At 43.0% G+C, this 115,343-nt stretch carries 105 protein-coding genes, 4 tRNA genes and 1 pseudogene (1 of these 110 cut by a window edge); 58 read left to right on the top strand and 52 right to left on the bottom strand.

The window, feature by feature from the left end:
- From F946_RS03295 to F946_RS03255, 8 genes are all read left to right on the top strand, one after another.
- Positions 1–1,127, top strand: the 3' portion of a protein-coding gene (locus tag F946_RS03295; RefSeq protein ID WP_004978881.1) for an SLC13 family permease. It extends 289 nt beyond the left edge of the window; only the last 1,127 of its 1,416 coding nucleotides appear in the window; the start codon falls outside the window, past its left edge; the stop codon is at positions 1,125–1,127.
- Positions 1,128–1,814: 687 nt separating this feature from the next.
- Positions 1,815–2,804, top strand: coding sequence for a glycine--tRNA ligase subunit alpha (glyQ, locus tag F946_RS03285; protein WP_004978878.1), 990 nt, complete (start codon positions 1,815–1,817; stop codon positions 2,802–2,804).
- Entirely contained in the window at positions 2,804–4,873 is a 2,070-nt protein-coding gene (glyS, locus tag F946_RS03280; RefSeq protein WP_004978877.1) for a glycine--tRNA ligase subunit beta, read from the top strand. The genes glyQ and glyS overlap by 1 nt, the downstream gene beginning before the upstream one ends.
- An 82-nt stretch (positions 4,874–4,955) precedes the next feature.
- Positions 4,956–5,429: a hypothetical protein gene (locus F946_RS03275; protein WP_004978873.1), complete on the top strand. Its 474-nt coding sequence runs from the start codon at positions 4,956–4,958 to the stop codon at positions 5,427–5,429.
- Positions 5,430–5,675: 246 nt separating this feature from the next.
- Entirely contained in the window at positions 5,676–6,665 is a 990-nt protein-coding gene (locus F946_RS03270; protein WP_004978869.1) for a DUF4062 domain-containing protein, read from the top strand.
- Positions 6,666–6,741: 76 nt separating this feature from the next.
- Complete coding sequence (locus tag F946_RS03265; protein WP_004978867.1) at positions 6,742–7,131, top strand: hypothetical protein; 390 nt, start codon at positions 6,742–6,744, stop codon at positions 7,129–7,131.
- 299 nt (positions 7,132–7,430) lie between these two features.
- The gene (locus F946_RS03260; RefSeq protein ID WP_004978865.1) at positions 7,431–7,952 is read left to right on the top strand and encodes a hypothetical protein; all 522 of its coding nucleotides are present in this window, start codon (positions 7,431–7,433) and stop codon (positions 7,950–7,952) included.
- Positions 7,953–8,119: 167 nt separating this feature from the next.
- Entirely contained in the window at positions 8,120–8,683 is a 564-nt protein-coding gene (locus F946_RS03255) for a hypothetical protein (protein WP_004978862.1), read from the top strand.
- A 50-nt stretch (positions 8,684–8,733) separates the two neighbouring features.
- Here F946_RS03255 and F946_RS03250 read toward each other — a convergent pair whose 3' ends face one another.
- From F946_RS03250 to F946_RS03240, 3 genes are all read right to left on the bottom strand, one after another.
- Positions 8,734–9,690 (bottom strand): 2-hydroxyacid dehydrogenase, encoded by a 957-nt coding sequence (locus F946_RS03250; RefSeq protein ID WP_004978858.1) that lies wholly within the window; start codon positions 9,688–9,690, stop codon positions 8,734–8,736.
- Between the two features lie 123 nt (positions 9,691–9,813).
- Positions 9,814–10,008 carry a hypothetical protein gene (locus F946_RS03245; RefSeq protein WP_004692607.1) on the bottom strand — a complete coding sequence of 65 codons (195 nt, stop codon included), beginning with the start codon at positions 10,006–10,008 and terminating at the stop codon, positions 9,814–9,816.
- Positions 10,009–10,128: 120 nt separating this feature from the next.
- A complete protein-coding gene (locus F946_RS03240) occupies positions 10,129–11,415 on the bottom strand; it encodes a hypothetical protein (RefSeq protein WP_035326401.1) in 1,287 nt (428 codons plus the stop codon).
- Between the two features lie 122 nt (positions 11,416–11,537).
- On the opposite strand from F946_RS03240, the gene F946_RS03235 reads away from it, so the two are divergent.
- Complete coding sequence (locus F946_RS03235; RefSeq protein ID WP_004978855.1) at positions 11,538–12,317, top strand: class I SAM-dependent methyltransferase; 780 nt, start codon at positions 11,538–11,540, stop codon at positions 12,315–12,317.
- 12 nt (positions 12,318–12,329) lie between these two features.
- Positions 12,330–12,890, top strand: a complete 561-nt coding sequence (locus tag F946_RS03230) for a hypothetical protein (protein ID WP_004978852.1) — start codon at positions 12,330–12,332, stop codon at positions 12,888–12,890.
- A 58-nt stretch (positions 12,891–12,948) separates the two neighbouring features.
- Here F946_RS03230 and F946_RS03225 read toward each other — a convergent pair whose 3' ends face one another.
- The 3 genes from F946_RS03225 to F946_RS03215 are packed head-to-tail and all read right to left on the bottom strand — an operon-like array spanning position 12,949 to position 15,292.
- Positions 12,949–13,359, bottom strand: coding sequence for a GFA family protein (locus F946_RS03225; RefSeq protein WP_004978849.1), 411 nt, complete (start codon positions 13,357–13,359; stop codon positions 12,949–12,951).
- 58 nt (positions 13,360–13,417) lie between these two features.
- Positions 13,418–14,629 carry a TIGR03862 family flavoprotein gene (locus F946_RS03220; RefSeq protein WP_004978847.1) on the bottom strand — a complete coding sequence of 404 codons (1,212 nt, stop codon included), beginning with the start codon at positions 14,627–14,629 and terminating at the stop codon, positions 13,418–13,420.
- A gap of 3 nt (positions 14,630–14,632) precedes the next feature.
- On the bottom strand, positions 14,633–15,292 hold the full coding sequence (locus tag F946_RS03215) for a class I SAM-dependent methyltransferase (RefSeq protein ID WP_171065382.1): 660 nt from the start codon (positions 15,290–15,292) through the stop codon (positions 14,633–14,635).
- 85 nt (positions 15,293–15,377) lie between these two features.
- Here F946_RS03215 and F946_RS03210 point away from each other — a divergent pair, with 85 nt between their 5' ends.
- Positions 15,378–15,551, top strand: a complete 174-nt coding sequence (locus F946_RS03210) for a DNA gyrase inhibitor YacG (protein WP_004692619.1) — start codon at positions 15,378–15,380, stop codon at positions 15,549–15,551.
- Positions 15,552–15,716: 165 nt separating this feature from the next.
- Entirely contained in the window at positions 15,717–15,896 is a 180-nt protein-coding gene (locus F946_RS16960; protein ID WP_004978843.1) for a hypothetical protein, read from the top strand.
- 51 nt (positions 15,897–15,947) lie between these two features.
- On the opposite strand, the gene F946_RS03205 is transcribed toward F946_RS16960, so the two are convergent.
- From F946_RS03205 to F946_RS03185, 5 genes are all read right to left on the bottom strand, one after another.
- Positions 15,948–16,592 (bottom strand): MBL fold metallo-hydrolase, encoded by a 645-nt coding sequence (locus F946_RS03205; RefSeq protein WP_004978841.1) that lies wholly within the window; start codon positions 16,590–16,592, stop codon positions 15,948–15,950.
- A gap of 12 nt (positions 16,593–16,604) precedes the next feature.
- Positions 16,605–17,627 carry a ferrochelatase gene (gene hemH / locus F946_RS03200; RefSeq protein WP_004978840.1) on the bottom strand — a complete coding sequence of 341 codons (1,023 nt, stop codon included), beginning with the start codon at positions 17,625–17,627 and terminating at the stop codon, positions 16,605–16,607.
- Between the two features lie 69 nt (positions 17,628–17,696).
- Positions 17,697–18,722 (bottom strand): DUF4062 domain-containing protein, encoded by a 1,026-nt coding sequence (locus tag F946_RS03195; protein WP_004978837.1) that lies wholly within the window; start codon positions 18,720–18,722, stop codon positions 17,697–17,699.
- A gap of 131 nt (positions 18,723–18,853) precedes the next feature.
- Positions 18,854–19,723 carry a glutamate racemase gene (murI, locus tag F946_RS03190; protein ID WP_004978835.1) on the bottom strand — a complete coding sequence of 290 codons (870 nt, stop codon included), beginning with the start codon at positions 19,721–19,723 and terminating at the stop codon, positions 18,854–18,856.
- A 47-nt stretch (positions 19,724–19,770) separates the two neighbouring features.
- Positions 19,771–20,382 (bottom strand): DUF1285 domain-containing protein, encoded by a 612-nt coding sequence (locus F946_RS03185; RefSeq protein ID WP_004978833.1) that lies wholly within the window; start codon positions 20,380–20,382, stop codon positions 19,771–19,773.
- Positions 20,383–20,573: 191 nt separating this feature from the next.
- Here F946_RS03185 and F946_RS03180 point away from each other — a divergent pair, with 191 nt between their 5' ends.
- Complete coding sequence (locus F946_RS03180) at positions 20,574–22,286, top strand: electron transfer flavoprotein-ubiquinone oxidoreductase (protein WP_004692627.1); 1,713 nt, start codon at positions 20,574–20,576, stop codon at positions 22,284–22,286.
- A gap of 152 nt (positions 22,287–22,438) precedes the next feature.
- Here F946_RS03180 and F946_RS03175 read toward each other — a convergent pair whose 3' ends face one another.
- Together F946_RS03175 and tusA are read right to left on the bottom strand one after the other, a co-directional pair.
- The gene (locus F946_RS03175) at positions 22,439–22,966 is read right to left on the bottom strand and encodes a hypothetical protein (RefSeq protein ID WP_004978831.1); all 528 of its coding nucleotides are present in this window, start codon (positions 22,964–22,966) and stop codon (positions 22,439–22,441) included.
- A gap of 72 nt (positions 22,967–23,038) precedes the next feature.
- The gene (tusA, locus tag F946_RS03170) at positions 23,039–23,296 is read right to left on the bottom strand and encodes a sulfurtransferase TusA (protein WP_004692640.1); all 258 of its coding nucleotides are present in this window, start codon (positions 23,294–23,296) and stop codon (positions 23,039–23,041) included.
- Between the two features lie 212 nt (positions 23,297–23,508).
- Between tusA and F946_RS03165 the strand changes: the two genes are divergently transcribed.
- Both F946_RS03165 and lnt read left to right on the top strand, forming a co-directional pair.
- Complete coding sequence (locus tag F946_RS03165) at positions 23,509–24,348, top strand: HlyC/CorC family transporter (RefSeq protein WP_004978829.1); 840 nt, start codon at positions 23,509–23,511, stop codon at positions 24,346–24,348.
- The gene (lnt, locus tag F946_RS03160) at positions 24,345–25,904 is read left to right on the top strand and encodes an apolipoprotein N-acyltransferase (RefSeq protein ID WP_004978827.1); all 1,560 of its coding nucleotides are present in this window, start codon (positions 24,345–24,347) and stop codon (positions 25,902–25,904) included. The genes F946_RS03165 and lnt overlap by 4 nt, the downstream gene beginning before the upstream one ends.
- Before the next feature lie 66 nt (positions 25,905–25,970).
- Here the strand turns inward: lnt and F946_RS03155 are convergent, their stop codons facing one another.
- The 4 genes from F946_RS03155 to gspF all read right to left on the bottom strand — a co-directional run bounded on the left by F946_RS03155 (position 25,971) and on the right by gspF (position 28,765).
- On the bottom strand, positions 25,971–26,309 hold the full coding sequence (locus F946_RS03155) for a tRNA-binding protein (RefSeq protein WP_004978826.1): 339 nt from the start codon (positions 26,307–26,309) through the stop codon (positions 25,971–25,973).
- 160 nt (positions 26,310–26,469) lie between these two features.
- Positions 26,470–26,805, bottom strand: a complete 336-nt coding sequence (locus F946_RS03150) for a hypothetical protein (RefSeq protein ID WP_004978824.1) — start codon at positions 26,803–26,805, stop codon at positions 26,470–26,472.
- Between the two features lie 283 nt (positions 26,806–27,088).
- Positions 27,089–27,526 (bottom strand): type II secretion system major pseudopilin GspG, encoded by a 438-nt coding sequence (gspG, locus tag F946_RS03145; protein ID WP_004978821.1) that lies wholly within the window; start codon positions 27,524–27,526, stop codon positions 27,089–27,091.
- 33 nt (positions 27,527–27,559) lie between these two features.
- Positions 27,560–28,765, bottom strand: coding sequence for a type II secretion system inner membrane protein GspF (gene gspF, locus F946_RS03140; RefSeq protein ID WP_004978820.1), 1,206 nt, complete (start codon positions 28,763–28,765; stop codon positions 27,560–27,562).
- Between the two features lie 152 nt (positions 28,766–28,917).
- On the opposite strand from gspF, the gene F946_RS03135 reads away from it, so the two are divergent.
- The 7 genes from F946_RS03135 to F946_RS03105 all read left to right on the top strand — a co-directional run bounded on the left by F946_RS03135 (position 28,918) and on the right by F946_RS03105 (position 36,440).
- Positions 28,918–31,140, top strand: coding sequence for a primosomal protein N' (locus F946_RS03135; protein WP_004978818.1), 2,223 nt, complete (start codon positions 28,918–28,920; stop codon positions 31,138–31,140).
- A gap of 82 nt (positions 31,141–31,222) precedes the next feature.
- Positions 31,223–33,064 carry a monovalent cation:proton antiporter-2 (CPA2) family protein gene (locus F946_RS03130; RefSeq protein WP_004978817.1) on the top strand — a complete coding sequence of 614 codons (1,842 nt, stop codon included), beginning with the start codon at positions 31,223–31,225 and terminating at the stop codon, positions 33,062–33,064.
- A 50-nt stretch (positions 33,065–33,114) separates the two neighbouring features.
- Positions 33,115–33,990, top strand: a complete 876-nt coding sequence (hslO, locus tag F946_RS03125) for an Hsp33 family molecular chaperone HslO (RefSeq protein ID WP_004978815.1) — start codon at positions 33,115–33,117, stop codon at positions 33,988–33,990.
- A 199-nt stretch (positions 33,991–34,189) separates the two neighbouring features.
- Positions 34,190–34,642, top strand: coding sequence for a DUF2147 domain-containing protein (locus tag F946_RS03120; protein ID WP_004978814.1), 453 nt, complete (start codon positions 34,190–34,192; stop codon positions 34,640–34,642).
- 143 nt (positions 34,643–34,785) lie between these two features.
- The gene (locus F946_RS03115; protein ID WP_004978812.1) at positions 34,786–35,739 is read left to right on the top strand and encodes a DnaJ C-terminal domain-containing protein; all 954 of its coding nucleotides are present in this window, start codon (positions 34,786–34,788) and stop codon (positions 35,737–35,739) included.
- 10 nt (positions 35,740–35,749) lie between these two features.
- Complete coding sequence (locus tag F946_RS03110) at positions 35,750–36,106, top strand: chaperone modulator CbpM (protein ID WP_004978810.1); 357 nt, start codon at positions 35,750–35,752, stop codon at positions 36,104–36,106.
- A 73-nt stretch (positions 36,107–36,179) separates the two neighbouring features.
- Positions 36,180–36,440, top strand: coding sequence for an HP1242/YdcH family protein (locus tag F946_RS03105; RefSeq protein WP_004692664.1), 261 nt, complete (start codon positions 36,180–36,182; stop codon positions 36,438–36,440).
- A 120-nt stretch (positions 36,441–36,560) separates the two neighbouring features.
- On the opposite strand, the gene F946_RS03100 is transcribed toward F946_RS03105, so the two are convergent.
- From F946_RS03100 to rpsO, 3 genes are all read right to left on the bottom strand, one after another.
- Positions 36,561–37,796 (bottom strand): magnesium transporter CorA family protein, encoded by a 1,236-nt coding sequence (locus tag F946_RS03100; RefSeq protein ID WP_004978806.1) that lies wholly within the window; start codon positions 37,794–37,796, stop codon positions 36,561–36,563.
- Positions 37,797–37,938: 142 nt separating this feature from the next.
- Positions 37,939–40,026 carry a polyribonucleotide nucleotidyltransferase gene (pnp, locus tag F946_RS03095; protein ID WP_171054252.1) on the bottom strand — a complete coding sequence of 696 codons (2,088 nt, stop codon included), beginning with the start codon at positions 40,024–40,026 and terminating at the stop codon, positions 37,939–37,941.
- Positions 40,027–40,286: 260 nt separating this feature from the next.
- A complete protein-coding gene (rpsO, locus tag F946_RS03090) occupies positions 40,287–40,556 on the bottom strand; it encodes a 30S ribosomal protein S15 (RefSeq protein ID WP_004692669.1) in 270 nt (89 codons plus the stop codon).
- Between the two features lie 251 nt (positions 40,557–40,807).
- On the opposite strand from rpsO, the gene F946_RS03085 reads away from it, so the two are divergent.
- Entirely contained in the window at positions 40,808–42,106 is a 1,299-nt protein-coding gene (locus F946_RS03085; protein WP_004978802.1) for a serine hydrolase domain-containing protein, read from the top strand.
- Between the two features lie 688 nt (positions 42,107–42,794).
- Here F946_RS03085 and recD read toward each other — a convergent pair.
- The 3 genes from recD to F946_RS03070 are packed head-to-tail and all read right to left on the bottom strand — an operon-like array spanning position 42,795 to position 52,055.
- On the bottom strand, positions 42,795–44,579 hold the full coding sequence (recD, locus tag F946_RS03080) for an exodeoxyribonuclease V subunit alpha (protein ID WP_004978799.1): 1,785 nt from the start codon (positions 44,577–44,579) through the stop codon (positions 42,795–42,797).
- Positions 44,580–44,618: 39 nt separating this feature from the next.
- On the bottom strand, positions 44,619–48,371 hold the full coding sequence (locus tag F946_RS03075; protein ID WP_004978797.1) for a UvrD-helicase domain-containing protein: 3,753 nt from the start codon (positions 48,369–48,371) through the stop codon (positions 44,619–44,621).
- Between the two features lie 3 nt (positions 48,372–48,374).
- Positions 48,375–52,055: an exodeoxyribonuclease V subunit gamma gene (locus F946_RS03070; RefSeq protein WP_004978796.1), complete on the bottom strand. Its 3,681-nt coding sequence runs from the start codon at positions 52,053–52,055 to the stop codon at positions 48,375–48,377.
- 178 nt (positions 52,056–52,233) lie between these two features.
- On the opposite strand from F946_RS03070, the gene F946_RS03065 reads away from it, so the two are divergent.
- On the top strand, positions 52,234–52,776 hold the full coding sequence (locus F946_RS03065; RefSeq protein WP_004978793.1) for a hypothetical protein: 543 nt from the start codon (positions 52,234–52,236) through the stop codon (positions 52,774–52,776).
- 53 nt (positions 52,777–52,829) lie between these two features.
- Here F946_RS03065 and pap read toward each other — a convergent pair whose 3' ends face one another.
- Positions 52,830–54,257, bottom strand: a complete 1,428-nt coding sequence (gene pap / locus F946_RS03060) for a polyphosphate:AMP phosphotransferase (protein ID WP_004978791.1) — start codon at positions 54,255–54,257, stop codon at positions 52,830–52,832.
- A gap of 196 nt (positions 54,258–54,453) precedes the next feature.
- On the opposite strand from pap, the gene F946_RS03055 reads away from it, so the two are divergent.
- The 16 genes from F946_RS03055 (at position 54,454) to F946_RS02980 (ending at position 72,738) form a co-directional block, all read left to right on the top strand.
- Positions 54,454–55,158, top strand: coding sequence for a DUF8198 family protein (locus F946_RS03055; RefSeq protein WP_004978789.1), 705 nt, complete (start codon positions 54,454–54,456; stop codon positions 55,156–55,158).
- A gap of 167 nt (positions 55,159–55,325) precedes the next feature.
- Entirely contained in the window at positions 55,326–56,270 is a 945-nt protein-coding gene (ubiE, locus tag F946_RS03050; protein ID WP_004978787.1) for a bifunctional demethylmenaquinone methyltransferase/2-methoxy-6-polyprenyl-1,4-benzoquinol methylase UbiE, read from the top strand.
- A gap of 23 nt (positions 56,271–56,293) precedes the next feature.
- Entirely contained in the window at positions 56,294–56,965 is a 672-nt protein-coding gene (locus F946_RS03045; protein WP_004978784.1) for a ubiquinone biosynthesis accessory factor UbiJ, read from the top strand.
- Between the two features lie 12 nt (positions 56,966–56,977).
- Entirely contained in the window at positions 56,978–58,597 is a 1,620-nt protein-coding gene (locus F946_RS03040; protein ID WP_004978783.1) for an ABC1 kinase family protein, read from the top strand.
- A 162-nt stretch (positions 58,598–58,759) separates the two neighbouring features.
- On the top strand, positions 58,760–59,836 hold the full coding sequence (locus F946_RS03035; RefSeq protein ID WP_004978782.1) for a patatin-like phospholipase family protein: 1,077 nt from the start codon (positions 58,760–58,762) through the stop codon (positions 59,834–59,836).
- A gap of 72 nt (positions 59,837–59,908) precedes the next feature.
- Positions 59,909–60,967, top strand: a complete 1,059-nt coding sequence (locus tag F946_RS03030; protein ID WP_004978778.1) for a DUF7738 domain-containing protein — start codon at positions 59,909–59,911, stop codon at positions 60,965–60,967.
- A 12-nt stretch (positions 60,968–60,979) separates the two neighbouring features.
- Positions 60,980–62,266: an FAD-dependent oxidoreductase gene (locus tag F946_RS03025; protein ID WP_004978777.1), complete on the top strand. Its 1,287-nt coding sequence runs from the start codon at positions 60,980–60,982 to the stop codon at positions 62,264–62,266.
- A 189-nt stretch (positions 62,267–62,455) separates the two neighbouring features.
- Positions 62,456–63,238, top strand: coding sequence for a bifunctional phosphoribosyl-AMP cyclohydrolase/phosphoribosyl-ATP diphosphatase HisIE (gene hisIE, locus F946_RS03020; RefSeq protein WP_004978775.1), 783 nt, complete (start codon positions 62,456–62,458; stop codon positions 63,236–63,238).
- Positions 63,239–63,249: 11 nt separating this feature from the next.
- The gene (locus tag F946_RS03015; RefSeq protein ID WP_004692691.1) at positions 63,250–64,752 is read left to right on the top strand and encodes an AAA family ATPase; all 1,503 of its coding nucleotides are present in this window, start codon (positions 63,250–63,252) and stop codon (positions 64,750–64,752) included.
- Positions 64,753–64,790: 38 nt separating this feature from the next.
- On the top strand, positions 64,791–66,155 hold the full coding sequence (locus F946_RS03010; protein ID WP_004978773.1) for an AAA family ATPase: 1,365 nt from the start codon (positions 64,791–64,793) through the stop codon (positions 66,153–66,155).
- 361 nt (positions 66,156–66,516) lie between these two features.
- Positions 66,517–69,357 (top strand): monovalent cation/H+ antiporter subunit A, encoded by a 2,841-nt coding sequence (locus F946_RS03005; protein WP_004978771.1) that lies wholly within the window; start codon positions 66,517–66,519, stop codon positions 69,355–69,357.
- A gap of 1 nt (position 69,358) precedes the next feature.
- Positions 69,359–69,724 (top strand): Na+/H+ antiporter subunit C, encoded by a 366-nt coding sequence (locus tag F946_RS03000; protein ID WP_004692695.1) that lies wholly within the window; start codon positions 69,359–69,361, stop codon positions 69,722–69,724.
- Positions 69,724–71,532, top strand: a complete 1,809-nt coding sequence (locus F946_RS02995) for a monovalent cation/H+ antiporter subunit D (RefSeq protein ID WP_004978769.1) — start codon at positions 69,724–69,726, stop codon at positions 71,530–71,532. The genes F946_RS03000 and F946_RS02995 overlap by 1 nt, the downstream gene beginning before the upstream one ends.
- A gap of 2 nt (positions 71,533–71,534) precedes the next feature.
- Positions 71,535–72,056 (top strand): Na+/H+ antiporter subunit E, encoded by a 522-nt coding sequence (locus F946_RS02990; RefSeq protein WP_004978767.1) that lies wholly within the window; start codon positions 71,535–71,537, stop codon positions 72,054–72,056.
- Entirely contained in the window at positions 72,053–72,328 is a 276-nt protein-coding gene (locus F946_RS02985; RefSeq protein ID WP_004692700.1) for a monovalent cation/H+ antiporter subunit F, read from the top strand. Before F946_RS02990 ends, F946_RS02985 begins: the two co-directional genes overlap by 4 nt.
- A gap of 11 nt (positions 72,329–72,339) precedes the next feature.
- Positions 72,340–72,738, top strand: a complete 399-nt coding sequence (locus tag F946_RS02980) for a Na+/H+ antiporter subunit G (protein ID WP_004978765.1) — start codon at positions 72,340–72,342, stop codon at positions 72,736–72,738.
- Positions 72,739–73,137: 399 nt separating this feature from the next.
- Here the strand turns inward: F946_RS02980 and F946_RS02975 are convergent, their stop codons facing one another.
- The 10 genes from F946_RS02975 to tpiA form a co-directional block, all read right to left on the bottom strand.
- Positions 73,138–73,542, bottom strand: a complete 405-nt coding sequence (locus tag F946_RS02975; RefSeq protein ID WP_004978763.1) for a ribosome-binding factor A — start codon at positions 73,540–73,542, stop codon at positions 73,138–73,140.
- Positions 73,542–76,241 carry a translation initiation factor IF-2 gene (gene infB / locus F946_RS02970; protein ID WP_004978761.1) on the bottom strand — a complete coding sequence of 900 codons (2,700 nt, stop codon included), beginning with the start codon at positions 76,239–76,241 and terminating at the stop codon, positions 73,542–73,544. The genes F946_RS02975 and infB overlap by 1 nt, the downstream gene beginning before the upstream one ends.
- 9 nt (positions 76,242–76,250) lie before the next feature.
- A complete protein-coding gene (nusA, locus tag F946_RS02965) occupies positions 76,251–77,735 on the bottom strand; it encodes a transcription termination factor NusA (RefSeq protein WP_004692706.1) in 1,485 nt (494 codons plus the stop codon).
- A 39-nt stretch (positions 77,736–77,774) separates the two neighbouring features.
- Positions 77,775–78,299 carry a ribosome maturation factor RimP gene (gene rimP, locus F946_RS02960; protein ID WP_004692708.1) on the bottom strand — a complete coding sequence of 175 codons (525 nt, stop codon included), beginning with the start codon at positions 78,297–78,299 and terminating at the stop codon, positions 77,775–77,777.
- A gap of 228 nt (positions 78,300–78,527) precedes the next feature.
- Positions 78,528–78,604: transfer RNA gene (locus F946_RS02955), tRNA-Met, on the bottom strand.
- An 89-nt stretch (positions 78,605–78,693) separates the two neighbouring features.
- Positions 78,694–78,770, bottom strand: a tRNA-Met gene (locus F946_RS02950).
- 68 nt (positions 78,771–78,838) lie between these two features.
- A tRNA-Met gene (locus tag F946_RS02945) sits at positions 78,839–78,915 on the bottom strand.
- A gap of 49 nt (positions 78,916–78,964) precedes the next feature.
- Positions 78,965–79,049, bottom strand: a tRNA-Leu gene (locus F946_RS02940).
- Positions 79,050–79,102: 53 nt separating this feature from the next.
- Positions 79,103–79,432: a preprotein translocase subunit SecG gene (gene secG, locus F946_RS02935; RefSeq protein WP_004692710.1), complete on the bottom strand. Its 330-nt coding sequence runs from the start codon at positions 79,430–79,432 to the stop codon at positions 79,103–79,105.
- Between the two features lie 13 nt (positions 79,433–79,445).
- Complete coding sequence (tpiA, locus tag F946_RS02930; RefSeq protein ID WP_004978758.1) at positions 79,446–80,237, bottom strand: triose-phosphate isomerase; 792 nt, start codon at positions 80,235–80,237, stop codon at positions 79,446–79,448.
- Between the two features lie 279 nt (positions 80,238–80,516).
- Between tpiA and pilB the strand changes: the two genes are divergently transcribed.
- From pilB to coaE, 4 genes are read left to right on the top strand one after another with little or no spacing between them, the layout of a single operon-like run.
- Entirely contained in the window at positions 80,517–82,229 is a 1,713-nt protein-coding gene (gene pilB, locus F946_RS02925; RefSeq protein WP_004978756.1) for a type IV-A pilus assembly ATPase PilB, read from the top strand.
- Positions 82,230–82,259: 30 nt separating this feature from the next.
- Complete coding sequence (locus tag F946_RS02920) at positions 82,260–83,486, top strand: type II secretion system F family protein (protein WP_004978753.1); 1,227 nt, start codon at positions 82,260–82,262, stop codon at positions 83,484–83,486.
- A complete protein-coding gene (locus F946_RS02915) occupies positions 83,486–84,346 on the top strand; it encodes a prepilin peptidase (RefSeq protein WP_004978752.1) in 861 nt (286 codons plus the stop codon). Before F946_RS02920 ends, F946_RS02915 begins: the two co-directional genes overlap by 1 nt.
- A 6-nt stretch (positions 84,347–84,352) precedes the next feature.
- Positions 84,353–84,952: a dephospho-CoA kinase gene (coaE, locus tag F946_RS02910; protein WP_004978749.1), complete on the top strand. Its 600-nt coding sequence runs from the start codon at positions 84,353–84,355 to the stop codon at positions 84,950–84,952.
- A 14-nt stretch (positions 84,953–84,966) separates the two neighbouring features.
- Here coaE and F946_RS02905 read toward each other — a convergent pair whose 3' ends face one another.
- The 3 genes from F946_RS02905 to ppnP form a co-directional block, all read right to left on the bottom strand.
- On the bottom strand, positions 84,967–85,884 hold the full coding sequence (locus F946_RS02905; RefSeq protein ID WP_004978748.1) for a DMT family transporter: 918 nt from the start codon (positions 85,882–85,884) through the stop codon (positions 84,967–84,969).
- A 32-nt stretch (positions 85,885–85,916) separates the two neighbouring features.
- Positions 85,917–86,666 carry a 23S rRNA (guanosine(2251)-2'-O)-methyltransferase RlmB gene (gene rlmB, locus F946_RS02900; RefSeq protein WP_004978746.1) on the bottom strand — a complete coding sequence of 250 codons (750 nt, stop codon included), beginning with the start codon at positions 86,664–86,666 and terminating at the stop codon, positions 85,917–85,919.
- A 142-nt stretch (positions 86,667–86,808) separates the two neighbouring features.
- On the bottom strand, positions 86,809–87,132 hold the full coding sequence (gene ppnP / locus F946_RS02895) for a pyrimidine/purine nucleoside phosphorylase (RefSeq protein ID WP_004692718.1): 324 nt from the start codon (positions 87,130–87,132) through the stop codon (positions 86,809–86,811).
- Between the two features lie 391 nt (positions 87,133–87,523).
- On the opposite strand from ppnP, the gene recN reads away from it, so the two are divergent.
- The 3 genes from recN (at position 87,524) to ruvX (ending at position 90,288) form a co-directional block, all read left to right on the top strand.
- Positions 87,524–89,185 carry a DNA repair protein RecN gene (gene recN / locus F946_RS02890; RefSeq protein ID WP_004978743.1) on the top strand — a complete coding sequence of 554 codons (1,662 nt, stop codon included), beginning with the start codon at positions 87,524–87,526 and terminating at the stop codon, positions 89,183–89,185.
- Positions 89,186–89,297: 112 nt separating this feature from the next.
- The gene (locus F946_RS02885) at positions 89,298–89,852 is read left to right on the top strand and encodes a YqgE/AlgH family protein (RefSeq protein WP_004692720.1); all 555 of its coding nucleotides are present in this window, start codon (positions 89,298–89,300) and stop codon (positions 89,850–89,852) included.
- Positions 89,845–90,288 (top strand): Holliday junction resolvase RuvX, encoded by a 444-nt coding sequence (gene ruvX, locus F946_RS02880; RefSeq protein ID WP_004978741.1) that lies wholly within the window; start codon positions 89,845–89,847, stop codon positions 90,286–90,288. The genes F946_RS02885 and ruvX overlap by 8 nt, the downstream gene beginning before the upstream one ends.
- Positions 90,289–90,410: 122 nt before the next feature.
- Here ruvX and F946_RS02875 read toward each other — a convergent pair whose 3' ends face one another.
- The 3 genes from F946_RS02875 to F946_RS02865 are packed head-to-tail and all read right to left on the bottom strand — an operon-like array spanning position 90,411 to position 93,747.
- Entirely contained in the window at positions 90,411–91,418 is a 1,008-nt protein-coding gene (locus F946_RS02875; protein ID WP_004978739.1) for an HlyD family secretion protein, read from the bottom strand.
- Positions 91,419–91,453: 35 nt separating this feature from the next.
- Positions 91,454–91,660 (bottom strand): DUF1656 domain-containing protein, encoded by a 207-nt coding sequence (locus tag F946_RS02870; RefSeq protein WP_004978737.1) that lies wholly within the window; start codon positions 91,658–91,660, stop codon positions 91,454–91,456.
- A gap of 2 nt (positions 91,661–91,662) precedes the next feature.
- Complete coding sequence (locus tag F946_RS02865) at positions 91,663–93,747, bottom strand: FUSC family protein (protein ID WP_004978735.1); 2,085 nt, start codon at positions 93,745–93,747, stop codon at positions 91,663–91,665.
- Between the two features lie 448 nt (positions 93,748–94,195).
- On the opposite strand from F946_RS02865, the gene F946_RS02860 reads away from it, so the two are divergent.
- Positions 94,196–94,966 (top strand): IclR family transcriptional regulator, encoded by a 771-nt coding sequence (locus tag F946_RS02860; RefSeq protein ID WP_004978734.1) that lies wholly within the window; start codon positions 94,196–94,198, stop codon positions 94,964–94,966.
- Positions 94,967–94,972: 6 nt separating this feature from the next.
- Here the strand turns inward: F946_RS02860 and F946_RS02855 are convergent, their stop codons facing one another.
- Positions 94,973–95,605 (bottom strand): alpha-ketoglutarate-dependent dioxygenase AlkB family protein, encoded by a 633-nt coding sequence (locus F946_RS02855; RefSeq protein WP_004978732.1) that lies wholly within the window; start codon positions 95,603–95,605, stop codon positions 94,973–94,975.
- A 128-nt stretch (positions 95,606–95,733) separates the two neighbouring features.
- On the opposite strand from F946_RS02855, the gene F946_RS02850 reads away from it, so the two are divergent.
- Positions 95,734–97,536 carry an ABC transporter ATP-binding protein gene (locus tag F946_RS02850; RefSeq protein ID WP_004978729.1) on the top strand — a complete coding sequence of 601 codons (1,803 nt, stop codon included), beginning with the start codon at positions 95,734–95,736 and terminating at the stop codon, positions 97,534–97,536.
- Positions 97,537–97,589: 53 nt separating this feature from the next.
- Positions 97,590–98,000, top strand: a complete 411-nt coding sequence (locus F946_RS02845) for a hypothetical protein (protein ID WP_004978728.1) — start codon at positions 97,590–97,592, stop codon at positions 97,998–98,000.
- A 107-nt stretch (positions 98,001–98,107) separates the two neighbouring features.
- Here the strand turns inward: F946_RS02845 and pgsA are convergent, their stop codons facing one another.
- The 6 genes from pgsA to lpxO form a co-directional block, all read right to left on the bottom strand.
- On the bottom strand, positions 98,108–98,695 hold the full coding sequence (gene pgsA, locus F946_RS02840) for a CDP-diacylglycerol--glycerol-3-phosphate 3-phosphatidyltransferase (RefSeq protein WP_004692729.1): 588 nt from the start codon (positions 98,693–98,695) through the stop codon (positions 98,108–98,110).
- 106 nt (positions 98,696–98,801) lie between these two features.
- Positions 98,802–99,596 (bottom strand): thioesterase family protein, encoded by a 795-nt coding sequence (locus F946_RS02835; RefSeq protein WP_004978726.1) that lies wholly within the window; start codon positions 99,594–99,596, stop codon positions 98,802–98,804.
- A 113-nt stretch (positions 99,597–99,709) separates the two neighbouring features.
- Positions 99,710–101,509 (bottom strand): excinuclease ABC subunit UvrC, encoded by a 1,800-nt coding sequence (gene uvrC / locus F946_RS02830; RefSeq protein ID WP_004978722.1) that lies wholly within the window; start codon positions 101,507–101,509, stop codon positions 99,710–99,712.
- Positions 101,510–101,669: 160 nt separating this feature from the next.
- Positions 101,670–102,014, bottom strand: coding sequence for a DUF2185 domain-containing protein (locus F946_RS02825; protein ID WP_004978720.1), 345 nt, complete (start codon positions 102,012–102,014; stop codon positions 101,670–101,672).
- A 155-nt stretch (positions 102,015–102,169) separates the two neighbouring features.
- Positions 102,170–102,577 (bottom strand): PH domain-containing protein, encoded by a 408-nt coding sequence (locus tag F946_RS02820; protein ID WP_004978718.1) that lies wholly within the window; start codon positions 102,575–102,577, stop codon positions 102,170–102,172.
- A 218-nt stretch (positions 102,578–102,795) separates the two neighbouring features.
- Positions 102,796–103,710 carry a lipid A hydroxylase LpxO gene (lpxO, locus tag F946_RS02815; RefSeq protein ID WP_004978716.1) on the bottom strand — a complete coding sequence of 305 codons (915 nt, stop codon included), beginning with the start codon at positions 103,708–103,710 and terminating at the stop codon, positions 102,796–102,798.
- 479 nt (positions 103,711–104,189) lie between these two features.
- Between lpxO and fadB the strand changes: the two genes are divergently transcribed.
- The 3 genes from fadB to F946_RS02800 all read left to right on the top strand — a co-directional run bounded on the left by fadB (position 104,190) and on the right by F946_RS02800 (position 108,614).
- On the top strand, positions 104,190–106,343 hold the full coding sequence (gene fadB, locus F946_RS02810; RefSeq protein WP_004978714.1) for a fatty acid oxidation complex subunit alpha FadB: 2,154 nt from the start codon (positions 104,190–104,192) through the stop codon (positions 106,341–106,343).
- A 12-nt stretch (positions 106,344–106,355) separates the two neighbouring features.
- On the top strand, positions 106,356–107,528 hold the full coding sequence (fadA, locus tag F946_RS02805) for an acetyl-CoA C-acyltransferase FadA (protein WP_004978712.1): 1,173 nt from the start codon (positions 106,356–106,358) through the stop codon (positions 107,526–107,528).
- A gap of 366 nt (positions 107,529–107,894) precedes the next feature.
- Positions 107,895–108,614, top strand: coding sequence for a YidX family protein (locus F946_RS02800; RefSeq protein ID WP_004978710.1), 720 nt, complete (start codon positions 107,895–107,897; stop codon positions 108,612–108,614).
- 143 nt (positions 108,615–108,757) lie between these two features.
- Here F946_RS02800 and tehB read toward each other — a convergent pair whose 3' ends face one another.
- The gene (tehB, locus tag F946_RS02795) at positions 108,758–109,627 is read right to left on the bottom strand and encodes an SAM-dependent methyltransferase TehB (protein ID WP_004978708.1); all 870 of its coding nucleotides are present in this window, start codon (positions 109,625–109,627) and stop codon (positions 108,758–108,760) included.
- A gap of 279 nt (positions 109,628–109,906) precedes the next feature.
- Here tehB and F946_RS02790 point away from each other — a divergent pair, with 279 nt between their 5' ends.
- Entirely contained in the window at positions 109,907–110,605 is a 699-nt protein-coding gene (locus F946_RS02790) for a YidX family protein (protein WP_004978706.1), read from the top strand.
- A gap of 57 nt (positions 110,606–110,662) precedes the next feature.
- Here the strand turns inward: F946_RS02790 and F946_RS02785 are convergent, their stop codons facing one another.
- The 3 genes from F946_RS02785 to F946_RS02775 all read right to left on the bottom strand — a co-directional run bounded on the left by F946_RS02785 (position 110,663) and on the right by F946_RS02775 (position 112,459).
- Complete coding sequence (locus F946_RS02785; protein ID WP_004978704.1) at positions 110,663–110,935, bottom strand: hypothetical protein; 273 nt, start codon at positions 110,933–110,935, stop codon at positions 110,663–110,665.
- Between the two features lie 112 nt (positions 110,936–111,047).
- On the bottom strand, positions 111,048–111,797 hold the full coding sequence (locus F946_RS02780) for a hypothetical protein (protein WP_004978702.1): 750 nt from the start codon (positions 111,795–111,797) through the stop codon (positions 111,048–111,050).
- Positions 111,798–111,943: 146 nt separating this feature from the next.
- Positions 111,944–112,459, bottom strand: a complete 516-nt coding sequence (locus F946_RS02775; protein ID WP_004978700.1) for a hypothetical protein — start codon at positions 112,457–112,459, stop codon at positions 111,944–111,946.
- 236 nt (positions 112,460–112,695) lie between these two features.
- Here F946_RS02775 and F946_RS02770 point away from each other — a divergent pair, with 236 nt between their 5' ends.
- The gene (locus F946_RS02770) at positions 112,696–113,379 is read left to right on the top strand and encodes a DsbA family oxidoreductase (RefSeq protein WP_004978697.1); all 684 of its coding nucleotides are present in this window, start codon (positions 112,696–112,698) and stop codon (positions 113,377–113,379) included.
- 104 nt (positions 113,380–113,483) lie between these two features.
- On the opposite strand, the gene F946_RS02765 is transcribed toward F946_RS02770, so the two are convergent.
- Positions 113,484–113,684, bottom strand: coding sequence for a dodecin family protein (locus tag F946_RS02765; protein WP_004978694.1), 201 nt, complete (start codon positions 113,682–113,684; stop codon positions 113,484–113,486).
- A 459-nt stretch (positions 113,685–114,143) separates the two neighbouring features.
- Between F946_RS02765 and F946_RS17220 the strand changes: the two genes are divergently transcribed.
- From F946_RS17220 to F946_RS17215, 3 genes and pseudogenes are all read left to right on the top strand, one after another.
- Positions 114,144–114,305 carry a hypothetical protein gene (locus tag F946_RS17220; protein WP_004692748.1) on the top strand — a complete coding sequence of 54 codons (162 nt, stop codon included), beginning with the start codon at positions 114,144–114,146 and terminating at the stop codon, positions 114,303–114,305.
- 275 nt (positions 114,306–114,580) lie between these two features.
- Positions 114,581–114,760, top strand: coding sequence for a hypothetical protein (locus F946_RS02760; protein ID WP_017397192.1), 180 nt, complete (start codon positions 114,581–114,583; stop codon positions 114,758–114,760).
- A gap of 10 nt (positions 114,761–114,770) precedes the next feature.
- Positions 114,771–115,343 (top strand): annotated as a pseudogene (locus F946_RS17215) (hypothetical protein); the annotation flags it as partial.

Below are 115,343 nucleotides of genomic sequence, written 5' to 3'. Positions count from 1 at the left end.
CAGCTTTAGCTAACTTTGCTGACCCTATTATTTTCTTATTTTTTGGTGGTTTTGCACTAGCGACCGCACTACACATTCAAAAACTGGATAAAAAAATTGCGACATGGATTATTTCTCTGTCGGGCGGTCATTTAGGTATTTCTATTTTAGCCATTTTTGCTGTGACCGCAGTTTTGTCAATGTGGATTTCCAATACCGCAACTGCTGCCATGATGTTGCCTTTAGCACTTGGTTTGCTGTCACATTTTGATGGCAGCAAAGACCGCAAAACCTTTGTGTTTATTTTATTAGGGATTGCATACTCTGCCAGTATTGGAGGCTTAGGGACTTTAGTTGGCTCACCGCCCAACGCGATTGCCGCCAAAGCTTTAGACTATGACTTTGCCGACTGGATGAAAATTGGCTTACCAATGATGCTAATCATTCTACCTGCCATGATTGCAAGTTTGTATTTCATTTTACGTCCAAAACTCAATCACAAAGTCGATTTTAAAACAGAAGATATTCCTTGGACGAAGACTCGTGTTGCAACCATGATTTTGTTTATCACCACTGCTTTTGCATGGATTTTCAGTAAGCAAGTTGGAGCGACCTTTGGCTTATCACAAACAGATACATGGATTGCGCTCACAGCAGCCTGTCTCGTGGTTGTTTTAGGTACAGCCACATGGAGACAAGTTGCTGAAAATACCGATTGGGGAGTTTTGTTTTTGTTTGGTGGGGGGCTAACACTGAGCGCCATTTTAAAAGACTCTGGAAGTTCTTTAGTATTAGGTCAAACCATTGCCAATACCTTTGGTGATACATCCCCACTGATTATTATTTTTGTGGTGGCGACGTTCATTATTTTCTTAACCGAATTTACCAGTAACACCGCTTCTGCGGCACTGCTTGTTCCTGTATTTGCTGTCATTGCAGACCAAATGGGCATGCCAAAAGAAATTTTAGTGATTATTATTGGTATTGGTGCTTCATGTGCATTCATGCTTCCTGTCGCTACACCACCAAATGCAATTGTGTTTGGTACAGGGCATATTCAGCAGGTAGAAATGATGAAAGTCGGTTTTGTGCTCAACATCATGTGTATTTTTATCGTCTCTCTTTTTGTATATTGGTTCTTTATTTAGACTGCTTGCGACCCTTGCAAAAAAGCACCTTCGGGTGCTTTTTTATACTGTAATATTTTGATAATTTTAGTGCCAATCTAACTATAAAATCATATCTAGCCAACATGGACTCCTTTACTAAAAAACTCTTTCAGCCGCTACAGCAAACAAAAAAGAGAATAGCCGCAAATTTATTCCTTGCACCTATTGGAGGACTACCAGCTACTGTTATGGCTACATTCATTATCACAATCATAAGTGGTCAAGTGACCAATGCCAAGATCTTACTGTATCTGTTTATGATGATTCTTCCTGCTTTTTTATTCTATTTGTGTTTTTTCTATATCCCCTATCTTCTTCTCTTTTTAGTATTACAGCATTTGCATAAATTCCATCTCTTCAATATAGGGTTAGCAACGCTATTCGGCTTCCTCAGCTTTTATTACATTTCTTATCCCCATAGTTTTTTAGATGTATTTACCCTAATAGTATTAGTCTTATTTTTCATTTTACCCACAGCTGTTTTTTTTATTTTCCTCAGCTTAAAAAGCCATAAACAAATCATGGAGGAAAAATGCAACCTTCGCCAAAAACCTAAAGGTAATCACTAAAATTACTATTCTGTATTTTGCACAGAAACTTTGCCACTCACTCGCAAAATCCTTATACTTAGAACCAATTTTTTCTTATATTTATAATGGATGCTGCATGAGTCGCGCCATATCGCATATTGATACATTCCAAGGCTTAATTCTTGCCTTACAAAACTACTGGGCTGAACAAGGTTGTGTCATTTTACAACCTTACGATATGGAAATGGGTGCAGGAACATTCCACACTGCAACATTCTTACGCGCACTTGGGCCTGAAACTTGGAACGCAGCATACGTTCAACCCTCACGTCGTCCTAAAGACGGTCGTTATGGCGAAAACCCAAACCGTTTGCAACACTATTACCAGTTCCAAGTGGTACTAAAGCCAAACCCAGATAATATCCAACAACTTTACCTAGACTCCTTAGAAGCGATTGGTATCGATACCCTTACTCACGATATTCGTTTTGTAGAAGACAACTGGGAATCTCCAACACTGGGTGCTTGGGGCTTAGGTTGGGAAGTTTGGCTCAACGGTATGGAAGTGACTCAGTTCACTTACTTCCAACAAGTCGGTGGTGTTGAGTGTTACCCAGTAACAGGTGAAATCACTTACGGTCTTGAGCGTTTGGCAATGTACTTACAAGGTGTCGATTCTGTTTACGATCTTGTTTGGACCAAAGGTCAGTTTGGTACTGTGACTTATGGCGATGTGTTCCATCAAAATGAAGTGGAACAATCGACCTATAACTTTGAATATGCAAATGTTGAAAAAATGTTTGAATTATTCGATTTCTATGAAGCAGAAGCAACTCGCTTAATGGAAGCTGAACTTCCACTTCCTGCCTATGAACAAGTGATTAAAGCATCACATAGCTTTAACTTGCTCGATGCACGTGGTGCGATTTCTGTGACTGAGCGTCAACGCTATATTTTACGTGTACGTACTTTGGCACGTTCAATTGCACAAAGTTATGTGGCTGCTCGTGCCAAGCTTGGTTTCCCAATGGCGGAGCCGCATTTACGTGATGAAGTTTTAGCGCAATTGAAAGCTCAGGTTGAAGCTGAAGCGGCTCAAGCAGAAAAATCAGCGGAGAACAAATAATGTCTAAACATACCATTTTATTTGAACTTGGCTGTGAAGAACTTCCCCCAAAAAGCTTAAAAACTTTACGTGATGCATTGCAAGCTGAAACAGAAAAAGGCTTAAATGATGCAGGTTTGGCTTTTGATTCTATCGAAGCTTATGCAGCACCTCGTCGTTTGGCATTGAAAATTATCAATGTCGATGGTGCGCAAGCCGATACTCAAAAACGCTTTGATGGCCCTGCGGTACAAGCTGCTTATGATGCAGAAGGTAAGCCAACCAAAGCACTTGAAGGCTTTATGCGTGGTCAAGGCATTACTGCGGATCAAGTTTCAACTTTCCAAGCAGGTAAAGTTGAAAAAGTTTGTTATTTAAAAGATGTCAAAGGTCAAAGCCTTGACGTATTATTGCCACAAATTTTACAAACCGCTTTGGATAACCTTCCAATTGCAAAACGTATGCGTTCTGCGGCAAGCCGTACTGAATTCGTTCGTCCTGTAAAATGGGTTGTATTGTTAAAAGACAATGATGTTGTTGATGCAACCATTCAGGATCACAAAGCAGGCAACGTGACTTATGGTCATCGTTTCCATGCACCTGAAGCGATTACTTTAACCAATGCGGATGCTTATTTAGATGCGCTTCGTACTGCAAAAGTTGTGGCGAATTTTGAAGAACGCCAAGCCATCATCGACCAACAAGTGAAAGCGCTTGCTGATGAAGTGAATGCAATTGCCATCGTCCCAAGCGACCTTCGTGATGAAGTGACTGCATTGGTTGAATGGCCAGTTGCGCTTCGTGCAAGCTTTGAAGAACGTTTCCTTGCTGTGCCTCAAGAAGCATTGATCACGACGATGCAAGACAATCAGAAGTATTTCTGTTTGGTGAATGCTGACAATAAACTTCAACCTTACTTCATTACTGTTTCAAATATTGAGTCTAAAGATCCAACTCAAATCATTGAAGGAAATGAAAAAGTTGTACGCCCTCGTTTGTCTGATGCAGAATTCTTCTTCTTACAAGATCAAAAGCAACCGCTTGCATCTCGTAAAGAAAAATTAGCCAATATGGTTTTCCAAGCACAATTAGGTACGCTTTGGAATAAATCTGAACGTATTGCTAAATTGGCTGTGGCTTTATCTGCTATCACGGGTGCAAATCCTGCGGATGCTGAAAAAGCAGCACTGCTTGCAAAGTGTGATTTAACTTCTGAATTGGTCGGTGAATTCCCAGAACTTCAAGGGATTGCGGGCACTTACTATGCACGTATTGAAGGCGAGAATGATGAAGTTGCGGAAGCTTTAGGTGAGCAATATTTACCTAAATTTGCAGGTGACGTTTTACCGCAGACCAAGACAGGGACTACGATTGCCCTTGCGGATCGTTTAGATACCCTGACTGGTATTTTCGGTATTGGTCAAGCACCTACAGGTTCGAAAGACCCGTTTGCTTTACGTCGTTCTGCGATTGGTATTTTGCGTTTAGTGACTGAAAATAATCTTGATGTTTCAATTGAAGAACTCATCAAGCTTGCTTTGGCTGCTTATGGCGATGTATTGAAAGATCATGACAAGACTTTGGCGGATGCTGTTGCGTTCCTTGAAGGTCGTTATCGTGCGAAGTATGAAGACCAAGGTGTTGCTGTTGATGTGATTCAAGCAGTTCAAGCACTTTCACCAAAATCTCCTTTAGATTTTGATAAGCGTGTAACTGCGGTGAATCATTTCCGTAGCCTGCCTGAAGCCGCTGCTTTGGCTGCTGCGAATAAACGTGTTGCTAATATCTTGGCAAAAGAAGCTGCGCCTACAGGTGAGATTGTTGAGTCTAAACTGGTTGAAGATGCTGAAAAAGCACTTTATGCAGAAATTCAGAATATCTTGCCTGTGGTTCAACCACTTTTAGCTGCGAAAGACTATACGGCTGCCCTTTCTAAGTTAGCTGCGCTGCGTGCACCAATTGATGCCTTCTTTGATGGCGTAATGGTAATGGCGGATGATGCCGATTTGAAAGCCAACCGTTTACGTTTACTGGCTCAGTTACGTAACTTGTTTACAAGTGTTGCGGATATTTCAGTGTTGCAGCACTAAGCTAAATGATTGAAATAAAATTTAAACCCTGCTAGTAATAGCAGGGTTTTTTAATACTAAGAATAAATCAGCAATAATCATAATGAATACCTCAACCATTAAAAATTTTTACCGTATAGATGCGTACCTTGTGCTTTGCCATACACTTTTGCTGGCATTCGGTTATGGCCTATGGAAGCTATATCCTCATATACCAACCAAACCGGATATGAGCGGGCTATTCTTTATGATTATCTCTATTTTGGGCGGTTTTGCAGGGCTGATTGTGCTGGCTGTGACTCTGCCTCGTTTAGACTGTTCTATCCGTAATTTATCAGTGAACAAATTTGTTTTGGCTTTGCTGTATTGGGTCTCTAGTACCGCCATTTTTGTACTATTTGGCAGCAGTAAATTTTTCTTCAATAATCCGCTCGTTTTGCTGATTTTTGTGTTGCTGTTTTTCGGCAGTGTTTATCTTTCAGTGATCCACCTTGCAGATATACGTAAAAAAGACTGGCTGATTTTAAGCGGAATTTTTGGAACTATTGGGCTATTCTTCTTTTTTCCAAAGTTTTAGAAAACTAAAAAAGCAAAAGATGCTGAGCTTGTAGTGCTTTGTGCACCTAACGATGCATTCTTTGATGGTGTAAGGGTTATAGCATAGATAGCGTCGTGAAAGCTAACCGCTTACATTTAGTGGTTCAGTTGCATTGCTTGTTTATAAGTGTACGGGTATTTCTGTGTAAAAGCTCCAAGTCTTAATCATTTGTAAAATAAAGAAAAAAACGCTATAAAATAATTGGGTTTTTATTTGAGATAAATGATGGCAAAGCCACGTATTTTTGTAAGTTCTACTTATTACGATTTAAAACATATTCGTGCGTCCTTAAGCTTATTTATTGATTCTCTAGGCTATGAATCAATTTTATTCGAAAAAGGACAAATTGCTTTTGTCAGCGATGACCCACTTGATATTTCTTGCTATCGAGAAGCAGAAACTGCAGATATTTTTGTACTAATTATTGGTGGGCGCTATGGATCAGAAACTAGTACAGAAAAAATTGACGGAGAGAAAAACCAATATACAAATTACAATAGTATCACACGTAAAGAGTATGAAACGGCTAGTGAAAATCATATACCAACATATATTCTAATTGAAAAAGGTGTTTATGCTGAATATCAAACTTATAAACGAAATAAAAATAATATAGATATCGAGTATGCCCATGTGGATAATATTAATATCTTTAAACTGATTGATGATATTTATAAAAAACCTAATAACAATCCGATTTTTTCTTTTGAAAAATATAATGAAATTGAGGAGTGGCTTAGAGATCAATGGGCAGGCTTATTCAAAGATTTTTTAGTAAAAAGAGGAAATACAAAAAAACTAGAATCTTTACAAAGCCAAATTAGGCACTTAGAAACTCTTAATTTAACTCTAAAAAACTATTTAGAAGTACTGTTATATGCTGACAAAAATTTAGAGACACAAAATATTATACAACAAGAAAACGAAAAGATTTCCAAATCCCAGATAATTGAAAATATTCATAACTTATTTATTGTAAGTTATTTATTCGATGGAAAATCTCTAAGTAGCAATCAAATTGAAGAACTAATTTCCATATTAAAAATATCAGAAAATCCTTTTGATTTTATACATAGAATATCTAGCCACTTACCAATATCAAGCAACTCGTATAGCAGCTCAATTAAGCACTTAAAGGATAAAAATATGTCTTTTTTAAATGATATTAATGAACTAAGAACTACTATTGGCCTACCTAAATGGCAATACATATAAAAACCAACAAACCTATAGGAAATAATCACTCATTTCCCTATACTCAACCTAACAACTCGCAACAAGAACGAACCTTATGAAATTAAAAACTGTACTTTTCGCTACTTTTGCTGCCCTTTCTATTACAGCATGTACATCTCAACCAACGATTCCACAGTTGACAGCGGGTGTATTACAAGAAGTCCAAGACATTGAAGTTTATCCGGACACAACTAATAACAAAGCAAAATTGACCAAATTTGAAGATAAATGTGTCATCGAATTTACCGGCAACCTCAAAGCAGGCAAAGTCGTAGAACAGTGGGCGTTCCGTGACTACACCCTCATCACAGGTGGCTCAGCAACCTTTGCACTCGATGGTACAAGCACAGCAACCAAATTTGAATTACACGATGCTGAAGTACAGAAAAACTTCCTTGCACTACGTAATCACTTTGCAAAAGAAGCCTTAGCGCAATGTAACTAAGCAAATCGTCATCACTGGTACAACATCAGTGATGACTTTCTCTCAAATGCCTTTCGCTTCATATCTTTTATTTCAACGCTAGTCTCCATACTCTTTACATTTAAAACAACGACCACGCATAAACTTACATAATTTTAATGAATTAACTGAACGACACAATTTTCAGCCCATTGTTCATGCGCTGTTGCCGCATTGTGCGACTTTCATATCAAACGCTATTTTTGAGCTCATTTCTGTCTATGATGACTGCTGTTCTGAACTCCTCATCGGGTTCTGTCATAAGAGGTAGAAAATCAAAGATGAAAGTTTTAACAAAAACACTCACCGCTTCGGCTTTAACCACTGCACTTTTAGCCTCCACTTCCCTATTTGCAAATACCACAGCCAATACATCGGCCAATGTTCAAGTTCAAACCTCGCAGCCAAGCGTATTGCAAAACTTAAAACATGATGTCAAACATGCCGCGCATGCGACAGGTGAAACGGTTGAGCATGGTGTCGACAAAACCAAAGCATTCAGCAAAGAAAAATGGCAAGACACCAAAGAATTTTCAGCTGAAAAATCTGCTGTCGTAAAAGATAAGTCTGGTGACGTTAAACACTCTGTTGAGCATAACACCAAAAAAAGTGGTCACTATATAGCGGATAAAGCGAAACAAGGCCAACAAGCGACCAAACAAAAATGGCAGGAAACTAAGCAGGCTGTCAATGGTCAACCCAAACGTGCAGACGTAAATGGGCAAGCCCAAGTGGAACTAGATACACCTGTTGCTAAAGCCAAAGTCGGTTCATCGACCGATGCCGCTGTTGGCGCGAAGTAGAAGTTAAACTCCTCCAGAGTTGAAAGAGTCCATATGCTGGGCTCTTTTTTTAGCTATATACGTTTGCACACTACGCTTGTTTACAACCAAGCACATGAAATTCACACAAAGAGGCTTTATGCTAAAACGCTGATTTATGCACGATAGCCCAAGAGGTACACTGCTCTATGAACATGATGAAAACAACACTCTTCTGCGCTCTTTTAATGACAACAGCAGGTGTATGGGCACAAACAGAAACCACCACTCAGCAAACGCAAAAGCCAATTACGCCTTATGGTAAAAACCCCAACATCTTTCACGTTTGGGCTTATAAAACGCAAGAAGGTGTGATTAACACGGCGGAAAAAGTCGGGACAGCAACAGAAAAAGGCATCCAAAAAATTCGCCCTTCTGCACACCAAGCCTTGGACAGCGCCAAAACCATCACCAACAACACCGCAGAACAAGCCAAAGAAACAGGACAGCAAGTTACCCAAAATGTGAATAAAAAGCTGCATGAAACCAAGCAAGTGATTACTGGTCAAACAGACCAACCCGCTCCCATTTACCAAGGCAGTTTAAGTCAACCGTCATCAGCACCCGTAGATGCACCTGCGGTTCAAGCACCTTCTGTCTCATCTCCACAGCCTGTCGCACCCCAAACAGTAAATGAACCCACGATTACCCAAGCACCATCATCATTTACACCAGCCCAAGCAGAAGAAGAAATTAAAGTGACTAAGCTTTAATATCAAAAAAGCCCATCAGTTGATGGGCTTTTTAGTTGTCATTATTTGCTTTAATTCACCCGACTGATTGGCTGCCCTGCTTGAAAAGCTTGAGCATTTTCCACTAACTGCTGCACCATGCGTTGACGTGCTTCGACACTGCCCCACGCACTGTGTGGTGTAATGATTAAATTCGGCAGACGAGCCTCCAATAAAACATTACCCTCTTTTGGTGGCTCAACGGTCAATACATCAGTTGCAGCGCCCGCAATCTGACCCTGTTTTAACGCGGCGGTCAAAGCTGCTTCATTCACAATCCCACCCCGTGCACAATTAATTAAAAAGGCACTTTTTTTCATTTTTGCGAAAGCCTGAGCATCAATCAGGTCGCGAGTATCATCGGTTAATGGACAATGCAGACTGATAAAATCTGATTGCGTCAGCAAGTCATTAAAACCTACTCGTGTTGAGTCAGCGTGTGGACGGTTTGGCAAATTACCCACCAAAACCCGCATTCCAAATGCTTCAGCGAGTTTGGCCACCGCCTGCCCCAATTCCCCATACCCTAAAATGCCCAAGGTCTTGCCTGAAAGTTCAATAATTGGGTAGTCCAGTAGGCAAAACTGCGAGGCTTTATTCCATTCGCCTTGCTGCACCGCGCGGTCGTATTGCAAGCATGAGGTTGCCAGATTGAGCATCAACATTAAAGTGTGCTGTGCCACCGCTGCCGTGCCATACCCCTGACAATTACACACCACAACACCTTGTACTTTGGCTTGCTGCAAATCGATATTATTGGTGCCTGTGGCAGAGATTAAAATCAACTTTAACTGAGGGCATTGTTTTAAGGTGTCGGCATCCAGCATAACTTTGTTGCTAATAATCACATCTGCGTCTTGCACGCGCGCAACAAGCGTCTCAGCATCGGTACTTGGGTAAAGGATTAGCTCATCAAAAACAGCATGCAGTGCTTGAAAGTCCAAATCATTTTTATCTAAGGATGCACAATCTAGAAATACGGCTTTCATTGCTCACGTCCTGTTGTTCTGCATAATGATAGAGCGCTTATTTAAACCAACTCAGCTCCATTTTTCAACGTAAACACTGTCTTGACCACCTAAAAATAGCCGCAACACACAGAAAAAAGCCCGCTATTTAACGGGCTTATTACGATGAATACGAATAGAAATACTGATTTGTTTAATCACATAAAACGTCAGGATTAGCAGGAGAATGAGACCACCACCGAATGTCAGATAAGCTGGGTCTAAACTTTGTGCCAGTACGCTTTGTGATGTTGAAATAAACAGTAATGTTATAAATACAGCCGACCAATGTCTTTGCATTGCTTCCACCCTATTTGATCTTTATCCGTGTTGTTTAAAAGATAAACAATACTTTCATATTAAACCAAATAGGACGGAAAACAAGCGCTTGGCCTTAGACCAAAGCCCTATATGAATAAATCACATGAACACATCTGACTCAGCATCACTTGGCACCAAAAACTGCGCCGTTTCAGGAATATCTTCGACTAAATCAAAGCCACCATATTCATCACAGCTAAAGTTAAACTGCTTATAACTAATCAGATAATAATCACTGTATTTTTTCATTAACAATGGATGCATTCCAGCACTCAATTCGGCTTGTTCATGCACCAACTTCATAATCTGACGGTCATTCATTACCACGGTATAGCGCATGTCATTATAGTATATGTGGACCAGTCCATTACCCTTGGCAAAAATCGGCAACAGAAACTTATGATTCAGTGCAATGGCATCTGGTGCATAGCTTTCAATCTTTTGACTGATCATATTGAATACTAAACCATGTCCAAAACTATCCATTAACTGACAGCTATTTTCTTGCGGCAAGTTGACTTGAATACCCAGTTTCAGCAGATCTGTCTGGCTCACTTGTCGATTGCTGAGTAACTCGCGGATAATGCTTTGTTTTAGCTTGGCATCAAAAAATTGACCGTCTAACTCAAGCTCATTATTTTTCAGAATTCGCCCCAAAGAAAAGCGATGACGCGGCAACAAGTTTTCGATCACTTTACGGTAGTAAAACTTACTGTTCTTTTTCACTTCACGAATTTTTTTATAAAAATACGGCGCATCAAACTCATGACGTAAAAAATCGTGTAACAAATCTGAACTGGCTAAAACCGCAATCGCATCATGCCCTGTAAAAGGTAAGTTCAGGGTATTCAGATTCGGTACGACCGTTTGTAATTTTTCATAATGCGCACGGTCTTCAGGGCAGTAAGGGTCATAAATAACAATGTATTCACACTCTGCCGAGACATCCTTCGCCTGTACCTGCATGTCATGGTTCAGTTCAGGCTGATAGAACATGTTATAGCGGTTATCGGTCACCTGTTCAGGGTCAATCGAATACTGCGGTACCAAGGCCACCACGCGTTTAAAACCAAGCAGCTTAGAGTATTTAATCGCAGCATAGCCGCCCATTGACCCCGCATAGGCAATACGGGTTTGAAAAGGCGCAATCCACGCGCGAATTGCTTCCAACATGGCCAACATCGAAGACTCTGGAAACCATGACTTATGTTTTGGCATAATGCCAACCACATTGAAGCCAAACTTTGCTAGCGACTTTTCAGCATTGATCGACGTTCCCTTGGCACGGGTAATCAGGTCGCCAAAAGAGAAAATAAGTTCGTCCGATGAACCCTGTAAAAAAATGACACGAATCTGTTCGTCTTCAAAAATAATTTGTTTCGCCATGTCCATGCTGAGAGATTTCATTCCTATAAAGTGAGGTCATGTTCGTTCCATACAGCATAAGCGATTTCATCGAACCAAATGTGTTATTTTATAGATGCAGAGCAGATAAAAAAGCGCAAAATATGACACAATTACTCCATCCTGCAGCACAATACGGGTTTAGCGCAGCTGCTGAACTTTATCAACAAGTGCGTCCAAGTTATCCACAAGAGATCCATGCCTGGCTCACCGAGCAGTTGCATTTAAACGCAAATTCACATGTGATTGATCTTGCCTCGGGTACAGGAAAGTTTCTGCCTTATCTGATTCCGCATAGTGGACAGCTCACTGCCGTCGAACCTGTTACCGAAATGTTAGCTCAGCTCAAACTGGCTTACCCACAGGTGGAAACATTACAAGCCTTTAGTGACCATATTCCCCTGCCTTCGCAAAGTATCGATGCAGTTTTATCTGCGCAAGCCTTCCACTGGTTTGCCAATCTGGACAGTTTAAAAGAAATCCATCGTGTCCTAAAACCGCAAGGGCATTTGGGCTTGGTCTGGAATCAACGCGACACTCAAGTCGACTGGGTCAATGCTCTGGCAGAACGGCTTGCTCCTTTAGAAGGAGAGACCCCGCGTTATCATAGTGGGCTATGGAAAAAAGTCTTTGAACATCAACACTTATTTCAGCTCAAAAGCCTGCATCAGTTTGCACAGCAGCAAACAGGTACAGTAGAACAAGTCGTCTCAAAACGCCTCCTTTCGACCAGCTTTATTGCCGCAATGCCTACGGAGCAACAGCAGGATTTAAAACATCAGTTTGAACAAATTGTGCAGCAGTACACGGGTAAACAGCCACAAGACGAAATCAGTTTTCCTTACATCACCTATGCCTATCACTTTCAAAAAATAGCAGAATAATAGGACACCGATATGAACCCACATACTCTTTCATTGAAACAGGTTCTACTGCCGCTTCTTTTAGGCAGCAGCTTAATCCTGACAGGCTGCAATAAAGCCAATGAACCTGCTGGGCAAGACACGCTTTCGAGCGATGATAAAGTTCTGCAAGAACTTAGCTCCGAACCCGTCAAAAGTTTTGCTAAAACAGCCAATGATCCACACGATATTGCGCTCTTGGTCGACTATGACCAGCGCTTTAGTAGCATGAGTGATGAAATGGAAGATGAACTCATGAAAATGCGTGAGGCAGGCACGCTCTCGGATGAATTTGCAAAAACACGTCAACAAGACAATATTCAGTCTGCACTGAATATGCTGAAAGAGCTGGATTTAAAAACAGAACAAGGACGCTACATTCAAACTCTGATGTACCAATATTGGGATAACCAAGCCAAAATCATCCAAGATAAAGCCGCAGCACCACATGATAACGTGAAAGGCCTCGGTGAGCTCATTCATGCCCAAGAGCAGCTTGAACACTGGCAGTCGCAGTATCCTAAGGCTCAAGATACGATGTCGACAGGCTACTAACTCAATCACGGACAAAGAAAAGGGATCAGATGATCCCTTTTCTTTGTATGTGTTCTAACTATGGGCGTTCAGCATATTGTGGTAATGCATCACAAATGTTGTCCCACTCGGCTTGAGATGCCACAAAAATATGCTGCGTCGGCTTTTGCTGTAACGGGGTATCTAAAGTGCCGATCCGCAAACGGTAAAACTCAGGTGTTTCAGCTTTAATACTGACAAGAGGTGAACCACAGTTGCCACAGAAACAACGCTCTGTGCCTGCACTCGATGCATATTTTTTCACAACGTCTTGACCAGAGGTCAGTTTAAAATCCGCCTTAGCAATCGGTGCATTGGTTGCATATGCCGTTCCATTGGCCTTACGACATTTTTGACAATGGCATTGAATAATATCGCCAATCGGCCCATCAATTTGATAAGTCACTGCACCGCACAAGCAGCTGCCCACATACTGCTGAAGATCCGACATCATGATGCTCCTTGAATTTTTTATTCAAATTAGCACAGCTGATTTTCAGTTGCATCGCTTATGGCGAATTTTTTGCCACATTCAAATACTGCATCACACCCTCACCTGCGGCACGTCCTGTTGCAAAACATGCAGTGAGTAAGTAGCCCCCTGTGGGTGCATCCCAGTCCAACATTTCCCCACATAAAAAAACAGCGGGATTGGATTTTAATTGTAGCTGCGGGTTCAGGCCTTTACGGCGCACACCGCCAGCACAACTAATGGCTTCTTCAATCGGACGAAAACCAGTTAAAGGAATCTGTAATTGCTTCACCTGCTGCGCCAATTGTTCAGGGTGATTCCAGTGATCTTTTGCAACCAACTCTCGCACTAAACTTGCCTTGGCTGCATCTAAACCTGCTTTACGCCAAATATTACTTAAAGACTGTTTTTTTGTCGGTTTCAGACGCACAGCCAATTCTTGAACCGTGACATCAGGCAGTAAATCAAGCGTTAACACTAAAGGTTGGAGCTGTTTTTGCTGCGCACGCAGCGCTCGACCTTGCTTATAGATCAAACCACTTTCTAGGCCATAATGGGTGATGACGATATCGCCCATACTTTTTTCCGCATCGCCCACCCATGCCGCGATACGTTTCAGTGGCTGACCAAAGACGGGTTGCATGTAGGTTGACCATTCATGTTCTACCCCAGCATTGCTGGCTTGAAAAGGCTCAATTTCATCGGCCTCCAACCAGTTCTGCCATGCGCCATCACTACCGAGCTGAGACCATGACACCGCTCCGCAAGCCAAAACGATCGCATCATAGCTCTGGCTGTGCACTTGATCGCTAAGCAAAGATTTAATTTCAAGCGTATGCTCTTTGAGGCTGAGGCATTGATGACGATAGTAAAACTTGACGCCTGACTCAACCAAGCGTTTCAACCATGCACGTAATAAAGGCGCGGCTTTCATTTCAATCGGGAAAATACGCCCAGACGTTCCGACATAGGACTCAATGCCTAAACCTTTCATCCATGCTTGAATCCATGTGGCATCCCACTTACGAATCCAAGGTGCCAACCATTCGGCTTGATCATAGCGACCAATAAACTGCTCCACAGGTTCTGCATGAGAGATATTCAGTCCTGTTTTACCCGCCATCAGGAACTTACGTGCAGCAGATGGTTTTTGCTCAAACACATCGACCTGAACATCATATTGGCTCAACACTTCTGCCGCCATCAAACCGGCTGGGCCCGCCCCAATAATTGCAATACGCTTTGGCATGATTTATTCAGCTTGATCCGAAGATTGCACCTGAGGGGTCTGACCTTGCAAAGCCTGAAACGCGTCAAAGCGCGTGCGATAACCTTCAGGTTTGGTGATGATCAACTGTTGGCAGAGCTCACCACGTTCTAAATATTTAATTTCAAAATGCGTGCGCGCTGAGCTATCCGCAATACGCTCTTTTACAAATGGTAACTTCCACACCTCAATCAACTGTTGCTGTGCTTCTTCGATATATTCTGGAATATTGCTGGCTAAAGTAATTTGTCCGCCCACTTGTAAACGTGAAATCAGAAACTCAAAAAATGGCATATTCAACCAGCGCTGCGCAGGATTATGCGGTTCAGGGTTGGGATAAAGAATAAAGAACTGTTCAACCTGCTGCGGTTGCAAGGCATGTACCACCCACGGTAAAGCATCGGCATGTACCAGCTGTAAATTCTGCTGACCTTCTAAGCCATGTTGTTTCTGCATCGCCACAAACTTTTCACGGGTCCGCTCAACTGCAATCAGCTTTTTCTCAGGGTGATGGGCCGTAAACAATAAGGCATGTTTACCCTTGCCCGCCCCAATTTCCACACATAGTGGATCAGGACTGATCATTTGAAAATCACGAGGCGCATGCATACGCTGGGCTTGAAATTGACGAATCGGCATAATCAGATCAAACTAAGAAAAAACCGCATCAGTCTAACAACTGCCAACGTTTTTGCCTATTTCAATCCGAAAATTTTATCTGGAGTCGATCATGCCACACACTTTCCCTTGTCCCCGTTGTGGAGAAATGAGTCAATGGGAAGACAACGCCTTTCGTCCATTTTGTTCTGAACGCTGCAAACTGATCGACTTAGGTGCATGGGCTAATGATGAATATCGCCTCCCAACGCAAGATGCACCACAAGCAGAAAACTCAGAAGAATAATATGTTTAATTTCATGATATTTTTCATATTTTAAGAGAAATTGTTCATTATTTAATGTCTTAATAGTCACTTAAAAGGATAATTCGTCGACTATACTCCCCCCAAAATTGATACATGCCCACAGCATGATCAGGTCACAAAAACAACATCCTAAAGGGGGATAAGATGAACATCCTAAGTAAGACTATTGTTTTAATTGGCATTTTACTCGCGATCTGCCTATTCAGTTTTGGCATCTATATGCAAGATCTGTTGATCCTATCGGTTGGACTATTAGTGGCCTTATTCTCTATCGTGTTGGCTCTAGAAACCCAACACATTTTGAATAATCCATTTCGCAAATAAAAAAGTCAGCAGCTGCTGACTTTTTTATTTTTTAATGAGACCTCAAAGCGTTTAGCCTGCTTTTCCTGCCACAAAAGGGTTATGTTGTTTTTCAAAACCAATGGTACTGATTGGCCCATGTCCTGAAATGAACTGCGTCTCATCGGGTAGGCTAAAGCATTCACGCTGAATAGAGTCAATCAACTGCTGATGATTACCACGCGGGAAGTCGGTACGACCAATCGAGCCTTTAAACAACACATCGCCGGTCCAAAGCAGACCATAGTTTTTGTTATAAAACATCACATGACCCGGGGTATGTCCAGGGGCAAAACGTACTTCAAACGCTTCATTGCCCAGTTTAAGGACTTCACCGCCTTCAAGCCATGTCGTGACATCCACCTTTTCAGGAATAGGAAAACCATAACGCTGCGAGACTTCTTGGATCATATCCAACCAAAAGGCATCTTCTTTATGCGGGCCAATCACAGGGACATCCCACAGTTTTTTTAATGCCCCGACTGCTCCAGCATGATCTAAATGCCCATGTGTCAACCACAGCGCTTTTACTGTCAAACCCAACGCTTCAATTTCTGCTTTAAGTTTCTCAGGCTCTCCACCTGCATCAATTAAAATTGCTTCTTTACTGTCACTGTCCCAAACAATAGAACAGTTCTGCTGAAATGCCGTTACAGGCACAATTTTAACTTGCAACATAGAGTGTCAACCTCAATTCGTTTTGCTGGCTAATGTCTGCTTTAAGGCATCAAGATTAGCCTGAACCAGCGTATTGAGCAATTGCAAATGATCTCCGCGGCTGTTCAAGGCTGGAATATATTGATACCGCTCTCCACCTTGAGACAAAAACAATTCAGCATTCTGAATCGCCAGTTCCTCTAAAGTTTCTAAGCAATCCGCTGAAAATGCAGGACTCATAATTTGCACCGATTTCACTCCTTGCTCTGCCCATTCGGTCAATAAGGCATCGGTATACGGTTTCACCCATTCTTGCTTGCCAAAGCGGGATTGGAAACTGATCGCCCATTCATCTTCCACTAGGCCTAACTCTGCCGCCACCAACTGCCCTGTGATGCGGCAACGGTCGGCATAGGGATCACCCTTATCGGCATAAGGCTGTGGAATACCATGGAAAGACATTAACAGCTTTTCAGTCACTCCATGTTCAGCACGGAAATCGCGCACACTTTGCGCTAAAGCCTGGATGTATAAAGGGTGCTGATAATAATCGCGAATAATGCTCAGCCCTGGCAAATTGCGCTGCCTTGGAATCCACTTCGCGAAAGCATCATATAAAGGCGCGCTAGATGTTGCAGAGTACTGCGGAAACAAAGGAAAAAGGACAATATGATCTTGTGGTTTTTGACTCAATTCAGAGAGCAAGGGCTGAATGCCTGGATTACCATAGGTCATCGCAGGGACAATATTCAACTCAAACTCAGGGTATTGCAAAATCAACTGTTGTTGTAACGCAGCCACTTGAGTCAGTAAAATTTCTCGCATTGGAGAATCGCTGCCCCACACCATCTCATAAGCATGGGCAACGCGTTTCGGGCGAAACGGCAAAATAAATAAACGGAGAATAATTTGCCAAAGCGGTTTGGGAATTTCAATCACCCGCTGGTCTGACAAAAACTGATCCAAAAAGCGACGCACTGCTGAAGCTGTCGGTGCATCAGGCGTTCCCAAATTTGCCAAAATAACAGTAACTTTTGCTTTTGTTGCAGTAGACATTCAGCCCTCGTGGCTCGTTTTCGAATGTCTCTACTGTAACAGTTTTCAGTTCATTATCTAAATGGATAACTACGAAGATTGAAATTGAAAAGGCCGATCCTTTTCCAATAAATTACTCTCCAAAAGTTTCGTCGCCTTCGGGGTCAACTGCCAGAGCATGCGCTGACGATCATCTCGACCCGACTGAATAATCCAATCATTTTGACGCATTTGCATTTTAATACTGTGCAAAGCACGAATATTAATTTGCGAGCGCGCAATAGCATGGGCACGAGGCATTTCTAGACGTGCATCATTCAAACCAGTTTCGTTTAAATATTCATTAATGCGTTTGGAAAAATACTCTTCGGGGGTTGGGTGAATAAAGGTTGTCCCCAAAACCGAGAGTAACTGCGCCCAAGTCATCTGCTTTTGAATTTTAAGCTCTTTGAAATTGCCATCTTGATAGGCATGCATCCGATAATCAAAGGCAAAAAACTCATGCATAGCCACTTTGGGTAGAGACAAAAATGGATCAACTTCGCGTTTACCCGCTTCAGTTTCAAGTTGCACCAGTTTGGCTTTGAGTTTATCTATTTCGTCATGCAAGACTTGAGTATTCTGCGGACGTACCCAACCGGACACAGGATAGCGCTCCAGCATCTGCGTCATATTCAAGCGAACGGCCATTTCCAAGTCACGCATGGTGCGATAAGTGAAAACCTGATCGACTTCGTTTTGGAGTAGTTTTCTAAACTCTTTGAATTTTTCACGCAGCTCAGCTTTGTCGTCATGTAAACATAACTCACGGGCATCAGGATCATCATGCATAAATACAATAATAGGCTTTTGTTTGGTGACCGCATAAATGTATTCAAGGTGCATATATCCCACCCCTGACACGGACTGTTCGCCATATTTGCTGCCCAGCAACAATATGACATAGTCACAGTCATCGATCTGACGACGTGCAAAGGCCGTTGAAAGTGGTGTCCGTTGTTCTAATCCCCAAGAAAAAAATCCCATGCCCACTAAAGTTTGGGCCAAAATGATCCGCTCTGGTTGCATCTCGCTTCCAGAGGTGGTTATAAACACTTGATAACGCTTATCGAGCATCGGTTATCCTCATTATTCTTCGCAGCATCCCATCCCCCAAATTCCATTAGATAGACACTGCGACTAACTCAAGCATATTAGGTTGCAATTTTTGACTATATATCAAAATACTCGACTTATTTGTTTAAAAATTAATCAGATATATTTGAAATAGTCCAATTTAGTTCTGGTTCAAGCAAAAGTTGTAAGATAGGTCTCAAACTTTCTGCATTATTTCCACTGACATAACATTCAATTCGAACATCACCATCATGATTTTGTTCAAATAATAACTCATTTTTGATTAAAATACGGGCTGTTTGTCGTGCAACTGCCAGTCCAGAGTCAATTAATGTCAGTTTCTGACCAAAAATAGATTGTATCGCTATTTTCAAAAAAGGGTAATGGGTACAGCCTAAAACTAAGTAATCTGCACCCTGATCGACAACGGGTTGTAAAATATCTTTTAAAGTGGCTAAACATGCCGCACTCATCTGCGCACCGCTTTCAACAAAAGGTACTAAATCTAAGCAAGTCACTGGAATCACCGTGACTCCCGAAGGCTGTGCAAACTTTTCAACCACATCTTTAATCAGCTGCCCGCGAAAGGTCGCAGGGGTCGCTAGAACAGCTACTGTTTTGGATTTGCTTTGCAATACCGCAGGTTTTAGGGCAGGAACAAGGCCTATAATAGGGAAATTGTCGCCATAGTGCTCGCGTAAATAATCCAAACTAAAGGCTGAAGCAGTATTACACGCCACAACTGCAACCTTACAGCCTTTGCGGTAAAGCCACTCAATCGCTTGTGCAGTCAATTCTCGGATATTTTGATCATCGCGTGGCCCATAAGGCACATGTGCAGTATCGGCAAAATAAATAAATCGTTCATGCGGTAAATGCTTGGCAATTTCTTGAGCGATGGATAAGCCGCCTATTCCAGAATCAAATATCCCAATTGGCGCATTGGCTGTCGCTTTTGGCATGGGGTTGATCAGAGGGAATAAGGGCTGAATGGCACTCATGGGGACTCGTTGCAGTATAAAGTTAAAAGATCAATCAAGCTTAAACCTCAGGTGCCTAATTGCAATAGCAAATCACCACTTTGTAAGCACAGTTTGGCTTCACCTTCCGCATCTTCGCTTAGCTCACCCATTTCCACCAAATGAAAAAAAGCAGCACGCTGAATCAGTGCATTAATGCCAAAGCGAACATGCACATAAGGACGTAGCTCCCCTTGGAAGGCACGCATAAAAATGGGATGGTCTTCATCAACAATCACCACATCCTGTGTGGTCGTGGTCAGTTGTAGGTAGATTTTACCTGCAATTTCGACTTGATCGACCTGATTGACAAATAAAGGCTCATCTTCAACCTCGATTTCAATCTGCTCGACCGGGGTTTTGAGATAAAACTTATCTTCTTCTTTCCAAAGTACCGTTGCAAACAGCTCAATCATGGCTTGGCGTTTGATCAATTGACCTTCGTGCCACCATTCTCCATTGGCTAAAACCTTCAAATCCATTGTGCCACAATGCTTTGGGTGCCATTGATCTAAAGGGGGGATTGACCTTTTGTGACCGGACTGTCCACCTTTTATGTATTGTGCAATATCGGTTAAGTTTTTATTATCAGCAATAGCTACTTTTTTCGTCGGATTTGCTGAGTTGTGCTGCTTATCCATAAAATTCATGCCTGTCTGACGGAAAAATAATATGATTCAGCCAATTGGCTAGAACTCGGTTTAAACCTATACTAGCTCACAATATAAAAGACACGATGATAAATTTTGTGTCTGGGAACTAAGAACACTCATGGCAGCACCGTTCTTTGAGTCAAAACGGTTGCCACCTTTAACCATATGAGGAGTCCTACATGGAACACATCGAACGTGAATCGATGGAGTTTGACGTAGTCATCGTTGGCGCAGGCCCTGCTGGCCTTTCTGCTGCGATTAAAATTCGTCAACTTGCAATTGAAAACAACCTTAATGATCTGTCCGTTTGTGTCGTAGAAAAAGGCTCTGAAGTTGGTGCGCATATCCTTTCAGGTGCTGTGCTCGAACCGCGTGCGATCAATGAGTTGTTCCCTAACTGGAAAGAAGAAGGCGCGCCTTTAAATGTTCCAGTAACTGAAGATAAAACATATTTCTTAATGTCTGCTGAAAAGTCACAAGAAGCGCCACACTGGATGGTTCCTAAAACCATGCATAATGATGGCAACTATGTGATTTCACTCGGTAACGTGGTGCGTTGGTTAGGCCAAAAAGCTGAAGAATTAGAAGTTTCTATTTTCCCAGGTTTTGCTGCATCTGAAATTCTTTATCATGCCGATGGTACCGTTAAAGGCATCCAAACCGGTGATATGGGGATTGGTAAAGATGGTGAACCAACACATAACTTTACCCCAGGCTATGAACTACATGCCAAATACACGATTTTTGCGGAAGGCTGTCGTGGTCATTTAGGTAAGCGCCTGATTGCCAAGTTTGATCTCGATAAAGATGCAGACCCTCAACACTATGGTATCGGCATCAAAGAACTATGGGAAATTGACCCTGCAAAACACAAACCAGGTTTGGTGATGCACGGTGCAGGTTGGCCTCTAGCTGAAACCGGTTCTTCTGGTGGTTGGTGGTTATATCACGCTGAAAACAACCAAGTTACTTTGGGTATGATCGTAGATTTATCTTACGAAAACCCACACATGTATCCATTTGCAGAAATGCAACGCTGGAAAACGCATCCACTGATTAAGCAATATCTTGAAGGCGGTAAGCGTATTTCTTATGGCGCACGTGCTGTTGTCAAAGGCGGTTTCAACTCTCTGCCGAAGTTCACCTTCCCAGGTGGTTCTTTAATTGGTGATGATGCAGGCTTCCTAAACTTCGCTAAAATTAAAGGCTCTCACACTGCCATGAAATCGGGCATGTTGTGTGGCGAAGCGGTATTCGAAGCGATTCAAGCTGGCGTTGAAAAAGGTGGTGACCTTGCCATTGCACGTGTGCTTGAAGGTGAAGACTTCTTTGCAAAAGAGTTAACCGCTTACACAGACAAGTTCAACAACAGCTGGTTAAAAGAAGAGTTATATCGTTCTCGTAACTTTGGCCCAGCAATGCACAAATTTGGCACGTTCGGTGGTGGTGCATTTAACTTCATCGATCAAAATGTATTTAAGGTCCCGTTTACACTGCATGACTTAGTGCCTGACTTCAGTACACTGAAAACTGTAGATGCAGCAACAGTGAAACCGAACTATCCAAAACCAGATGGTAAGTTGACCTTTGACCGTTTATCTTCAGTATTTGTATCGAATACGGTGCATGAAGAAAATCAGCCAGCACACTTGAAACTGACTGATGCTTCTATTCCTGTGAATGTAAACCTACCAAAATGGGACGAGCCAGCTCAGCGCTACTGCCCTGCTGGTGTTTATGAAATTATGGAAGAGAACGATGGTTCGAAGCGTTTCCAAATTAACGCGGCTAACTGTGTGCACTGTAAAACGTGTGATATTAAAGATCCATCTCAGAACATTACTTGGGTAACTCCTGAGGGTGGTGGTGGTCCGAATTACCCTAATATGTAATTCCTTACGACACGGCAAAGCGGTTGCTTTGCTAACCGTGTCTCATACCCGAACATGTAATGTTAAAACGGGCTTGCGCTGAGGCGCATTTCCGAGCAAGTAATCGCTTTTAGATTAAAAAAATCCCTTCAGCATTGAAGGGATTTTTTTAATTAATAGGCATCTGACTTTTTGCTAAAAACCATCACTGTTGGCCCTATCGCGGTATGTCCAACCCCATGATCTTGATAAATTTCAATCCGATAATCGGAACACTGATAGACATATTTATTTTCAGCTTGTTTCCAGCCGTTTTGCGCCACCTGAAAGCGTTTTAATACTCGACTTTTAAAAACATCTAAATCGGTTTCATACGTCGCAAGTGGCCCATCTAGAAAACTTAAACTGTATGAAATAATCATTTTAGAATGCGGATCGTAACGAATATGCTGAACCCAGCTCACACCTGCTTTTTTAATTTGTGTATCTACACCTTGTGCAAATTCAAACTGATAATTATCGCCCCCTAAAATAACCGCTTTTGCGGTGGGATGATGCTGTTGAAATTCACGAATATGCTGTCCAATTTTTAAACCTGCAACATTCATCGTACCTACAGGAACTTCACAAGATTTTGCCCAAGAAATTGAACAAAATAATGCAAAAATATGAGCCCATAAGAACACATTTATTCTTTTCATTCTGATTTCCTTGGATGAACTTGATTTCTTTTTCTTTACTCAAGCTCATTTTAAAAGGCTAAGACAAATGTCCTAACCTTTTTTAACTAAATAATGAAATTCTTTATTGCCGTTTTCGTCTAAGCGCTCTTCTTGCAGCAAAAGTTCATGCCCAAGATGCATACAAAATTTCGGAATATCCCATGAAGTTGAATTATCCGTTGCAAACACCTCCACTACATCTCCCGATTTAGACTTGCGAATAGCTTGATGCAACATCATCACAGGCTCTGGACAGCGTAAACCACGGGTGTTTAATTGGATGCTTGGGCTCACTTCCAAATCAGACATATACAAACTCAAAAATTTAAAAACTTGCCAATTTTAACACAACTGCCCATTTCGCATATCTGTTTGCATAGTTTGATGGTAGATGAACCTCATATTTAAAAGTATTGATCTAATCATTCATGCAATCCTTGCTTAATTACAATAGACAAGTGTGTTTTCTACGGTATGATAAAATTAAGTTTTTTAGATATTAAGAGTCTTTAGGAAAGATCATGCACGAGGAATCAGGCCCGTCGTGGGGAATGCGTGGCTTACGCAAATGGTTAGGTACCGCGCCAGAAACTCGCGATGAACTGTTAAAGTTAGTTCAAGATTCACGTCGTTTTTTAGAACCCGATACTGTTGCGATGTTAGAAGGCGTATTAGACCTTCCAGCAACCAAAGTCCGCGAGGTCATGACACCGCGTACATCGATGATTAGCCTACAAGAAGATGATGAGTTACTCGACATTTTGCATACTCTGGTTGAGTCGGCACATTCACGTTTCCCTGTCTTTTCATCAGACCAACCAGACAATGTCGTTGGCATTTTATTAGCCAAAGACTTATTGCCTTTCTTAACTGAACCAAACAATAAAGTGGATATACGTGCGCTGATGCGCCAACCTTTATATGTGCCTGAAAGCGCACGCTCAGACCAAGTGCTTCGCATGTTGAAAAACACCCAAACGCACATAGCGGTGGTGATTGATGAATATGGCACGACCTCAGGTTTAGTGACGCTAGAAGATATTTTGGAAGAAATTGTCGGTGAAATTGAAGATGAACACGACAAGATCGATGAAGAGGCGGAATATATTATTCCCGATAATGACCCAACGACCGCAAATACATGGCTGGTTCAAGCACTTACACCAATCGAACACTTTAACAATCTTTTAGATGCAGACTTTTCTGATGATGAGGTTGAAACTGTGGGCGGTTTATTGCTTCAAGAAATTGGTTTAGTGAGTGATTTACAAGGTCAGGTGATTGATCTTGAAAATTGGGAATTTACCATTGTAGAAGCAGATGCACGTTCTATTCATCTGATTCGAGCCGTTCGTAAATGAGAGCTTACTTTGACAAACTGTTAACCCCCAATCCACAACAAAAACAGTTACCTTTAATTTATCCACTTTTAATTGCCTTATTTTCAGGGGCGGTCTTTAGTTTTGCACTCGCCCCTTATCATTATTGGTGGTTGGCAATCTTATCACCTGCACTGCTCTATACCACTTTACGCAGGCGCAGTGCAAAACAGGCCTTTGGCATTGGTTGGGCCTATGGTTTTGGCCTATGGTTCGTGGGGGCTTTTTGGCTCTACACTTCCATCCATGTCTATGGCGATACCAATAGTGCCTTAAGTGTCGGTATGATCGGTATTATGGCCTTGGTCATGGGTTTATTCAAGGCAGTTCAAAGCTTTATTTACCGCCGCTTTTTCCCTGAAACGCCACTAACCTTCGCTCCGCTTTGGGTGCTTTTTGAATGGGCAAAAACCTGGGTCTTCACAGGCTTCCCATGGCTGTTTGCAGGCTATGCCTTTACCGAACGCTTACTGGATGGTTATGCGCCATTATTTGGTATCTTCGGGGTGTCGTTTGTAGTCTTGGTGTTGGCCTGCGCACTGGTCGAAGTTTTAAACCGCCGCGTCTTTTGGGTCATTCCTTCTGCCTTATTGGTACTTGGTGCATGGGGCGCATCAAAAATTGAATTCGTCTCCGCAAAAAATACGCAGCCATTATCGGTTTCTTTAATTCAAGGCAATATCCCACAAGACTTAAAATGGCTCACTGAGTATCAACTAAAAACACTTGGAATCTATGCTGATTTAACCAAAACAGAATGGGGACGAGACCTCATTGTTTGGCCTGAATCCTCTATTCCGATGTTCCAAAGTGATATCGAACCCTTTTTAGCTGCAATGACAGCACAGGCCAAGAAAACCAACACGGCGTGGGTCACCGGTATTCCATACTGGGATATTTCAGGCTCTGAAGCGGCAGGTCGACCACTGTACTACAACAGCATTATGGCCAATGGTGCTGAAGCCGAAGGACTCTATAAAAAGCAACGTTTAGTGCCTTTTGGTGAATATATTCCACTATCCGGTTTACTGAAATGGGTATTGCCTGCCATGCAGAATGATCCGTCGATGAGTGGTTTTTCACGTGGCGAACAACAGCAACAACCGCTTTCTATTCATCAGCAGCACTTAGGCGCGGCCATTTGCTATGAAGTGGCTTATCCGAACTTGACGCGTCGTAATGCCAGCCAAAGTGATTTCTTGGTGACAGTTTCCAATGATGCATGGTTTACAGGAACCGCAGGCCCTTTACAGCATTTACAGATGGTTCAAATGCGTGCCAAAGAAAATGGACGCTGGTTTATCCGTGCCACTAATACAGGCGTGACGGCGTTTATTGACCATCAAGGGCATATCGTAAAACGTGCCCCACAAGATGTGGCAACCGTGCTTCGCGGCGAACTGCCTGCTATGCAAGGTCAAACGCTGTATACCCGTTTAAGTGACTGGCCAATTTTAGGTTTCTCAGTCTTTTTACTGATCTTGGGCTGGATCTATCGTCCACGTAAAGTCGATGTATCATTTAAGTCTCGTCGATAGTTGCTATTGTTAGATCAGATTGTTCCAAAGAAAACCCCAAGCTGAGCTTGGGGTTTTCTTTTTCAATTATAGTAGCTTGGTACCTACTGGAACATCTGTATCAGGCACACACAGCACCACGCCTGCATCTGAATCATGAAAGCCTGTCACTAAGCACTCAGACTGGATGGGACCAATTTGTTTGTTTGGAAAGTTAACCACCGCCACTACCAATTTACCCAACAACAGTTCAGGTTGATAACGCTCAGTAATCTGCGCACTCGATTTCTTAATGCCAATTTCATGGCCAAAGTCGACATGTAAAATATAAGCGGGCTTACGTGCTTGCTCAAAGACTTCGGCCTGAATAATACGCCCGACTCGGAGCTCGACTTTTAAAAAATCCGCCCAATCAATCTGTTCCATATTTCACTCTATATTTATATTTTCTACAGTATAGAGAGCGAACACTAGGATCATATACAACGAAACAGACAAGCGATCCTATCTTTTCGCCATTCTTCATGACGCAATAAAAAACCGAGTCTATGTGCTCGGTTTTTTATCACAACTATGAATATCAGTATTAAATTTGACTGACCAAATAGGACACCATACCGGCTAAAAAAAGCATCGGGGTATAACGGTAGAACATGACCACTTTTTGTTCTAATGCTGTAATCTGTACTTGATCGAGTGTGAGTACGGTTGCTTTTAAGGCAGACCAAAAGCTCAAAACCGCCCATGTGCTAAACAGACTGATTGCAAAGAAACCCACCATGATTTGGCTGCTGCCTTCAGTCGACTGCCACACACTTAAAACCCCTTGAGCAACAGGAAGCATACTCAAAATCAAAAGAACAGATTTGAGCATCGACCAATGGAATTGGCTCATTTCATCCAACAAGGTTAATGCTTTCATTCTATTCTCCTCAGGCAAATCAGTTGCCATTGAGAACATTATGCAAGGATTTAAATAAATAAAAAGCCTATTTTTATCCATAATTTACATTATTTGTAATCAATAAATATGGGAATAATTCTTATTATAAATCTCAGCTGATGCTTATTATATTTAATATTTTAAAATCATAATCTTAGATATTAGTTTTAAATTAAGATGTATTATCATTACAGTCCACATTGACATAACCTATGCACTGTAATGATATATTCAATCAAACCCAATATATAATAATTCTCAATTAAGGTTGATACTGAATATCAGCATCGGTTTCTTCACCACCTTGTTGTCCATCTGCGCCAAAAGAATATAAATCAAATGGTCGTCCATCGCTCCCAGGTGCAACATATTGAATGTCATTATCCCAACTGTCTTTCGGATATCCACCTTTCACATAACCGCCTGGTAACCAATTTTTTGCAGACTCAGGCTTATTCACCAAAGCGTCGAGTCCACCCTCTTGCATCGAAGGGTATTTATCATTGTCCAATTTATATTGATCCAATGCCGCAGCAACACCTTTGAGGGTTATGACAGTAGTATCCACTTTGGCTTTTTCACCGCGTCCCATCACATTGGGTACAATTAAGGCTGCCAACACACCTAAAATAACAATCACCACCATGACTTCAATTAAGGTAAAGCCTGAAGCTTGGCGTCTATAGATTTTTGATTGCATGTGAATTTTCTCTTCCATCTTATATTTTTAAAATTAAATCATGTTGTTCATGTTGACGATTGGCAGCATCACTGCGATCACAATCACCAAGACAATGCTTGCCATCAGAACCAACATCAGTGGCTCAAGTAAAGCCAGCAAGGTCGATATGAGCGTTGTCACCTCTCGGTCTTGCATGGTCGATGCGCGCTCCAACATCCGATCCAATTCACCCGACGTTTCACCACTTTTAATCATTTGTACCATCATCGGTGGGAAATAACCACTGCGCTCCAGCTGGGTCGCAAGGTTTCCACCTTCGGTCACTTTTTCTGCGGCATGATTGACTGCATCGCGAATCACCCAGTTATTACTCACCGCCGCGCCAATTTTTAATGCATCCACCAAGGGCACACCGGACTGGGTCAAAATCGATAAGGTACTGGCAAAGCGTGCGGCATTTATACCACGTGAAAGTTTACCGAATAATGGCAGTTTGAGCGTTAAACGATCAAAGGCATAATGCCCTGCTGTGGTTCTTAAAAAACGCAGTAATAAGCCGATGCCGAGTACACTGCCCACCAATAAAAATGGCCATGCCACTCGAATAAAATCGCTGGCTTTCATCAAGGCAACGGTAATCCATGGCAAGGCATCTTTGCTTTGGTCAAAGGTTTTGACAATGTCAGGCACCACATAGGTCATGAGTCCCATCACGATGGCAAAAGACATCAGCATTAAAATAACCGGGTAAATCATCGCGCCTTGGATTTTCTTTTGCATTGCAAAGCGATTTTCGGTGTAGTCTGCCAGCTGATCTAAAATCAAGTCCAAATGTCCTGAACGCTCACCAGCGGCAATCGTGGCAATGTACAACTCTGGAAAACGTCCAGATTGCTGTAAGCCTTGCGCCAATGAGTGACCTTCCAATACTTTAGAACGCACTGACATCAATAGATTTTGTACATGTGTTTTTTCTGACTGCTTTCCAACCGCACGAATGGCTTCTTCCAACGGAATGGCCGCCGCCACAAGTACCGAAAGTTGACGTGTCAATAAAGCCAAATCATAGGCGGTAATTTGTTTTTGAAACCATATTTTACTGCTGTGCTTATCTTTTTGTTCAACAGGATCAACCGAGACTGGAATCAGCGCTTTATCACGAAGTTGTTGCCGAATTTGACGTGCTGAATCCCCTTCGAGCACGCCTTTTTGCTGCTTTCCTGCGGCATCGAGTGCGGTAAATTGATATGCTGGCATGTTTACGCTTTCTAATTGTCCATTTAGTCATTTGGCGCTGTTGCATGTCGGCACCAAAATCATTCATATTCTAAGTTATAAATTATGTCATCACTCTAACACAACTCATTCATCGCACAACGACAATTTCATCAGGACAGTTTGAGCCTTTTATGCCAGAGAATACACTTTCTACCACACCAAGCTACCGTATCCGCGTGGCTGTTCCTGTTTATCTATATGACTGTTTTGACTATAGTTTAACGGCTGAACAATACCACCAAGCTGAAGTGGGTGCACGTGTGGCTGTCTCATTTGGTCGCCAAAATGTGGTCGGTGTCATTGTTGAGAAACTCACTGATGAGAAACCACTCGATTTAGGCTTTAAACTCAAAGCCATAACTGAGTTGCTCGATGACAACGCTATTCTAGATGCTAAAGTTTTAAGTTTATTGACATGGTCAGCGCAATATTACCAATTTCCGATTGGGGAAGTGATGCATGCTGCTTTACCCAGCTTTTTACGCCAAGGCAAACCTTATAACCTACTAGCGCGAATGTGGAAGCTGATTGATGATCATGCCGAAGACAAATTAAAGCGTTCTGAAAAACAACAAGATGCCTATAAAATTTTAAAGCTGCATCCCACAGGAACTTCTGAAAACATTCTAAATTTGGCTGGCATTGAAACAGCGACCTTAAAAGCCTTAGAAAAAAAGCAAATCGCCCAGTGCGTACTTGAAGCCCAAGACTTTAAACCGCAAGCCATGACGCTGGCGCAAATGCCCCTCACACCCAATGATGAACAAAAGCGAGCCATTCAAAACATTCTCAAAGCTCGTCATAGCTACCACGCTTTCTTACTGGATGGTTTAACCGGTAGTGGGAAAACTGAAGTCTATTTGCAAGTCATGCAAGAGGTTTTAAAACAAGGCAAACAAGTTTTGGTATTAGTGCCTGAAATTGGTCTCACCCCACAAACAGTGAGCCGTTTTCAGTCACGTTTTCACTGTCATATTGCGCTACTACATTCTGGTTTAAATGATTCTAAGCGCCTGCAAGCCTGGCAAAGTGCACAAACAGGCAAAGCCTCGATTGTGATTGGCACACGTTCTGCCATCTATACGCCCCTTCCGCATTTGGGTTTGATTGTCTTAGATGAAGAGCATGATCTATCTTTCAAGCAACAAGAGGGCTTTCGTTACCATGCTCGTGATGTGGCTTTATACCGTGCACACTTAGAAAACTGTCCGATTATCCTCGGTTCTGCAACGCCAAGTATCGACAGTTATGCGTTGGTCGAACAAGGTAAAATGACCCGTTTGGAGTTGGACCAACGTGCAGGTGTGGCCGTGATGCCGAAAATGCATGTGATCGATCTGAAAGTGGCACAAAAACAAAATGGCATCAGCCAACAGCTGATTCATGAAGTACAAAAGCGCTTAGACAAAAAAGAACAAGTGCTGATTTTCTTAAATCGTCGCGGCTATGCGCCTGTGTTGATTTGTGAAAGTTGTGGATGGCAGGCGAAGTGCCCACATTGCGATGCCAATTTTACCGTGCATCGACAGCCCTATCAGCATTTGCACTGTCACCACTGCGGCACTATCCACCGCATGCCTGAACACTGCCCGCAATGTCAGCATAGCGAACTGAAACCAATTGGTTTAGGCACCGCGAAAGTTGAAGAAAACCTACAAGCACTGTTCCCGAATTTTGACGTAATTCGGGTTGATCGTGACTCGACCAGTCGGGTCGGCAGCTGGCAAAAAATCTATAACAAGATTCAGAAAAGTGAACCCATCATTTTGCTCGGCACCCAAATGCTGGCCAAAGGACATCACTTTCCTTATGTGACTTTGGTGGCGATTTTAGACATCGATTCAGGCTTACTCAGTGTTGACTTTCGTGCCACAGAACGTACCGCACAGCTCATCATCCAAGTCGCCGGACGTGCTGGGCGTGGCGAGAAAAAAGGCGAAGTCTATTTACAAACTCTACGTCCAGATCATCCTTTGCTGAATACCCTGCTGGAATCGGGCTATCGCAGCTTTGCCAAGCAAACGCTGAAAGAGCGTAAAGCTGCATGGATGCCGCCTTATCGCTATGCGGCTTTATTGCGCTGTGAATCCAAAGACCAAGAACTGAACCAAAGCTTTTTACAAGAGCATGCACAAGCACTGCGCCAAGCCTCAGAAAACAGTATTGATATTTGGGGACCGATTCCTGCGCCGATGGAGCGTAAAGCAGGCCGCTATCAAGCGCATATGGTACTCCTGTCCAAAGACCGTGCGCGGATGCATTTTTACATTCGTCAGTGGTGGCAAAATGTCTGGCACAACAAACCGCATGGTATGAAATTGAGCCTTGATATTGATCCACAAGAGTTAAGTTAAGACTTGACGTGAATAAGGTTTAGACCTGAGTCGCGTTCTCCCTTAAACTTCCAACATAAAGAAAAAAATTTAGGACAGGGCAATGTCTCTACTGCTTCAAATCACCCTCTTTTTGGCTGCGGCACTGATGATCGTTCCGTTGGCCAAACGGCTGGGGATTGCCACGGTACTCGGCTATTTATTTACAGGCATCTTACTCGGTCCCAGTGTATTCAATGTCGTCCATGACCCTGAAGACATTCATAAACTCGCTGAATACGGCGTGATTTTCTTGATGTTCATTATTGGACTCGAACTTCGCCCGCAACGTTTATGGGAAATGCGTAAATCCATTTTTGTGATGGGCAGTTTACAAGTGATGCTCTGTGGCGTGCTACTGGCATGCATCGTCTTTTTTGCCCTGCAACAACAGATTGCAGCCAGTGTCGTGATTGGTTTTGCCCTTGCCCTCTCCTCCACCGCATTTGTGTTGCAACTGCTCAGCGAAAAACAGCAGCTCAATACCACTTTTGGTCAGCAGTCCTTTTCCATTTTACTCTTTCAAGATATTGCCGCGATTCCGCTGATTGCGATTATCCCCCTCCTTGCGGGAACAAACTCAACCCATCATGGCGTGGCCTACTTTGCAGCGATTGTTGCTACCTTTACAGGCTTGTTTTTATTTAGCCGCTACCTCATGCGCCCTTTTTTCCGCTTTGTGGCCAAAAGTGGCGCGCACGAACTGATTACTGCAGTCGGTTTGTTTATTGTCTTAGGCGTGGTCGCGCTGATGGATATATTAGGCATCAGTACCACCTTGGGCGCATTTTTAACTGGGGTGTTACTTGCTGACTCTGAATTCCGTCATGAACTGGAAGCCAGTATTGCACCATTTAAAGGTCTACTTCTCGGTCTATTTTTCATGACCGTCGGGATGAGCACGCAAGTTTCGCTGCTGTGGGAAAACCCAAGTCTGATTATTGGCGGTGCATTATTGCTGATGTTGGTCAAACTGCTGGCCTTAACGGCCATCGCCCGCTACTTCGAGTTTTCATGGCGAAATAGTTTGATGCTGGCAACCTGTTTGGCACAAGGCGGTGAATTTGCTTTTGTGGTGCTCAATGTTGCCATGAGTGAACACGTGATTACGCAAGCCATTTTAGAGCCGATCAATTTGATCGTGACGTTGTCGATGATTCTAACGCCTATTCTGTACTGGCTAATGAGTTCGTGGGTGGTGCCTCTATTCGAGAAAGAAACTACACCTGTCTATGATGAGATTCCTGAACAGCATAACCCGATGATCATTGCTGGCTTTGGCCGTGTCGGCCAAATTGTGGCACGACTGGTTCACTTACAGCACCAAACCTTCACGGCGATTGACAGCAATATCGACAAGGTCGATTTCGTTCGCAACTATGGCGGCAAACTCTACTATGGTGATGCCACTCAACCCGATATCCTGCGTGCAGCCGGTATCGAACATGCCAAAGTGTTTGTATTAGCCATTGATGATATTGAAGACTCGATGAATGTGGCACGCCATATCCGGCTCAATTATCCAGATTTAAACTTGCTGGTCCGTGCCCGTGACCGACATCATGTGCATTTGTTGCGTGACTTGGGGGTAGAGCATATTTGGCGTGAAACCTATTTATCGTCTTTAGGGATGGCCTATTTTGCTCTGCGTAATCTCGGAATTGCAGAACAAGATGCTTATAAGAGCATTGAGTTATTTCGCGATTATGATGAAAAACTGCTCGCACAGCAGCAAAGTATTTATAACGACGAACAGAAGGTCTATGAAACACATCGTAATGCTCTAGCCGAATTAGAACACTTATTTGAAAGTGATACGCAGCTCCGTCAAAGTCCTGTTGGCGTTGACCTACAACGCGAGTTACAACATGACCGAATAGATGTCACACGGGATGAAGTAAAATGACTTGTGTTTTACAATATCGTCACCATTAAGACAGGATATTGGAGAAATTTATGTCTGATTTGCGTCAACGCTTTTATATTGAAGATAGTCCTGTTCGTGGTGAAGTGGTTCATCTAGAAGAAACCCTACAAACCATATTAGCGCAGCGTGATTATGCACCTGCAGTCCAAGTGCTGTTAGGTGAAATGCTTAGTGCCACGGCATTACTTGCCAGTACTTTAAAAATTAAAGGCCGTATTAGTTTACAAATTCAGGCTTCAGGTAGTTTCAAATGGGCCATGGCTGAATGTAACCACCTTGGTGAAGTACGTGCCTTGGCGGATTATGAAGCAGATCCACGCTTTAATGCTGCCGACAGCAGCAGTACAGTATTGAGCACCCTCATTAGCCCTGTACTATTTATTAATATTGAGCCAGAATTTGGTGAGCGTTATCAAGGGATTGTGGCTTTAGACAAGCCAAATCTTGCGGGTTGTTTAATGCAGTACTATGACCTGTCTGCCCAAATTCCAACGCGTATCGTTTTGGCCAGTTCAGCCCAACGTGCTGGCGGTTTACTCATTCAGCTGTTACCACGTAACAGTGAAGAGGAACAAGAACGTGTCGACCAAGACTTATGGCCACGTCTGACCATGTTAACTGAAACGCTCAAAATCGAAGAGTTAACCGATTTAGAATCCAGTGAAATTCTTTACCGTTTATACAACGAAGAAGAAGTACGCTTGCCTGAAGTTGAAGTACTGAAATTTGGCTGTACCTGTTCTAAAGAACGTTGTGCTCAAGCGCTTGAACAAATTGGCGCCGAAGCCGTTCGTGAAACGCTAGAACATCAAAACCCGATTACCATGGACTGCCAGTTCTGTAACACACAATACAGCTTTAGTGCAGAAGAAGCCTTGGGTTTATTTGGTGAACACTTAAGCTAAGCACGTCATGTGCAATAAAAAAAGAGCAGCTGAACTGCTCTTTTTTTATGCCTTTGTTCTCATAAAAATAAGATAATTCAAATGATTCATCACTTTTATTCATAGATATTTCACTGGTCACACCGCTTAAATTTCGTTATAAATAAACCCATAATTTTTATATGTCTTTATTTTTCTCTTCCATTGGGGTTTTATCATCATGAAATTTTCTTGCAGTCTTTTCGTACTCAGCAGTTTATGTGCCTTCTCCAGTTTTGCAGCAACTGATCCTTTGGTCGGAAAATGGAAAACTATCGATGATAAAACAGGATACTCTCTCAGTGATGTCATGATTGAAAAAGACAAAAACAATAGCTATAAAGCAGTCATCGTAAGTACGCGTGAAATTCCAGGTGCGGTAAAAATAGAAAACTGTAGCAAGTGTGATGGTATCCATAAAAATCAGCCCATTGTCGGCATGACAACGCTCAGCCATTTGCAGTTAGACAATGCCAAAGATTCGACCTATAGCCATGGACAGTTCCTCGACCCTTTCACAGGGTTACGTTATGACGCATATGCACGACTCAGCAACAATGGTAAGCACTTACGAATTCGAGGAACGTCGACCGAAAATGGCGGTGGACGCAACATCACATGGGTCAAATATTAAGTATCCCTCATCCATCAAAGCCCCTTTCATCGGGGCTTTTTTCTTGTCATGTTTTGAAACAATAAGGAACATATCTTTACTGTTGAAATCTGCTGAAAGGCTGAATAATGATTAAAACTTAATCAATTTATTTAATCTTATTTATGCCGAAGAACCATTATGAAATACTCGGTTTAACGCGAGATGCGACCGCCGAACAAATTAAAAAAGCCTATCGAAAATTGGCACGTAAGTATCATCCCGATGTCAGTAAGGAGCCTGATGCTGAAGCACGTATGCAAGAATTGAATGTCGCCTATGACACCTTAAGTGATGAAACAAAAAAAGCAGAATATGACTTTGAACTCGATCATCCACAAGGCTCACAGCAATTCAACCCCAATGCAGGCTTTGGCGGTTTTGAAGAAGTATTTCGGAACGCCCAAGGCGGACAACAGACACATGATTTTTCAGGGTTTGAAGACTTATTTGGCCGTTTTGGTTCAGGTTTTGGAGGATCAAACTATCAATATCAACGCCAAAATAGCACTCGCCATAAAGGCGAAGACCAACATGCGCGTTTAGAGGTCGATCTTGAGGTTGGATTCCACGGTACCACCCAAACCATTACCTTACAGATTCCCACTTTAAATGCTTATGGTGAAGCAGAAATTCAGCGTAAAACGCTGGAAGTTAAAATCCCCAAAGGCATGAAAGAAGGGCAACAAATTCGCTTAAGTGGTCAAGGACAGTCAGGTATTCAGGGCGGTGAAAATGGCGACCTGTATATCGAAATTTATTACAAAGATACGGAGACCACACGCGTTGAAGGGGTTGATGTCTATCACCAACTGAATATTAGTCCTTGGGAAGCTGCTTTGGGGCAAAGCATTACTGCCGCGCTACCTAATGGTCGGACATTACAAATTCAAATTCCGAAAAATACCAAAACGGGACAGCAACTCCGTTTAAAAGATCAGGGGATTCCAGCCAAAACGGCAGGACATTTATATTTAATTTTAAACATTGTTCAACCTCCTGCGCAGAGTGAGCAAGAACAGCAAGCTTACCAAGCCTTTGCTGAAGCCTTCCCTCACTTTAAGCCGCGTCAGTCTTAAGGAGAAAATTATGACGACTATTCAATATCGTGAAATTATTTTAGACGGATGTCGACACGCTGAAATTGTTGATGAACAACATAGCTTTGATTTAAAGCATTTTGCTGAAGCCTGCGGACAAAGTCCTGAATGGGTTTTACAGCTGTTGGAATATGACATTCTGCCTAACCGACCCGATAACCGCATTCACCAATTTTTTGGTGATGATGTCTCACGTGCACGGCGAGCCTATCGCTTACAACGTGACTTTGATGCCAGCTTTACTGCAGTCGCAATGATGCTGGATTTGATTGAGGAAGTTCAAAAACTTCGTCGTGAAGTAAAACATTTACATCTCACTGACCCAGTTCAAACGACTCAACACTAGTTCTATAAAGAAAGATGGGCGCATGCCTTTCTTTCTTTTTTTTATTTTTGAATAAGAGGATTAGACGGCAACCATGAAACTCAAAGTTTGTAATAAAAAGACTAAGCTCATGTTTCCTGAATACCGAGACATGATTCAACAGCTTAGAGAAGACAATCCGCATTTTTCTAAAATGTTTGACGACCATGAAGCTCTCGATCAGGAAATTTGTTTACTCGAACAAGACCCTGTCAGGATTCATCGTGGAGAGATTGAGCCCCTCAAACGCAAAAAGTTGTTCATTAAAGATCAGCTTTATCGGATTTTAAAAGGAGCCCAGTTAAAAACCTCTTAAATTAAATCTCCCTGCGACGCCCACATATCCGAATAATAAATTGAACAACGATAGCGTCGGCATGTAAAGAAACACCTTAAAGCCCATTTGCTTTAATGGTCTATGCGGAAAATCACCGAATTATTTTAATTTGGTGATTTTCTCTAAATCTTTGATGGTGCCCTTCACGGTTTGCTTGATCGGCTCATAATCGATGAACCAAAACAAATTCATATGTTGATCCGCATGCTGTTGTGCCAACATATCAATGACACTTTTTTCGCCACGCCCGACCAAATGACGTCTATAAAAATAATACAGCAGAATCAATGTCGTCATTAACATGATGCCCAACATGATCCAAAACCCTGTTGGAGACTTCAGTCCAGGAATAAACTCGAAGTTCATACCATACACCCCTGTCAGTAAGGTCAGTGGTGCAAAAATCGCGGTAATAATGGCTAAAATCCGCATATTTTCATTAGTTTGATTGGCAATGGCTGAAAAATGTAGATCGATAGCTGCTTGCACTGCATTTCTCAAGCGAATGGTATGCTTTTGAATACGTTCAATATGACTGGTTAAATCATCGACACGTACCAACATGATGTCTTGTTTTTCGCTACGTTTTTTCCCTTTCAAGTGCGAATAATTATCGACAATTTCATCGCGTAATTCCTGCAAAGTTTCGATTTGTTCTTCGCACAAATTTTCCACTTGTTGGAAAGCCATATTCTCTTGCAACAGTTGATGCCACTTGGTAAAACGACGATGGCCTTGTAAAAGCTCTTGCTGCCAAAACTCCACTCGACGCGTCAGCGGAACACGTAAATCAAGATAACCATCCACCATGTTATTGAGCAGTCTCAAGGTCAAATCTAAAGGCGTTGCGGGTAGTTTTCGTGGTTTATTATGTTCTTCAATCGGACGGCTCAACACCGTTTCCATACGCTGAATATAGCTTTCAACTTCTTTATTGCCCTGCTCTCTAACCGTAATCAAGACTTGCGGCGTAAGCATAAAGCTAATCGGGGTCGTCGCCAGACCAAAGACCCGTTCATGTTTTTCAGCCGCTTGCGTATCAAGCTTGATTTGATCATCAGGTGTGATCAGCTTACGAAAGATCAGCAAGTCGTAATCTTCCAAAGTGTCAAAGGCACAAGGATGTTCTAAATTTAGAATGTCACGCAGATGATATTCATTCATCCACAGTCCCGTTGCCGCATAAATATCCTGCTGCCAATGTTCTGCCCGATTGACCACATCGTCACGGCTACACTCCACCCAAATAAACTCGGCTTCCTGCTCTGCAATCGGCTGTTTCTGCACATAAGTATGCTGTGCGGTGGGATGTTGATAGAAATAATAGCTTTGCATATCTCATTTATTATTGTCTGTCTTAGCCAGCATGATGCCATAAAAAAAGCCCTGAGCAAGCCAAAGTTTAAATTGGCCAAGCTCAAGGCTTTTCTAAGACAACTCAATTCACATGGCAAAAACCATGTGAATTGACAAGAGATTAAACTTGTTCGATATCTTTCATCGTCAATTTGATACGACCACGGTTGTCTACATCCGCAACTTGTACCTTAATTTCTTGGCCTTCTTTCAACACATCTGCCACGTTTGCAATACGCTCGTTCGAGATTTGTGAAATGTGAAGTAAGCCATCAGTACCTGGAAGAATGTTTACAAACGCACCGAATTCAACGATACGAATGACCTTACCGACGTAAATTGTACCCGGCTCAATTTCAGCAGTCAGTGCTTGGATTTTTGCAACAGCAGCAGCAGCAGCAGCTTTGGTTTCACCAAATACACGAACAGTACCGTTGTCTTCAATATCAATTGCAGCTTTGGTTTCTTCAGTGATTGCACGAATCGTCGCACCACCTTTACCGATTACATCACGGATCTTGTCTGGGTTGATGTTGATCACTTGGAATGTCGGTGCATGCATTGAAATTTCAGGGCGAGCACGTGAAATCACTTGGTTCATTTCGTTCAAGATATGCATACGACCCGCATACGCTTGGTTCAATGCCGCTTCCATGATTTCTTCAGTGATACCTTCAATCTTGATATCCATTTGAAGTGCAGTAATACCGTTCGCAGAACCGGCTACTTTAAAGTCCATGTCACCTAAGTGATCTTCGTCACCTAAGATGTCAGAAAGAACTGCGAAACGCTCGCCTTCTTTCACTAGACCCATTGCAATACCTGCAACTGGCGCTTTCAATGGAACACCTGCATCCATAAGTGATAATGAAGCACCACATACAGAAGCCATTGAAGATGAACCGTTTGATTCAGTAATATCCGATACGATACGAATCACGTACGGGAAGCGGTCAGCTGCAGGAAGAACCGCTTGAACACCACGACGCGCCAAACGACCGTGACCGATTTCACGACGCTTAGGACCAGATTCACGACCTGTTTCACCGACAGAGTATGCAGGGAAGTTGTAGTGCAACATGAAGTTGTCAGTTTTAGTACCAGCTAGGGTATCAACCATCAACGCATCACGGGTATTACCTAAAGTGGTAGTTACCAATGCTTGAGTTTCACCACGTGTGAATAATGCAGAACCGTGTGCACGGCCTAATACGCCCACTTGAACATCAATGGCACGAACAGTTTTCGTGTCACGACCATCAATACGTGGTTTACCAGACAAGATGTTGTCACGTACCGTACGGTATTTCAAATCTTCGAATAATTCGTCAACTTCAGCAGCAATGCCAGTTTCATCATTTTCAGGAACGAACTGAGCAACAGCTTCTACGTGAAGTGCATCTAATGCTGCGTAACGGTCTTGCTTAACAGCAATGGTATACGCTTCAGAGATTTTCGCTTCAAATGCATCTTTCAATTTGCCAAGAAGCTCTTCATTTTTAACTGGCGCAACCCAAGTTGATTCAACCGCACCCGCAGCAGCAGCAAATTCTTTAATCGCTTGAATTGCGATTTGCATTTCGTCATGACCGAAAAGTACAGCGCCTAACATTTGGTCTTCAGAAAGTTCTTTCGCTTCAGATTCAACCATCAATACAGCAGCTTCAGTACCTGCAACCACAAGGTCAAGATCAGATTCTTTAAGCTGTTCTAAAGTTGGGTTAAGGATGTATTCACCGTTGATTAAACCAACACGTGCGCCTGCGATTGGGCCTGCAAATGGAACACCAGCAATAGACATCGCAGCTGAAGCACCCAACATTGCAGCGATATCACCTTCCATGGTTTTGTCAGAAGAAATAACAGTCGCTGTTACTTGGATTTCGTTGTAGAAACCTTCTGGGAACAATGGACGGATTGGACGGTCAATAAGACGTGAAATTAAAGTTTCAGCTTCAGACTGACGACCTTCACGCTTACCGTAACCACCTGGGATACGACCTGCAGCATATTGTTTTTCTTGGTAGTTAACAGTCAACGGGAAGAAGTCTTGGCCTGCTTTTGCTTTTGGTTGAGCAACGATTGCAACAAGAACCTGTACACCACCCATGGTGATCACAACAGTGTTTGCTTGACGAGCAACACGACCAGTTTCTAAAACAACCGTGTGTTGACCATATTGGAATTCTTTACGAATAATATTAAACATAGACATGTATTTTTCTTTCCTGATTTTTATTCTAGTGGAGACCCCTAAGGTTTGGCATTCACATCGCCATTTCAGGCAACTGTATAAATGACAAAGCTTAGAAGCCGACCTCACCAGAGACTAAAAATATGATTTTAAGACACAAAGAAGGAGCGAAACATTCGCCCCTTCCCCATTACCTCACAGAAGCAAGGTAGACTTTCTTTTTCAGTAATAAAGCATTCAAAATGCGATAGTCCGAAAATAAAAGTTTAATCGAATTAACGACGTAAACCTAAAGCAGCAATCAAGTCGCTGTAACGAGTAGCGTCTTTACCTTTAAGGTAATCAAGAAGCTTACGACGTTGGTTAACCATACGGATAAGACCGCGACGGCTATGGTGGTCGTGTTTGTGCTCTTTGAAGTGACCTTGTAAATCATTGATTTGAGCAGTTAAAAGAGCTACTTGAACTTCTGGTGAACCAGTGTCGTTTTCAGCGCGAGCAAATTTAGCAATGATCTCTGCGCGATCTGCGTTTGTTAAAGCCATTCGATTTCTCCGAGATGCTTATAAGTTACATTTGATACAAATCAAATTGATTCTTCAAAACCAAGTTGACTGCCGTGCATCACTACAGCAAGGCATTATTTTAAGGGATCTAGCGCTATATTGCAAAAATGTTTTATGTTCGCAGTCAATTCAGCAACTGACGGCTTTGCACAAATCATGCACAATAATGACAATCCTGATTTTCAATATCAGACTCAGACCTAATAAAAACGAAAAATAGAGAGAAATTTGTGAAAATTTTATCTGCCAATACCTGTTATGTCCCCCATGACCTCAACCACGTGATTCGTTCTAAAGATGAGGTCTCTGCTACCTTGGGTGGCATGAATGACGCACAAATTCAAAGCATTTGGGCCAGTGTAGAGTCCCTATATAAAACAGGAAACTACCCTTTCATCAGCCTCTGTTTACGTCGTCAGGGACAAATATTGTTAAATCGCAGCATTGGTTATGCGCAAGGCAACTCACCCGATGGTTTAGCGGCAGATGCGAAAATTGGCACACCTGATACCCCAGTTTGCTTATTTTCCGCCTCTAAAATCGTTACAGCCATGCTGATTCATATGTTGGATGAACGCGGTGATCTGAATTTACTCGATCCGATTAGCCACTATATTCCCGAATATGGCGTAAACGGTAAACGTCGTGCCACCATTTTCCATTTACTCGCTCATCGTGGTGGCATTCCTCGCATTGACAGTAAAGTCACGCCTGAACTGTTGTTTAATCAAGATCAAATTTTAGAACGTCTTTATGCGGCACAACCCGTTTCAGCCTCAGGCACACATCTGGCGTATCACGCCGTGACGTCAGGTTATATTTTAGGGGAAATTATCAAGCGGGTAACAGGTCAAACAGCCCGCGAATTTCTTGCCGAAAATATCGAAAAACCCATGGGATTAGATTACTTTAACTATGGTCTAAAACCTGAGTATCGAGCGGATGTCGCTTTAAACTATGCCACAGGTCTACATCCACGTTTAGGAACAGACCATTATCTCAATCGGGTACTGGGTGGTGGTTTACAGTTGGCCGTCGATGTGACCAATGATGCGCGCTTTATGGACACGATTTGTCCAGCGGGCAATATTTATACCAGTGCCGAACAAGCTGGACGTTTCTTTGAAATGCTCTTGAGTGGTGGCGAATACCAAGACAAACAAATCATGAGTGCCCAAACGGTATTTCGCTCGACATTGGCCACATCAGGAGTCAGTTTAGATCGGACATTATTAGTCCCGATGCGTTATGCCTTAGGCCCAATGTTAGGGAGTAATCCTATTGGATTATTTGGACCCATGACTGGGCAAGCCTTTGGACATCTCGGGTTTTCCAATATTCTCTGCTGGGCCGATCCAGAACGTGATATTAGTGTATCTCTGTTAACCACAGGAAAGTCCGTCGTCGGGACCCACTTACCGGCTTTAGCGAAAACGCTTTATCAAATCTCAAAACATTGTCCCAAAATCTTAAAGCACCAACGTCGCTCCTTATTTGCAACTGATCGAAGTGAAACAGATTTAGTCTGAGCATAAAAAAAAGCCCAAGTAAACTTGGGCTTTTTTGCGCTGTAGTGTTCTTTTATTTTTGTTCTTGTTGTTTTGGTTATCATTATAATAATGCGCTTTTCCGCGTCTTCTATTAAACATTCCATGTTTAATTATTTACGTCCTTATGTGACACATTTTGCCACACAGAGCTAAAGATAAAAGTCGCATTTTGCTCATCTCCATGTAAGCGATTGCTTACATTAAACTCTCAATTTCTCCACAATTGAACCTAAAGCACATTCTAAAATTCAATAAATTACATTCAATTCGATAAAAAACAAATACTTAATAAATTAATTAAAAGTTACAAACCACAATATATTGCACCAATATCTACCCAACCGTTCATATATTAATGTATTTGTATTTCGATAAATGATTGGCTATTTTTTGTCATATTATGCCAATTTAGCAGATATAAAAAAGCCTTGTAGTCTCTCCCAAAACTACAAGGCTTAGCGGCTGTAAGTTTCCTCTTTCACCTACTTCACTGTAAGTTCGCTGTCTACTGACGTTATTATTATCTTTTTGCGATTATACTCAACATTCCGTGTTGAGCTCTTTATGTGAAGCCATCTTCTCAAAATCCTCAGCAAAGCTCTATGCGCAAATCTCCTGAATCCTTGTAAGCCATTTCGTACAAAGCTCCTATTTATTTATTAAATCTTCACAATTGAATTTGTTGATTAATTTTTCTTGATAGACCACTTTCTCGGGTGGTTCGAGTCACCATAGCATGTACGAATGCATCGGCATCGACCAGTAAACTGACCACTTTTTTCGCTCGCGTAATTGCGGTATAAATCAACTCTTTACTGAGTAATTTTTCAGCCTGCCGATCTAACACCACCGCGGTATGGGTGAACTCAGAGCCTTGAGATTTGTGAATGGTCAGTGCAAAAGCCGTTTCAATATTTTTGGGTAATCGTGTCGCGGCTACCCATTTATCCAGACTGGGGAAATACACCTCAAACTGCAACTTACCTTGTTGAACGCGCTGTAAACACAGGCCAATATCACCATTTGACAAGCCCAACTGATAGTCGTTATAGGTCATCATCACCGGACGTCCCAAGTACCATTCGCCTTGTTTGATTTGTTTTGATTGTTCCAATAGACGCTGCTCGATTTGTAGATTGAGCTGTTTTAGGCCGAAATGGCCATGACGCATGGCGGCTAAAATACGGTAATCATCAAAATGATGAATCACTTTGGGCACGAGAGACTCATTAGGATTTTGCTGATATTGCTTTAAAGCCTCGACATAGCCCTGAAAGCCAAGCATCAGCAGATCATAATAATGCTGCAACTGCTCTGCAGATAAAGCCTGCTCAGGCAACAATTCGAGTTGTAAATAATCGACCTTGACCTGATCCAACTCAACCGCCTTCAACGTCGTGGCATGTACCACTTGCTGTTGAAAATTGTGCAATACGCTCTGTTTTTCGGCAGGATGCGTCATTAAGTCAAAACAAGATTGCTCTTGAATAAATTGTGCCAACTTGCCAATTCGTGCATCTGATTTGAAACGACGGCTATTGACCAAATTGACTCTATTTTCAGCCAAAGCTGGAACCTGTTGTAGATCGGCGAGCACAGAGCCAACATCGACCGAAGCTAACTGATCGGCATCTCCCAATAAAATCAAACGGGCTTGATTCGGCATGGCAGCAAAAAGCATCTGCGCCAAATTTAAATCCAGCATGGATGCTTCATCAACGACAATTACATCATAAGGTAAAGGTTGTCTGCTATGAAAACGCGGTTTCTGCGTATTCCCTAGGCCCAAAAGTCGATGTAACGTCACAGGATTTAAGTTTTTCAAATCTGGGGCAACTAAGTCTTGTAACTTTTCATCCTGAAAAGAGTTCTGCAGGGCTTCTTTCATCCGCTGCGCCGCCTTACCTGTCGGTGCAGCCATCGCAATACGAATATCAGGTAGACTTTGCTTGAGCACCGCAATAATCCGTGCCAAGGTATAGGTTTTCCCTGTGCCCGGACCACCTGTAATAATACTCAACGCCTGCTCAGCCACCATCGTCAAAGCTTGCTTTTGATAGGGGTCTTCAAGCAAATGGGCATAAGCTGAAATATCCACTTGCGTTAAGTTTTGCAGTTTTAACCGTGCTACTTGCTCGGCCAAGGACTGCTCTAAAGTCCAATAACGATACAAATATAATTGCTGCTGATCGTAAACAAACGGCGCTTTTTGTTGCTGTGCCTGCTGTTCATCCATGACCAAATCATCTAAGACTGTGACGGCTTCAGCTGCAACCGAGATACAACTCTCACCGCGTAGCATGGCTTCAAGGACCTGTTGAATCATTTCACTACGCGCTTCGGTGGGCCCTGTTTTACTCAACGGTGACTGCTGAATAAACTGACTCCAACGCGTTAACCATGTGTCTACCACGGCAGCCTGATCAATACTGGCTTTATGAACATTTTCCACACGGTTATCCTCAAAGTTATCCACAGCTTAATTCTTTGTTTATGGGTGACTAATTTCACTTAATTCAGAAGTTTTGCCTACATGATTTTCAGTAGATGTATCCTCAGCAAAATAACCCAAGATGGCATCTAGCCTTAAAATAAACTCGGGGCTGGCATACCAACTTAAAACCCCTTGATTGGGCTGCCCATTCATCCCTCTCAAATAAAGATAACTCGCCTGACCAAGATGTTTTTCAATATCATAGTCCAACAAATTCACTTTTAAATAACGGTGCAAAGCCACCAAATATAAGCCCGCCTGCAACCAATAACTGGCATGTGACATATTCAATTGGATTGCATCATGATTGTAGCTCTGCTGATCCGCCCCTAAGAAGTTACTTTTATAATCGGCGATGTGATAACGCTGACCATCAAAATAAACCAAGTCAATCGAACCAGTCAGATAACGAGCAGAATTGGCTTCATTTAAGTCGAGCAGATCAATGCCGTATTCTTGAAACAATGCCTGTATGCGTTTAATCGCCAGCACATGATCGGACAATGACAAATAAAAAGGAAATTCAGCCAAGTGTTCATCGGCTTTAAGTTGCTTCAACTGAAAACCTGCATGCAAAGGCGTTTCTAGCACATCTGCTAACCACGCTTGCATCCACTGCACCAATTGAGTTTCATCATCCTGTCCAAACTCGTGTTGATATTTGCCCAATAACTCTTGCCACAGTAAGGGACTATCATTTTTAAAACGACGATGAATTTCCAGTCCCCAGTCATGCGGATCCTGAAAGTCAATATGCTCGAAAATTTCGTGCAGGAAAGTTCCCGCAGTCGTCCCCATTGGAAACTGCCGCTTAATCCACGCCAAAGGCTGACTCAGCTCCACATCCTCAAGCACAGGATGATTAATCTCGTCATCCGCACTACCCACTTTCTCGCTCAAAACCGCTAAGGCATCCATTGCCTCTTTGCGACTCAAATGCTGTGCCAACGCACTAAAACTGGTTTTGGAACGTGGATAAAAACGCTGTTCAGGAAAGGCCAAGGCTTGCAACTGAATGATCTCTTGCTGCTGGGCTGGCTGTAAACGGATCGGCTTTTCAGTCAGCAACGCCTCATCACCACTGGCAGGGTGCTCAAACAGACTGCCTGCTTGGCCACGCCAAAATGCCAATGCCGTATTTGATTTATATTCCTGATCTTGCAGTAAGGCATACACGCGGTGGCTGGCGCGGGTCAGTGCGACGTACCATAAGCGATGCTGTTCTGCTTCGGCACGCTCATTGTGTTGCTCAATCGCGGCTGGGTCTAACAGATTTGCATCATTTACCGCTACGATGCGCTGTAACTCGCTCTGCCCTGTCGTCGGATTGATCTGTTCCAGCGTTGAAAAGTTTAAGGTTTTATTCATTTCCTTAAAGTCTTTGTCGGCACCCAGCAAGAACACAATTTTAAACTCTAGACCTTTGGACTGATGAATGGTCATCAGCTGTACACCTGTGGCATTGGAGAGTTTACGTTCCAACTCCCACTCACGTTCCGCAGGCAAATGTAACTGTTTGAGATACCAATGATACAGTTTCTGCGCACCTTGGAACTGCTCACTATGCTGGCTCAACAACTCAGTCAAATGCCGTAGATTGACCACAGTCCGTTCGTTGTCTCGGCTTTGGTAAGCCACCAAGTTTTTCCACACTTTAAAGAGGTTTAAAGCGTACTGCCATGCACTTAAAAAGCCTTTGTTGATCCACATATCGCGGATGTCATCAAAATCCGCCATAAACTGGCTCAGACCGTTGGCTTGCTTTTCCAGTTCCAGTAACTGTTTTAAATCTATCGCCAACAGCCGGCTCAAAAGCGCACGGCGAACTTTGGCTTCATCAAAAGGATGCATCATTGCAGTCAATAGCGCACCCACATCTTTCGCAACCTGACTTTCAAACACACTGCGTTTAGACGGACGGTTGACTAAAATCCCTAAACGCTCTAGTTCAAACTGAACTTTGTCCAAGCCATCATGGTTTTTCGACAACACCGCGATATCATTTGCCCCCATAAACTGTGGCGGATCATCTGCCACATACAGTTGCTGTTGAATGCCTTGGTTGATTAAATCACGAATTTTCCATGCCACTTGTTGAGCTTCATTTTTTTTATCTTCAAGTAACAGCCAACGCAGCGGTACATGGTTTTCACCCTGTGCATCGACCAAAGCAGGATGTGGTCGAGTCCCTGCTTCTACAGGCTGGTAATAGACCTGCTCACCAAAGTCTTGTTGGCGTTGAAATAAAGCATCCACTACCTGTACCAGTTTTTGCACAGAACGATGGTTATATTTCAAACTATACTGCCGACCTTGCTTTGCCAAAACATCTAAACGTGCTTTGTTATACGTCAGCATGTCACCCCCACGAAAGCCATAAATGGCTTGTTTTGGGTCACCGACCATAATCATACAGCCTTGATGATAACGCTGTTCATCCCGCCAAATCCGCGCCAACATATCATCTTGGTCTTGGTTAGTGTCTTGAAACTCATCCACTAAAATGAGCGGATAGCGTGCCTGTACAAACTGAGCAAAGCGCCTGCCTTGTTCACCCTGTAAGGCTTCTGACAAGGTACGAATTTGCTGGGCAAAAGTCGTTTCACTCTTTTGCTGCAACACTTGTGGTAAACGCTTTTTCACTTCAGAACTTAAGTGATATTTCAAATACGCATCCAACACATCCAAATTAAGCTCTAACTCTGCCAATGCCTCTAAGAAACTGCGGACCTGTCGCCACACAGGATGCTGCTCAAACTGTTCCAACACATCTACAGCACATTTGTTTAAGACTTTTTTTGTTGCGAGGTCAGTCAGGTGTTTTAAGGTTTTTTCAAAATGTGGTGCGAATAAGGCATAAGCCCGCTGCTCTTTCAGTGCAGTCAAAAAAGCAGGTAAGTCCTGACATAAAATACGCTCCATCAAAGCATCGGTGCGCCACTTCTTCCCCAACACCGCATGGTATTGGCCCTCAGGGGCATAATAGTCTTTCAAGCCTTCAATCTGCACCACATCCAGCGTGGTAAATTGATCAATGGCCTGTTCAAATTGTGTCAAATCAAGTGTAGGTTTTTCTACCTGTTGAAACTGTGCTGATGCAAAGTTCAAACTATTTTCAACAATCGGCACATAAGCTTGTTCGGTTTTTAATTTTTGTTTTAACAGTAAATAATTCACCACAGGCTGCGGCTGTGCTTGAATCCACTCGCGTAATACGTCATGAATAAGCTGTTGAGTATAACTCTGCGCATCATCGGTGATATCTGCACGCTCAATCTTGCCACTTTCAAAAGAAAACTCACGCAGTAACTTTTGACTAAAACTGTCCAATGTCCCGACAAATAACTCATCTAACTGATCAATCACCAACTTCAAACGCTCTTGGGCAAAACCGACCCGCTGTGCATAATCTGTGAGTACTTTGGTAAAAAGCGGATCTTGTTCAGCGGCTATTTTGGCCTGTATTTCTCGCTCGGTCAGACTCTGACAACCTTCAAAATAACGTAAAGTTTCAATCAAACGTGCCCGAACGCGACTTTTCAGCTCCGCAGCGGCAGCACGGGTGAAGGTGGTTGCAATGACCTGATTCGGCAAATAGGCCCCGAGAAAAATGCGTACCATCAAACTGGATAAAGTAAAAGTCTTGCCTGTGCCTGCTGAAGCTTCAATCCAATGTAAGCCCTGAAAACTCATATCGGCAATGGGTTGATAAGACATGTTCGATGTAGTGACCTGAGACTGTGCTTTCATGACTTAGTCCTCAAGGCTTTGCTGATGCAAAAATATCGGATGATATAGTTCATAAGAAAACTGCTCGCAGGCATGGGCAAGTAATGCTTTGGCATCCTGCTCTTGTAAAATAAACTGCCAGTCGCGGTGTGCTTTATTGGCTTCATTTTCAGTCATTGAAAAACCACTAAAGCGACCATCTTCTTCCCACACTTTATAAATGGCGTCCATGTCCGCAATCACCATCTGCTCCTGATCATTCAGTTGCCATTCATGCGTTTTATCTTTTTCTGCAATTTTCAGTAACAAGGCCGCAGGTAAAACCAAAGGCTGAGTTTGTGCATACTCCCATGCTTTCAACCAAGGTTTGAGCCATTCACGCGCCTGATTTGAACTCACACCAGTACATAAAATGGTTCGGTCACTAAACACCACGATGCGTTGATATTGCTGTCCGCCCTCACCCAAATTGACATAAGCCAACCACAGTAAATACTCTAACCAAACTTTGGCACGGCGCTTTGCCCGAGCACTGGATGCTTCTACACTGACCCATTTTTCAGCACTAAATTTGGCTAGGGTGACATTGATCTGTAAATGTTCATTCACTTTCCAGACTTGTTGGGTCGTGGCTGTAGCCTCGGGTGCATAGCGTTGTAAACGTGCCAGCAAGCGCTGCTGCTCAAGCACGCTCATTTGCCAGACCCCATCTTGCACTTTACCAATCGGCAGTTGATCCATCAGAAGATTGGCATCTGCCGCTGCCTCATGTTGTTGTAAAAAATGACGAATGGCATAACGTCCTAAACCATCGAGCAGTAACGGTTCTTGCGTTGCAGGAACCTCTTCTGGTTTTAAGTTTTCCACGCCTAAAGTCTTGAGATACAGCCTTGCAGGGAAAGTGATGTCCTGAATCCACTGCTGACTATCAAGAACTTGAATATCTTGCTCTAATTTTGGATAAGGCGTATTGACCCAACTGCTCCGTTGTCCCGATGCATGTTGCAATTGTTTCGCGACTTGAAACCATTGGTCTTGAAAACGGACACTGTGCTCAGACTCAAAACCACGCGGATCAAAAGGCAATAAAGGATGGACATGATACAGCGATGCCAACTGTGCAGGGACAGTCACACCATGCTGATCAACCGTTGCATTGACACTCTTGCTTTGTGTGTCAGGCTGCACAATAAAGGCCATATGCTGAACCAGTTCTTGCAACACTGTAGACGGATCACGGACTTCACCATCGTTGATATCAAAGCCATTATAAAATAACCATAAGTTCTCTTGTGCCAACAACAAGGCATCTAGAAAAGCCCCTTGATCATCTTCCAAACGGGAACGATCCCCCAGTTGTGGCTTCAGTAAATCCATTAGGTCAAAAGGCAAATGCGCACTGCGGTTGGGAAACTTGCCACTGTCCAAGCCCAACATCACGATCAACTTATACGGCACAGGTCGAATCTGACCAATTTGACTAAATGTGATCTGCCCTGTAGGTTCGGCATAGTCCAGTTGCGCTTCTAAGGTCTTTTGGATTTCTTCTAATACATAAGGCAAAGGTAAACTTAAACTGCGCAGTGCATGATGGTCGTGTTCGTCATAGAAACTCGCCAAGGTCAGCATACGTTCTTGTTTTTTGACCATCTTATACACTGCGGCCAAAGACTCGACACCCGCAGCTTCAAACTCGCGAATATCTTCCATCAAACGATTCAGCCAAGTTTCCGCAGTCGTCCGTTGTCCAATTTCATGCGCGATCATCCACTCGGAACGGTGTTTAAAATCTTGATAGATTTCTATCAAAACACCAATCAGCTCAAAATCACCCGACTGGACTTGGGCATAGCTTAAGGTCTCATGAAACAGCACATGCTCTGGGACAGCGACGCCTAAAGCCAAACGATCTAAGGCAAACTTCAGACTATAACGATAATCTTCATCCCCTTCGGCCAGACTACGTTTTAAATGCTCGGCATCCAATCCACGTTTAAAGCCTGCGTTGATCAACAGCTCCGTCATGCGCTCGATCATATTCATGTCTAAGCCATAACGTTGCTGCGTTGCATTTAAACTGAGCCAATCGGCAAAGTCCTCAATACTGAAACGTCCTCGCACCAAGACCATCCGTCCCAGTACGGCACGCCATGCATTTAAAGCATCGAGTTGAGTCACGCCAGCCAGCTTAATCGGCAGATAAATACTGTCTTTACTCAGTTGATGGCCCTTTTGCAAAGCCTCACGCTCATGGGGAGGAGGTGCAAAAACACTGCGAATAAAAGGTTCTAGCTCAGTCAAACTGGGCGTCAACACTAAAATATCACTTGGACGTCGTGGTGCTTCAGCCGTGCCCTGAGCCAACCAATGCGTCAGTTGATCTTTGAGGACTTCAAGCTGTCTAAGGCTGGAGTGACAGACATGAATCTGTATCGAATCATCTTGTTCAGCCAAAGCATACTGATGCGGCGTAGGTTCTACCAAATACAGGACATCAGACTGAATTTTACCAAGTAAAGTTTCTGGATATTCATCAACAAAGACATCGGCCCATACGCCATCTTCACCTGAAGAAAGGTTGGAAAGTAAAGAGAAATGGTCGCGCGCTTGTTTACCAAATCGGGTCAGTAAAGGATGGCGAGACTCTCGGGTTTCTGCATTAAAATTGAGGGTAAACTCATCAAAAAACTGCTGAATCTCGGCATCATTGGCATTTGGATTTTTTTCAATAAAACGCTGCTTCACCCGTGCGTCATAACGCGCTTTCCAGTTGGGATCGACACTGTCCGCCCAGTACTCTTGTGATGGGTTATAGTGAAAAATAAAGATCTCGAGGTATTGCCCCAATCGATGTAAAAATTCCAATTGCTTTGGCGGTAAATCTAAAACCGTAAATACCACCAGCTGCGCAGGTAACTTTTTAAGCGCAGCATCTCGGGTCTCTGCTTGATCGAGTAAGTCCCAAAATGCAGTATCAATACGCTGAATTTGTTCAAAGTCAGCATGAAAGACCACTTGCCAGAGCCAACGTTGCCATGCTTCCAATTCATGCGCTTGATTAAGCTGAAAAGCACTGAGTTCTTGCTGAGTTTTAAAAAACATCTGCTCCAAATCGAGCGGCTGGTTTTTACCCCATGCTTGCAACCAATTGGTCTGGCAACGGCAATTTTGCGGTGGACAGCCTTTGGTGCAATGCCCACGATAATCCATATAAAAACTAAATAACCGTGAAACCTGCTCCGCGACCCAATACAACATGCTTTGTTTTTTGAGCTGTTTATCAATGCCTTGTTGCAAACGGTCGGCGCTGGCATAGATCCGCTGAATAATCGGATACAACGGATGAGCAACCTCTAAAGGATTCAGCTCGGCTTGTATAAATTCTTTTAAGGCTTGAAAGACACGCCATTTAATAATCAATCGCGGAATATTGGCTTTACGAACCTCATCTTTTTGATCGACCAAAACCCACTGATAAGCCGACCATTGAAAACCACGAATACGATGATGAAACTGCGTGTTGGCACTGATGCCCTGCTGTTCTGCCAACTTTTGCGTTAGCCACGCCTCAACCGCAGGTGAAGGTACAATAAAGTGCTGTGCTTGCAGCACTTGAAAGGCATTTTTGGCCGGTTTAAAGACGGTTTTTTGCATGGCTTGCAACAGAACATCAATACGCTGACTTTGTATTACGTGTATCGCCATGTTTCCTCTCAAATAACCATCTTATGAAAAATCTACAAAAGTACACAGATTATTGACTATACTTCTGGTTCTGTCTATGTCACTTTGATGACATATTTCTATTTAAAATTTGCTTTAAAATACGCACTTTAAGCAAAACTAGAATCAATGTGAATCAGGATATTTTAGGGTTTAGAAGATGAAATTAGAGCACATTCCAGAAAAAATTGATCCCTCTTTAAATTTAGAACAAATCCGCGAAGAATGTTTGGATTTAGTCAAAAAGCGCGCCTATTTTTCCGCAGGTGCTGCGGTTATTCCAGTCCCCTTCCTCGATGTGGTGATTGATGTGGGCATATTGTCGCAGTTGATTCCCGAAATTAACGCCCGTTTTGGTTTAACCCCAGAGCAAGTCAGTGTCTACGACCCAGAAACCAAGCAAATACATTGGTCAGAACTGCGTAAACGTGGCGTGGAGTTCTCTGGATTGGTAGTGGCACGTACAGCCGTGAAGAAATCCCTCAATAACATGGCAGCCAAATACATCACCAAACAAGTCACCAAATTCATTCCTCTTGGTGGACAAATGATTGCGGCCAGCTTGGGTTATGTCGTGATGAAAAAAATTGCGGAAACCCATGTGGAAGAGTCGTATAAGCTCGCCAAAGGCATTCAACTGAAACAAGCCGCTGAACAAGGTATTCCTGTTGCAGCGCCAGTGACCCAAATTCCCTTAAGTTAAAGAACTAAATCTGCCTCTATAAAAACGATCAAATGACCGTTTTTTTAAGTTTTTTAATCCGTGTCGCGATCCGCTTTGAGCTGTTTTAAAATTGCCCTTAAGACTTCAATTCGGGCCTGTTGTTTATCATTGGTGGAAATAATATACCAAGGAGCATAGCTGGTATCAGTATGTGCAAACATATCCGCGGCGGCCTTTAAATAGTCATCCCATTTGTCGCGATTGCGCCAATCTTCTTCGGTAATTTTAAAGCGTTTATGCGGAGTGCTTTCACGGGCTTTAAACCGCGCCGCTTGTTCATCTTTATCTATCGCCAGCCAAAACTTAATCAGCACGGTTTGGCTGTTGCTGAGGTTTTTTTCAAAACGATTGATTTCCGCATAAGCGCGTTGCCACTCCACCTCGGTTGCGAAGCCTTCTATCCGCTCTACCAAAACGCGTCCATACCACGTCCGATCAAAAATAGTGATGTCATCCGACTGCAACTTACTCCAAAAACGCCACTGGTAAGGACGGCGTAGCTCATACTTTTCAGGTGCGGCAATGGTATGAATTTCATATTCTCGTGGGTCGAGCTTTTTCACAATGCGCTTAATCGCACCACCTTTCCCAGCGGCATCCATACCTTCAAAAGCGATCACCACTTTACGGTCATCACAGCGGATGGCATCGGCCACTTGTTTGGTGAGTTTTTTTAACTCTGCTTTATAGTTTGCATCCTCAGCTTGAGGGGCTTCAAACTGAGTCAGAATATCTGGGATCGGCGCTTGCTGCCATTTTAATGCGGCCTTTTTTTCATGCTCTGGACAGTGTCGCAGCGCTGTTAAAATCGCTTGTGCAAAATTGTGATTACGCAAATCTTCATCTTCACCATCAATGATTTGCCAGTCATCGGTGAAGCGCGTACGTAGCTTTTGTAAGGTGTCATATTGTTTTTTATTGCGCCAGTCTAGCCCATGCAACTTATGCCAATGCACTTCGCTCGGGTCCATATCATCCAGACGCTTTTGCAGAGACTTCCACGACAAATCGAACCAAACTTTTAAGACATCTACGTTGTTGTTTTTTAAGTCCTGTTCAAAAGCCCGCATATTGCTGACGTATTCATCAAACAAAGTGTCGTCCAAAGGCTTTGAAGCATGCATGGCCGTAGCCAACAAGTCCCCATACCAATTACCAAACCACACCATAATTTGCCCTTCGGCAGGTACAAATCGAGTATAGGGCTGCCAAAAAGGCTGTTTTAGATTAAACAGATGCGGTGGATCGGCTTTGACATATAAAAAACGCGGATCGACCCATTCGCGCAGCTGTTTCACCGCTTCGCCTTTACCCGCAAGTTCAATTCCACTGACCAAAATCACTAAACTTTTTGCATTGCTCTGATCACGGGTATTCATCAACGCATATTGCGCTTCAATTAAGTCCAGTGAAAGCTGTTCTTCATTCAGCACTGTACTGACGATCGTTTCTGTATCCATGGCCCCCTCCTTTTTTCTATTTAATCAGATCACTAGATCCTAAAAGATGATGGTCTAGATGATTTTCATATGTATCTTTTGACTACTTCTACATCAAACTGACCACAAATAAATAGTTTTTTTGTCACTTTGTCATAGCGAGTTCCGTCATCACGCACTAAGATTTAGCTATCTTTAAATAGAACTGAGACAGCAAATGTCCAAACTCGCCGCCCTCGATGAGCTTTTAGAACAGTATTACCAATTGCATTATCATCAAGATTCGGTGCTCTTCCAACGTTTACAAGATGTGCAAGTCTGGCAAAAGCAACGGATGCAACGCACGCATAACCGTGCTTTCGCAGAAAAACAGAACCTCTTGATGGCCGAGTATTTTATCAACCGTTTATATGGTGGCCCAGATTTTGACGCTTTGGCAGGACAAATTGCGCGCTTGAGCAAATATGCGCACAAAGCAGAGAAATTAATTCCTGAAAATGCCATTAAAACAGGTACCTCTGGGGTTGAGTTGGCTATTTTGGCGGTGCGGCTGGATGAACAAGTGGCGATGCAATTGCTGAAAGATCACCATCCCTCTGAAGCCTTAACCGATGATTTGATGCGCCAAGCCTATTTAAAACTAGAACAAGGCGAAGAACGCTTGAAACAGCTGTATTTACTCGATCAATTGGGTAAGAACCTCGATAAATACATGCGCTCTTTTATGGTCTATACCGCTTTTAAGATGTGTAAAGGGACGGCCAACAAATATAACTTCAATGTCATGTATGAATTTATGCAGGATGGCTTTTTAGCCATGAAACCGCTAAAGTCGGCAGAGAAATTTGTGAAAGACTTTACGGCGGTGGAACGTCAAATTATTGATAAAGTCCATGCGGGGCATTTGTATCCTTTTCAGTAAATTTCAACGAATGACTTGATAAAAATAAGCCAGCAGCAGCTTTGCTCTGCTGTTTTTCTGTATATTATTCAGCACAATTGCATGATGGTTACTGTACAACGTCCTAGAATCTGTCATCATGCATGCACTGCAACATTTACCCTATTGCTATGTTAGGAGTGACTCCCATGTCGAATGAAAATCAAACGCCTACCGCTACTCAAGAGTCGGCACAAAACACAGACAAAGTGAGTCCATTTTTAACTGAACCATTACCTCAAGGCACAGCGCAAGGTCAGCAACAGTCCTTACAACAACAGCTAACCAATACGCCTGTGACAGGTTCTGTGCCTAAATACAACCTGCCTCGCGGTGCCAACACAGGTAACGTGGGCAGTACCACACACTTTGGTTACCAAACAGTCAGCAGTGATGACAAAGCCCAAAAAGTAGCGGAGGTTTTCCACTCGGTTGCCAGCAAATACGACATTATGAATGACTTGATGTCTTTTGGTATTCACCGTCTATGGAAACGCTTTGCGATCAATATGTCAGGGGTTCGTCGTGGTCAGCGCGTATTAGATATTGCTGGTGGGACAGGCGACTTGGCTAAAGTGTTTAGCCGCGAAGTTGGCCCTACAGGTCATGTGGTACTTTCAGACATTAATGAATCAATGTTAAATGTGGGGCGTGATCGTTTAATTGATGCAGGCTGTACCAATGTTGACTTCGTATTAGCCAATGCTGAAACCCTAGAGCCGTTTGAAGACAACAGCTTCGACCTACTCACGATCTCGTTTGGTCTACGTAATGTGACCGATAAAGATGCAGCACTTGCAGCGATGTACCGCGTGCTTAAGCCAGGTGGTCGCCTACTGGTATTAGAGTTCTCTAAACCTGTGTTTGAGCCTTTTTCAAAACTGTACGACCTATATTCGTTCACCGCACTGCCGATCATGGGTAAAATTATTGCCAATGACTCAGAAAGCTACAAATATTTAGCCGAGTCCATTCGTATGCACCCAGACCAACGCACGTTGAAAGGCATGATGGAAAATGCAGGCTTCCAAAACTGTGACTATCACAACTTAACCGGTGGTATCGTTGCTGTACACCGTGGTTTTAAACTTTAAAATTAAACGTTTAAGGGCAAATTATGTGGTCGATTCTGGCACTCGGTGCAGTTGAACGATTAATTCATCATGTGATTAATTTGGATGCGATCACTCGCATCCAGCTCAATGAACTACAAGGCAAGATGTTACGTGTGGTGATCGCGTCCCCGCAACTGTCTGTAGATGTGTTCTTTGACCAAGCTAAAGTGCGCTTAGAACCTACCGTTACGGGGCATAGTGAAACAGCGTCCATTTTTGAACAACGCCCTTTTGATCAAGCTCAGTCTCACACCCCAGCAACCGCAACTTTAACGGTGGCCAATGTGGTTGAGCTGCTCAAGCTTTTACTGGCGGATGATGTCGGCACTATCCCCCTGCAAGGCGATTATCACCTTCTGCAAGATATTCAACGGATTATGCAACAAGCTGAGCCTGACTTGGCTGCGCATCTAAGCCCGTGGATTGGCCCAAGTTTGGCGCATGAATTGGCCAAAATCCAACTGGCACCGAAGCACATCAAACAGGCCTTACAAAGTCATTTGTTCTTTGCTGAAGATGCCTTAAAAGAAGACAGTGGTCTATTTGCCCCACGTTGGCAAATGGATGATCTGCATCAAGACACCCGCATTTTTAATCAAAACTTAGATCGTGCCGAAGCCAAAATTCAACAGCTTCAAGCACAGATTGACACTCAAGACTCAACTCAAAACTAGGTATTTACATATATGATTCCGCACGTTTCACGTTTACTCGAACTTTGGCGCATTGCCGCGCACTATAGACTCGACACGTTGTTTCCTGCGGAAGAATTGCCTGAAAAAGCACGCCATGCATTGGGTGTAATTCGTATGCACCCTGCGGCATGGTCCAGTCGTGAACGAAAAAATCCACTGAAGCTCAAACTGGCTTTAGAGGAAATGGGACCACTGGCGATTAAAATGGGACAACTACTGTCTACTCGTCGTGACCTGATTCCACCTGAAGTACTACAACAACTGGTTTTACTCCAAGACCGTGTCAAACCGTTTGGTTCTGATGTAGCGAAAATGCGCATTCAAGAATCACTGAAAGCCGATGTAAACACACTGTTTGCACGCTTCGATGAACAACCCTTGGCAGCAGCCTCGATTGCTCAAGTACATACGGCCGCTTTACATGATGGGCGCGAAGTGGTGGTGAAAGTCACCCGTCCCGCTATTCGTAGTCAAATTTTACAAGACTTTGAAATTTTAGAATGGCTAGGTGATTTTCTAGAAAAACGTCTAGAAGCCGCGCGTGCACTGCACTTATCTGAAATTATTCAGAACTATCGTCAAGTCATTTTAAATGAACTGGATTTGACTTTAGAAGCCGACAATACCCGTCGTATGCGCCATTATTTTACAGGCTCAAGCATGATGTATGTGCCTGAAGTCTATATGGACAGCAAAGACGTGATGGTGGCCGAACGCATTACGGGCGTTCCCATTTCAGATATTGAAACCTTTGAAAAGCTGGGGATGGATCGTAAAGATCTGGCGGAAAAAGGCTTGACCATTTTCTTTACCCAAGTCTTCCGTGACAACTTTTTTCATGCCGACATGCATCCGGGCAATGTCTTCGTTGAAACCCTAAACCCAAGCCAACCCCGCTATATTGCGCTGGACTGTGCCATTATGGGTGAGTTGTCGAAGCATGACCAAATGACCGTGGCACGTATGCTGCTTGCGGTCATGAACAGCGACTTTATGCAACTGATTCAAATCGTGCATCAAGCTGGTTGGATTCCACCGGGCACAGACCAAGATGCACTAGCACGTGAAATGCGTCGCACGGTCGGGCCAATGGTGTCCAAACCTATGCATGAATTGGACTTCGCGGGCATTTTGATTCAAGTTATGGATATTGCACGACGCTTCCATTTGGAAATTCCACCACAACTGATGCTGCTGCTTAAAACCCTCGTACATGTTGAAGGTTTAGGGACTGACCTTTACCCGGAGCTGGACATTTGGAGTTTAGCTAAGCCAATCCTGACCGATTGGATCAAAGCGCAAATGAATCCACAAAAGAACCTAAAAGAGTTAGGACAAAAAATTCCGGACTTACTTTTAGGGGCACAAGACTTCCCAACGCTGTTGGTCGATAGCTTAAATGGTCTCAAAAACCAATCAGCTTGGCATGCTAAACAGCTCAATGAACTGCAAAGTATGCGCCTACAAATGGAGCATCAGCAAAAACGCAGTTGGATTTTTGGCAGTCTCATGGCCATTTTGCTGTCGATTGCGATTATCTCGCCTTGGTTTATTTCAGTGATTTTAATTGTACTCACCAGCTTACTGGCGGTGTGGCGCGTGTTTAAATAGACGCTTTCTGCTGTATTAAAAGCCTGAGTCTCTCAGGCTTTTTTATGTTTAGGTTTTATGTAGGAAGTGACTCCCAAGTCATTCTTGGATCACTTTTGCCAATGCGCTCGCTCTCTCGCAAGTTAAAATGACAATACATATTGTCTATTTTGAATGATCACGATGACTCAAATCCTGCAAAAACACCCTCCAGCTTTAAGCATTCGTGCAGGTAAATTAGCACGTCAACTCATTCAAAGTGAAGGCTTACAAGCTGAACAGGTCGATATTGTACCCGGTGCCGCAGGTGGGCCCAAAGGCATCGGGATTCAAGGTTTAGACCAAGCCATTTTTGGTGAATTCTTTGCTCGTGCACCGCAAAGACGAACGTTGATTGGTTCATCCATTGGCAGTTGGCGCTTTGCCAGCATCTTAGCGCACGGTGCGAAAGCAGGTACCGAACGTTTAGGTGAACTCTATACCAACCTCTATTTTGACAAAAAAATGCAGCGTCAAGAAGTCAGTGATATTTGCCGTGGCATGCTGCTCGACTTGGTGCAAGGCAAAGAAGCGGAATTGGTCAATCATCCCGATTACCACCTCACAGTGCTGTCGATTAAAGCACAGCACATCTTCCAAAGTGACCAAGTTCTCCCGCTATTGGCCTCTGTGGCAGGTATCATCGGCACAACCGCTGTTTCGCGAAAGCATAGTCGCCACTTTATGCAACGGGTAATTAGTCAGCCCAGCAATGGTAAACAATTTAAAGTGGAAGATGATTTCCTCACTCATTATCACAGTCTCACCGCTAGAAACGTTCTGCCTTGGCTGATTGCTTCAGCCTCTATTCCAGGCGTGATGGCCGCAATTCGCGATATTCCAGATGCGCCACAAGGCAGTTATCGCGATGGTGGTCTGATTGACTATCACATCGATCTGCCTTTTGAGAGTCAAGGCATTGTGCTTTATCCGCACTTTACGGACAGCATTACGCCGGGGTGGTTTGATAAACTGTTTAAACGTCGCGCCAATCCTGAAAATCAAGCCCGTACGCTACTATTGTCTCCGTCCCAAGACTATTTACAGAGCTTACCTTTAGGACGCCTGCCCGATCGTAAAGATTTCACCCTCAAAGGGCTCGACCAAAAACAGCGCATTCAAATGTGGAACCAATGTATTTCTGAAAGTCAGCGCTTAGGTGATGAGTTCTTGGAAATGGTGGAAAAACAGCATTTTGCACAGGTCATACAAGATTTATAAACAAAATTTGCGCATGAATGTAATCTTGTTTAATCTGACCAAATAAAGAAAAATCGAGATTACATTTTTTCTATGCTAACAATAATTTTAAGTGAAAATACTTTTTTATTAAACCAACACCCCCTTAACTTCCCCATTCCAACAGAAAAATTGATTTCTGTACTGGATACAACGCATCGGGTTTTAAACTGCGAAACCAATACAATCTATGTTTGGGATGAACTTGGTATCACAGCCTATGCTAAACAAGATCATCTTATTGATACAATTGATGTTTCATTTAAACGTCGAGAAAATGATGCCGCTCCAAAACATGCCTTTAAGGGACAATTCCATTACGGCCAACATGAAGCAATCTCTTATTTTTTTAAACATCCTGAGTTACGTATTCCTATTTATGAAGGCGACCGCAACAAAGCCTTAGTTGCACATGACGTTTATGCATGGTTTCATGGCGATTTAAAAAACCAGCAAATCGATGGGATTAGTTTCTCAGCCTATATTAAATCTGAAATACCAGAACCCTTAGCCTTAGCTCCAGAATATGCCCATTTTCAAACCCTATGGTCAAATTGGCTCAATGCAATTCATAGTATCGTTCCCCAACACAATAATTATTATAATTTAAAGCACGGTATACAGCGTCAAGACATTCAGGAAATCCACATGCAAAATGAGATGCATATGCCTGAAGTTTTAACCAGTTTTTATAAAGTTCATAATGTGTATTGGAATCCGGTTACAGCTATCTTTACTTTTTTTGTGAAGGGCTGGAATTACGATTTACTACCTTTTGAAGATATTTATAAGCATTGGCAACATAATGTTGAACTCAATACTGGAGAAAATCTCGATCACTCGAATTACCCAAATTATGATGTTCGAACAAAAATAAGTGACTATACCAATCCCAACTGGATTCCGTTTGCAGAAGGGAGAAATGGTGATTATTTAATGATTGATCTTGATCCTAGTGAACAAGGACAATATGGTCAAATTATTGAATTACAAAATGAATCTTGGGAACGAAATGTTATTTCAAGCTCTTTAGAGGATTTCATTAAAATCAACATCGACCAATTAAAAAAACCTGATGATATTCGTTACGCATTCATTTTAGACAATGGTTAAATCATTCGATCTATGATTTCTAATCAGCCCCCCCACTTCGCCATCATCGGTGCAGGAACCGCAGGGTTAGCCACTGCGATTTTACTGGCTCGACAAAATATTCAAGTCAGTATTTTAGAGAAAGCCTCAGAACTTGAACCTGTCGGAGCAGGACTGTTACTACAGCCCTCTGGTTTAGCTGTTTTTGAGCATTTAGGCCTTTTAGATGAAGTTTTAAGACTGGGTGCAAAAGTCACTGGGCTCAAAGGTCAATTACCGAATGGAAATTTACTGGTCAATAGTCATTATCAACAAGCGCATCCTGATTTTTATGGTGTAGGGATTCATCGAGCAACGTTATGTCATGTTTTAGAAAATAAATGCCGTGAATATCCAGAACTCATTACGTGGTATATGAATACCGACATTCAGAAATTAGAAGAAACATCCTATCAAGTTCGGGTTTTGGGTAGTAAAGATGGTGAATCATTTGATCAAGCTTTTGATGCTGTAATCATTGCCAATGGCGCACGCAGCCTTTTAAGACCCAAAAAATGGGTAAAGGTTGATCAAGCTTATCCTTGGGGAGCCAAATGGACAATTGTTCCTGAATGTCTTGAATTAGATACAGAAATTTTACATCAGTTTCATGATCGCTCTAAAATCATGATGGGAATCTTACCGACAGGTACAGTGCCACATGAACCCAAGCAAAGACTGTCGAGTGTATTTTGGAGTCTTCCAAGCCATCAGCTAAATAACTTTCTACACAATTCACAAGCTTACTCAGACTGGTTAAACCAAGTGTCTAAGCGTTGGAAACCTGCTGCGGATTGGTTAGAACAAGTCATTGCCCGGCCTGAACAAAAATCACAATGGTTGACTGCAAATTATCGTGATGTGGTGCTGTCTAAGTTTGGTGAGGGTCGTATCGGTGTCATGGGTGATGCAGCACATGCGATGAGTCCACAACTGGGGCAAGGTGCAAATATGGCCCTTTTAGATGCATGGGCTTTGGGGCAAGCGGTTCAAAGTGCAAGAAAAAATGAAAACATTGATTATGTTCAACTCTGGCAAACGTATCATCAACACCGTCAAAGTTCGACGGCGTTCTATCAATTTTTAAGTCGTTTACTCACACCACTTTACCAATCTGACCTATGGTGGGCAGGTGGTTTACGTGATTTAAGCTTTGCTTGGATGTATCGAATCCCCTATTTCCGTAAAGAAATGGCGGTGACGATTTCAGGTTTAAAATTAGGCATGTTCAGTCAAATGAACTATCGGGATATTGCAAAACAAAACAATCATTCTGTGTAGAATGCGATGACAATCATCGTCATCCGCTTTGGATGGGTGACTGATGGTTGAATTTCTAAAATATATCAATTAAGCCGCTGTGAGATAACTGTAGAAAGTTTCTCCTCTATTCTGTTTAAATCACGTAGACTATAGCGCGCTACGTTAACATCGTAACACTCTCAATATTTATTCGCTTGGTGAAATCTTATGAACAATTTGCAATGGCTCGATGAAGTAAAATTTAACGAACAAGGTTTAGTCCCTGCCATTGCACAGCATCACCAAACGGGACGTGTCTTGATGGTTGCATGGATGAACCGTGAAGCTTTGGCTTTGACGGCTGAGAAAAACCAAGCCGTATATTTCTCTCGTTCACGCAACAAGTTATGGCACAAAGGCGAAGAATCTGGGCATTTTCAAACCGTACATGAAATTCGTCTCGACTGCGATGCCGATGTAATTGTGCTGCAAATTGAACAGCACGGCGGAATTGCCTGTCACACAGGGCGTGAATCATGCTTCTACCGTAAACTCACGCCAAATGGCTGGGAAATTGTGGATGCACAGCTCAAAGACCCGAACGCGATTTATGGCGAAAAATCGAAAAATCCACATACATTGGCAATGAATGCCTCAACGGCTCAGTCTGAGCAAGTTGAAGTTTTGTCCTACCTCGGTCAAATGATGGCTGAGCGTAAAGCAGCTGATCCTGACTCGTCTTATGTCGCGAAGCTGTATCATAAAGGTCTCAACAAAATTTTAGAAAAAGTCGGTGAAGAAGCGGTTGAAACCATTATCGCGGCTAAGGATTTTAAATCTGAAGCCAATGAAGACCATAAAAATGATTTGATCTATGAAGTGGCAGATCTTTGGTTCCATACGATTGTGGTTTTAGGCTATTTCGACTTAGACCCTCAAGTGGTTCTTAATGAATTGGCACGTCGTCAAGGGCTTTCTGGTTTGCTTGAAAAAGCCAACCGCAGCCACTAAGTTTATTGCCTGTGTCGAATATCATCAAACCGAGCGCGACTTATGAGCAAGCCATTGCCATTGATAACGCGCGTCTGGGCAAATCGTTTAAAGTAATTGCTTATGCAGGCACAGGTAAAACCACTACCCTGCAAATGATTAGCGATGCCATGCCACAAAGACGTGGCATGTATTTAGCGTTCAACAAAGCCATTGCCAGCGAAGCGCAAACGAAGTTTCATGGCAATGTCGACTGCCGAACCTTCCACTCGCTTGCCTTTCGCAGTGTTCCACGTGGAGTGACGGACAAACTTCGTCTGCCTCGTTTAAGTCCGAGTTTTATTGCCAAAGAATACCGCCTTGAACCCATCACCTTAAGACGGATGATGGGCGGACGTTATGAAAAATATGTGTTGATGCCCTCACGCTTAGCCAGCCTTGTGGCGAATGCCGTGAGTCACTTCTGTTCAACCAGTTCTCAGTACCCAGCACCGCGACATTTACAAGCACCGAGCTGGTTACACCCCGATGATATCGATTCACTACAAAAGCACCTCTACCCTGCCATTGAACGTCGTTGGTTAGAGTCCATTGATCCCAATCATCAAGCTGGGATTGGTCACGATATTTATTTAAAACTGTGGGCGTTGTCTGAACCCAATATCCCAAGTGACTATGTGTTGTTTGATGAAGCACAAGATGCCGATCCGCTGATGTTGGGCATCTTACTGAAGCAGCGTAATACACAAGTGATCTATGTCGGAGATGCACACCAACAGATTTATGCATGGCGCGGCGCAGTCAATGCCATGCAACAACTGCCTTTGCCTGAGTCACGCCTTACCACCTCGTTTCGTTTTGGTGAAGAGATTGCATTGCATGCCAATGCCATTTTAGGCGCCTTGAATGAAACCGTACCACTCATGGGTAACCCTCTGCTCAACTCCAAAGTGGTCAACAAACCCCATACCAAAATGCGCGATGCGATTTTATGTCGCACCAATGCGCGCGCTATGGAACTGTTACTCTCAGGATTGGTCCATGGCGACAAAGTCAGCTTACAAGCCGACCATGTCAAACTGAACCGCTTTGTCGATGCCGCAGCGATGTTGAAACAAGGTAAGCGCGTCACCGATGTGCCTGAACTGGCCTGGTTTAATTCTTGGCATGATGTACATGAATACTGCGAAACCAATGACGGCAGTGACATCAAGCCTTTAGTAAAATTGGTAGATGATCATGGCACCGATCCACTCAAAAAAGCCCTCGCGAAGATTACGCCAATTGAACAAGCGGATTATATTATTTCCACCGCACACAAAGCCAAAGGCTTAGAGTGGAACCGCGTTCACATCGAAGATGATTATCAGTTTAAGGTCAACGACAAAGACCATAAAATTAGTGATGAAGAGTTAAGACTACTTTACGTGGCCTGTACACGTGCTAAAGTAAGTTTAAATATCCATCACATTTACGATCTGATGCAACAGCTGAAAAAACAAATGCCAAGCTCATTACGTAAAGTTGTTGGATAGTCGAATGTAAAAATAGTCACAACCGCTGCGGGTGTTCTATGAAAATTCAATCGATTCACCTGAAACACATCCTGCATTTTGCTGACCTTAAAGTCGATTTTTCTTATCACGATAAACCCGTCACTTTAATTTTAGGCGATCAAGCCTCAGGCAAGACCTCGATCTTACGTTTTAGCTATCAGGCTCTGACTTGGTTTGCGGCCCGTTATAAAGATTTACGCTCTGCAGGTGTGGTGATGTTAGATCACGATATTATGCTGAACCGACTACAGTCCAAAATTGATATTCAAGTTGCTGTGCCCGCTGAGCTGTATGCTCTCAAACCTACGGCAGCCGATACTGCGCCCGAACCCTATACATGGCAACTCTACAAGACCTTAAACCAACAAGGCATTGGCATCAGTCGAGTTGAAACGTTGGAACTCGAACAACTGGTCAATCTATATCAGCAGGCAACGTTACAAGATCCGCTGCAAGGTTTACCGTTGATTGCGTATTATCCTGCGGAACGTTTTGTCAATGAGATGAATATTCTCAGCAAGAACAATCCCCTGATTTTCCAACATGCACATGCCTATGAAATTTCAGCTATTCCCTATACCACCTTTGCGCGCTTCTTTGAGTGGTTTCGTGAAATCAGCGATATTGAAAATGCGCAAACTGCACAGTTTTTACAAACGATATTGCATCAGCCCAAAAGCATGCCACCCGATATTCCCTTAAGCTATAAACTGGCTCAGGCTCAAGCACATATCCAGTCGCCCAGCCTACAAGCACTCAAGCAAGCGTTAGCAACCGTTCTGCCCGAAATAGAAGATATTTATCTGCAATATCATCCCAAGTTACAACTGATGGTGCGCTACCATGGCAACAGCATGCTCTATCAACAGCTTTCCAATAGTATCCGCAACTGGGTGGCGCTCGTTGGCGATATTGTGCGACGTTTATGCCTACTCAATCCTGAAAGCCTGTTCCCCTGTTTAGAAGGTGACGGCGTACTGTTGATTGACGCGGTTGATCATCAATTGGATCAAAATATGGCGCAAGTCATTTTAAAACGTTTAAATCAGGCTTTTCCTCGACTACAAATTATCGCCTCAGGCAACCGAAGTGAGTTGCTGGAACAAGCCAGCGAGTTTCAATGCCTCAAACTGGAAAATAAGCAATTAAGTCCTATCCAACTCCAACCACTGCAACATCAGTTCGATGTAATTTACCAAAACCTTGCCAATCATGAAGCGACGAGTGGAAGCACCGAACCGATTGCGGCTGAACCCCAAGATTTAAGTGTGGCTGAATTATTCACACAAATACAGCAGCAACTCTCTCCCGAACAGCAACAGCATTTGATTACTTTACTCAGTGCTGAAGATGATGCTTCATCGGCAAATCCATTAACTTAGCCTGCTTCATAAGCATATCTATTTTAACCCTCAAAAACAGGCGACCAATGGTCGCTTTTTTACATTTCTTGCACTGAGAAAGTACCTGTCATCCACCAAGAAACAACCATCACGCGTATAATGTTTTGCGTCAGCGCAAAAAAGATTGATGTTGTTTTAGTCATGTTATATGATCGGTTTTACTTGCAAATTTCTAACTGAAATCGGATTTTGCTATAACGCTTCATGAGTTGCGCAACACAACTTCATTATTTTTAAATTTCACATTGGCTTTCAAGATTGAGACTCTTGGGCTGCTCTTTGCAGTCCTGTAATCCTTGAAAGATGAGATTCACCAATAGGTTTTGACCTATTCACGACAATGGAAACGAGTGTGCTACCGATTATTATATTGTTACCGTTAATACTTGGCACAACCCTTGTCTCATTACTGAAGCAGAGCTCACGCAGGCTAACCGCCTTCGCAGCTGTTGGGGTCAGTATGACAAGTTTAGGCTTATTACTGACCCAAGCACGAGAGGTGTTTAATGGCGCTGTCATTACGCAGTCGTGGTCATGGTTGCCGCAGCTTGGAATTGACTTCAGCTTCCGTCTAGACGCATTAGGCCTCCTCTTTGCCTTATTGATTAGTGGCATCGGGACGCTCATTTATATTTATGCCTATTTTTATTTAGGCCCAAAAAATTCTCTCAATAAACTCTATCTACTGCTCATGTTGTTCATGGCAGCCATGCTCGGGATTTCACTCTCCAATAATTTAATTTTACTCCTCGTTTTTTGGGAGTTGACCAGTATCTCCTCTTTCCTATTGGTCGGTTATTGGAGCAATTACGACGCGGCACAACGTGGCTCACGCATGGCATTGACCATTACGGGTATGGGCGGGTTAGCCATGCTGGGTGGTTTCATCTTGCTCGGCCAAATCACAGGCACCTACGAGATTGATCAAATCTTGACAATGACAGCACAAATTCAAAGTCATGCTTTATTTGTTCCTACGTTGCTGCTGATTTTGCTCGGTGCTTTTACCAAAAGTGCGCAATTTCCATTCCATTTTTGGTTGCCCAACGCGATGGCAGCCCCGACTCCCGTGTCTGCTTATTTACACTCAGCAACCATGGTAAAAGCGGGTATTTTCTTGGTGGCACGACTGTTACCCATTTTTGCAGGTGCGGCACTGTTCCACAATTTGGTCACCTTTATTGGTCTGTTTACCCTTTGTATGGCTGCGTTTTTTGCCATCTTTAAAGAAGACCTGAAAGGTTTATTGGCCTATTCAACGATTAGCCATCTCGGCTTGATCATGTGTCTCTTGGGAATCGGATCACCATTGGCTGTGGCTGCGGCTATTTTCCATATCATTAACCATGCCACCTTTAAAGCAGCGCTGTTCATGATCGCAGGTATTATCGATCATGAGTCAGGCACACGTGATTTACGCAAGCTTAGTGGGTTATGGCAACTGTTGCCTTATACGGCCACTTTGACGATGGTCACTGCAGCATCGATGGCTGGCGTACCATTGACCAACGGTTTCTTATCTAAAGAAATGTTCTTTACTGAGCTGCTTAGCAATCTGTCTGGTCCTGTGCTCATCTGCTCGGCGATTGTCGCGACACTGGCAGGGATTTTTGCAGTCGCTTACTCTGTGCGTTTGGTACATGGGGTTTTCTTCGATGGCCCATTAGGCAAACAAGTTCCGAACAAAGATGCACATGAACCGCCGTTTGGCATGCGTGCACCAGCTACTTTACTAGCGTTTCTGTGTATTTTAGTCGGCTTATTCCCTGCCCTATTGGTTGAAAAGATAGTCAACAGTACAGCACGTGCCAGCACCCAAGTGATGGACTTTGAAGGCGCACATCTTGCACTATGGCATGGTTTTAACATGCCATTATTGATGAGCGTGATTGCATCGATTGGCGGTCTGATTTTCTATTTCAGTCTAGCGAAGGGTGGCAAAATTCGAGAAATTGATCTCGATCCATATTTAGGTCGTCTACAAGGTCGAGTTGCCTTTGACTTATTCCTTAAGTCACTCCTGCTCAACTCGCGCAAATTTAAACGACTGACTGAAAACGGTAAATTACAAAGCTATATTCTTTGGATTGTGGTCTTCAGTATTGCCGTAGTCTCACTCCCATTTTTAGGACAAGGGCTGACCACAGGTACCCGTGAACTCACCCATGCCCCTGCTTTAGCAGTCGTACTATGGCTACTGTTATTCTCTTCGTGCTGGATGATGCTATGGTTCCACCACGAACGGATTAAAGCAGTATTGATCAGTGGCGCGATTGGTTTAGTCGTGACTATGGTCTTTATCTGCTTCTCTGCACCTGATTTGGCTTTGACACAAATCACCGTCGATGTGGTCACCACCGTACTGTTATTGATGAGTTTATCGCTTTTACCACAACTCACTCCCTATGAGTCGAGTGTATCACGCCGTTGGCGAGATGCCCTCATTGCAATAGGCGGCGGGCTCGGCATTGCATGGATCACATGGCTCATCTTGACCCGTGATCACAACTCCATTTCATGGTTCTTCATGCAGCAGTCGATTCCATTAGGCGGCGGAACCAACGTGGTCAACGTGATTTTGGTCGACTTCCGTGGTTTCGATACCTTCGGTGAAATTACCGTCCTCGGCATCGCAGGCATTGGTGCACTGTGCTTAATGGATGGTATGCGTACCCACGGCACCACCATGACTCAAGGTCTCAGTTACCGTTTTAATCCCTCTCCGTTGATGCTTCGTATCACTGCGTCTTGGATTTTACCTATTGCCTTGGTGGTCAGTCTGTATATTTTCCTGCGTGGACACAATCTGCCTGGGGGCGGTTTTATCGCAGGTCTAATTACCGCTTTGGCCTTGATTATTCAGTACATGGCACTCGGTCAGGATCATGCAGAACAACTGCTCAAAGCCAAGTCTGGTCGTTTGTATGAAATCTGGATTGGAACAGGTCTGGTCATTGCAGGATTAACAGGCTTAGGCGCATGGTTCTGGGGACGTCCCTTCCTCACCAGTGCACACTTTTATGTGTCGCCACCGATCTTAGGCGAAATGCACCTAGCGACAGCTGCACTGTTCGATGTCGGGGTCTATATCACGGTCGTAGGTGCAACCATGCTACTTATTTCAGTACTTGGGGACTCGCGTCACTCTAGTATGTCTGGTCCAGTATCAAAGGGGGATTAATATGATTAGTTTAGAACTGTTACTTGCCTCCGCTATTGGTCTGTTGACTGCCACAGGCATCTATTTGATTTTGCGTGCCCGTACCTTCCCTGTGGTACTTGGCTTGGCCATGATTGGTTATGCCGTCAATTTATTTTTATTTGCCATGGGGCGACTTCAACTTAATGCACCCGCGGTACTCACGGAAGCCAGCAAAGCCACTGACCCTTTGCCACAAGCCTTGGTGTTAACCGCGATTGTGATTGGCTTTGCTACCACGGCGTTTATTGTACAACTGGCTTTACGCAGTCGTTATGAAACAGGAACCGACCACGTTGACTCTAAAGAAGAAATACCACAAATTGACCCACGTGAGGATGAGCCATAATGAATGACTTCATCCAATTTTGGACCGAACACACCCCAATTTTTAGTATTTTAATTCCTGCCATTACCGCCTTTATTTTGGTATTACTGGGTAATCCGGGATCAGGTTCTTTAGCACAAGACTGGCGACAACCTTGGCGTCGAGGCATCAGTTATACCTCTGGCCTGTTGGGCTTATTTACAGCGGTCAACTATCTGATCTTTGCCAGCTCAGGGCAAATCAGTGTTTATAACTTGAGTGAATGGGCTGCACCATTTGGTATTGTTTTGGTCCTCGATCAACTGTCTGCCCTGATGCTGGTTTTAACCTACGGCTTAGCTGTTCCAGTGATGTGGTTTGCCAGCAAAGAATGGGATGAACGTGGCCGTTATTTCCACGCCATGTGTCATTTCCTACTGATGGGTTTAACCGGTGCCTTCCTGACAGGCGACTTATTTAACCTGTTCGTATTCTTTGAAATTTTGTTGATGGCCTCTTATGTTTTGTTACTGCATGGCCAAGGCAAAGCGCGTTTTCAACTCGGCATTCACTATGTCACCATTAACTTGTTAGCATCAGCTCTGTTTCTGATTGGCCTTGGCATGATTTATGGTAGCGTTGGTAGCCTCAATATGGCGGATGTTGCACGTCTGATGCCTCTATTAGAAGGTGATCAACATCGTATTGCTGTTGCTGGTGGGCTGTTGTTATTTACAGTCTTTGGCATTAAAGCAGCCATGCTACCTGTCGGTTTTTGGCTACCGAAAACCTATGCGGTCGCGACCACTCCTGTAGCAGCTCTGTTCACCATCATGACCAAAGTCGGTATTTATGCCATTTTACGTGTTAATGGTACCGTATTTGACGATACGATTAGCCGTGAAATCCTGCAATACATTCTATTACCGATTGGCTTAATTACCTCAGTCTATGGTGTGATTGGCGCGATGGGTGCGGAACGCTTACGTCGTTTCATTGGCTTTATGATTTTGTCTTCTGTGGGCACGATTTTAATCGCCATTTCCCTGTTCAATACCTTGGCATGGGCAGCGGCACTGTATTATTTGGTGCACAGTACCATTATTGCGGCAGCTTTCTACATTTTAAGTGGTTGGATTACCTCTCAACGTGGTGAATTTAAAGACCATTTTAAAATTGCACCACAAATGAAACAGCATAAGGTGGTGGCGTTAACCTATTTCACCATTGCCTTGATGATGGCAGGTTTACCACCCTTTAGTGGTTTCTTGGGCAAAGTATTTATTCTCCAAGCCACCGCACACTCACCGTATCAATTGCTAATTATTGTGACAATTTTAATGGTGAGTTTATTAAGTATTATTGCGTTTACACGTGTGGGTTTCGTGATTTTTTGGCGCGCAACTAAACCAGAAGACAACCCTGATGAAGCTACTTATGCCGCGTACCAAGCTTTGCCTGAGCAAGCACCTAAGCGCAATGACAAAACCATTTATCTATTGTTGCTAGGTTTAATGGCTTATATGGTATTTGCAGGTCCAATTCAAAAGTACACTTACCAAACGGCTGAGCAGATCCAAAATAATGCGCTCTATGAACAGACTTTGCTCAAAACTGATGAGCATGGGCAAACCATTAGCGTACAACCTTTCGACAGTGAAAATTTGCCTGAAACCAAATATGGTGGCGAACGCATAGATCCAAATGCACATTTGATTCCATATTTAATTTCAGAAGAAACACTGAAAGGCGAGCATATTTCCGAATACAAAAAACGCCAAATGCAACAGCAACAACAGGCTGAAGTGAATCCCGATGCTGAAAGCCTACAACCGATGGTGGAGCCTTAAACATGAAAAAAACGTCGTTTTTGGAGCGTTGGTTACCCCACCCTTTTGTCTCGGTGATTGTTGCGCTGAGCTGGGTGATGTTGGCACATAGTGTCGATGCAGCCAGCTTAGTGATGGCATTTTTACTGGCCATTTTTATTCCGCGTCTGATCAGACCATTCATTACTTACACTCCAAATATTGAATGGAAAGCGGCGCTGAAACTATTTTTTGTGGTGTTATACGACATTGTGGTGTCGAATATTCAAGTGGCTAAATTGGTCCTCGGCCCAATTGATCGTCTACAACCCAAGTGGTTTCGTGTTCCGTTGGAAACACAACATGAGGAAGTAAACACCTTACTGGCGATGATTATTACCACCACACCAGGCACTGTTTCAGCAGGCATCGATCAAGATCGCGGGGACATTTTAGTTCATGCCCTCAGCACCGATGATGAAAATGCCGAGATTGAAAATATTAAAGCGCGTTATGAAAAACCGTTAATGCAAATTTTTGGCGTCGAAGCAGGAGACAAAGCATGACTATTTTGCCTTATGCCCTCGGGATTTGTTTAATCGCCGTCACCATTTCAATGTTGCTGTGCTTAATTCGCTTAATCATCGGTCCATCGATTGTAGACCGACTCTTAGCACTCGATACACTCTTTTTAAATGCAATCTGCCTCATTATTATTTTAGGCATTTACTGGGCCAGCACTTCATTATTTGAAGGTGCTCTTTTGGTTGCGATGCTCGGCTTTGTCTCTACAGCCGCTTTAGCACGCTACTTCACCTCAGGTCATGTGATTGACTAGGAGCGAGATCGATGCAACTTACGATGGAAATTTTAGTCTCCATTTTTCTCATGATCGGCACTTTCTTCATGCTGGTCGGAGGGATTGGAATGGTGCGCCTGCCCGATTTATTCATGCGCCTGCACGCTCCAACCAAGTCAAGTACCTTAGGCTTAGGGAGCTTCTTGATCGCGGCAATGATCTATTCTGCATTCCAAGGACGCTTTGGTTTTGCTGAGCTGTTATTAACGCTGTTTGCCTTCTTAACTGCACCTGTATCGGCAAATTTAATGGCGCAAGCGGCTTTGCACTTACGCTTACGCTCACTAAGTGGTGACGTTCCAGAAGCACTCAATCGTCCACTGCCTTGGCAACGTACTCGTCGCAGAGCTTTTACCAATAAGCATGAAGACACTGAACATCGTCTTTAAACGTTTGTATCCTTAAAGATATAAAAATAAATACATTTCTAGCGCTTCAGCACTGACATGGTGGTGTTGCGCTAATCTGTATATTGTACTAATGATAAGGTTCAAACGTATTAGATAGTGTCACATCCATTACATTGACCAACATAGATGGACTGATCAATCTGCTTAATACTCAATCTACGCAAAAATTAAAATGATCAAAGTGTCCCACTATTAAATCATTGCCCATATCAATCCAGTCCACAGCAACTTGATGGTCAAAATAATCCCTAAAAGCTCAACCCTCTATTCCCTTATCATAATCCTGTGTAACACATTTCAAATCTTGATCTAGCTCCAGCCATTACTCCGCATAAAAAAAGCCACCCGAAGGTGGCTTTTTGATTCAGTTAGACTGAATTATTCATCATCTTTGTTTGCTTCGTCAGCGGGTAAATCCTTCACTGCTTCAGCAATCAGGCCAAACATATAGTTACCATATGCATTGGTTTTATCGTAATGGAAACGCAAACGCGGTGTAATACGTGTCTTAATACGACGGCCGAGTTCGTGACGCAAGAAACCAGATGCTTTGTTCAACACATCTAAAGTTTCTTTATTGGCTGCTTCACTTTGCTCATCGCCAAGCTCACGGCCCATCACAGTCACATATACTTCAGCATAACCTAAGTCTGGACTAACCTTCACCGCAGAGATGGTCACGAGACCACCTAAGCGTGGATCTTTCAACTCTTGGCGAATTAGTTCAGACAACTCACGTTGTACTGTATCCGCCATGCGCTTAAGACGTTGACTACCCGCCATTAAAGACTCCGTTTGATCAATTGAACATCATAGACTTCGATCTTGTCTTTTTCTTTGATGTCTTTATAACCTTTAACCGCAAGACCACATTCCATACCTGCGCGAACTTCTTCAACCACTTCTTTATAGCGACGAAGTGACTCAAGCTCACCTTGGAACACAACCACGTCATCACGAAGGACACGAATTGGTTTATTACGGTGTAACATACCTTCAAGTACCATACAGCCTGCTGCTGCACCAAACTTACTTGAGTGGAACACTTCACGTACTTCAGCCACACCCAGAATTGTTTCACGGTGTTCAGGCGCAAGCTTACCGCTCATCGCTGCTTTCACATCATCAATCAATTGATAGATGATTGAGTAGTAACGAATATCGATACCGTCAGCATCTGCTTTTTGACGAGCTGCGTTATCCGCACGTACGTTAAAGCCAAGAAGTACCGCTTCAGAAGATTCAGCTAGTGTTACGTCAGATTCAGTGATCGCACCAACACCTGAACCAATAACACGGACTTTAACTTCGTCTGTTGCAAGGTCAGCAAGAGCAACGTGTAATGCTTCCAATGTACCACGTACATCAGTTTTCAATACCACATTGACGATAGGCACATCTTTCTTGCCCATAGACGCCATGATATTTTCAAGACGCATTGCGCTTTGACGCTCAAGACGTTTTTGACGTTCACGATCCATACGCGCATCAGCAACTTCACGTGCTTTCTTCTCATCGCTTACAACAAGAACTTCATCACCCGCCATTGGCGCTTCAGGTAGACCTAAAATTTCAACTGGAATCGAAGGACCTGCAGATTGAATACGTTTACCGTTTTCATCTGTCATTGCACGAACGCGACCGTAAGATGCACCCGCAAGAACCAGGTCACCTACTTTCAATGTACCGTTTTGAACAAGGATAGACGTTACCGCACCACGGCTGTTGTCTACACGTGCTTCAATCACGACACCTTGTGCAGCACCCTCTTCAGATGCTTTCAATTCAAGCAATTCAGCTTGGATTGAAATCAAATCTAGAAGCTCATCGATACCTTGACCAGAATGTGCTGAAACCATTGCAACAGGTACATCACCGCCCCATTGTTCTGGCACGATTTCTTTTACTGTCAATTCGTTCAATACGCGATCTGGATCAGCCGATTCTTTATCCATTTTGTTGATTGCAACAATAATTGGTGTACCAGCTGCACGTGCATGATCAATTGCTTCCGCAGTTTGTGGCATAACACCATCATCTGCTGCTACAACAAGAACCACGATATCAGTCGCTTTCGCACCACGTGAACGCATTGCAGTAAATGCAGCATGTCCAGGGGTATCAAGGAAAGTGATCATACCTTTGTTAGTTGTAACGTGGTACGCACCGATATGCTGTGTGATACCGCCCGCTTCGCCTTGAGCAACTTTCGCACGACGAATACGATCAAGAAGCGATGTTTTACCATGGTCAACGTGCCCCATGATGGTCACCACTGGTGCACGTGTAGATTGAGCACCACGCGCGCCTTCAGCTGCTTCAAGTAAGTTATCTTCAGCTTGCGTATCCGATACAAGAACAGGGTTATGACCCATTTCTTCTACGATCAATGCAGCAATTTCTTGCTCAATCGCTTGGTTCTGAGTAACCAGCTCACCCATTTTCATGAGTGATTTAATTACTTCACGTACTTTAATCGCCATTTTTGCTGCAAGATCTGCAACAACAATAGTTTCGCCAATTTCAACATCATAAACTTGTTTCTTAACTGGTTTTTCAAAACCATGTTTACCAGCCTGACTTGTTTTCAGACCACGTTTAGGTTGCTTGCTGAAACTTTGCTCTTCCTGACCACGACGACCACCTTTTTTCGGTGCACGTGTACTTGGTGTATTGGTACCACGTTTGATGTCACGGTCTTCTTTCGCAAATGAATCTTCATATGCTTGGCCAACTAGACCCGCAGCAAGTGGAGAATCATCCACAACACGAATGGTCGCAGTTGCATCTTCGTTAGAATACTTAGATGCCATTTGACGCATTTGTTCAAGTGTACGTTGCTGCGCTTCTTCAGCTGCCTTACGACGTGCTGCTTCTTCGGTCGCTTTTAATTGAGCGGCTTGAGCTTCACGTGCTTTTTTCTGTTCAGGTGTTTCAACAACTTTAACTTGTGCTTTAACCACAGGCTTATTGTTTGATTTACGCTTCACAACTACCGCAGCTTTCGCAACTTCTTGCTTCGTCGTTTCTTGCTTTGCAGCAGCACGCATTGCTTCAAAGTTTGCAGCTGCTTTATTTACTGCTGGAGTTTCAGCTTTAGGTTCAACCATAGCTTGAACGTTCGCACGAGCTTGTTGCTCAGCTTGCGCTTTTGCCAAAGCTTCCGCTTTAATTTGTTCTGGATCTGGCTTGGTAAATGTATGTTTCTTGCGAACTTCTACATTAATCGTTTTTGCCTTACCTGAAGTACTCGCTACTTTAGCGGTACTGGTCGTTTTACGTTTCAACGTGATTTTTCCTGCCTGACCATCGTTTTGACCATGAATTTTCTTCAAATGGTGCACGAGGGCATCTTGTTGTTCAGTAGAGATTATATCGTCCGATTTACGCTGTGGTAAACCAGCATCACGAACCTGCTCTAGGACCTTCTCAACAGGGCGGTTCACACTGAGAGCTAACTCTTGTATCGTCTTATCCGTCATGTAGATCTCCTAGTTAAACCATGATTCGCGCGCTTTCATAATAAGTTGACCCGCTTTCTCTGTACCCAGACCTTCAATATCAGCAATATCGTCAGTCGCTTGGTCAGCCAAGTCATCAATTGTAATGACACCACGTGCTGCAAGTGCATAAGCAATCTCTTGCGTCATCCCTTCCATTGCAACGAGTTCCGCGCTTGGATCTTGGATGTTTTCTTGCTGCTGTAATGCATCAGCCAATGCAACTTCTTTGGCACGACTTTGAAGTAATTCAACAACTTCAGCATCTAGCTCAATTTCGTCAAATGTTTCAGCTGGAACATAAGCAATCTCTTCTAAAGAAGTAAAGCCCATTTCAACCAATGCCATTGCCAAATCTTCTTCAATATCTAGACGCGATACAAATAGGTCTAAGTATTGTTGTGCTTCATTTTGTTGACGAGCATGATACTCATCTTCAAGCATCATGTTGAGTTTGTAGCCTGTCAGTTCAGAGGCTAAACGTACGTTTTGACCTTGTGAACCAATCGCACGCGCTAATTGATCGCTAGTTGCGAAAATAATGTCCGCTGTACGCTCTTCTTCATCGATCACAATACCCGATACATCTGCTGGCTCTAAAGCACTCGCAATGTACTGTGCAGGATCATCAGACCATACAACAACATCAATACGCTCACCGTTCAATTCTTGCTGAACTGCTTGGATACGTGTACCACGCATACCAATACATGCACCCACTGGATCAATACGATGATCATTGGTTTTCACAGCAATTTTAGCACGAACGCCAGGTTGACGCGCTGCAGCTTTAATCTCAATGATTTCTTCAGAAATTTCAGGAATTTCTTTCTTCATCAAAGCGATGAGCATTTCAGGTTTGGCACGTGACAATTGTAGTTGAGCACCACGACCTTCACGATTCACATTGAACAAAATCGCATTTACACGTTGCTTCGGACGCAAAATTTCTTTTGCAATCATTTCTTCACGTGCAAGATACGCTTCAGCATTGTCACCAAGGTCAATGATAAAGCCATCTTTGGTTTGCTTTTTCACTTCACCGTAGATCAACTCGCCCACTTTAGACTCGTAGGCATCTGCAATCAGCGCACGTTCAGCTTCGCGAATCTTTTGAACAATCACTTGTTTTGCAATTTGCGCCGCAATACGACCGAAGTCAATTGAAGGCACTTCAAGCTCACGAATATCACCAATCGACCATTGTGCAGGATCAACATCTGAAATCGCATCTTGACATGCTGGCATCTCATGATCTTCATCCGCAACCACTTCCCATTGACGGAAAGTGCTGTATTCACCCGTTTTACGATCAATCTCTACACGAAGCTGAGCTTCTTCAGAGTTTGTTCCTTCGTAAAATTTCTTTTTAGTCGCAGCAACAAGCGCTTGTTCTAAGGCTTCGAAAATCGCTTCACGAGGTACACCTTTTTCATTACTAACCGTTTCAACTACGGTAAGAATTTCACGTGCCATAAGCCACCTATTCGTTCAGATTCTTATTTATTAAATGAATTAATCTTGATAGACCAAATTGGCTTTATCAATATTATTACTATCGATTTCAAGCACCTGTTGCTTTTCCACTTCGACTTGAATCATTTCAGCTTCAAGATCTACAGCAACCAATTTAGCTTGGAATTTACGACGGTTATCGACCGCACTGATCAAACGGAAAGCGATCTGTTGACCAATATATGCAGGTAATTGTTCAAGTTGGAAAAATGGACGATCCCAACCCGGAGATGACACTTCAAGTGCATATTCACCTGAAATTGGATCATGAACATCCATCATTGCGCCGACTTGCTGGGTCACGCGTACACAGTCTTGTACGCCGATGCCACGGCCCTGCTCTTCTTCACCATCTTCATTGATGATGGGTTCTGCATTTTCGTCGACAGCTTTGTCGATATAAATGCGCAATAAAGAACGTTTTCCTTGAGGAAGGAATTCAATCCCCCAAAGATCAACACCACAGGCTTGCACTGCAGGAGCAATTAAGTCTTGGAGTGCTTGAGTTTTATTTGATAGCTTCATTTACTCTCGTCATTTTTGTGCGATTCAATGGCCGAAACAGACCACTACAAGCCAATACAAACTATAGTAGTAGTGGAACATGACACTTTGACTTTCACCGTATCCGGCTCACATCGACACTACACGATAGCCAATAAAAAAGGGCGTAATCGCCCCAATTATTGCACAGAAAATTAATATCCACTGTGCAAAAAGGCCCACCTTGTTGTGAGCCTCTTTTTAGAAACTTGGTAGCGGGAGCTGGATTTGAACCAACGACCTTCGGGTTATGAGCCCGACGAGCTACCAGACTGCTCCATCCCGCATCAACGTGCAAAAATTATATACAAATATGAACTATTTTTCAATCTAAATACTTCGTACTTGCTCTGATTTAGTTGCACCTAAATCAAATTGGTAGCGGGAGCTGGATTTGAACCAACGACCTTCGGGTTATGAGCCCGACGAGCTACCAGACTGCTCCATCCCGCAACAAAACGCAAAAATTATTCAATTTAATCACTTAAACTGCTTATTTTAGTTTGCATCTAAAATAAGATTGGTAGCGGGAGCTGGATTTGAACCAACGACCTTCGGGTTATGAGCCCGACGAGCTACCAGACTGCTCCATCCCGCATCAACAGAATTTGCTGCATACACCAACTTAATCTTCTGGATTCATAAGTTGGTGCGGAAGGGGGGACTTGAACCCCCACGCCCGAAAGCACTACCACCTCAAGGTAGCGTGTCTACCAATTCCACCACCACCGCAGCTGTGACGCATTCTAGTAGCATCGTCACAAAAAAGAAAGGACTAATTCCAATTATTCGCTTGTTTTAGGTGCAGCTGGCGAAGTTTCAGTCGATTGTGCAGGTGCAGAACTTGTCGTTTGCACTGACTTTAAGCTATAGGCATCTGTGGTTTGCTTTTTGGCAAACACAGCCAACGACAAACTGGTGATAAAAAACAAGGCCGTCAAAACCGCAGTCAATCGGGTCAAGAAATTACCTGAACCTGATGCACCAAATACAGTTGCAGCACCGCCACCACCAAACGAAGCACCAGCATCTGCACCTTTACCATGCTGGACCAAAATCAGCACGATCATCAACACAGCTAAGATAATATGTACTACCAGCACAAAAGTTTGCATGCTGAACTCCTAATTATTTTGTATTTGCAAATGCTTCGACAATTTTATAAAACGACGTTGCATTTAAAGATGCCCCACCGACGAGTGCACCATTGATATCTGGACAGGCCGCTAACTCTACTGCATTTTCAGCTTTTACACTACCACCATATAAAATGGCCATGTTCCCGCCATGACTGGTAATTTGCGTGAGGCCTTCACGGATTTTCGCATGCATGGCTTGTGCATCTTCTGGTGAAGCAGTTTTTCCTGTACCAATGGCCCAAATTGGCTCATAGGCAATCACAATATGAGGCCACTGCTCTGCCGTTACCACACTGGCTAAGTCGCAAATTTGTTGTAAAACCACTACTTCTGCCTGACCAGATTCACGCTGTTCTAAGCTTTCACCGACACAGTAAATGACTTTTAAACCCGCATTTAAGGCATTTTGAGCTTTCGCATTTAAAATTGCTGCGCTTTCAGCAAAATATTCACGACGTTCTGAGTGACCAATTAAAACATATTCAATTTGACTATCTTTGAGCAGTTCTGCACTCACCTCACCAGTATATGCACCCATGTTACCAAAACGCGATACATCCTGCGCTACAGTAAAAACTGAACGTGCAGCATTCGCCAATTCAGCCTGCATTGAAGTCAAAGCTAGCGTCACAGGCGCAAGCCCAATATTACATTTTTCTTCTGCTATTTCATTCTCTTGCAAGAGCTGTTTAAATTCTTTAAGCAATTGCTTGGCATCTGCCTGCATTGGGTTCATCTTCCAATTGCCGACAACCCATGGCTTAATCGTCGAACCCGACATACAGCACCCTATTCAAAACAGTTCATTAAAACGGCCTCATTCTACACGGTATTTATTTTTCAAAGATAGTTTTCTTCTAGAATTTCTTCGGCAATCAAAATAATACGAATGAAAATAAAGACATCTTTTTGTAAAAAAATCGCCTGCTATCACGACCAGTTCATGCTTTTAATCGATATTAAGGTGGTGACAACACTTTCAGATATGGTATTTTTGTGCAACAAAAGTATAATTTTACGATACCAATTATAAACAATTGAGAAGTTAAGGATCTGGGGAATGTCAGTATCAAATGGTTTGCCTAAGTTCACAGGCTTCATTCGACGCTTAGTCGAAGACGGACGCATGACTGCTGAAAATATGCAGCTGGCAATGCTCTCTGCAAAAAAAGCTCAGCAAGACATCGTTCCTTATCTGATTGAAAATCATAAACTCTCCCCACAAATGATCGCTGAAACGATTTCTTTAGAGTTTGGCGAGCCTGTTTTTGACTTAAGTGTCTATGATTCTGTACAAATTCTACGGGATCTGGTCGAAGACAAACTTATCACCAAGCATCGTGTGTTGCCGATTTACCGTCGTGGCAATATCCTCTATATCGCCACTAGCAATCCAACCAACATGGATGCGATGGACGCGATTCGTTTCAATTCTAAAATGAACATTGAAGCGATTATTGTTGAACATCCTCAACTTGAAAAACTAATCGAACAAAATTTCGCGCAAGCCGATAGCTTTGAATTTTCTGATGAAGATATTGATTTAGACTTAGAGCAAGACCATCAGAACTCAAATGACGAAGAAGATGACTCACCTCAAGGGGATGAAGCTCCGATCGTCAAATACATCAATAAATTACTGATCGATGCGATTCGTATGGGCGCCTCAGACTTACACTTTGAGCCTTATGAAAAATCTTACCGTGTTCGTTACCGTGTAGATGGAGTTCTGCGTCATATTGCCAGTCCGCCATTACAACTGGCGACTCGTCTTGCCTCACGTTTAAAAGTTATGTCACAAATGGACATCTCTGAAAAGCGCGTCCCGCAAGATGGCCGAATTAAATTAAAGCTGTCGAAAAGCAAAGCCATCGACTTCCGTGTCAACTCACTTCCAACCTTATTTGGCGAAAAGCTGGTTCTACGTATTCTCGATCCATCCAGTGCTATGCTGGGGATTGATGCTTTAGGTTATGAACCAGATCAAAAAGACCTATTTATGCAGGCTTTAGACAAACCGCAAGGCATGTTGTTAATTACTGGCCCGACAGGTTCAGGTAAAACGGTATCGCTGTATACAGGTTTGAATATTCTAAATAAAGAAGACACCAATATTTCAACTGCGGAAGACCCTGTTGAGATTAACTTAGAAGGCATTAATCAGGTCAATGTGAACAATAAAGTCGGCCTCACCTTCTCTGCTGCGCTGAAGTCCTTCTTACGTCAAGATCCTGATATTGTAATGGTGGGTGAGATTCGTGACCTTGAAACGGCTGAAATCGCGATTAAAGCCGCGCAGACAGGTCACATGGTCATGTCGACACTCCACACCAATAGTGCACCTGAAACCCTGACCCGCTTACGCAATATGGGGGTTCCCTCTTTTAATATTGCGACCTCAGTCAATTTGGTGATTGCACAACGTTTAGCACGCCGCTTATGTAACCAATGTAAAGCCGCTGTCGATATTCCCGAACAAAGCTTGCTCGAAATGGGCTTTACTTCCACAGATATCAAAGATCCAGATTTCAAAGTTTATCAACCAGTGGGATGTGCTGAGTGCCGTGAAGGCTATAAAGGACGTGTTGGTATTTATGAAGTCATGAAAGTCACGCCAGAAATTTCAAAAATTATTATGGAAGATGGCAATGCCTTACAGATTGCGGAAGCATCTGCAAAATTAGGATTTAACAATTTACGTCGTTCAGGTTTACTCAAGGTTATGCAGGGGGTCACTTCCCTACAAGAAGTGAATCGTGTAACCAGCGAATAGTTGAAATATTGAAAGAATAAGGATAAATGCATGGCTGTCAAAAAAGCACAGATGATGCCAACCTTCAATTATGAAGGGATTGATCGTAAAGGGGCAAAAATTAAAGGGGAATTGCCTGCACGTAATCTTGCCCTCGCCAAAGTTACTTTGCGCAAACAAGGGATTACCATCAAGAGTATTCGAGAAAAGAAAAAGAATATTTTTGAAGGCATAATGAAGAAAAAAGTGACCACACTGGACATCACGATTTTCACCCGACAGCTCGCAACCATGATGAAAGCGGGTGTACCGCTGGTTCAAGGCTTTGAAATTGTGGCTGAAGGTCTAGAAAACCCATCTATGCGTGAAGTTGTCCTCGGCATTAAAGGTGAAGTTGAAGGCGGTAATACCTTTGCGGGAGCACTCAAAAAATATCCACAATATTTCGACAACTTATTCTGTTCATTGGTTGAATCAGGCGAACAATCAGGTGCGCTTGAGACCATGCTGGACCGTGTAGCGGTCTATAAAGAAAAAAGTGAATTGTTAAAGCAAAAAATTAAAAAAGCCATGAAATACCCAGCAACCGTCGTTGTGGTTGCGGTGATCGTGACCATTATTTTGATGGTCAAAGTTGTCCCTGTTTTCCAAGAACTCTTTAGTTCCTTTGGTGCAGACTTACCTGCATTCACCCAAATGGTGGTAAATATGTCTGAATGGATGCAGAAATACTGGTTCATTTTGATTATTGTCGTTGGTGTGGTGATTACCGCTTTACTCGAAACCAAAAAGCGTAGTAAAAAGTTTCGTGACATGCTAGATAAAGCCGCCCTCAAAGCCCCAATTTTTGGTGATTTAGTCTATAAAGCGATTATCGCGCGCTATAGCCGCACCCTATCGACAACCTTTGCTGCAGGTGTACCCTTAATTGATGCCCTCGAATCTACCGCGGGTGCAACCAACAATGTGGTCTATGAAGAAGCTGTGATGAAGATCCGTGAAGATGTCGCAACAGGGCAACAACTTCAATTCGCGATGCGTGCCACCAATAAATTTCCATCAATGGCAGTACAAATGGTAGCGATTGGTGAAGAATCTGGTGCGCTCGATGCCATGTTGGATAAAGTTGCCACTCACTATGAAAACGAAGTCGATAATGCGGTGGATGGCTTAACGGCAATGATGGAGCCTCTCATCATGGCAGTCTTGGGTGTACTTGTGGGTGGCCTAGTAATCGCCATGTATCTACCAATTTTCCAAATGGGTTCTGTGGTTTAATGCAAGAAATAATTTCCTATCTGATCAATACTCCAATGGCGCTGTATTTCGCCGTTGGAGTTTTTAGTTTGTGCATTGGTAGTTTCCTGAATGTAGTGATCTATCGCACTCCAAAAATGATGGAACAAGAATGGCGCACCGACTGCCAACTTTTGCTTCATCCTGAACAGCCTATTATTGATGAAACAAAGCTCACATTGAGCAAGCCTGCCTCGACCTGCCCCAAATGCAAAAGTGCCATACGCTGGTATCAAAATATCCCTGTGATTAGTTGGTTACTGCTACGAGGAAAGTGTGGTACTTGCCATAACCCGATCAACATTCGCTACCCTGCGATTGAACTCCTGACCGCCATTTGTGCATTGGTCGTGGTTGCAGTCTTTGGTCCAACAGTCCAAATGCTGTTCGGTCTCGTACTCACTTACATTTTAATCGCCTTAACTTTTATTGATTTTGACACTCAGCTTTTACCTGATCGTTATACCCTCACGCTTGCAGGTCTGGGTTTAGGGGTCAATAGTTATGCGATTTACACCACACCGACTGCGGCCATTTGGGGTTACATCATTGGTTTCTTATGCTTATGGATTGTCTACTATCTGTTTAAGCTCATCACAGGCAAGGAAGGTATGGGTTATGGTGACTTTAAGTTACTTGCTGCTTTAGGCGCATGGATGGGTCCTTTGCTGCTGCCACTGATTGTGCTACTTTCTTCTTTCGTAGGCGCCATTATCGGCATCATCCTGCTCAAAGTGCGTAAAGAAAATCAGCCTTTTGCTTTTGGCCCGTATATTGCCATCGCAGGATGGATTGCCTTTTTGTGGGGTGAGCAAATTATGAAAATATATTTAGGCAATTAAAATAATATGTCATTTATTTTAGGTCTGACCGGCGGGATTGGCAGTGGAAAATCTGCCGCAAGCCACTGGTTTGAACAACAAGGCATACAAGTAGTCGATGCCGATGTCGTTGCTCGAGAAATTGTTGCTGTAGGTCAGCCTGCACTTCAGCAAATTCGAAGCAGCTTCGGCGAGTGGGCCTTACTGGACAATGGCGAACTGAATCGACGTGCTTTACGTGAACACATTTTTCAGGACCCGTCTGCCCGTAAGCAATTGGAAAAGATCACCCACCCTGCAATTCGTCAGTCCATCATGCAACAATTACAAGCTGCGACCAGCCCTTATGCGATTTTGGTTTCACCACTACTTTTTGAAACCAATCAGCATGAGCTGACACAACATACGCTTCTGATCGATGCTTCAATTGATATCCAGATTCTCCGCGCTTCACAGCGCGACCATCAAACCATTGAGCAAATTCAAACCATCATTAAAGCGCAAATGTCTCGTGAACAAAAACAAGCGTTGGCCGATGATATTGTGGTAAATGATGGACACTTGGAACACTTATACGCACAACTCAGACCGTTGCATTTAAAATATTTAGCCCATTCAGAAATCTAAAAAAATGCAGTCGACTATGACTGCTTTTTTTGTTGTGCGAGTTGGGCTTTCAAACTGTCCTGCCGTATCCAACGCCACGGTTGTAAGGCCCCGATCCCCATTCCCAGAAGACCACATAAAATCGCAACACTCAAAGGTTCATTGAGCAAAGGAACCGCAATAATCGCGGCAATAAAAGGCGCCAAAGTCACAATACTGCCTGTTTTAAACGCCCCCAAACGCTTAATGGCTTCCACATAAGTGAGGGTCGCCACGATGACTACGAACACGCCATGAAATACCACCTGAGCAATCAATTGCACAGGTTGCACATGCGTTATGGTTTTGGGTAGGAATAAAACATAAATCGGCACAAAAATAATCGCAGCCCAAATCGCAACACCTGCCATGGAGTGCCATGCCGACAGCTTCCATTGTCTCAATAAAACGGTAAATGTTCCCCACAGCACAGCACTGAGGAAAAACAAGCCATCACCTAAACTAAAAGCAATACCTGTTTCTTGATACATCAGTCCACTCATGGCCGTCAGTGCGAGCAACATAATACTGAGGCTGAGCCAAGTATGCCGGTCAAATGGTTGTCGAAATAGCAGATAAGCTGCAACAGCTGTACAAAGTGGAATGCAGCCATTGAGAAAGATCGCAGCATGTGCCGCAGGCACATAATGAAAAGCGCTATAAGCGGTGATGCAGTAACACACCCCTCCAATCATAGCCAAAATAAAAGGCTCTTTCTTCCACAAAAAGGCGGTATCTTTTTTATAGATCAAGATTGGCATTAAGATGCAAAACGCCAAGAGAAAACGTAAGGCGGTAATATCCCACGCACCAATACCCCAATTGGCACTGAGCCGCGCCGTTAAGGTAAATCCCCCCCAAATAAACATGGTGATGGCAATAAATACATAGCCTTGTTTTTGAGGGGTCATCATTATGTTTACATTGAATCAGGAATTAAAAAATCTTAGACATTACGTTGACGGCATGCTTCATACAAAGCCATACCCGTTGCTACACTGACATTCAAACTTTGTAAATTTCCTGCCATCGGAATATAAACCGTTTGATCGCATTGAGACTGGGTAATTGGACGCAGACCAGTATCTTCAGCACCCATCACCACACATACAGCCGTTCCAGTAAAATCGAACTCTTGTAGCGGCAAAGCTTTTTCATCCAACATGGTACCGACCACACGCACATTAAACTCATCTTTAATTTGCGCTAAAGTCCGAGCCAAATTGGTCACTTGGATAAATTTAACTTTTTCAGCACCACCTGCCGCAACTTTGCGCGCGGTCGGGGTCAAACTTGCGGAACGATCACGAGGCACAATCACGGCCTCAACGCCCATTGCAGCCGCGGTACGGATACATGCGCCGAGGTTATGCGGATCGGTGACTTGATCTAAACCCAGCAATAAACAATTTGGCGATTGTTTCAGTAAGGCTTCTAAATCTTTTTCATTGAAAACTGGATTAGGACGGACCGCAGCCACAACCCCTTGGTGGAATGGCAAGCCCGCCATTTTTTCTAATCGATCACGACCGGTTTGTTGTACGCTAATACCAAACGGTTCAGCCAACTCAAGTACACGCTTTAAACGCTGGTCATCACGCCCTTTTAAGGTAAAAAGTGTCAGTACACGTTCAGGTTCAAGTTCCAACAATGACTCCACCGAATGAACGCCATAGAAATATTCAGGTTTAGCCATGTAGGACCTCTAAAAGATAAATGACCATCGACACGATGTGCCAAAAATAAAAATCCTGTAAAGCTGACTTTACAGGATTGCTGTGCAACGGATAGTTTAACCGATTTCGCTTGAAATTACTTGGCGAGTATCAGTTGAAAGCTTAACCTTCTAGATGGCACACGTAGTCCAAAACTTCGTCGGTTTCAATTTTAAAACGACTATTGCCAGGCACATAAAAAGACTGACCTGCGCGGAACAATTCGCTCTCTTCGCTGTCAGCAATTTGTACACGACATTCGCCTGAAATAATTTCCATACGCTCTGCCACATGTGTTTCAAACGTCAAAGCTTGCTCTGTCGGAAGAATAACCCCTAACGTTTTTTTGGTGCCATCTTCAAATTGAACAGTATGACTGATGCATAAACCGCCAAAATAAACATTGGATTTTTTAATGACAGAGACATGATCGAACTGAGTTGACATGCGTACACTCCAGATAATGCGCATTTATATTCGTATTGATTCGCTAGTTTAAAGATGTGCGATTAACTAATCAATCGATGTTTTATTCCCCTCAATCAATATTTTGTTAAAGTCCGACCATCGTACAATTGCCTCAATTTCTAGCCCATTTTGGCGTGTTTTTTGCCGATGCGACCCGTTCGCTGAGTCGTACTCTTTCTGTATAAACCGCATACCAACATGTTTGTGCTGTGTTTGCTATAACAGTCGGATTTAAAAAATCTGCTAGGTCGACTTTCAGATTCACGCTAAAATAAGCCGACTTTGCACAAAACGAATAGCGTTGCCGTCTTGTCGGCTGAATAAAACTTCACTATCTTAAACTAAAACTTTTCGCAGCTCGGATGCGTTTATGCTGACACATTTAACTTTAATTAATTTTGCTTTAGCCGATCACTTAGCACTTGATATCGATCAAGGTTTTAATGTCCTGACTGGGGAAACAGGTGCAGGTAAATCATTATTGCTAGATGCACTGTCCGCCTGTCTGGGAGAACGTACCGATACCAACTATGTCCGTTTCGGTTCAGATAAAGCCGATGTCACGGCTATTTTCAGCTATCAAGAGCACAGTCCTGAAGCCTTATGGTTAAAGGCACATGAGTTAGATGATGAGTCCGGAGAGATTCATTTAAGACGGGTTATTTTTGCCACTGGTCGTAGCAAAGCATGGATTAATGGTCGTCCAAGCAGCTTAGCTGAATTGAAAGAAATCGGGCGCTTGCTGGTACAGCTGTATAGCCAACACAGTCAGCAACAGCTATTAGAACCGCCTTATCCAAGACGCTGGTTAGACCTCTATCATAACTTCTACCCAGAAGCGCAAGCTGTGCGTGAAGCCTATAGCACATGGCAAAAAGACATTCGTCAGCACCAAGCAGCATTGGATGCTCAAGCCACGCGTAAACAACGCATGGATACTTTGAGTTTACAATTAGAAGAACTCGAAGATGTGGTGCAAATCGACTATAAAGAGATTGAACAAGAGTTCGACCGCCTGTCGCATCATGAAAATATCATGCAGGACTGTAGTTATGCCGTTACGGCCTTAGATGATGCTGAACAAAATATTAATCAAGAAATTTCTAGTATTATTCGCCGCTTAGAATCACATGCAGGCCGCAGTGAACAATTGGCTGAGATTCATACGTCTTTGCTGAATGCACAAAGTGAGCTTGACGATGCCACAGCCAATCTCCGTCAGTTTATTGACCGTCAAAGTTATGACCCAGAACGTATGGAAGAGTTGAACACCCAGCTTGAGATGTTCCACCGTTTTGCCCGTAAGTACCGCACGCAGCCAGAACACTTAAAACAAGAGCATGAACAATGGCAATCTGAACTGGCACAGCTCCATTTATTAGAAGACCCAGAAACACTAGCTGAGCAAGTTGAAGTCTCGCATCAGGACCTGTTAAATAAAGCCCAACACCTCGACCAAATTCGTCGTGATGCAGCCGCACCATTGGCAAAACATTTAACCGAACAGGTCAAACAATTGGCCCTACCTGAAGCACACTTTGAGTTCAAATTTGAGCCGATGGAGCAGGTCTCTAGTGAAGGCTTGAGCTTTATCCAATTACTGTTCACCGCCAACAAAGGCATTCCACCGCAACCATTAGCCAAAGTTGCTTCAGGGGGAGAGTTGTCACGTATCGCGCTGGTGATGCAAGTGATGAATGCTGAAAAAACCGAAGCTGAAGTCTTAGTCTTCGATGAAATTGACGTCGGCATTAGTGGTGGCACGGCCGAAATTGTCGGTCGTCTCTTGGCCGACTTGGGTTCGCATGTGCAAATTCTGTGTATTACCCACCAAGCTCAAGTTGCAGCACAGTCTGACCAGCACTTGTTGGTGAAAAAACGTCAGACCGACCCTGCCAGCAGTACCATTCTAGACTTAGAAGAAGATGAGCGTATCGATGAGCTCGCACGCATGACAGGCGGCGTTGAAATTAATGACACCACGCTACAACATGCCAAGCAGTTACGTCAGTTGAAGTTTCAATCTGCCTAATTTATGTAGACTGGATCACAAAAAAAGATTTGGAGAAAGTGCATTAGTCTAGTAACGTGGTAGATAACAACATTTGACTAGAAGCATTTTAATTTCAAGGAGAAGCCTTTAGGTGAGCAAACAATATCTGACGCATCGCTGTCTCATTGCCCCACCCGATATGGCAGATGAAGTCTTTGCCCATACCGTGATTTATTTGGCCCGACACGATGAGGAAGGTGCTCAAGGCATCATCATCAACCGCCCCTCAGGACTTTCAGTCAAAGAACTGCTCAATGATCTTGAAATTGAAGCCGATCACGTACGACCACACGATGTTCTACAAGGTGGGCCTTTGCGTCCAGAAGCTGGCTTTGTCTTACATACGGGCCAGCCGACATGGCACTCTTCCATTGCGGTGGGGGAAAATATCTGTATCACCACATCTAAAGATATTTTAGATGCGATTGCACATAACGAAGGTGTGGGTCGCTATCAAATTGCTTTAGGCTATACCAGTTGGACCAAAAACCAATTGGAAGATGAGCTGTCTCGTGGTGATTGGTTAGTCTGCGATGCTGATATGGATTTGATTTTTAATATTCCTTATGACGACCGTTGGGATGCTGCCTATAAAAAGCTCGGGCTGGACCGAACCTGGTTGTCTTCTGAGATTGGACATGCCTGATTTAAACACACCCCAAATGATTATGGCATTTGACTTCGGTACACAAAAAATGGGCATGGCAGTCGGTCAAGCATTGATTGAAAGTGCAACGCCTTTGGCTTTATTTCCAATGAAAGATGGCATCCCCAACTGGGATGAACTGCATAAAATTATTAAACAATATCAGCCCAATGTATTTTTAGTCGGATTACCACTCAATATGGATGATAGCGAGTCGGAATTATCTGCTCGAGCACGTAAGTTCGCACGTCGTTTACGTCATCAAACCAATATTGAAACATGGATGGTGGATGAACGCTTAAGTACTCGTGCAGCCCGTGATGAGCTGAGCCATTACCATGCGCAAGGCCGAGGCAAAAAAGTTTCTGCTGATAGTCTTGCCGCAACATTATTTATTGAAAGTTGGTATCGCAATCCTGAAGGTCTTACACCTTAAGTAAGCCTTTCTTAAAACAGATGACATGGTTTTTATGACTGGAGTCGGATCTCAACACATCAAATAGCGTTCAAAAAAAGCATCCTCATTGGATGCTTTTTTTGAAATGAACAGAGGTCAATTTAGTGCTGTGACTGGGTAATATGTACTGTCACGGTTCGCCCCGCGACAAAGGCCAATTCATTTTTCGGAATATCATCCAGTGCAATTTTCACAGGAACGCGCTGCGCTAAACGCACCCAACTAAAGGTTGGGTTTACATTGGCCAATAAACCTGTACTTGTGGTTCGTTCACGATCTTCAATGCCTGAAGCAATCCCCTGCACATGCCCTTTTAAGATGTTTGAGTCCCCCATCAACTGTACAGTAGCGGGCGCACCCAAATAAATTTTATTTAATTTGGTTTCTTCAAAATAACCGACCACATAAAGCTGCGAGCGATCTAATAGCGCCGCTACCGCCTGCCCCACTTTGACATAATTCCCTGCTTTCATCTCAAAATTAGACAGTGTGCCATCGGCTGGTGCTAGGACTTCGGAACGGTTCAAGTTTAATTCAGCCAAATGTAAATTACTGGTGGCTACATCGATTAACGCCTGTTGCTGCGCAATATTGGCTTTAGCCTGCTGAATCGCCGCTTGCATTTGTTCATGTTCAGCATGTGATTGATCTCGTACGGCAAACATCTGATCTTGTTCTTGCTTTGATATAGCACCATCCATCAAATTGGCATAGCGTTCTGCATTTTTATCGGCCAAGTGACTATTGGCTTGTGATTTGGTCAAATTGGCTTTGCTTTGAAACAGCTCCGCTTCGGCAGCAGCCAAACTGGCTTTGGCTTTAGCCAAGTCTGATTTGGCTTGTTCCACATCAAGCGCCTGACGCGCCACATCAATTTTAAACAGCACCTGCCCTTGTTTGACGCTTTGATTATCATGCACTAAAACTTCTGTGACTAAGCCTGATACATCGGAAGACACTTGAATCACATCACCACGAACCCGCCCATCACGTGTCCACGGTTCAGCATTATAATAATGCCAAAGATGCACGAGCACTGCGATCGCGATACCCACAATCAGCACTAAAGTGATGGGACGGCTCAGTTTACGCCAATCAAAGGATGCCATTTCTTTTACCTCATTCATTTCAATCAGATGTGTGCTTAGGCAAAGCTTACGATAAAACCCCAATGGACCATGCCAAGCACTGTAATGTAGAGGCATAAATAAAAAATACTGGGTAAAAAAATCCAGCCTTTGTCGACCCAAGGATCGATCATCCGCATGAGTAACCGTAATACGATGTAAGCCAATACCGCCTGAATGACCAAAACTGGCACATACACACCATAGATATTAAGTTCACCCATCATTATGCTCCCAGCAAACGGACTTGAGACATTTCGCCCCATGTCGCATGACAGAGACTGCTTTGAATATTATTCAGTGAAACTTGCAAACGCCGAGCAATATTCTGGTCTTGCAGCTGTATAAGCTCGGCCTGAATGATCTGAATTTTGTCCAAAATGTTTTGTCTGACCTGTAGGTCGCTATGGTCTAATTCTTTAGCGTAGAAATAAGCATCCATTTGGCTTTGTAGTTCTTGTAGATGCAGCGTGATAGAGGCCTGCACAGGCATTTTTTCAATCAGTTCTTGCACCCGAGTTAAATCAATCACCGCACTGGATTCAATCAAGGCCAAATTGATTTTTTGCTTCAAGCGATCGGACTGTACCAACTTGGTATTCAGTACGCCTATCCGATCCAACATACTGCGCAAATGCACTCTAAATTCCACCCCATAAGGCAAGTAAAGCGCTTGTCGTATTGCTTTATAATGTAAAGACAGGATGCGCTTGGCGGTAATGTCTGGCGACATCGCACGCACCAAATGAATCACATAGACAGAAATGATGGGGCCAAGTACCGTCCCAATCGATGCATCAAAAAACATCACTTGATCAAGGTGATAACGGTTTTGCAGGTTTAAGCCCATGACCACACCCATTATCAAAGGTAGCGCTAAACCTGTGAGTGGTGGGTGTAAAAACAGCATCAGACAGTACATACAAAAAGGGGCCAACACCACAGCCAACATCCAAAAAGCGCTAATGTGCGGAAAGATGCCATAAGCATAAATAAAGACAATAATCGCCGCATACAGACTGGCACGGATAAAGATTTTTAAGGCAGGAACAGGATTGTCCATACTGGTCAAAATACAGGCACAAATAGCGGCCATCTCTGCCATCATAAAACCCGCTTTCCAACCACTGACAATCCAAAAGCCAGTCGCCACAAGCACCACAATAAAAGCTGAAATGCCGCCACGCACGGCTACGCCATGATCTCGATGTAAGTTGTTGGGATAGTTTGTACTAATCGGGGTCACGATTGCGGGTAAGCTGTCATCCCCTTGTTGGATACGCTGCCAAATCAGCTTAATGGCACGTATATTTTGGGTGAAATGACGCACATCCATTTTTAAACTGGCCAACATGACTTGCTGCTGTGGCAAGGCACTGTCAAATACGGCTTGGAAACTTGACTCAAACTGCTCAGGTAGCTGGTTTAAGTCCTGCTCTAAAATGACCTGATCACTTTGTAAAAATTTTACAATCTGTGCATGCGCCTTTTCTAAAGCTGGACGGTAGCATGCGTCAATGTGATCTAACTGCTGAATTCGCTCGGCCATGGCCACCAAGTTCGTCACCAACATACTGAGTTGATGCAGCATTTCTTGGAGCGGTTTGGTCATGCCCTGCAAGGTCGATTTTTCATAGCTCAAGTGCACGGCCATCACATGAATATCGGCAATATCCCGCGTGATATGACTAAGCGTAGTGCTGTAATTAATGGCCTTAACATCATCTGTCAGGATCTGATCAAAAACCGCTCGGGTGTCTTGAAAAGTCTGTGAAACACGGGTTTTGACTACGGGACCAATATGCATGGGAAACAGTACCGCATTCACCACTGCACTACACAGTACTCCCACCGTGATTTCAATACAGCGACCAATCGCCATATCAAACATGGAGGTGGTTTCAATGTTATAGACAATGTTGTAGCAAATAATGACCGTAGTATAGCCAGCCAACATAAAAATATAGCTACGCGGCGTCCGATCCAACAATGAAAAATATAGACAAAACCCGACCCATGTGGCTAAAAATAATGTGAACAATTCAGGAGTGTTGATCAGGTTTGGCGTGACTGCAATCGAAACAATCGCTCCCAGCAACGTTCCCAACACCCGATAAAGACTTTTTGAGGAGGTCATACCCGCATATGGGTTTGCGATGACGAAGACCGTTCCAATCGCCCAAATGGGATAAGCCAAATCTAATGAAAATGCGACATAAAGTGAAAGCATGCCTGCCAAAAAGGTTTTCGTCGCAAAAATCCAGTCCAATTTATTTGGACGGAATGCGAGTAACTGTTTGGTGAGGAACATAAATTCATCTCTAAATGCGCTGAATGACAACATTTAAACAACTCTTCAACACAGCATTGCTCAGACAAACAGCATCACTTCGTCCTCACCTCATGCGAAGACGGATGAAAAAATGATTCAAATAAATGAAGTCTTTTACAGACATGGTCAAAGACAGCGCCATGTTGAAAGGAAAGAAAATAGCTCAATAAATAACAAAATCATTATTCATTAAAAGACATTTATAATGACAATCTTTCCAAAAATATGGATTTTTGTCAATTAAAATATCTTAATATGATAATTTACATGTTTTTAAGATCATATTTCACCCTTTTTATTGCGTTGCAAATGCTGATAAAAGTCCACGAAAGCCATGTGTCCAGAACGAAAGCCATGTCGAGTCTAGGGTTTTTGTTATATAGTAACTGTCGTTCAAATGGCATTTATTTTGACTAAGTAGGTTCTTATGGCACTTTCAAGTTTCGGTAAAATTCTCACTGTCTTAGACCTCTTTTCTGTGTCACGCCCGATTATCAATGTCGATATCATCAGTGCCGAACTGGGGCTATCACAGCCCACCAGTTACCGTTATTTAAAGGAATTGGTATCTGCAGGACTTTTACAGCGCTTAAGTGGAACCAGTGGTGACTATACTTTAGGCTCTCAAATTGCTGTTTTGGACTATATCTCTCGAACCACAGACCCACTCTTACAAATCAGCATTCCTTTTATGCAAGACATCGTTGAGCGAACGGAGTTTTGCTGTATCCTCACCCAGCTCAACGCAGAGCACTGTATTGACCTATATGGTGAAGTCTTTAAAGACCTTGAGTTATTTTCTTATGGGCGCGGTTGCCCACGTCCGGTGTATTTGGGTTCATCGCCTAAAGTAGTGATTTCACAGCTCAGCAAAGCCAAAATTATTGAATATTATCAAAAATTTTCGGATCAGTTAGTCGAGGTCAATTTTGCCGCGAGCCAAGATGAATTTTTACAGAAAATGAAAGCCATTAAGAAACAGGGCTATTATTTTTCCAATGGCGAGTTTGACCCCAACCTTGCCAGTCTGTCTGTACCAGTCAAATTTTCACCCAAAGATACACCGTTGGCACTGACCTTATTGGCTTCGAAAAATCGGTTTGAATTTGTCGATCTGAAAAAAATGGTTGAAATATTAAGACATAGCGCCTTACAGATCGAACAGAAATGCCATCTATTGCATAATATTGAAGCTTAATTTTACTTAGCGTTGAAGCGTTGGATAGAAATAGCGAAAGGTTAAATTCAGACGCGGCTCAGTGATTTTACTGGATTTCATCAAAGCATGTTTCCAGTAGCGCTGGGTCTGTCCACGCATCACGATTAATTGCCCGCTGTGCAACATCAGCTCGATTTTTTCCTGTTTAAACTTGTGCTTAAAGCAAAACTTACGGGTTGCACCAAAACTGAGTGAGGCAATCACCACATTTTCTTGCTGCGGCGAACGTAGTGAAGGCTCATCATCACTATGCCAGCCCACGGCTTGGCTGCCATTTTCATATAAATTGGCTAGACATGAGTTAAATGAATGTCCCACCAATTGCTCAATATGTTGTTTTAAACGAAACAAAGCGGGATGCCATAACTGTGCTTGCTTGGCACTACCCGAATAGTGATATTGGTACTCGGCATCGCCATACCACACCACTTTTCGCTCCGTGACATAACGTTTGCCATACAGTACGACTTCGTCAGGTCGCCATGCCAAATGTGCTAAAAAATAATCCAAATATTTCGTACTTTGCTCCGCAGTTAAAATCAAGCCCAAGTCCTGCACCTGCCCATCGAATGGGAGCAAGTTTGCTTGCGGTTCAGGGCTAAATAGATCTAAGGTCATGACTTTTCCTCCTCTGTAAACAGTTTAACTGAATTCAGAACGACACAAATCAAAACAAAGTCACAGCTTGTCGCCTAGCCTCCTTATGCATACACTCATGTGAACTTTCACAATAAAAAGAAGCATGTATGAACCTTTGGCAGTTGTTTCAAAAGCTTCGCCCCTTTGTCCGCCCCTATCGGATATTGGTGATTGCGACCTTGATTCTGACGCTGATTGGTTCCTTCACCGCGCAGGTCAATGCCCTGACTTTGCAATATGCCGTCGACAGTATCAACCGTCTGGTCGAACAAGGCCAAGGACTGACCGAAGGCCTCCATATTTTGATCACCATTTCTGTGATTTTACTCAGCAAAGAAGTCATTAGTGCCTTGGTCCAGTTTGGTCAAAAGTTTTATGGGGAAAAGCTCCGCATTCTGGTATCGCAAGATTTGGCGCAAAGCATTATCGAAAAATTTCTCAGCTACCGTTTGGCCTTTTTTAATGCCGATCAGAACCAAGCAGGTAAGCTACAAACGCGGATTGACCGTGGCATTGGCTCACTCACCCGTCTGGTACAAATCTTTTTTATCGATATTTTGCCACTTTTTAGCAGTGCCATTGTGGCACTCGGGCTGATGTACTATGCCAACTTCTACGTCGGTTTAGTGGCGACCAGTATTATCCCGATTTACTTTTGGTTGACCTTTCAACAAGCTAAGAAACTGGGCGGATGGCGACGTAATTTGCGTGATGGCCGTGAAAAAAAGAGCCAAGGCATTCTCAGTATTATCCAGTCGATTAGCGTGATTAAGTCCTTTAACCGAGAGTCCATTGAGTCGACCAAACAACTGAAACTGCAAAAAGCACTGACCGATAACCAGATGCAAACGCGTCAGCTCAGTTTCTTATTTGATGGCTTAAAGACCTTTATTGAACAAATCGGGATTGTGTTGATCATTATCCTCACGGCGTACTTTGTGCTCGATGGACAAATGAGTATTGGTATGATCATGTTTCATATTTTGCTGTTCAATAATGTCTCCGCCCCAATTCGTTCATTGCACCGTATTTATGATGAAGTGAATGATGCGATGATTTACGCGGAAAGCTTTTTTAAGATTTTAGAAGCAGATGATGAAATCGAGCAAAATGGTACGCTCAAACCCACAATTCAGGGTAAATTTACCCTAAAGAATGTCGATTTTTTCTATCCGAATGGTCACCATGCGCTTAAACAAGTCAACATGGAAATTCGACCAAATAAAATCACAGCGTTGGTGGGCTTATCTGGTGCAGGAAAATCCACTTTAATTAGCCTATTAGATAAATTTTATCGGCCCGAAGCCGGAAAAATTGAGCTCGACGGAATTGATTTACAAGACATCGACACCGCCTATTTACGCGATCATATTGGCCTTGTCTTACAGAAAAATCACATTTTCCAAGGCAGTATTTTAGACAATATTCGTTATGGAAAAATCAATGCCAGTGATGAAGAAGTCTACGCTGCCGCAGAAAAAGCCTCTATTCATGAACAAATTTTGCAGTTACCCGCAGCTTACCAATCTGACGCACTGATGCTTTCAGGTGGACAACAACAGCGCATTGCACTGGCACGTATGTTCCTCAAAGACCCACCGATTATTTTTCTCGATGAACCGACCGCCAGCCTCGATGCGATTGCTAGCGAACAAATTAAACATAGCCTCGATGAGATCAAACAAGGGCGAACGGTGATTATTATTTCGCATAGTTTGTCACAAATTATCGATGCCGATTATACCTATGTCATGAAGGAAGGCTGTATTGCTGAACATGGAGAACATGAAGCGCTGTACCGTCAGGATGGGGTCTATAAGGAAATTTTCGATGCCATGGCCAAGAGCCTCAATATTGAAAAAATTGCCAAGACTTTTGAAGATGATACTGAGGAAGAAACGCATAGTTAGTTCTGGCATAATTTTTTAGAACTAGAATAGGCTTATTAAATAAAGAGTTAAATATGAAAACCGATTTCGAAAAACTATTAGAGAGCAAACATATGCTTGAATTTTTATCTCCCAACCCCTTTGAAGAGATTTTAAATTCAGTTACTAACATGTTTATCCAGCAATCCCCAAGTGTTCAACTGCTTCAATTTAAAATCGCTGGTGACCCTGATTGGTTAAGTGGTGCAAAACCAGCTGACCATCGGAATGATGTGATTTTAGTTCGAACAGGTTTTGCCGTCATGTGTGACTTTTCACTTCAAGATAATGAGGGAGTTTATGATTTAAAGGGTGTATTTACTTGGGTCGGTGCAAATTTAGATAATAAGCCCATCACTAAAATGTGGATGGATCTGGATGGTCATTTAAACGAATTTGGAAAAGATGGGAAACTTCAAGCAAGAATCTACGAACTGGATGCATAAATAACTGATCAAAATGCGGCTATAAGTAAAATTTTTACATTGATATATGCCAAATCATCAAACAAAAACTCCAGCAATTTTGCTGGAGTTTTAAATATAAAAAATACTTAAGGCTGTTTTAAGTAAGGCCAAGCCGCTTTGAGGTAAATAAACATCGACCACAAAGTCAAAATTACCGCGGTATACAACAATGCATAAGCCAACATTTCAAGCGGCTGCCAATTCAGTAAGAACACGGTAATTGCAATCATTTGAAAAGCGGTTTTATATTTCCCGACCGTAGACACAGCTACATTAGTACGTGCACCCAATTCTGCCATCCATTCACGCAGTGCTGACACCGTAATTTCACGGGAAATAATCACAATCGCCGCAAATGCCATCGAAATTTCTGGTTTCCACTGCACCAACACGATCAGTGCGGCTGCCACCATCAATTTATCCGCAACAGGGTCTAAGAAACGCCCAAATGCAGAGGTCTGATTTAAAGTACGCGCCAAATAACCATCGAACCAATCTGTCACCGCTGCAACGACAAAAATAGACGTCAACAAAATATGACGAGACATACTTACCGCTTGTTCAGCGATACCCATTACAGGGGGCCAATAGGCCACCAACAAAAAGACCGGAATCAAGGCAATACGCGCCAAGGTCAAGATATTAGGAATATTCAGGATGCGACCTGTAGTCATAAACACCGCCCGTTGTTTCCCTCATGTACGATGAAAATGCACACTTTTTTGAGGTTTAATCCATCGTTAATAGCGCCCACTTTATACGAATTGACCTGAGGTGTCACTAGGCAAACACGGTAACTGTTTGACGTGAAATTGCAATTAAACGATTCTGATCATCCCACAAATAGGCTGCTTCGGTGGAATATCCATCCGCAGCATATTGCGTTTCAACGCGGTACTTCATCCAATCGTGTAACTGATTTTTCAGCGGATGCACATAGGTCAAATGCCATGTTAGCGAACTGGCGGGTGCCATACTTTTAAACATCGGTAGCACCCCTGGTGGCCAAATATCCATCGACACCATGAGGTCTGCTACGGTCATGTCTCGATTTTCATGTAAGTCTGGATTAAAGCGATACCAGCCAGAAAAGTCAGGCTTTGGGCTGGCTGTACATGGATACTGCCCTGTCACCCAAACCATATCCAGCTGCTTAAAACACTCAGGTGCAAGCGGGTGATGCGGCGCTGTTGTAAGACCATCAACCGATGGAAACGCTGGCGCTACAGGTTCTTGATGCACATGGATACTCGATTCACGCTGTGTCCCGAAGCTTGCCACCAAAATACTTTGGACCGCATCATCTTGCCATAAACGTACTTCCAAGGTGGTAACCGACTTACCTTGACGTAGAATCTCGCTGGTTAAACGAACTTTGGCCTGTTGTACTGGGCCAACAAAAGTCACGCTACAACTGAGTAAATGTTTCGTGTCATCGGCAAGAGTCAACAATGCTTTTTGCATCATTAACCCTGCGACCAGTCCCCCATAAATCGTGCGTCCCTGTAACCAACCTGTAGGAACATCAAGCGATTCTTGTTCTGCTAAAGCTTGATAACTGTGTTGAAGTGACATGTGGCATCCTTGTTTTAAATTCCGTCCATATCTTTACAACACAATTCAACCAATGTGAATGATCAATGACCCATGCGTCAATGAGCACTTTTGCCAACGCAGTGGATGCGGTTCTATTCATGCAAGACTTTATAAATGGTTCGGGCCATCACTTCGCCCAAACCGGGGACTCCGGTTAAGTCTTTCTCGGAAGCCTTTAACACCCCTTGAATCCCGCCAAAATGCGTCAACAAATCGCGGCGTCGTTTCGGCCCCAAACCCGGAATTACTTCCAAAATCGATGAACCACGTTTTTTATCACGTTTAGCTCTGTGCTTGGTTATCGCAAAGCGATGTGCCTCATCACGCACCTGTTGAATCAAATGCAACGCTTTATGATCTTCAGGCAACTGAATTTTAGTTCCATCGGTAAAGTGTAGGGTTTCAAGGCCCGGTTTACGCCCCTCGCCTTTTGACACCCCAACCATAAAGGCCTCTAAACCCAGCTCTTGCATGACTTCCATCGCCATATGCAACTGCCCTTTGCCACCATCAATCAGCAGTAAATCAGGCAGCATAGCTTTTTTATAACGACGAGTCAGCGCTTGGCGCATTGCGGCATAGTCATCACCAGCGGTAATGTCTTGAATTGAAAACTGACGATAATCACGCTTACGAATGCCGCCACTGTCGAATACCACACAGGAAGCCACGGTTTCTTCACCCATGGTATGTGAGATGTCAAAACATTCGATCCGATCAATCGGACGTCCCACCACTTGTTCAAGTTGATGGAAACGCTCATTCAGCTCAAAGTGATTGGCCAATTGCCCTTTGATCGCATGCTGCACATTCATCTGTGCCAGCTCTAACCATTCTGCACGTGTTTCACGCACGCTATGTTTAATCTGTACTTTCTTATCAAACTGTTGTTGTAGCGCCTGTTCCAGTTCTTTTCGATCAGGCAATTCGACATTTACAATCAACTCACTGGGTACTTCATCTGCCACTTGGAAATAAAAGTTCGCTATGAAGTCAGCCAGCATTTGCCCCAAATCATCTCCGAGCATATCTGGGAAGTAACTTTTACCTCCGAGCATTTTCCCGTTACGCACATGCATAATCTGCACACAGGTCACTCCTGCCTGATAGGCAATCGCTAAAATATCGGCCTCACCTTTGAGCTTATAAATAGCTTGTTGTGACTGGACATCCCGCAGTAATGCCATACGATCACGGTAAAACACCGCTTTTTCAAATTCTAGGGCTTCGGCCGCTTGCTCCATTTTCGCAATCAGTTCTTGATTCAGCTCTTTGGTGTCCCCTTGTAAAAAACGAATCGAGTTATCGACATCATTTTTATACTCTTCAGGGCTAATGAGTCCCACACACGGCGCTGAACAACGTTTAATTTGATACTGCAAACAAGGACGCTTACGCTGTGAAAAATAGCTATTTTCACACTGACGAACATTAAACAGCTTTTGCAAAACCAACAAAGTATCCCGTGCATTATAAGCGCTCGGATACGGTCCAAAAAACTTTCCGACTTGGTGTTTGCCTTTGCCTCGACCCGATGCAATCCGTGGATACGGTTTGTCGGCAGAGACAAAGATATACACATAGGACTTATCGTCCCTGAGCATGATGTTATAGGGTGGACGGTGCAGCTTAATCAGGTTTTGTTCAAGCAGCAGTGCTTCAGTTTCGGAACGAACAACTAAGGTTTCGATGTCATAAATACGCGCCACCAAAGCCTGCGTCTTCGGGTGCTCAATGGTTTTGACAAAATAACTCGAGACACGATTTTTTAAATTTTTCGCTTTGCCCACATACAGCAGTTCACCGTCTTTACCGAGCATGCGATAAACGCCCGGCAGTGTGGTCATATTGGCTAAAATTTTTTCGATATGTTCTCGTGCGTTTTCGTTCACAGGGTTCCCTAATTTTCTCGGCTCGCCGTCAACTGTTTTGCTTAGGCTTAGCCTTTGATCTGTCTTTTAGATTGGGCATGTCTGACGCATTTCAAGCACATGAAAGAGCATTTCAAAACCAGTCTGGCTGGCAAAAGACGTTGATGCTGAGGTTGAAGGCTTACTCCAGATCCATCGCTTCAAAATCGATCCGTTCAAACACACCTTGCTCATTGCGGGCAAAGTGACTTCCCGCAGGCGCATTTAAGTAAGCAATGATGTCCGCATCATAGTTGGCAATCACATTGACCTCATAAAAACCTAAATTTTCAGGGTCTTCAATATAGTCATCTCCTTCTTCACCCGATAAAAAGACCCAACCACTTTCATCGCTAGATTGTGCTTCTTCACGGTACATGTAGGCCACTTTTAGGCCTTGCACCGTAATCATACCTGATGCGATACAACTTCCCATATGCGGTACTAAAGTTTGAATTTGTGTCGGACTCAATTGATACGACTTCATAAGCATATCCTTCAACGGCAAGTAGACGTTTTGCATGTGGAGGTTTGTGGGATGAACAGAACTCAAGTTCATTTTACTTTAGTCCTCACGGCATATTTGAGCAAGGCTTTCACTCGCTTAGGCCCGTAAAGCATACAACGTGCCTCAGACTGTATTTATGACAATTTTAACGCAGCTTTAAACGCGACTTTGTCTTTCGGTGACACCAAGATGGTTTTGGTTTGGCCCTGTTTCAAGTATTCAATCTTTAGACGGTCTAGAGACAAAGCCGGTGAACTGATGGAGTTATCTGTTTCAGAAACCGACTGTATCGCGCTTAAGGGAATGATCCATTTAAAACAGAGACTGCGAATTGTCAGTTGCTCCTGATCGACCACATAGCGGGTACTCCACAGCGGCCACCACAGCAAAATAATCGTCAAAGCATAGACCACAACGAACAAAAGATTTTGCATCACAATGCCTTTGCCATAGGTGGTTAAAATCAATTGGGCCAACAGGCCTGACATCGCAATAATAAACCCCAAAAACCACCAGTCCATCTTCGAACGAAACTTTTGCACCTTGAAACCTCATGCTTTATCTAAGTTATAAGTTGCGATCTTAAAAATGACACAGATACGCGCTCATGTTGTTTTTAGTTTTAACTGGATAAAGCATAAAGCCATGTGTGGTTCGAATCCACTGTAAGCCTTGAAATAAATAGAAAAATCAAAAGGGCAGATAGACTTCCCCCTTTTCTGTCCAAATAAAAAATGTCCCTCAGGGCGTTTAATGTGCTTTAAAACACATAAGGTCGAACAAAGATCAGGAAGAAAATTCCGAGCATCAGGAACCACTTTAAGAAGTAGTACAGTTGACGGTTGGTTTTCTTCAAAGCTTTGGCTTTGATCCGCACTTGATAGACATAACCAAAGACTTTATTCAGCCCACCCGTTTGATCCCCTGCTTCATTTGGAGAGCTGGCAGCGGTCATCACTTTTTTACCAAACCAGTGATTGAAACGTTCCATAAAGCGTGTCTTTAATGGACGCTCGACATCGGCAAAGAAAATAATGCGGTTTTGGTCGGTCTTATTTTCTGCATAGTGAATATAAGTTTCATCAAAGACCACACTTTCACCATCGCGCCATGAATAGCGCTCACCATCCACATCAATAAAGCAGCGGTCATCGTTCGGTGTGATCAGCCCCAAGTGATAACGCAATGAACCCGCATAAGGGTCACGGTGACGAACCAAACGGCTGTCTGGTGCTAGTTCAGTAAACATCGCGGCTTTAATGGTCGGCAAGGTTTTCAGCAACGCCGTCGTTTTTGGACAAAGTTCAGCGGCTGACGGATGCGCAGAGTCATACCATTTCAGATAAAAACGCTTCCAGCCTGTTTTGAAAAAGGAGTTAAACCCCAAGTCATCATAACTACTCGATGCTTTAATTCCGCCTTTTTCATATAAAGCTTTTGCTTCATCACGAATCATTTCCCAGTTTTCATCCAACACTTTTAAATCTTGAAAATGCTGTGTGTCGATATACGGCTGATTCGGCACCTTTGAAAACATGTACATGAGGTAGTTAATCGGCGCAAGAATCGTTGAATGATCGAAAAATTGACGATAAAACGAGTGACGAACCTTCCCACGTTGCTGAATATAAAATGCAGAAAGAATAAAAATCGCCAGAATGATCCACTTAATCATATGAAAACCTGGAAACCAAAGAAAACGAAATAAAAGAAAAAGACCGGTATTCGGTCTAGACTGCAAATTGTAACATAGGCTGCAAAGTACGTCCTATTTCCAGCTTTTCATCACAAGTTTTCATTCTGTTTGGGTTTACCTGCAAGTGCAGCATTGACTAAATTGCCAAAATCGGCTCAAAGGTTGACTTGAAATATAAGGACGCTGTCTAATCGTTTTTTGATCGCTCATCCATAAAAAATCTTAAACGAAACAAAAACTTCACTCTATTTAGGCCGCATTATTCAAAAATACATCACGCAAGCACACGAAATAATTGAATAAAAATAGATGACCCTTGCGTCACGGCTTGATACAACTTGTTATGTTCTTTTTCGATATAGTTATCGTAAGATTGGCGGAGCATAGATGTACGTAGGAATGACGTACTCGCTTCACAACATCAACTTAGAAGTCCTCCAAAATAAAGGAGATCAGGCATGATCCACGCTGGCAATGCCATTACCGTCCAAATGCTTTCGGACGGAATTGCAGAATTCCGCTTTGACTTACAAGGTGAGTCGGTCAACAAATTTAACCGTGCAACGATTGAAGATTTCAAAGCTGCAATTGACGCTGTTAAAGCAAACGGTGACATCAAAGGCTTAATCGTTACTTCGGCTAAATCTACATTTATCGTTGGCGCAGATATTACTGAATTTGGTGCAAACTTCGCTCAAGGCGAACAAGCGATTGTGGATTGGGCATTGCCTGTTCACGACATCTTCAACGCATTTGAAGATTTAGAGATTCCTAAAGTTGCAGCGATCAATGGTATGGCATTGGGCGGCGGCTTTGAAATGTGCCTCGTGTGTGACTATCGTGTGATGTCAGAAGCGGCTCAAGTCGGTCTTCCTGAAATCAAACTGGGCATCTTCCCTGGTTTCGGTGGTACGGTTCGTTTAAGCCGTCTAATTGGTATCGACAATGCAGTTGAATGGATGGCCATGGCTAATCCTAAAAAACCTGCTGCGGCACTGAAAGACGGTGCGGTTGATGCGGTTGTTGCTGCAGACAAACTACAAGACGCTGCGATTGACTTGGTTAAACAAGCCCTTGCTGGCCGTGTAGACTGGAAAGCAAAACGTCAGGAAAAACTTGACCCTGTTAAATTGAACCCAATCGAACAAATGATGGCGTTCAACTCGGCAAAAGGTGCGGTACTTGCAAAAGCAAATCCTGCTCAATACCCTGCGCCTAAACTTCTTCTTGACTCATTACAAGCAGGTGCAAGCCTTCCACGTAATGAAGCACTTCAAGCTGAAGCGGCTGGTTTTGCAAAAGCAGCGATTACACCACAAGCAAATGCATTAATTGGTCTATTCATCAATGACCAAGTGGTGAAGAAAACTTCGAAGAAATATGAAAAAGGTGCACACCCTGTCAACCAAGCGGCTGTATTGGGCGCGGGTATCATGGGTGGTGGTATTGCTTACCAAGCGGCAAGCAAAGGCACACCAATCATCATGAAAGACATTGGTAACCCGCAACTTGCTTTGGGTATGAAAGAAGCCAATGGCTTACTGACCAAACAAGTTGAACGTAAGAAGATGAAACCTGCTCAAATGGGTGAAACTCTTGCGCGCATCCGTCCGACTTTAAGCTATGACGAGTTTAAAGAAGTGGACATCGTGATTGAAGCAGTAACTGAAAATCCAAAAGTAAAAGGCATTGTACTTGCTGAAACTGAGAAGAATGTTCGTGACAACACGATCATTGCTTCAAATACTTCAACCATTTCAATCACACGTTTAGCTGAAAACCTACAACGTCCTGAAAACTTTGTCGGTATGCACTTCTTTAACCCAGTACACATGATGCCATTGGTAGAAGTGATCCGTGGTGAGAAGACTTCGGCTGAAGCGATTGCGACCACGGTTGTTCTTGCTCAGAAAATGGGTAAAACACCAATCGTTGTGAACGACTGCCCAGGTTTCCTTGTAAACCGCGTCTTGTTCCCTTACTTCGGTGCATTTGACCTTCTATTGAAAGACGGTGCTGACTTCCAACAAGTCGACAAAGTGATGGAAAAATTCGGCTGGCCTATGGGTCCTGCTTACCTAATCGACGTTGTTGGTATCGACACGGGCGTTCACGGTGCAGAAGTCATGGCTGAAGGTTTCCCTGACCGTATGAAGCCAGACTTCAAAGGTTCAATCGAAATCATGTACGAAAACAAACGTTTGGGTCAAAAGAACGACGTTGGTTTCTACAAATACGAACTTGACCGTAAAGGCAAAAAAGCCAAAGTGGTTGATCCAACTGCGTATGAGCTTGTTGCTACTGTGGCAACTGCAGAAAAACGCGAGTTTGATGCTCAAGAAATCATTGACCGTATGATGCTTGCTTTCTGTAACGAAACTGTTCGTTGCCTAGAAGACAACATCGTAGCGACTGCTTCTGAAGCAGACATGGCGATGATTATGGGTGTAGGTTTCCCTCCATTCCGTGGTGGTCCATGCCGTTACATCGACCAAACTGGTGTTGCTGAATACGTTGCACTTTGCGACAAATACGCACACTTAGGTAAGGCTTATGAAGCGCCACAAATGTTGCGTGACATGGCTGCTAACAACAAAAAATTCTACGGTTAAGGAGCAACGTGAATGGCTACTTTAAATCCACGTGACGTTGTCATCGTTGATGGCGTACGTTCAGCAATGGGTAAAACCAAAAACGGTATGTTCCGCAATGTACGTGCTGACAGCTTATCGGCTGAATTGGTTCGTGCTTTAGTTGCTCGTAACCAGTTTGACACCAATGAAGTTGAAGACCTGATCTGGGGCTGTGTAAACCAGACTTTAGAACAAGGTATGAACATTGGCCGTAACATTGGTTTATTGGCTGACCTTCCAAAAACTGTGGCAGGTCAAACGGTTAACCGTCTTTGTGGTTCATCTATGCAAGCGCTTCACACCGCTGCTGCACAGATTGCAACCAATCAAGGTGATATCTTCATCATCGGTGGCGTAGAGCACATGGGTCACGTCGGCATGATGCACGGCATCGACCTGAACCCTGAAGCGTCTAAGCACTATGCAAAAGCGTCTAACATGATGGGCTTAACGGCTGAAATGTTAGGTCGTATGAATGGTATTTCACGTGAAGAACAAGATGCGTTCGGTGTTGAATCTCACCGCCGCGCTTGGGCTGCAACGCAAGAAGGTCGTTTCAAAAACGAAATCGTAGGTGTTGAAGGTCATGATGCCAATGGCTTCAAAATCCTTTGCGACATCGACGAAGTGATTCGCCCAGATGCAAACCTTGAAGCATTCAAAGGTTTACGTCCTGTATTTGACCCGAAAGGCGGTACGGTAACAGCTGCGACTTCTTCAGCTTTGTCTGATGGTGCATCTGCAATGTTGTTGATGTCTGCTGAACGTGCTCAAGCTTTAGGTCTTAAGCCACGTGCTGTGATTCGCTCTATGGCGGTTGCAGGCTGTGACGCTGCGATCATGGGTTATGGTCCTGTACCTGCAACTCAAAAAGCGCTTAAACGTGCTGGCTTAAGCATGGCGGATATCCAAACCATCGAGTTAAACGAAGCATTTGCTGCTCAAGGCTTATCAGTGATGAAGGGCTTAGGTGTTTATGAGAAGCAAGACATCATTAACTTAAATGGTGGCGCGATTGCACTGGGTCACCCATTGGGTTGTTCTGGTGCACGTATCACAACGACGTTGTTAAACGTGATGGAACAACAAGATACGCAAATTGGTCTTGCGACCATGTGTATCGGTTTGGGTCAAGGTATCGCGACGATTATCGAACGTGTTTAATATTTAGTTAAATACTGAGATAAAAGAAACCCCGCTTATTGCGGGGTTTCTTTTATTAAGCAAAGAGTAAATACTATTTACTTAAACTTAAAGCGGTTATCTAAAATAAACTAACAGATAGAAAGTTCAAGTTTCAAAACTGAATCATAAGTTGAATAAACATCTTATTTACTATCTTACAAAGCCAAAACATTCATTAAACCTCTTACCTCTATTCGACTTTTTCTCAGAAAATCTGATCTTTATACAGTCTTAGAACCATTCCTAACGAAGCGCATCAATTCAATAATGAGGACTAAAATTCTAGAGTTTCAGAAGTTTTTGCTTTATGGTATGACCTAAAATATAACAGTCTTTTACATAACAATGAAAATTAAACCATTTTATTCCCTTTTGACGATCGGCTACCTTTGTACTTCACTTTTCCTCACAGGTTGCATTGCTAATAAAGAAATTGGGCATCACTCCCGTAGCTTATTTCAAAAATACGAGGCTAAATACGAATGGGTAACCTTACTTGAAGACGATGTGATTGCATTTGGCAAACTGTCTAAAGTACTTCCGAACGAGCCAACTGATAGCATTGTAGTTGCAGGAAATAAATACAGTTACCTCATCAATAAAGGCGGTGCGGATTTTATTGAACTCATTAGCCAACTCAATCCGCAATATATCCATATCAATCGTGAACTTGATTTCTATTCTTCTGGGCTCAACAGCAATAAATTTAGCGGCACTTTTAAATTTTCTTATGTACCCCCCAATGGAATATTAAGTCCAGAAGAACGTTTATTATTCAAAAAATATGGTGTTGCACCATGTAATTGCTCTAAGGCAGAGCAGCAAGATCATCTATTTAGTTTAGAAATTTCAGGTACGATTTATCCCAAAATTGAGAATGCCACGGATCTAAAGCCCTTAAGTCATCCTTATAAAGTACGTATCATGTATTACGACAATCAAAGTGGCTATATTAAAATGTCTCGTCGTGAAAAATTGTCTGCAATACCGCTATTACCTTTAACAATCGCCATCGACATTATTCAATTGCCTCTGAAAGCTTTAGACATTACTTATCAACCTTAATTACTCACATCATCACATTAAATAGACTGTCTTTTTCTGAATATAAGAACAGTCCATCTAACTTAAGGAAGTGACCAAAGACTTTCGAGTATTTAATTAATGAGTTGAATACAAAACCTATTCAACTCAAACAATTAAAAAGCTCATACTTCAATTTTCTGCGCCAACAAGGTCGCAAAATGCTGCTTAATCCGATTGCCCTGCTCATCGACTCGATGTAACTCACCTACATTTTCATTATATTTAGCAATGTTCCAACCCTCATACAAAGCACTTAACTCTCCTGCTTTAAACGCAAATGGAAAGTCAGCCTGCGCAGGAATATCATCGGTATCCATCGCACAAACAATCAAGTTAAATCCATTCACTTTAGTTGCTTGCTGCATCTGCGCAATCAGCGGTTTCACCGTTTTGGCTTCTAAAAACATCATCACTACCGTACAGCAAATAAAGTCGTATGTACCTGTAATGCTTGGGTCAGCATTGAGGTCACGCTGTTGCACATGAATCTTTTGAATACCTTCGGTATCTATTACCTGCTGTAGTTTTTGCAAACTTTGCGGATTCACATCCCAAGCATCCACTTCAAAGCCCTGCTGACTTAAGTACAGCGAATTTCGCCCTTGTCCACAGCCAACATCCAAAGCCTGACCGCCGTGCAAATACGGCGTAGCAGCCAAAATTTCTGAATGTGTGGGTGAAAGCTGATATTTCTTATAAAAATAATCCTGCGGGGTACAGTAAAATTGCAGCTGACACGCTATGTCGTCGCTGCTCGAAACAATTTTGTGCCATGCTTGAGGCTGAATAAATGGTGGCTGTTGCTCAGCTGTAAACAGATGTTCAGATTGCACTTGACCAGCCTCATCTAAAAAAGCAAAGCTCAACTCACCTTGATAAATCTTTAGCTTGGCCCACGTACCTGCTTTGGTATTGTGTTGATTTTTAAACCCTTGTGGAATGGTCTGCGCAGTCCACACAGGAAGTTCTTTATAACAAATCAAGTCTTGCATCAGCCGATTCCCACCCTTGTTATGACGTATTCGCCAGTCCATCGTTTTTATCGAAACTTGTATGATCATAGCCAGTTCATGCCCAAATGAACATTCATTCAGTATCTAAAACAGCAGATGGATAAAAAATAAAATCTGTTGCCACGGCATTGAGCGACTCCTAGAACGTTCATGACTTTAAAATTTTGAGCTTTGGCGACTTTTTGAACATTTTAATGATAGGCTTAAAGACAATAAAAATTCAGCTTAACTATATTTCAAATGAGTCGGAGTCTATCGATGTTTGCATCACCTTTAAAAACCATCATTTGCTTAGGCGTCATGGGAACATTATTCACAGGCTGTGCCACCAAAACCCTGATGACCAAAGACAATAAAACCTATACCCGTACCAACAAAGTGACCTTGATTGAAGACCAAGTGGTGGCTTTTGGCAAACCTGCTCAGCCTCTGCCAAATTTACCTGCGCATAGTTTAGTGATTGCAGGCCAACAAAAAAGTTATGTATTGACCCAAGGTGGGCCTCAATTTGTCAGCTTGATTGGGAAAGTGGACCCGAAAAATATTCAAGTGACCCGAGAACTAAGTTTCTATTCAGAAAAGAATGATGGTCATTTCACAGGGACACTACCACTGTCTTATGTGAAACTCAAAGAGGACATCAGTAAGAAAGATCTGGAATTTTTTATTGAAAATGGCGCGAAGGAATGTTCAAGTTCCAGTGATGAACGCATGTTTGCGCAGCGTTTCTGTTTCGAGATCAAACTGGCAGGTGTGGTTTACCCTGCGGCGAACAATTTAGCGTCGTTAAAAGCTTTGAGTAAGCCTTATCAGGTGAGCATTTATACCCATCAAGAGGAAAGTTATAAATCGAAGTCGGGTATGAATCCTTTTGAAAAATTAGTGTTACTGCCTTTTGCAGTCGCAATTGATGTGGTCAGCCTGCCATTCCAAGCAGCCGATAAAATTTTTGATTAAGACAATAAAAGCACAGCGCCTAGAACGGATCAGGCGCTGTGCTTTTCTGTGAAGGATTTAAATTAAGAGCTCGCCCATCAACCAAGCCATATACTTTTCTTTGTCCATAAAGTCAGGCGCATTGCCCGTATCTAGACTGAAATACTGTTGGTTAAACTGAATCACGATTTGTTCGGTGTGGTGCCAGTCTTCAATCATTTTGAAATATTGGTTGAAGAAAAAACGATTCTTCCCCCAGTTGCTTAAACGTTCTAATTTTGGATAGTTTTTATTTTCTACAAACTCACTATACACATGCTGAATATCATCAAAAACGTGTATGGTTTTCATGACTCACCTGCCTGCACTGAAAAGTCGTCATCGTTGTGATGCTTTTACTCTAGCAGCCTATTTTGAACAACAGATGACAGTCCGCTTACACAACTGTCATCTTTGCACGGTGTTATAACTTCTGTTCTACCTCTTTTTGGGTCTGTTTTTCGACCTGCTGCATTTGGCTATTTAAGGCTAAAATCTCTTTATACAGCGCATTAAACTGCTGTAGTGGGACATCTTCATAAAACATAAAGGTGTTATTTTTCTTTTCCCATTGGTTATTTTTCAGCACTAAGAAAATTTGATCTGCCTTGGCTAAATTCTGCTGTTCAAGACTAAACAGGCGGGTAGCTTCATGGCTTTTTTCACTGGCTTTCATGCTGTCGGTCAGTTGATGGCGGAACCGCGAAGATATTGCTAAATCTTTGGCCTGAGCAATGGCCTCTTTTTGACGTTGTTCAACCTGCTGTGCATAGCTCTCAACAACAGTATGTACGTCTTTCAGCATTTGCTCCGTTTCAGCATAATTGTTCTTTTTGTCTTTGCTTAATCGGTCAATATTTAAAAATTGATCCCAATTTAAGGCTTTTAAATCTCGCAGATATTGATTACGCGCTTCGGCATTTTGCAGCATATGACTGAGCACAAACTCCGCCATAATTTGATAGTCACCTGTCAGACGTGGGTCTTTCACATCGACTTGAATCGGTGTAGTCCAATCTTGAGCTTGTTTGTAAATTTGTTCGGTCTTTTCATACAGCACCGTTTCATAGCGTTGTAGCTGCTCCTGCTCTTTTTGTTGTTGAGAATACTGATAAAACATCCAACCAAAAACAGCACTGGTCGCAAGAACTAAAATCAACACGATACGTCGCATGTTCAGCTTCCTCTTCATTTCTTTTCATCATAGCAAATAAAGGCACATGATCAATATTTCAACATATTATCGATCTTTGAGGATGCTAAGCCCGTACCTTCCCCAAGTGGATGAGGAAGTACTGGCGATAAACAAATAAAAACGTGTTACTTCGCTGGAGCTATTCTCGGCTGCTGACTATTCTGTTGAATCCCTTGCATAAAATTCCGATCAATCTGCCCAATCGAAATTTGTTCACGGGCAATTTGTACATTGGTCGCATTACGGTCAATGCCAAATGGCTGCAACATGATATACAAACCTTCAGTTGGATTAGACGACTGCAAACCAGCGGCAATGTTTAAGACATGTTCACGTAACAAAGGTGGCACAGAATTTAGATCTGCGGTGACCGCAGGTGGCAAAATATCGATGTTTTGAGTAATGGTCGGATCGACCACAAAAGACTGTGCATCATCCTGTAACTGAACGATACGGTGCTGCAAGGCTTTACGAATATTTTCATCCTGTTGATAAGGAATCACGCCCGTTTCAGCACGTAGCTCTGATTCCGCCATGGTTTTAAAAGTCGGTAGACTCACAATCTCACCATTGGCTTGCAGCAAAGTCGGCATAAAAAGAAGAGCGTAACAAAAAACGGGAAGAGAATTTAAAAATTTCATAAAACAATCCCAAACGATAAGAGATATAAAAAGGCATGCTCAAACTGAGCGCCTTAACCCTATTGTATATTTTTCGATCTTTATGCTGCGTAGTTGTCAGATAAACGGTCAAACCCAAAGGGTTCAACTGATTGAATCCATAGCGAAACCGCTTTTTTTAATGGCCCTGCTTTAAATTTTATAACTCATCCCCATCATTTCCTTAATTGCTCTTTTTACTATTTTTGAGAACTCGCATGCGTGTAGATATTTGGTCAGATGTTGTTTGTCCTTTTTGTTATATTGGCAAAAAACGTTTAGAAGCGGCGGCTGAACAAGCTGGTGTTGAATTGGAAGTGCACTGGCACAGTTTTGAACTGGATCCAGATGCACCAGTACGCCAAGAAATTTCGAACTCAGAACGTCTCGCACTAAAATATGGTCGCACAGTCGCTGAAGTTGAAGAGATGCAACGTAATATTGCCAAAATGGCTGCGGAAGAAGGTATTGAATTTAACTGGGAAAATGCCAACTCAGGCAACAGTTTCAATGCACACCGTATAATTCACCTTGCTCAAAGCCATGGTTTAGGCAATGAAGCTGAAGAAGCCTTTTTCTTTAGCTATATGACGCAAGGTTTACCGATTGGTGAACGTGAAACCATTGAAGATGTGGCCTCTCGTATTGGCTTAAACCCAGTTGAAGTAGATGATGTGCTGGATTCTGACGAATACGCAGATTTCGTGAAGTTTGACCAAGAAGTGGCGCGTGAACAACTGAAAGTAACAGGCGTGCCTTTCTTTGTTTTCGATCAGCGTGTGGCTTTAGCGGGTGCACAGCCGCGTGAAGTCTTTTTACAAGTCCTTGAAAAAGCACAAATGCCAACAGAAGAAAATAATGCGGCACAGTGTTCCGATGAGTCTTGTGAAACACCCAAATAATCATAAGGATACTGGTTTCAGACCTTAACTGAGCCCTATCTATAGATGAGAAAATCCCCGGCCTGCGGGGATTTTTTTATATGTTAAAAAAAATGGATTTATGTTTAATCGACCAAGAAACTAATTTTAAGATTGACCCGATATTCTACAATTTGGTTGTCCTTAATCACCACTTTTTGTTCATTGATCCAAGCACCTTGAACATTCTTCACCGTCTCAGTGACTTTTGCGATCCCTGTCTGAATCGCATCTTCAAAACTTTTCGCACTGCTTGAATTGACTTCTACCACTTTTGCAATGGCCATCTGTTTGTCCTCAGCTATTGTTGTTTTTGCCTGTTCATCTTAGGTGAATTTTTAATCAAAAATAGATGACTTAAACATTCCACAGCAAAAACTTACACAGTATGCACAATCAAAAGACTTCAAAATGATGAATATTTAAACAATTAATCATGTAACTCCAAGTCCTTTTTCAGGTCTCATTTCAGACAAAAAAGTCCTACTTTCAAGCTTCATTTCAAACTTGAAAATCTAAATTTTCACTTTAAATTTAAACAGCTTAGCACTGGAGTAAAAACTCTATACCAGACTAGAGTATTTATTCTAATTAATTGTTTTTTAACAATAAATGAACTCGCCATTCATCTTTTAATAGCCTAAACCAGCGCTTAAATCGATCATTTTTTGATATTATTCATGCGAAATTTATCTTTTTAAAACTCCCAGTCTCCTTAGTGAGACCTCCTTTTTAGAGGAAATATCATGAACGCTGTTAAATATGCTTTGGCTGTCGCTGTAATGGCTCTTTCTGCAACTGTTTCTGCACAAGTTGTTTTTGTTCCAGATTTTCCTGTAAAAAAACCAGCAGACACTCAAACGGCAACGGCTGATGCTCCTGCGGCTGCACCACACCAAGAAGCGTAATTTGTGCTGACTTGGTCAAAAATAGGCAATGTTGATTGCCTATTTTTTTGCCCAAAATTGCAAAGAACTGACAAAAAATTTCAGCTATGAACCCTCTAGGGCAAAAATATTTAATTCAATCTGTGCTGAAATCGAAATTATCTACATTTTTCACAACCCTTTTCTCGTATCAAGAGCAGAATAATTTTTGCCTATTTATTCTTTTCTAATTATGATCAAACAAGAAGACTGAACTCCAAAACCAATAAATTAAATGCACTCAATAGCACATGCCTATGCAAAATTTACAAGCCCTTATCCAAGGTCGTATTACGCCCCAAGCCATTGACCTTGATCAATTGATTGCTTTCGCACAGCAGTATACGCAGCCAACTTCAGCCGAATATAAATTACTTGAACTGGCCATCAATATGGTTTTGGCAAGCTACTTGGAACAAGCACAAAAACAACTTTAGAGTTCAGCGCATGAAAGCAATCGAAAAAGCACTGCTGATCAAAGAACTGCATCAATTGATTGATGGTTTGGAGCATCAACCTCTGTCTTTTTTTGAAATTGCTCGCTCGAAAAAACGCATCCGTGAAATCTTTTCACTCTGTGATGAACCTATTTTCCAAAAACAACTCGAAGCCTATAAGGCGCTGACTCAGCCTCAAGCGGCGGCTGAACGCTGGATACAACAAAGCCCCTACCAGCATGCCTATATTGGACTGTTTCAATATGAGTCTGCTTTAAGCGATGCCTTAAAACAGCAGGCGGCTTTCGCATGGGGTGTTTTATATAAATCAGGTTTAGGTTGGCAAATTGCTTTTCAACGCACTCCAGCTACCCTGTATAGCAGCCCATGGCACATAAAGTTTGAACACGCTTACCAATGGTTTTTGAGTCATGTACAAAGCGTTCAACAGCCCGACAACGCACATTTTCTCGCGACACCACAAACATCCACAGAAGTTGCAGAAGTTGCAGAAGTTGCAGAAGTTGCAGAAGTTGCAGAAGTTGCAGAAGTTGCAGAAGTTGCAGAAGTTGCAGAAGTTGCA

Origin of the sequence: Acinetobacter johnsonii ANC 3681 (genome assembly GCF_000368805.1) — a bacterium.
GTDB lineage: Bacteria > Pseudomonadota > Gammaproteobacteria > Pseudomonadales > Moraxellaceae > Acinetobacter > Acinetobacter johnsonii.
This window is presented reverse-complemented; position numbering and strand designations above follow the sequence as displayed.

Bases quoted from the DNA above. Each gene is read 5' to 3' on its own strand.
- glyQ (WP_004978878.1), top strand. From the start codon at position 1,815: ATGAGTCGCGCCATATCGCATATTGATACATTCCAAGGCTTAATTCTT.
- glyS (WP_004978877.1), top strand. From the start codon at position 2,804: ATGTCTAAACATACCATTTTATTTGAACTTGGCTGTGAAGAACTTCCC.
- F946_RS03275 (WP_004978873.1), top strand. From the start codon at position 4,956: ATGAATACCTCAACCATTAAAAATTTTTACCGTATAGATGCGTACCTT.
- F946_RS03270 (WP_004978869.1), top strand. From the start codon at position 5,676: ATGGCAAAGCCACGTATTTTTGTAAGTTCTACTTATTACGATTTAAAA.
- F946_RS03265 (WP_004978867.1), top strand. From the start codon at position 6,742: ATGAAATTAAAAACTGTACTTTTCGCTACTTTTGCTGCCCTTTCTATT.
- F946_RS03260 (WP_004978865.1), top strand. From the start codon at position 7,431: ATGAAAGTTTTAACAAAAACACTCACCGCTTCGGCTTTAACCACTGCA.
- F946_RS03255 (WP_004978862.1), top strand. From the start codon at position 8,120: ATGAACATGATGAAAACAACACTCTTCTGCGCTCTTTTAATGACAACA.
- F946_RS03250 (WP_004978858.1), bottom strand. From the start codon at position 9,690: ATGAAAGCCGTATTTCTAGATTGTGCATCCTTAGATAAAAATGATTTG.
- F946_RS03245 (WP_004692607.1), bottom strand. From the start codon at position 10,008: ATGCAAAGACATTGGTCGGCTGTATTTATAACATTACTGTTTATTTCA.
- F946_RS03240 (WP_035326401.1), bottom strand. From the start codon at position 11,415: ATGGCGAAACAAATTATTTTTGAAGACGAACAGATTCGTGTCATTTTT.
- F946_RS03235 (WP_004978855.1), top strand. From the start codon at position 11,538: ATGACACAATTACTCCATCCTGCAGCACAATACGGGTTTAGCGCAGCT.
- F946_RS03230 (WP_004978852.1), top strand. From the start codon at position 12,330: ATGAACCCACATACTCTTTCATTGAAACAGGTTCTACTGCCGCTTCTT.
- F946_RS03225 (WP_004978849.1), bottom strand. From the start codon at position 13,359: ATGTCGGATCTTCAGCAGTATGTGGGCAGCTGCTTGTGCGGTGCAGTG.
- F946_RS03220 (WP_004978847.1), bottom strand. From the start codon at position 14,629: ATGCCAAAGCGTATTGCAATTATTGGGGCGGGCCCAGCCGGTTTGATG.
- F946_RS03210 (WP_004692619.1), top strand. From the start codon at position 15,378: ATGCCACACACTTTCCCTTGTCCCCGTTGTGGAGAAATGAGTCAATGG.
- F946_RS16960 (WP_004978843.1), top strand. From the start codon at position 15,717: ATGAACATCCTAAGTAAGACTATTGTTTTAATTGGCATTTTACTCGCG.
- F946_RS03205 (WP_004978841.1), bottom strand. From the start codon at position 16,592: ATGTTGCAAGTTAAAATTGTGCCTGTAACGGCATTTCAGCAGAACTGT.
- hemH (WP_004978840.1), bottom strand. From the start codon at position 17,627: ATGTCTACTGCAACAAAAGCAAAAGTTACTGTTATTTTGGCAAATTTG.
- F946_RS03195 (WP_004978837.1), bottom strand. From the start codon at position 18,722: ATGCTCGATAAGCGTTATCAAGTGTTTATAACCACCTCTGGAAGCGAG.
- murI (WP_004978835.1), bottom strand. From the start codon at position 19,723: ATGAGTGCCATTCAGCCCTTATTCCCTCTGATCAACCCCATGCCAAAA.
- F946_RS03185 (WP_004978833.1), bottom strand. From the start codon at position 20,382: ATGGATAAGCAGCACAACTCAGCAAATCCGACGAAAAAAGTAGCTATT.
- F946_RS03180 (WP_004692627.1), top strand. From the start codon at position 20,574: ATGGAACACATCGAACGTGAATCGATGGAGTTTGACGTAGTCATCGTT.
- F946_RS03175 (WP_004978831.1), bottom strand. From the start codon at position 22,966: ATGAAAAGAATAAATGTGTTCTTATGGGCTCATATTTTTGCATTATTT.
- tusA (WP_004692640.1), bottom strand. From the start codon at position 23,296: ATGTCTGATTTGGAAGTGAGCCCAAGCATCCAATTAAACACCCGTGGT.
- F946_RS03165 (WP_004978829.1), top strand. From the start codon at position 23,509: ATGCACGAGGAATCAGGCCCGTCGTGGGGAATGCGTGGCTTACGCAAA.
- lnt (WP_004978827.1), top strand. From the start codon at position 24,345: ATGAGAGCTTACTTTGACAAACTGTTAACCCCCAATCCACAACAAAAA.
- F946_RS03155 (WP_004978826.1), bottom strand. From the start codon at position 26,309: ATGGAACAGATTGATTGGGCGGATTTTTTAAAAGTCGAGCTCCGAGTC.
- F946_RS03150 (WP_004978824.1), bottom strand. From the start codon at position 26,805: ATGAAAGCATTAACCTTGTTGGATGAAATGAGCCAATTCCATTGGTCG.
- gspG (WP_004978821.1), bottom strand. From the start codon at position 27,526: ATGCAATCAAAAATCTATAGACGCCAAGCTTCAGGCTTTACCTTAATT.
- gspF (WP_004978820.1), bottom strand. From the start codon at position 28,765: ATGCCAGCATATCAATTTACCGCACTCGATGCCGCAGGAAAGCAGCAA.
- F946_RS03135 (WP_004978818.1), top strand. From the start codon at position 28,918: ATGCCAGAGAATACACTTTCTACCACACCAAGCTACCGTATCCGCGTG.
- F946_RS03130 (WP_004978817.1), top strand. From the start codon at position 31,223: ATGTCTCTACTGCTTCAAATCACCCTCTTTTTGGCTGCGGCACTGATG.
- hslO (WP_004978815.1), top strand. From the start codon at position 33,115: ATGTCTGATTTGCGTCAACGCTTTTATATTGAAGATAGTCCTGTTCGT.
- F946_RS03120 (WP_004978814.1), top strand. From the start codon at position 34,190: ATGAAATTTTCTTGCAGTCTTTTCGTACTCAGCAGTTTATGTGCCTTC.
- F946_RS03115 (WP_004978812.1), top strand. From the start codon at position 34,786: ATGCCGAAGAACCATTATGAAATACTCGGTTTAACGCGAGATGCGACC.
- F946_RS03110 (WP_004978810.1), top strand. From the start codon at position 35,750: ATGACGACTATTCAATATCGTGAAATTATTTTAGACGGATGTCGACAC.
- F946_RS03105 (WP_004692664.1), top strand. From the start codon at position 36,180: ATGAAACTCAAAGTTTGTAATAAAAAGACTAAGCTCATGTTTCCTGAA.
- F946_RS03100 (WP_004978806.1), bottom strand. From the start codon at position 37,796: ATGCAAAGCTATTATTTCTATCAACATCCCACCGCACAGCATACTTAT.
- pnp (WP_171054252.1), bottom strand. From the start codon at position 40,026: ATGTTTAATATTATTCGTAAAGAATTCCAATATGGTCAACACACGGTT.
- rpsO (WP_004692669.1), bottom strand. From the start codon at position 40,556: ATGGCTTTAACAAACGCAGATCGCGCAGAGATCATTGCTAAATTTGCT.
- F946_RS03075 (WP_004978797.1), bottom strand. From the start codon at position 48,371: ATGAAAGCACAGTCTCAGGTCACTACATCGAACATGTCTTATCAACCC.
- F946_RS03070 (WP_004978796.1), bottom strand. From the start codon at position 52,055: ATGGCGATACACGTAATACAAAGTCAGCGTATTGATGTTCTGTTGCAA.
- F946_RS03065 (WP_004978793.1), top strand. From the start codon at position 52,234: ATGAAATTAGAGCACATTCCAGAAAAAATTGATCCCTCTTTAAATTTA.
- pap (WP_004978791.1), bottom strand. From the start codon at position 54,257: ATGGATACAGAAACGATCGTCAGTACAGTGCTGAATGAAGAACAGCTT.
- F946_RS03055 (WP_004978789.1), top strand. From the start codon at position 54,454: ATGTCCAAACTCGCCGCCCTCGATGAGCTTTTAGAACAGTATTACCAA.
- ubiE (WP_004978787.1), top strand. From the start codon at position 55,326: ATGTCGAATGAAAATCAAACGCCTACCGCTACTCAAGAGTCGGCACAA.
- F946_RS03045 (WP_004978784.1), top strand. From the start codon at position 56,294: ATGTGGTCGATTCTGGCACTCGGTGCAGTTGAACGATTAATTCATCAT.
- F946_RS03040 (WP_004978783.1), top strand. From the start codon at position 56,978: ATGATTCCGCACGTTTCACGTTTACTCGAACTTTGGCGCATTGCCGCG.
- F946_RS03035 (WP_004978782.1), top strand. From the start codon at position 58,760: ATGACTCAAATCCTGCAAAAACACCCTCCAGCTTTAAGCATTCGTGCA.
- F946_RS03030 (WP_004978778.1), top strand. From the start codon at position 59,909: ATGCTAACAATAATTTTAAGTGAAAATACTTTTTTATTAAACCAACAC.
- F946_RS03025 (WP_004978777.1), top strand. From the start codon at position 60,980: ATGATTTCTAATCAGCCCCCCCACTTCGCCATCATCGGTGCAGGAACC.
- hisIE (WP_004978775.1), top strand. From the start codon at position 62,456: ATGAACAATTTGCAATGGCTCGATGAAGTAAAATTTAACGAACAAGGT.
- F946_RS03010 (WP_004978773.1), top strand. From the start codon at position 64,791: ATGAAAATTCAATCGATTCACCTGAAACACATCCTGCATTTTGCTGAC.
- F946_RS03005 (WP_004978771.1), top strand. From the start codon at position 66,517: ATGGAAACGAGTGTGCTACCGATTATTATATTGTTACCGTTAATACTT.
- F946_RS03000 (WP_004692695.1), top strand. From the start codon at position 69,359: ATGATTAGTTTAGAACTGTTACTTGCCTCCGCTATTGGTCTGTTGACT.
- F946_RS02995 (WP_004978769.1), top strand. From the start codon at position 69,724: ATGAATGACTTCATCCAATTTTGGACCGAACACACCCCAATTTTTAGT.
- F946_RS02990 (WP_004978767.1), top strand. From the start codon at position 71,535: ATGAAAAAAACGTCGTTTTTGGAGCGTTGGTTACCCCACCCTTTTGTC.
- F946_RS02985 (WP_004692700.1), top strand. From the start codon at position 72,053: ATGACTATTTTGCCTTATGCCCTCGGGATTTGTTTAATCGCCGTCACC.
- F946_RS02980 (WP_004978765.1), top strand. From the start codon at position 72,340: ATGCAACTTACGATGGAAATTTTAGTCTCCATTTTTCTCATGATCGGC.
- F946_RS02975 (WP_004978763.1), bottom strand. From the start codon at position 73,542: ATGGCGGGTAGTCAACGTCTTAAGCGCATGGCGGATACAGTACAACGT.
- infB (WP_004978761.1), bottom strand. From the start codon at position 76,241: ATGACGGATAAGACGATACAAGAGTTAGCTCTCAGTGTGAACCGCCCT.
- nusA (WP_004692706.1), bottom strand. From the start codon at position 77,735: ATGGCACGTGAAATTCTTACCGTAGTTGAAACGGTTAGTAATGAAAAA.
- rimP (WP_004692708.1), bottom strand. From the start codon at position 78,299: ATGAAGCTATCAAATAAAACTCAAGCACTCCAAGACTTAATTGCTCCT.
- secG (WP_004692710.1), bottom strand. From the start codon at position 79,432: ATGCAAACTTTTGTGCTGGTAGTACATATTATCTTAGCTGTGTTGATG.
- tpiA (WP_004978758.1), bottom strand. From the start codon at position 80,237: ATGTCGGGTTCGACGATTAAGCCATGGGTTGTCGGCAATTGGAAGATG.
- pilB (WP_004978756.1), top strand. From the start codon at position 80,517: ATGTCAGTATCAAATGGTTTGCCTAAGTTCACAGGCTTCATTCGACGC.
- F946_RS02920 (WP_004978753.1), top strand. From the start codon at position 82,260: ATGGCTGTCAAAAAAGCACAGATGATGCCAACCTTCAATTATGAAGGG.
- F946_RS02915 (WP_004978752.1), top strand. From the start codon at position 83,486: ATGCAAGAAATAATTTCCTATCTGATCAATACTCCAATGGCGCTGTAT.
- coaE (WP_004978749.1), top strand. From the start codon at position 84,353: ATGTCATTTATTTTAGGTCTGACCGGCGGGATTGGCAGTGGAAAATCT.
- F946_RS02905 (WP_004978748.1), bottom strand. From the start codon at position 85,884: ATGATGACCCCTCAAAAACAAGGCTATGTATTTATTGCCATCACCATG.
- rlmB (WP_004978746.1), bottom strand. From the start codon at position 86,666: ATGGCTAAACCTGAATATTTCTATGGCGTTCATTCGGTGGAGTCATTG.
- ppnP (WP_004692718.1), bottom strand. From the start codon at position 87,132: ATGTCAACTCAGTTCGATCATGTCTCTGTCATTAAAAAATCCAATGTT.
- recN (WP_004978743.1), top strand. From the start codon at position 87,524: ATGCTGACACATTTAACTTTAATTAATTTTGCTTTAGCCGATCACTTA.
- ruvX (WP_004978741.1), top strand. From the start codon at position 89,845: ATGCCTGATTTAAACACACCCCAAATGATTATGGCATTTGACTTCGGT.
- F946_RS02875 (WP_004978739.1), bottom strand. From the start codon at position 91,418: ATGGCATCCTTTGATTGGCGTAAACTGAGCCGTCCCATCACTTTAGTG.
- F946_RS02870 (WP_004978737.1), bottom strand. From the start codon at position 91,660: ATGGGTGAACTTAATATCTATGGTGTGTATGTGCCAGTTTTGGTCATT.
- F946_RS02865 (WP_004978735.1), bottom strand. From the start codon at position 93,747: ATGTTCCTCACCAAACAGTTACTCGCATTCCGTCCAAATAAATTGGAC.
- F946_RS02860 (WP_004978734.1), top strand. From the start codon at position 94,196: ATGGCACTTTCAAGTTTCGGTAAAATTCTCACTGTCTTAGACCTCTTT.
- F946_RS02855 (WP_004978732.1), bottom strand. From the start codon at position 95,605: ATGACCTTAGATCTATTTAGCCCTGAACCGCAAGCAAACTTGCTCCCA.
- F946_RS02850 (WP_004978729.1), top strand. From the start codon at position 95,734: ATGAACCTTTGGCAGTTGTTTCAAAAGCTTCGCCCCTTTGTCCGCCCC.
- F946_RS02845 (WP_004978728.1), top strand. From the start codon at position 97,590: ATGAAAACCGATTTCGAAAAACTATTAGAGAGCAAACATATGCTTGAA.
- pgsA (WP_004692729.1), bottom strand. From the start codon at position 98,695: ATGACTACAGGTCGCATCCTGAATATTCCTAATATCTTGACCTTGGCG.
- F946_RS02835 (WP_004978726.1), bottom strand. From the start codon at position 99,596: ATGTCACTTCAACACAGTTATCAAGCTTTAGCAGAACAAGAATCGCTT.
- F946_RS02825 (WP_004978720.1), bottom strand. From the start codon at position 102,014: ATGAAGTCGTATCAATTGAGTCCGACACAAATTCAAACTTTAGTACCG.
- lpxO (WP_004978716.1), bottom strand. From the start codon at position 103,710: ATGATTAAGTGGATCATTCTGGCGATTTTTATTCTTTCTGCATTTTAT.
- fadB (WP_004978714.1), top strand. From the start codon at position 104,190: ATGATCCACGCTGGCAATGCCATTACCGTCCAAATGCTTTCGGACGGA.
- fadA (WP_004978712.1), top strand. From the start codon at position 106,356: ATGGCTACTTTAAATCCACGTGACGTTGTCATCGTTGATGGCGTACGT.
- F946_RS02800 (WP_004978710.1), top strand. From the start codon at position 107,895: ATGAAAATTAAACCATTTTATTCCCTTTTGACGATCGGCTACCTTTGT.
- tehB (WP_004978708.1), bottom strand. From the start codon at position 109,627: ATGCAAGACTTGATTTGTTATAAAGAACTTCCTGTGTGGACTGCGCAG.
- F946_RS02790 (WP_004978706.1), top strand. From the start codon at position 109,907: ATGTTTGCATCACCTTTAAAAACCATCATTTGCTTAGGCGTCATGGGA.
- F946_RS02785 (WP_004978704.1), bottom strand. From the start codon at position 110,935: ATGAAAACCATACACGTTTTTGATGATATTCAGCATGTGTATAGTGAG.
- F946_RS02780 (WP_004978702.1), bottom strand. From the start codon at position 111,797: ATGCGACGTATCGTGTTGATTTTAGTTCTTGCGACCAGTGCTGTTTTT.
- F946_RS02775 (WP_004978700.1), bottom strand. From the start codon at position 112,459: ATGAAATTTTTAAATTCTCTTCCCGTTTTTTGTTACGCTCTTCTTTTT.
- F946_RS02770 (WP_004978697.1), top strand. From the start codon at position 112,696: ATGCGTGTAGATATTTGGTCAGATGTTGTTTGTCCTTTTTGTTATATT.
- F946_RS02765 (WP_004978694.1), bottom strand. From the start codon at position 113,684: ATGGCCATTGCAAAAGTGGTAGAAGTCAATTCAAGCAGTGCGAAAAGT.
- F946_RS17220 (WP_004692748.1), top strand. From the start codon at position 114,144: ATGAACGCTGTTAAATATGCTTTGGCTGTCGCTGTAATGGCTCTTTCT.
- F946_RS02760 (WP_017397192.1), top strand. From the start codon at position 114,581: ATGCAAAATTTACAAGCCCTTATCCAAGGTCGTATTACGCCCCAAGCC.